116 protein-coding genes, 1 tRNA gene, 1 other RNA gene, 1 pseudogene and 3 riboswitches (2 of these 122 running past the window's edge) are annotated in these 115,343 nt (G+C 36.2%); of the genes and pseudogenes, 28 read left to right on the top strand and 91 right to left on the bottom strand.

Translation table 11 applies throughout. The features are described 5' to 3' along the window. The 5 genes from CJ229_RS08455 to CJ229_RS08435 form a co-directional block, all read right to left on the bottom strand. Positions 1 to 156, bottom strand: the start of a protein-coding gene (locus CJ229_RS08455; protein ID WP_102167203.1) for an oligopeptide ABC transporter substrate-binding protein. It extends 1,677 nt beyond the left edge of the window; only the first 156 of its 1,833 coding nucleotides appear in the window; its start codon is at positions 154 to 156; the stop codon falls past the left edge of the window. A gap of 255 nt (positions 157 to 411) precedes the next feature. Next, positions 412 to 1,452 (bottom strand): ABC transporter permease, encoded by a 1,041-nt coding sequence (locus tag CJ229_RS08450; RefSeq protein WP_317846571.1) that lies wholly within the window; start codon positions 1,450 to 1,452, stop codon positions 412 to 414. Between the two features lie 12 nt (positions 1,453 to 1,464). Then, on the bottom strand, positions 1,465 to 2,427 hold the full coding sequence (gene opp4B / locus CJ229_RS08445; protein ID WP_317846570.1) for an oligopeptide ABC transporter permease: 963 nt from the start codon (positions 2,425 to 2,427) through the stop codon (positions 1,465 to 1,467). Then, a complete protein-coding gene (locus CJ229_RS08440; protein WP_102167200.1) occupies positions 2,428 to 3,369 on the bottom strand; it encodes an ATP-binding cassette domain-containing protein in 942 nt (313 codons plus the stop codon). Further along, positions 3,369 to 4,415, bottom strand: a complete 1,047-nt coding sequence (locus tag CJ229_RS08435) for an ABC transporter ATP-binding protein (protein WP_102167199.1) — start codon at positions 4,413 to 4,415, stop codon at positions 3,369 to 3,371. The genes CJ229_RS08440 and CJ229_RS08435 overlap by 1 nt, the downstream gene beginning before the upstream one ends. Before the next feature lie 243 nt (positions 4,416 to 4,658). On the opposite strand from CJ229_RS08435, the gene CJ229_RS08430 reads away from it, so the two are divergent. After that, a complete protein-coding gene (locus CJ229_RS08430) occupies positions 4,659 to 4,853 on the top strand; it encodes a DUF2929 family protein (RefSeq protein ID WP_040929341.1) in 195 nt (64 codons plus the stop codon). A 68-nt stretch (positions 4,854 to 4,921) separates the two neighbouring features. Beyond that, positions 4,922 to 6,415 carry a glycerol kinase GlpK gene (gene glpK, locus CJ229_RS08425; protein WP_317846635.1) on the top strand — a complete coding sequence of 498 codons (1,494 nt, stop codon included), beginning with the start codon at positions 4,922 to 4,924 and terminating at the stop codon, positions 6,413 to 6,415. A 39-nt stretch (positions 6,416 to 6,454) separates the two neighbouring features. Here glpK and clpB read toward each other — a convergent pair whose 3' ends face one another. Further along, entirely contained in the window at positions 6,455 to 9,046 is a 2,592-nt protein-coding gene (gene clpB / locus CJ229_RS08420; protein WP_102167197.1) for an ATP-dependent chaperone ClpB, read from the bottom strand. A 172-nt stretch (positions 9,047 to 9,218) separates the two neighbouring features. Between clpB and CJ229_RS08415 the strand changes: the two genes are divergently transcribed. Together CJ229_RS08415 and CJ229_RS08410 are read left to right on the top strand one after the other, a co-directional pair. After that, positions 9,219 to 10,052, top strand: a complete 834-nt coding sequence (locus CJ229_RS08415) for an undecaprenyl-diphosphate phosphatase (RefSeq protein WP_145998136.1) — start codon at positions 9,219 to 9,221, stop codon at positions 10,050 to 10,052. A 370-nt stretch (positions 10,053 to 10,422) separates the two neighbouring features. Beyond that, positions 10,423 to 11,607, top strand: a complete 1,185-nt coding sequence (locus tag CJ229_RS08410; RefSeq protein WP_317846569.1) for an IS256 family transposase — start codon at positions 10,423 to 10,425, stop codon at positions 11,605 to 11,607. Between the two features lie 268 nt (positions 11,608 to 11,875). Here the strand turns inward: CJ229_RS08410 and thiT are convergent, their stop codons facing one another. Together thiT and CJ229_RS08400 are read right to left on the bottom strand one after the other, a co-directional pair. Next, a complete protein-coding gene (gene thiT, locus CJ229_RS08405; protein WP_070457429.1) occupies positions 11,876 to 12,424 on the bottom strand; it encodes an energy-coupled thiamine transporter ThiT in 549 nt (182 codons plus the stop codon). Positions 12,425 to 12,453: 29 nt separating this feature from the next. Next, a riboswitch (TPP riboswitch) is annotated at positions 12,454 to 12,541 on the bottom strand. A 90-nt stretch (positions 12,542 to 12,631) separates the two neighbouring features. Continuing rightward, the gene (locus CJ229_RS08400; RefSeq protein WP_040929346.1) at positions 12,632 to 12,940 is read right to left on the bottom strand and encodes a metal-sulfur cluster assembly factor; all 309 of its coding nucleotides are present in this window, start codon (positions 12,938 to 12,940) and stop codon (positions 12,632 to 12,634) included. Positions 12,941 to 13,042: 102 nt separating this feature from the next. On the opposite strand from CJ229_RS08400, the gene CJ229_RS08395 reads away from it, so the two are divergent. The 3 genes from CJ229_RS08395 to CJ229_RS08385 are packed head-to-tail and all read left to right on the top strand — an operon-like array spanning position 13,043 to position 16,046. Continuing rightward, the gene (locus CJ229_RS08395; RefSeq protein WP_070457427.1) at positions 13,043 to 13,873 is read left to right on the top strand and encodes a Cof-type HAD-IIB family hydrolase; all 831 of its coding nucleotides are present in this window, start codon (positions 13,043 to 13,045) and stop codon (positions 13,871 to 13,873) included. 1 nt (position 13,874) lies between these two features. After that, complete coding sequence (locus CJ229_RS08390; protein WP_102167795.1) at positions 13,875 to 14,717, top strand: DegV family protein; 843 nt, start codon at positions 13,875 to 13,877, stop codon at positions 14,715 to 14,717. Positions 14,718 to 14,720: 3 nt separating this feature from the next. Further along, complete coding sequence (locus tag CJ229_RS08385) at positions 14,721 to 16,046, top strand: CoA-disulfide reductase (protein ID WP_102167794.1); 1,326 nt, start codon at positions 14,721 to 14,723, stop codon at positions 16,044 to 16,046. Between the two features lie 16 nt (positions 16,047 to 16,062). Here CJ229_RS08385 and CJ229_RS08380 read toward each other — a convergent pair whose 3' ends face one another. From CJ229_RS08380 to CJ229_RS08320, 13 genes are all read right to left on the bottom strand, one after another. Continuing rightward, positions 16,063 to 17,466, bottom strand: a complete 1,404-nt coding sequence (locus tag CJ229_RS08380; RefSeq protein WP_102167793.1) for an alpha-amylase family glycosyl hydrolase — start codon at positions 17,464 to 17,466, stop codon at positions 16,063 to 16,065. A gap of 123 nt (positions 17,467 to 17,589) precedes the next feature. Continuing rightward, a complete protein-coding gene (locus tag CJ229_RS08375; RefSeq protein ID WP_102167792.1) occupies positions 17,590 to 17,970 on the bottom strand; it encodes a YisL family protein in 381 nt (126 codons plus the stop codon). A 12-nt stretch (positions 17,971 to 17,982) separates the two neighbouring features. Then, positions 17,983 to 18,873 (bottom strand): fumarylacetoacetate hydrolase family protein, encoded by an 891-nt coding sequence (locus CJ229_RS08370; protein WP_102167791.1) that lies wholly within the window; start codon positions 18,871 to 18,873, stop codon positions 17,983 to 17,985. 65 nt (positions 18,874 to 18,938) lie between these two features. Beyond that, positions 18,939 to 20,006 (bottom strand): DUF418 domain-containing protein, encoded by a 1,068-nt coding sequence (locus tag CJ229_RS08365; RefSeq protein WP_070623196.1) that lies wholly within the window; start codon positions 20,004 to 20,006, stop codon positions 18,939 to 18,941. After that, the gene (addA, locus tag CJ229_RS08360) at positions 19,981 to 23,529 is read right to left on the bottom strand and encodes a helicase-exonuclease AddAB subunit AddA (RefSeq protein ID WP_102167790.1); all 3,549 of its coding nucleotides are present in this window, start codon (positions 23,527 to 23,529) and stop codon (positions 19,981 to 19,983) included. Before addA ends, CJ229_RS08365 begins: the two co-directional genes overlap by 26 nt. Beyond that, positions 23,522 to 27,049, bottom strand: a complete 3,528-nt coding sequence (locus CJ229_RS08355; RefSeq protein WP_102167789.1) for a PD-(D/E)XK nuclease family protein — start codon at positions 27,047 to 27,049, stop codon at positions 23,522 to 23,524. The genes addA and CJ229_RS08355 overlap by 8 nt, the downstream gene beginning before the upstream one ends. Before the next feature lie 14 nt (positions 27,050 to 27,063). Next, positions 27,064 to 27,597, bottom strand: coding sequence for a signal peptidase I (gene lepB / locus CJ229_RS08350; protein WP_070457411.1), 534 nt, complete (start codon positions 27,595 to 27,597; stop codon positions 27,064 to 27,066). 10 nt (positions 27,598 to 27,607) lie between these two features. Further along, on the bottom strand, positions 27,608 to 28,210 hold the full coding sequence (locus CJ229_RS08345) for a TVP38/TMEM64 family protein (protein WP_068127778.1): 603 nt from the start codon (positions 28,208 to 28,210) through the stop codon (positions 27,608 to 27,610). A 118-nt stretch (positions 28,211 to 28,328) separates the two neighbouring features. Continuing rightward, positions 28,329 to 29,522 carry an ornithine--oxo-acid transaminase gene (locus CJ229_RS08340; RefSeq protein WP_040929361.1) on the bottom strand — a complete coding sequence of 398 codons (1,194 nt, stop codon included), beginning with the start codon at positions 29,520 to 29,522 and terminating at the stop codon, positions 28,329 to 28,331. Positions 29,523 to 29,554: 32 nt separating this feature from the next. Beyond that, positions 29,555 to 31,108 (bottom strand): L-glutamate gamma-semialdehyde dehydrogenase, encoded by a 1,554-nt coding sequence (pruA, locus tag CJ229_RS08335; protein WP_371327357.1) that lies wholly within the window; start codon positions 31,106 to 31,108, stop codon positions 29,555 to 29,557. 164 nt (positions 31,109 to 31,272) lie between these two features. Then, positions 31,273 to 31,656, bottom strand: coding sequence for a S1 domain-containing post-transcriptional regulator Ygs (gene ygs, locus CJ229_RS08330; RefSeq protein WP_040929362.1), 384 nt, complete (start codon positions 31,654 to 31,656; stop codon positions 31,273 to 31,275). A 69-nt stretch (positions 31,657 to 31,725) separates the two neighbouring features. After that, positions 31,726 to 31,929, bottom strand: a complete 204-nt coding sequence (locus CJ229_RS08325; RefSeq protein WP_068127769.1) for a hypothetical protein — start codon at positions 31,927 to 31,929, stop codon at positions 31,726 to 31,728. A gap of 88 nt (positions 31,930 to 32,017) precedes the next feature. Further along, positions 32,018 to 32,605 carry a peptidylprolyl isomerase gene (locus CJ229_RS08320; RefSeq protein WP_102167788.1) on the bottom strand — a complete coding sequence of 196 codons (588 nt, stop codon included), beginning with the start codon at positions 32,603 to 32,605 and terminating at the stop codon, positions 32,018 to 32,020. A gap of 155 nt (positions 32,606 to 32,760) precedes the next feature. Here CJ229_RS08320 and CJ229_RS08315 point away from each other — a divergent pair, with 155 nt between their 5' ends. The 7 genes from CJ229_RS08315 to mnhG are packed head-to-tail and all read left to right on the top strand — an operon-like array spanning position 32,761 to position 38,599. Continuing rightward, positions 32,761 to 35,154, top strand: a complete 2,394-nt coding sequence (locus CJ229_RS08315; RefSeq protein WP_102167787.1) for a Na+/H+ antiporter subunit A — start codon at positions 32,761 to 32,763, stop codon at positions 35,152 to 35,154. After that, complete coding sequence (locus tag CJ229_RS08310) at positions 35,138 to 35,605, top strand: Na(+)/H(+) antiporter subunit B (protein ID WP_102167786.1); 468 nt, start codon at positions 35,138 to 35,140, stop codon at positions 35,603 to 35,605. The genes CJ229_RS08315 and CJ229_RS08310 overlap by 17 nt, the downstream gene beginning before the upstream one ends. Continuing rightward, on the top strand, positions 35,605 to 35,946 hold the full coding sequence (locus tag CJ229_RS08305; protein WP_102167785.1) for a Na(+)/H(+) antiporter subunit C: 342 nt from the start codon (positions 35,605 to 35,607) through the stop codon (positions 35,944 to 35,946). Before CJ229_RS08310 ends, CJ229_RS08305 begins: the two co-directional genes overlap by 1 nt. Further along, positions 35,936 to 37,429 carry a Na+/H+ antiporter subunit D gene (locus CJ229_RS08300; protein ID WP_068127758.1) on the top strand — a complete coding sequence of 498 codons (1,494 nt, stop codon included), beginning with the start codon at positions 35,936 to 35,938 and terminating at the stop codon, positions 37,427 to 37,429. The genes CJ229_RS08305 and CJ229_RS08300 overlap by 11 nt, the downstream gene beginning before the upstream one ends. Further along, complete coding sequence (locus CJ229_RS08295; RefSeq protein WP_068127756.1) at positions 37,430 to 37,909, top strand: Na+/H+ antiporter subunit E; 480 nt, start codon at positions 37,430 to 37,432, stop codon at positions 37,907 to 37,909. Continuing rightward, entirely contained in the window at positions 37,906 to 38,205 is a 300-nt protein-coding gene (locus CJ229_RS08290) for a Na(+)/H(+) antiporter subunit F1 (protein WP_070457398.1), read from the top strand. The genes CJ229_RS08295 and CJ229_RS08290 overlap by 4 nt, the downstream gene beginning before the upstream one ends. Next, positions 38,198 to 38,599: a monovalent cation/H(+) antiporter subunit G gene (gene mnhG, locus CJ229_RS08285; RefSeq protein ID WP_246827393.1), complete on the top strand. Its 402-nt coding sequence runs from the start codon at positions 38,198 to 38,200 to the stop codon at positions 38,597 to 38,599. The genes CJ229_RS08290 and mnhG overlap by 8 nt, the downstream gene beginning before the upstream one ends. Before the next feature lie 81 nt (positions 38,600 to 38,680). On the opposite strand, the gene CJ229_RS08280 is transcribed toward mnhG, so the two are convergent. The 8 genes from CJ229_RS08280 to CJ229_RS08245 form a co-directional block, all read right to left on the bottom strand. Beyond that, on the bottom strand, positions 38,681 to 38,905 hold the full coding sequence (locus tag CJ229_RS08280; RefSeq protein WP_070623173.1) for a hypothetical protein: 225 nt from the start codon (positions 38,903 to 38,905) through the stop codon (positions 38,681 to 38,683). Positions 38,906 to 39,036: 131 nt separating this feature from the next. Beyond that, the gene (locus CJ229_RS08275) at positions 39,037 to 39,399 is read right to left on the bottom strand and encodes a hotdog fold thioesterase (RefSeq protein ID WP_070623170.1); all 363 of its coding nucleotides are present in this window, start codon (positions 39,397 to 39,399) and stop codon (positions 39,037 to 39,039) included. Beyond that, entirely contained in the window at positions 39,392 to 40,858 is a 1,467-nt protein-coding gene (locus tag CJ229_RS08270; protein ID WP_102167784.1) for a leucyl aminopeptidase family protein, read from the bottom strand. Before CJ229_RS08270 ends, CJ229_RS08275 begins: the two co-directional genes overlap by 8 nt. Positions 40,859 to 40,868: 10 nt before the next feature. Next, positions 40,869 to 41,186: a YuiB family protein gene (locus CJ229_RS08265; protein ID WP_052327367.1), complete on the bottom strand. Its 318-nt coding sequence runs from the start codon at positions 41,184 to 41,186 to the stop codon at positions 40,869 to 40,871. 57 nt (positions 41,187 to 41,243) lie between these two features. After that, entirely contained in the window at positions 41,244 to 42,455 is a 1,212-nt protein-coding gene (locus tag CJ229_RS08260) for an NAD(P)/FAD-dependent oxidoreductase (RefSeq protein WP_102167783.1), read from the bottom strand. Positions 42,456 to 42,551: 96 nt separating this feature from the next. Continuing rightward, a complete protein-coding gene (locus tag CJ229_RS08255) occupies positions 42,552 to 42,911 on the bottom strand; it encodes a HesB/IscA family protein (RefSeq protein ID WP_068127736.1) in 360 nt (119 codons plus the stop codon). 31 nt (positions 42,912 to 42,942) lie between these two features. Beyond that, a complete protein-coding gene (locus tag CJ229_RS08250; protein WP_068127732.1) occupies positions 42,943 to 43,206 on the bottom strand; it encodes a DUF1450 domain-containing protein in 264 nt (87 codons plus the stop codon). A 44-nt stretch (positions 43,207 to 43,250) separates the two neighbouring features. Continuing rightward, positions 43,251 to 43,493: a NifU family protein gene (locus CJ229_RS08245; RefSeq protein WP_040929377.1), complete on the bottom strand. Its 243-nt coding sequence runs from the start codon at positions 43,491 to 43,493 to the stop codon at positions 43,251 to 43,253. 98 nt (positions 43,494 to 43,591) lie between these two features. Here CJ229_RS08245 and CJ229_RS08240 point away from each other — a divergent pair, with 98 nt between their 5' ends. Further along, entirely contained in the window at positions 43,592 to 43,906 is a 315-nt protein-coding gene (locus tag CJ229_RS08240; protein WP_102167782.1) for a YuzD family protein, read from the top strand. Between the two features lie 447 nt (positions 43,907 to 44,353). Here CJ229_RS08240 and CJ229_RS08235 read toward each other — a convergent pair whose 3' ends face one another. From CJ229_RS08235 to hepT, 4 genes are all read right to left on the bottom strand, one after another. Beyond that, positions 44,354 to 45,538 carry an IS256 family transposase gene (locus CJ229_RS08235; protein ID WP_317846515.1) on the bottom strand — a complete coding sequence of 395 codons (1,185 nt, stop codon included), beginning with the start codon at positions 45,536 to 45,538 and terminating at the stop codon, positions 44,354 to 44,356. A gap of 837 nt (positions 45,539 to 46,375) precedes the next feature. Further along, positions 46,376 to 46,918 (bottom strand): biotin transporter BioY, encoded by a 543-nt coding sequence (locus CJ229_RS08230; protein ID WP_068130770.1) that lies wholly within the window; start codon positions 46,916 to 46,918, stop codon positions 46,376 to 46,378. Positions 46,919 to 46,935: 17 nt separating this feature from the next. Beyond that, on the bottom strand, positions 46,936 to 47,691 hold the full coding sequence (locus CJ229_RS08225; RefSeq protein WP_102167732.1) for a TIGR01457 family HAD-type hydrolase: 756 nt from the start codon (positions 47,689 to 47,691) through the stop codon (positions 46,936 to 46,938). Further along, the gene (gene hepT, locus CJ229_RS08220; protein WP_102167731.1) at positions 47,684 to 48,112 is read right to left on the bottom strand and encodes a type VII toxin-antitoxin system HepT family RNase toxin; all 429 of its coding nucleotides are present in this window, start codon (positions 48,110 to 48,112) and stop codon (positions 47,684 to 47,686) included. Before hepT ends, CJ229_RS08225 begins: the two co-directional genes overlap by 8 nt. 72 nt (positions 48,113 to 48,184) lie before the next feature. Here hepT and CJ229_RS08215 point away from each other — a divergent pair, with 72 nt between their 5' ends. Further along, positions 48,185 to 48,472 (top strand): DUF3055 domain-containing protein, encoded by a 288-nt coding sequence (locus CJ229_RS08215; RefSeq protein WP_068130779.1) that lies wholly within the window; start codon positions 48,185 to 48,187, stop codon positions 48,470 to 48,472. Positions 48,473 to 48,487: 15 nt separating this feature from the next. On the opposite strand, the gene CJ229_RS08210 is transcribed toward CJ229_RS08215, so the two are convergent. The 6 genes from CJ229_RS08210 to CJ229_RS08185 form a co-directional block, all read right to left on the bottom strand. Continuing rightward, entirely contained in the window at positions 48,488 to 48,820 is a 333-nt protein-coding gene (locus CJ229_RS08210; protein WP_371327355.1) for a YutD family protein, read from the bottom strand. Then, positions 48,813 to 49,733, bottom strand: coding sequence for a lipoyl synthase (gene lipA, locus CJ229_RS08205; protein ID WP_040929387.1), 921 nt, complete (start codon positions 49,731 to 49,733; stop codon positions 48,813 to 48,815). The genes CJ229_RS08210 and lipA overlap by 8 nt, the downstream gene beginning before the upstream one ends. 91 nt (positions 49,734 to 49,824) lie before the next feature. Further along, positions 49,825 to 51,393 (bottom strand): Na+/H+ antiporter NhaC family protein, encoded by a 1,569-nt coding sequence (locus CJ229_RS08200; protein WP_102167730.1) that lies wholly within the window; start codon positions 51,391 to 51,393, stop codon positions 49,825 to 49,827. Between the two features lie 58 nt (positions 51,394 to 51,451). After that, positions 51,452 to 51,616: riboswitch (Lysine riboswitch) on the bottom strand. Positions 51,617 to 51,669: 53 nt separating this feature from the next. Next, on the bottom strand, positions 51,670 to 52,995 hold the full coding sequence (locus tag CJ229_RS08195) for a bifunctional metallophosphatase/5'-nucleotidase (RefSeq protein WP_102167729.1): 1,326 nt from the start codon (positions 52,993 to 52,995) through the stop codon (positions 51,670 to 51,672). Positions 52,996 to 53,011: 16 nt separating this feature from the next. Next, on the bottom strand, positions 53,012 to 53,839 hold the full coding sequence (locus CJ229_RS08190) for a sulfite exporter TauE/SafE family protein (protein WP_068130788.1): 828 nt from the start codon (positions 53,837 to 53,839) through the stop codon (positions 53,012 to 53,014). Positions 53,840 to 53,856: 17 nt separating this feature from the next. Further along, positions 53,857 to 54,705, bottom strand: a complete 849-nt coding sequence (locus CJ229_RS08185) for a DUF72 domain-containing protein (RefSeq protein ID WP_317846568.1) — start codon at positions 54,703 to 54,705, stop codon at positions 53,857 to 53,859. A gap of 64 nt (positions 54,706 to 54,769) precedes the next feature. Between CJ229_RS08185 and CJ229_RS08180 the strand changes: the two genes are divergently transcribed. Next, on the top strand, positions 54,770 to 55,474 hold the full coding sequence (locus tag CJ229_RS08180; RefSeq protein WP_317846567.1) for an ABC transporter ATP-binding protein: 705 nt from the start codon (positions 54,770 to 54,772) through the stop codon (positions 55,472 to 55,474). Next, positions 55,475 to 56,239, top strand: a complete 765-nt coding sequence (locus tag CJ229_RS08175; RefSeq protein ID WP_102167726.1) for an ABC transporter permease — start codon at positions 55,475 to 55,477, stop codon at positions 56,237 to 56,239. It abuts the gene before it with no gap. A gap of 41 nt (positions 56,240 to 56,280) precedes the next feature. Here the strand turns inward: CJ229_RS08175 and CJ229_RS08170 are convergent, their stop codons facing one another. After that, positions 56,281 to 56,835, bottom strand: coding sequence for a thioredoxin family protein (locus CJ229_RS08170; RefSeq protein WP_317846566.1), 555 nt, complete (start codon positions 56,833 to 56,835; stop codon positions 56,281 to 56,283). A 158-nt stretch (positions 56,836 to 56,993) separates the two neighbouring features. On the opposite strand from CJ229_RS08170, the gene CJ229_RS08165 reads away from it, so the two are divergent. Both CJ229_RS08165 and CJ229_RS08160 read left to right on the top strand, forming a co-directional pair. Further along, a complete protein-coding gene (locus tag CJ229_RS08165; protein ID WP_102167724.1) occupies positions 56,994 to 58,025 on the top strand; it encodes an acyltransferase family protein in 1,032 nt (343 codons plus the stop codon). 45 nt (positions 58,026 to 58,070) lie between these two features. Continuing rightward, a complete protein-coding gene (locus CJ229_RS08160) occupies positions 58,071 to 58,994 on the top strand; it encodes an EamA family transporter (RefSeq protein ID WP_070709561.1) in 924 nt (307 codons plus the stop codon). Positions 58,995 to 59,588: 594 nt separating this feature from the next. Here CJ229_RS08160 and pcp read toward each other — a convergent pair. From pcp to aroD, 15 genes are all read right to left on the bottom strand, one after another. After that, positions 59,589 to 60,185, bottom strand: coding sequence for a pyroglutamyl-peptidase I (gene pcp / locus CJ229_RS08155; protein ID WP_102167723.1), 597 nt, complete (start codon positions 60,183 to 60,185; stop codon positions 59,589 to 59,591). Between the two features lie 154 nt (positions 60,186 to 60,339). Continuing rightward, positions 60,340 to 60,726 carry a hypothetical protein gene (locus CJ229_RS08150; RefSeq protein WP_102167722.1) on the bottom strand — a complete coding sequence of 129 codons (387 nt, stop codon included), beginning with the start codon at positions 60,724 to 60,726 and terminating at the stop codon, positions 60,340 to 60,342. 154 nt (positions 60,727 to 60,880) lie between these two features. Continuing rightward, on the bottom strand, positions 60,881 to 62,275 hold the full coding sequence (gene sufB / locus CJ229_RS08145) for a Fe-S cluster assembly protein SufB (RefSeq protein WP_070709558.1): 1,395 nt from the start codon (positions 62,273 to 62,275) through the stop codon (positions 60,881 to 60,883). Positions 62,276 to 62,312: 37 nt separating this feature from the next. Next, positions 62,313 to 62,741: a Fe-S cluster assembly sulfur transfer protein SufU gene (gene sufU, locus CJ229_RS08140; RefSeq protein ID WP_102167721.1), complete on the bottom strand. Its 429-nt coding sequence runs from the start codon at positions 62,739 to 62,741 to the stop codon at positions 62,313 to 62,315. After that, complete coding sequence (locus CJ229_RS08135) at positions 62,731 to 63,951, bottom strand: cysteine desulfurase (RefSeq protein WP_068130819.1); 1,221 nt, start codon at positions 63,949 to 63,951, stop codon at positions 62,731 to 62,733. The genes sufU and CJ229_RS08135 overlap by 11 nt, the downstream gene beginning before the upstream one ends. A 21-nt stretch (positions 63,952 to 63,972) precedes the next feature. Continuing rightward, positions 63,973 to 65,277, bottom strand: a complete 1,305-nt coding sequence (gene sufD, locus CJ229_RS08130; protein WP_102167720.1) for a Fe-S cluster assembly protein SufD — start codon at positions 65,275 to 65,277, stop codon at positions 63,973 to 63,975. Positions 65,278 to 65,294: 17 nt separating this feature from the next. Then, complete coding sequence (gene sufC / locus CJ229_RS08125; RefSeq protein ID WP_040929401.1) at positions 65,295 to 66,077, bottom strand: Fe-S cluster assembly ATPase SufC; 783 nt, start codon at positions 66,075 to 66,077, stop codon at positions 65,295 to 65,297. A 1,114-nt stretch (positions 66,078 to 67,191) separates the two neighbouring features. Next, entirely contained in the window at positions 67,192 to 67,554 is a 363-nt protein-coding gene (locus CJ229_RS08120; RefSeq protein WP_257993703.1) for a DUF4870 domain-containing protein, read from the bottom strand. A gap of 139 nt (positions 67,555 to 67,693) precedes the next feature. Beyond that, the gene (locus tag CJ229_RS08115) at positions 67,694 to 68,497 is read right to left on the bottom strand and encodes a MetQ/NlpA family ABC transporter substrate-binding protein (protein WP_102167719.1); all 804 of its coding nucleotides are present in this window, start codon (positions 68,495 to 68,497) and stop codon (positions 67,694 to 67,696) included. Between the two features lie 14 nt (positions 68,498 to 68,511). Continuing rightward, entirely contained in the window at positions 68,512 to 69,192 is a 681-nt protein-coding gene (locus tag CJ229_RS08110; protein WP_102167718.1) for a methionine ABC transporter permease, read from the bottom strand. Further along, positions 69,189 to 70,208 (bottom strand): methionine ABC transporter ATP-binding protein, encoded by a 1,020-nt coding sequence (locus CJ229_RS08105; protein WP_102167717.1) that lies wholly within the window; start codon positions 70,206 to 70,208, stop codon positions 69,189 to 69,191. Before CJ229_RS08105 ends, CJ229_RS08110 begins: the two co-directional genes overlap by 4 nt. A 98-nt stretch (positions 70,209 to 70,306) precedes the next feature. Beyond that, positions 70,307 to 70,412, bottom strand: a riboswitch (SAM riboswitch). A 25-nt stretch (positions 70,413 to 70,437) separates the two neighbouring features. Then, positions 70,438 to 70,761, bottom strand: coding sequence for a thioredoxin family protein (locus CJ229_RS08100; protein WP_070457362.1), 324 nt, complete (start codon positions 70,759 to 70,761; stop codon positions 70,438 to 70,440). 56 nt (positions 70,762 to 70,817) lie between these two features. Further along, positions 70,818 to 71,198 carry a glycine cleavage system protein GcvH gene (gene gcvH, locus CJ229_RS08095; RefSeq protein ID WP_070622483.1) on the bottom strand — a complete coding sequence of 127 codons (381 nt, stop codon included), beginning with the start codon at positions 71,196 to 71,198 and terminating at the stop codon, positions 70,818 to 70,820. 80 nt (positions 71,199 to 71,278) lie between these two features. Next, a complete protein-coding gene (locus tag CJ229_RS08090; protein ID WP_070457358.1) occupies positions 71,279 to 71,638 on the bottom strand; it encodes a Spx/MgsR family RNA polymerase-binding regulatory protein in 360 nt (119 codons plus the stop codon). Then, a complete protein-coding gene (gene aroD, locus CJ229_RS08085; protein ID WP_102167716.1) occupies positions 71,631 to 72,317 on the bottom strand; it encodes a type I 3-dehydroquinate dehydratase in 687 nt (228 codons plus the stop codon). Before aroD ends, CJ229_RS08090 begins: the two co-directional genes overlap by 8 nt. Before the next feature lie 73 nt (positions 72,318 to 72,390). Between aroD and CJ229_RS08080 the strand changes: the two genes are divergently transcribed. Continuing rightward, the gene (locus tag CJ229_RS08080) at positions 72,391 to 72,933 is read left to right on the top strand and encodes a hypothetical protein (protein ID WP_102167715.1); all 543 of its coding nucleotides are present in this window, start codon (positions 72,391 to 72,393) and stop codon (positions 72,931 to 72,933) included. Positions 72,934 to 72,996: 63 nt separating this feature from the next. On the opposite strand, the gene CJ229_RS08075 is transcribed toward CJ229_RS08080, so the two are convergent. From CJ229_RS08075 to CJ229_RS08040, 8 genes are all read right to left on the bottom strand, one after another. Then, positions 72,997 to 73,197 carry a cold-shock protein gene (locus CJ229_RS08075; protein ID WP_317846565.1) on the bottom strand — a complete coding sequence of 67 codons (201 nt, stop codon included), beginning with the start codon at positions 73,195 to 73,197 and terminating at the stop codon, positions 72,997 to 72,999. Between the two features lie 245 nt (positions 73,198 to 73,442). After that, a complete protein-coding gene (locus tag CJ229_RS08070) occupies positions 73,443 to 73,862 on the bottom strand; it encodes a protein-export chaperone SecB (protein WP_070622487.1) in 420 nt (139 codons plus the stop codon). After that, positions 73,862 to 74,155 (bottom strand): hypothetical protein, encoded by a 294-nt coding sequence (locus tag CJ229_RS08065; RefSeq protein WP_070622488.1) that lies wholly within the window; start codon positions 74,153 to 74,155, stop codon positions 73,862 to 73,864. Before CJ229_RS08065 ends, CJ229_RS08070 begins: the two co-directional genes overlap by 1 nt. An 84-nt stretch (positions 74,156 to 74,239) precedes the next feature. Beyond that, the gene (locus tag CJ229_RS08060; protein ID WP_317846564.1) at positions 74,240 to 74,758 is read right to left on the bottom strand and encodes a hypothetical protein; all 519 of its coding nucleotides are present in this window, start codon (positions 74,756 to 74,758) and stop codon (positions 74,240 to 74,242) included. A gap of 901 nt (positions 74,759 to 75,659) precedes the next feature. After that, a complete protein-coding gene (locus CJ229_RS08055) occupies positions 75,660 to 76,655 on the bottom strand; it encodes a FecCD family ABC transporter permease (protein ID WP_070622490.1) in 996 nt (331 codons plus the stop codon). Further along, positions 76,648 to 77,619, bottom strand: a complete 972-nt coding sequence (locus CJ229_RS08050; protein WP_070622491.1) for a FecCD family ABC transporter permease — start codon at positions 77,617 to 77,619, stop codon at positions 76,648 to 76,650. The genes CJ229_RS08055 and CJ229_RS08050 overlap by 8 nt, the downstream gene beginning before the upstream one ends. Further along, positions 77,612 to 78,421: an ABC transporter ATP-binding protein gene (locus CJ229_RS08045; RefSeq protein ID WP_070622492.1), complete on the bottom strand. Its 810-nt coding sequence runs from the start codon at positions 78,419 to 78,421 to the stop codon at positions 77,612 to 77,614. Before CJ229_RS08045 ends, CJ229_RS08050 begins: the two co-directional genes overlap by 8 nt. A 19-nt stretch (positions 78,422 to 78,440) precedes the next feature. Next, on the bottom strand, positions 78,441 to 79,361 hold the full coding sequence (locus CJ229_RS08040; protein WP_070622493.1) for an ABC transporter substrate-binding protein: 921 nt from the start codon (positions 79,359 to 79,361) through the stop codon (positions 78,441 to 78,443). 91 nt (positions 79,362 to 79,452) lie between these two features. On the opposite strand from CJ229_RS08040, the gene CJ229_RS08035 reads away from it, so the two are divergent. After that, a complete protein-coding gene (locus CJ229_RS08035) occupies positions 79,453 to 80,469 on the top strand; it encodes an NAD(P)/FAD-dependent oxidoreductase (RefSeq protein WP_070622494.1) in 1,017 nt (338 codons plus the stop codon). 140 nt (positions 80,470 to 80,609) lie between these two features. On the opposite strand, the gene CJ229_RS08030 is transcribed toward CJ229_RS08035, so the two are convergent. Further along, positions 80,610 to 81,380 carry a VOC family protein gene (locus tag CJ229_RS08030; protein WP_102167714.1) on the bottom strand — a complete coding sequence of 257 codons (771 nt, stop codon included), beginning with the start codon at positions 81,378 to 81,380 and terminating at the stop codon, positions 80,610 to 80,612. A gap of 316 nt (positions 81,381 to 81,696) precedes the next feature. Here CJ229_RS08030 and CJ229_RS08025 point away from each other — a divergent pair, with 316 nt between their 5' ends. Next, the gene (locus tag CJ229_RS08025; RefSeq protein WP_102167713.1) at positions 81,697 to 82,251 is read left to right on the top strand and encodes a GNAT family N-acetyltransferase; all 555 of its coding nucleotides are present in this window, start codon (positions 81,697 to 81,699) and stop codon (positions 82,249 to 82,251) included. Between the two features lie 479 nt (positions 82,252 to 82,730). On the opposite strand, the gene CJ229_RS08020 is transcribed toward CJ229_RS08025, so the two are convergent. The 13 genes from CJ229_RS08020 to CJ229_RS07960 form a co-directional block, all read right to left on the bottom strand. Further along, on the bottom strand, positions 82,731 to 85,496 hold the full coding sequence (locus tag CJ229_RS08020; RefSeq protein ID WP_317846563.1) for a hypothetical protein: 2,766 nt from the start codon (positions 85,494 to 85,496) through the stop codon (positions 82,731 to 82,733). 15 nt (positions 85,497 to 85,511) lie between these two features. After that, positions 85,512 to 86,519, bottom strand: a complete 1,008-nt coding sequence (locus tag CJ229_RS08015; RefSeq protein WP_102167711.1) for a WxLIP family cell surface protein — start codon at positions 86,517 to 86,519, stop codon at positions 85,512 to 85,514. A 67-nt stretch (positions 86,520 to 86,586) separates the two neighbouring features. Further along, on the bottom strand, positions 86,587 to 87,297 hold the full coding sequence (locus CJ229_RS08010) for a WxL domain-containing protein (RefSeq protein ID WP_052327371.1): 711 nt from the start codon (positions 87,295 to 87,297) through the stop codon (positions 86,587 to 86,589). A gap of 145 nt (positions 87,298 to 87,442) precedes the next feature. After that, positions 87,443 to 87,798: a transfer-messenger RNA gene (gene ssrA / locus CJ229_RS08005) on the bottom strand. A 50-nt stretch (positions 87,799 to 87,848) separates the two neighbouring features. Continuing rightward, complete coding sequence (smpB, locus tag CJ229_RS08000) at positions 87,849 to 88,313, bottom strand: SsrA-binding protein SmpB (RefSeq protein ID WP_068129936.1); 465 nt, start codon at positions 88,311 to 88,313, stop codon at positions 87,849 to 87,851. Between the two features lie 5 nt (positions 88,314 to 88,318). Beyond that, positions 88,319 to 90,610, bottom strand: a complete 2,292-nt coding sequence (rnr, locus tag CJ229_RS07995) for a ribonuclease R (protein ID WP_102167710.1) — start codon at positions 90,608 to 90,610, stop codon at positions 88,319 to 88,321. Between the two features lie 12 nt (positions 90,611 to 90,622). After that, positions 90,623 to 91,360 (bottom strand): alpha/beta hydrolase, encoded by a 738-nt coding sequence (locus tag CJ229_RS07990; protein ID WP_102167709.1) that lies wholly within the window; start codon positions 91,358 to 91,360, stop codon positions 90,623 to 90,625. 102 nt (positions 91,361 to 91,462) lie between these two features. Next, the gene (secG, locus tag CJ229_RS07985) at positions 91,463 to 91,693 is read right to left on the bottom strand and encodes a preprotein translocase subunit SecG (protein ID WP_068129929.1); all 231 of its coding nucleotides are present in this window, start codon (positions 91,691 to 91,693) and stop codon (positions 91,463 to 91,465) included. 70 nt (positions 91,694 to 91,763) lie between these two features. Beyond that, the gene (gene eno, locus CJ229_RS07980; protein WP_102167708.1) at positions 91,764 to 93,056 is read right to left on the bottom strand and encodes a phosphopyruvate hydratase; all 1,293 of its coding nucleotides are present in this window, start codon (positions 93,054 to 93,056) and stop codon (positions 91,764 to 91,766) included. 28 nt (positions 93,057 to 93,084) lie between these two features. Beyond that, positions 93,085 to 94,593, bottom strand: a complete 1,509-nt coding sequence (gene gpmI, locus CJ229_RS07975; protein WP_102167707.1) for a 2,3-bisphosphoglycerate-independent phosphoglycerate mutase — start codon at positions 94,591 to 94,593, stop codon at positions 93,085 to 93,087. Beyond that, positions 94,586 to 95,341, bottom strand: a complete 756-nt coding sequence (gene tpiA, locus CJ229_RS07970; protein WP_317846562.1) for a triose-phosphate isomerase — start codon at positions 95,339 to 95,341, stop codon at positions 94,586 to 94,588. The genes gpmI and tpiA overlap by 8 nt, the downstream gene beginning before the upstream one ends. 10 nt (positions 95,342 to 95,351) lie before the next feature. Next, positions 95,352 to 96,542, bottom strand: a complete 1,191-nt coding sequence (locus CJ229_RS07965) for a phosphoglycerate kinase (protein WP_102167733.1) — start codon at positions 96,540 to 96,542, stop codon at positions 95,352 to 95,354. Positions 96,543 to 96,614: 72 nt separating this feature from the next. After that, a complete protein-coding gene (locus CJ229_RS07960) occupies positions 96,615 to 96,860 on the bottom strand; it encodes a glutaredoxin family protein (RefSeq protein ID WP_102167705.1) in 246 nt (81 codons plus the stop codon). A 131-nt stretch (positions 96,861 to 96,991) separates the two neighbouring features. Here CJ229_RS07960 and CJ229_RS07955 point away from each other — a divergent pair, with 131 nt between their 5' ends. Next, positions 96,992 to 98,068: an IS30 family transposase gene (locus tag CJ229_RS07955; protein ID WP_068128648.1), complete on the top strand. Its 1,077-nt coding sequence runs from the start codon at positions 96,992 to 96,994 to the stop codon at positions 98,066 to 98,068. A gap of 204 nt (positions 98,069 to 98,272) precedes the next feature. On the opposite strand, the gene CJ229_RS07950 is transcribed toward CJ229_RS07955, so the two are convergent. The 4 genes and pseudogenes from CJ229_RS07950 to CJ229_RS07935 form a co-directional block, all read right to left on the bottom strand. Next, entirely contained in the window at positions 98,273 to 98,710 is a 438-nt protein-coding gene (locus tag CJ229_RS07950; protein ID WP_257993708.1) for a threonine/serine exporter family protein, read from the bottom strand. An 8-nt stretch (positions 98,711 to 98,718) separates the two neighbouring features. Further along, positions 98,719 to 99,504 carry a threonine/serine exporter family protein gene (locus CJ229_RS07945; RefSeq protein WP_102167796.1) on the bottom strand — a complete coding sequence of 262 codons (786 nt, stop codon included), beginning with the start codon at positions 99,502 to 99,504 and terminating at the stop codon, positions 98,719 to 98,721. Between the two features lie 65 nt (positions 99,505 to 99,569). Beyond that, positions 99,570 to 100,570, bottom strand: a pseudogene (gene argF, locus CJ229_RS07940) (ornithine carbamoyltransferase). 159 nt (positions 100,571 to 100,729) lie between these two features. Further along, on the bottom strand, positions 100,730 to 103,054 hold the full coding sequence (locus CJ229_RS07935) for an LPXTG cell wall anchor domain-containing protein (protein ID WP_317846561.1): 2,325 nt from the start codon (positions 103,052 to 103,054) through the stop codon (positions 100,730 to 100,732). 179 nt (positions 103,055 to 103,233) lie between these two features. Here CJ229_RS07935 and CJ229_RS07930 point away from each other — a divergent pair, with 179 nt between their 5' ends. The 3 genes from CJ229_RS07930 (at position 103,234) to CJ229_RS07920 (ending at position 104,504) form a co-directional block, all read left to right on the top strand. Then, the gene (locus tag CJ229_RS07930; protein ID WP_102167798.1) at positions 103,234 to 103,653 is read left to right on the top strand and encodes a cupin domain-containing protein; all 420 of its coding nucleotides are present in this window, start codon (positions 103,234 to 103,236) and stop codon (positions 103,651 to 103,653) included. Between the two features lie 122 nt (positions 103,654 to 103,775). Then, the gene (locus tag CJ229_RS07925; protein ID WP_070710163.1) at positions 103,776 to 104,021 is read left to right on the top strand and encodes a hypothetical protein; all 246 of its coding nucleotides are present in this window, start codon (positions 103,776 to 103,778) and stop codon (positions 104,019 to 104,021) included. 24 nt (positions 104,022 to 104,045) lie between these two features. After that, positions 104,046 to 104,504 carry a YsnF/AvaK domain-containing protein gene (locus tag CJ229_RS07920; protein ID WP_102167799.1) on the top strand — a complete coding sequence of 153 codons (459 nt, stop codon included), beginning with the start codon at positions 104,046 to 104,048 and terminating at the stop codon, positions 104,502 to 104,504. Between the two features lie 37 nt (positions 104,505 to 104,541). On the opposite strand, the gene speB is transcribed toward CJ229_RS07920, so the two are convergent. Further along, on the bottom strand, positions 104,542 to 105,507 hold the full coding sequence (speB, locus tag CJ229_RS07915; protein WP_317846560.1) for an agmatinase: 966 nt from the start codon (positions 105,505 to 105,507) through the stop codon (positions 104,542 to 104,544). Continuing rightward, positions 105,500 to 106,912, bottom strand: a complete 1,413-nt coding sequence (locus tag CJ229_RS07910) for an MFS transporter (protein ID WP_102167801.1) — start codon at positions 106,910 to 106,912, stop codon at positions 105,500 to 105,502. Before CJ229_RS07910 ends, speB begins: the two co-directional genes overlap by 8 nt. 117 nt (positions 106,913 to 107,029) lie before the next feature. On the opposite strand from CJ229_RS07910, the gene CJ229_RS07905 reads away from it, so the two are divergent. Beyond that, positions 107,030 to 107,908, top strand: a complete 879-nt coding sequence (locus CJ229_RS07905) for a LysR family transcriptional regulator (protein WP_317846559.1) — start codon at positions 107,030 to 107,032, stop codon at positions 107,906 to 107,908. A 32-nt stretch (positions 107,909 to 107,940) separates the two neighbouring features. Here CJ229_RS07905 and CJ229_RS07900 read toward each other — a convergent pair whose 3' ends face one another. From CJ229_RS07900 to CJ229_RS07865, 8 genes are all read right to left on the bottom strand, one after another. Beyond that, on the bottom strand, positions 107,941 to 108,942 hold the full coding sequence (locus tag CJ229_RS07900) for an LCP family protein (RefSeq protein ID WP_102167803.1): 1,002 nt from the start codon (positions 108,940 to 108,942) through the stop codon (positions 107,941 to 107,943). Between the two features lie 63 nt (positions 108,943 to 109,005). Beyond that, positions 109,006 to 110,784, bottom strand: coding sequence for a DUF2207 domain-containing protein (locus CJ229_RS07895; protein ID WP_102167804.1), 1,779 nt, complete (start codon positions 110,782 to 110,784; stop codon positions 109,006 to 109,008). 98 nt (positions 110,785 to 110,882) lie between these two features. Continuing rightward, positions 110,883 to 112,436, bottom strand: a complete 1,554-nt coding sequence (locus CJ229_RS07890; RefSeq protein WP_102167805.1) for a gamma-glutamyltransferase — start codon at positions 112,434 to 112,436, stop codon at positions 110,883 to 110,885. Between the two features lie 15 nt (positions 112,437 to 112,451). Beyond that, positions 112,452 to 112,589, bottom strand: coding sequence for a hypothetical protein (locus CJ229_RS07885; protein ID WP_180953421.1), 138 nt, complete (start codon positions 112,587 to 112,589; stop codon positions 112,452 to 112,454). Next, a complete protein-coding gene (locus tag CJ229_RS07880) occupies positions 112,579 to 113,574 on the bottom strand; it encodes a CapA family protein (RefSeq protein ID WP_102167806.1) in 996 nt (331 codons plus the stop codon). The genes CJ229_RS07885 and CJ229_RS07880 overlap by 11 nt, the downstream gene beginning before the upstream one ends. A gap of 15 nt (positions 113,575 to 113,589) precedes the next feature. Then, entirely contained in the window at positions 113,590 to 114,054 is a 465-nt protein-coding gene (gene pgsC, locus CJ229_RS07875) for a poly-gamma-glutamate biosynthesis protein PgsC (RefSeq protein WP_102167807.1), read from the bottom strand. Then, positions 114,051 to 115,208, bottom strand: a complete 1,158-nt coding sequence (gene pgsB / locus CJ229_RS07870) for a poly-gamma-glutamate synthase PgsB (protein WP_102167808.1) — start codon at positions 115,206 to 115,208, stop codon at positions 114,051 to 114,053. Before pgsB ends, pgsC begins: the two co-directional genes overlap by 4 nt. A 134-nt stretch (positions 115,209 to 115,342) precedes the next feature. Then, position 115,343, bottom strand: a tRNA-Arg gene (locus CJ229_RS07865) (it continues 71 nt past the right edge of the window).

The following is a 115,343-nucleotide window of genomic DNA, read 5'->3' as shown; positions in this document are numbered from 1 at the left end:
GCTAGGCTCTGCGTTACTTGTACCGCCGCCGTCATCTTTTTTGTCCTTATCGCCGTCAGCAGCGTCATCGCTTCCTCCGCCACCACAAGCTGCAAGAACAAGAGCTAGAGATGATCCCATACCGAAAAGTACGCGAGACCAATTGTGTTTCTTCATCTTTGTTTCCCCCTTTAGATATAAAAGATAACGGTATAGAAATGTTATCTAATTTTGATATTATCATAAAATTCAGATTAATCAATATCAAAATTGAATTTCTTTTCAAAAAATTGAAACCGTTTTAAATCTATAACAATATTATACCCTATTTCGAAAAAAAGTGAAATCGTTTTCGAATATTTTTTACAAATTTTTTGTAATTATTAAATAACACAAAAAAGACCAAGCATTCGCTTGGTCTTAAATGTAAATTTATGCATTACGTTGTCTCGCATCTCCTGCTCGGCGTAACGCTTCACCAACGTTACGTACACAAAGCATTAAGATTAAGATTAATATCGCCGCTGGTGCCCAGATCCACGGTCTTAAGCGTAGCGTTTGCGTTTGTGTTGCATAAGATAATAGCGTTCCGAGTGACGGTGTATCTTCAGGGAATCCAAATCCAATGAATGAGAGTCCCGACTCAATACCGATATTCGAAGCGAGTGATAGCGTTGAGTTAACAATGATAATACCGACTAAGTTCGGTAATAACTGTGTAAATATAATTTTAACGTGAGAACTACCTAACGTTCTCGAAGCGTTAATATAGTCTTGTTCTTTCTCTTGAATCGCTAGTGAACGTATTAATCTCGCTGTACCTGTCCATAAGAACGCACTCATGATGAGTGAGAAACTCACGACATTATAGCTTGGTGAAATTGTAACGTACACAACGATGATCATGATGAACGGTAAAACCATCATAAAGTCTACGATACGCATGAGGATATTGTCCACTTGTCCTCCGAAGTAACCAGAGATTACTCCATAAGCCGTACCGAATGATACTGATATTGCTGTAACGAGGAAACCAATTAGTAACGAGTTTCTCGTACCGATAATTAATTGTCCAAAAATATCACGTCCACCGTAGTCCGTACCGAGTCTAAACTCTTCGTTTGGCGGTTGGTTCAGTGATAATAAGTCTACTGTTACGATTTCTGATTGTTTTAAGAACATCGTTAGTCCAAAAACGTATGATGTAATTGCAATCATAATAATTAAGCTGAAAAGCGCAACTTTATCTACTAAAATTTCTTGAAGTAAAACTTTCCACCCCGGTGTCAATCTCGGCAAGTTCTCTACGTCGATTGAATCGTGTGATTCAATTCCGTACACACCTGCTTGATTATGTGTATCTATATTCGTCGGGTGTGCATCATTTTTGTCATTCTCAAAACCTGTGTTGTCTGGATTGACATCTTTTAACTCACGGTTTTCATCATTTAAATTTTTATTATCCTTTGTCATGTGACACCCTCCTTATTTAATACGAATCCTTGGATTGATAATACTTAAAATAATGTCAGATAATAATGTACCAACAATTGTTAAGAATCCATAGAATAAAATTAATACGTTCGCAACACTGAAGTCACGCGTTGAAATTGATTCTAAGAATAAACGACCCATTCCTGGATACGCGTAAATCATCTCGATGAAAATCGAACCACCAAGTAATCCTGCGATTTCATAACCAAAGAATGCAGCGATTGGGATAATCGCGTTTCTGAAAATATGTCTTCTATACACTTTACTTTCAGATAAACCTTTTGCACGTGCAAGTGTAACGTAATCTTTTTGTTTCGTTTCAATAATACCACCACGTAAGTACTGAACCGTACCAACGAGTCCAATTAACGCGATCGATAGGGACGGTAATATTAAGTGGTGTATTTTACTAATGAAGTATTCTATCGTCCATGGTTCTACATTCGGGTTCACTGAACCTGAAGTTGGGAACCAACCTAAATTAAATCCGAATACTAATACCATAAGTAAAGCGAACATGAATGTTGGTGTTGCGAAACCTAAGTATGTGTAACCTGTAATAACGTTGTCTAATAATGAATCGTTATAACGACCTGATAACATTCCTAATGGAATACCGAGTAAATAAATTAAAATCGTAGAGAATAATGATAACCAAACTGTGTTCATTAAACGGTCACCAATAACATCTAATACTGGTTGTTGTTTAAAGTATGAACGACCAAAGTCTCCTTGAAGCATGTTGAATACCCAGTCTCTATATTGGATAGGCCATGGGTTATTTAGCCCCATTGCCTCACGTTGTCTCTCTAATGCTTCTGCAGAAATATTCGGGTCTAACACCCCACTTAACGCATCCCCTGGCATTAAACTTGCGAGGAAGAAAATTAATAAACTCAGCAAGAATAATTGTGGTAATGCAATTAAGAATCGTCTAATAGTAAATTTGATCATTTAATTTTTACCTCCTTCTGGTGGTAAAGCGACTCTATGATTCTCAGAAATTTCAACGAGAGGGAAAGGCTTACCATCTTCATCTAAATAATCTTGGAAATGATTCTCATATTCTTCTTGAACTTCTTTACGTTTACGTAAGTTCTCTTCGATATTATCCACGTTTACATCCGGAATTGCAGCAATTAATTTTTTCGTGTAAATATGTTGTGGATTTTTAAAGATCACTTCTGCTGGACCTTCTTCTACAAGTCTGCCTTGATACATAATTCCAATCCACTCACACATATGTCTTACTACCCCTAAGTCATGGGCAATGAATAACATCGTTAAATCCATATCTTGCTGGATTTCCTGCATGAAGTTTAGTACTTGTGCTTGTACTGATACGTCTAATGCTGATACAGGTTCATCCGCGATAATTAATTTCGGATTTAACGCGATTGCACGTGCAACACCGATACGCTGACGCTGACCACCCGAGAATTCGTGTGGGTACTTGTAAATTGAACCTGGTGGTAAACCTACACGAGAAAGCAGTCGAAGTACTTCCTTAATTAGCGCATCTTTCGATAATTTCTCGTAGTTTTTAAGAGGTTCAGCAACGATATCAAATACACGTTTACGTGGGTTTAATGATGAGTACGGGTCTTGGAAGATCATTTGAACGTCACGACTGACGTCTACTTTCTTACCACTGTTTAAATGTTTACCTTCGAAGTAAATGTCCCCACCACTAACTTTATTTAGTCCCATAACAGCTTTACCAGTTGTCGTTTTACCTGAACCGGATTCTCCAACTAAGCCGTATGTTTTTCCTTTTGGAATTTTAATCGTTACGCCGTCAACTGCACGGACGTAATCCTTTGTCGTATTAAAGAACCCACCTTTAATTGGGTAATAGACCTTTAGGTCGTTAATTTCTAATAAGTATTCCGCCATTACTCATTACCTCCTTGGTGCAACGCTCCAAACTGTTCCTCTTCTACTTCTTGAGTTAATTCAGCTGAAGAATCTAAGTAGAAGTGTTTATAGCACGTACATCTTACAAAATGTCCGTCTTCAACTTCACGTAACTGAGGATTCTCTTCGTGAGCCGACTCGTCAATCCATGGAATACGTGGTGCAAATCGGCAACCTGTACGATCCATCTTATCAAGTGCTGGAACTACACCTTGAATGACGTGTAATTTATCCCCTAACATATCTTCAGATGGTAACGAGTTGAGTAAACTTCTCGTATACGGATGAAGTGGGTTTTTAAACAATTCTTTAACAGGTGCCATCTCCACAATTTGACCTGCATACATAACAGCAACTTTGTCTGCCATTTCTGCAACGACACCTAAGTCGTGAGTAATTAGAAGTACACCTGAACCTAAGTCGTCTTTTAGTTCACGAATTAAATCTAAAATTTGTGCTTGAATCGTAACGTCAAGAGCAGTTGTCGGTTCGTCAGCGATTAATAGCTTGGGCTTGTTTGCGATTGCAATCGCAATAACGACACGCTGTCTCATCCCACCAGATAATTCATGCGGATATGCTTCAGCGACTTGTTCTGCTCTCGCAATACCAACACGTTTTAATAACTCGATTGCATAAGCTTCTCTTTCGTTTTTCTCTTTCGTTTTATGAATTGTTAAAGTTTCTATAATTTGATCCTTTATTCTCATTAAAGGATTGAGCGCTGTCATCGGGTCTTGGAAAACCATTGAGAATTCGCCACCACGAATGTTATTCATTTCTTTCTCGCTTGCTTTCAAAATATCCTTATCTTCAAAGAATACTTCACCTTCAACACGCGCGTGTCTATGTAATTTCATAAGAGAAAATGCTGTCGCACTTTTCCCTGAACCTGACTCACCTACGAGAGCGAGTACTTCGTTTTTCTTAATATCGAACGAAACATTATCAACAGCCGGGTAGTATTCCCCTTTAATTTTAAATGATGTCGTTAAGTTCTTTACTGATAGTAATTTTTCATCCATATTGTTCACCAAACTTCCTTTCATGATTTTAAAGGATGTGCAAATAAGTTGTTTTTAATTGTAAAGACAATTGTAAGATAAATCAATATTATCATAAAATTTAATAAATTCTGATATGTATTTTTAAAAAATTGCCTTACATGTAAACGCATACACATATTATACTCTATGTTGTATACTTTTTGAATGATTTATTGTAAAATAAATATTGAAAAGAGAATTAAATTATTAGGAGTGTCTGATTTGAGATTTGTAATCACGTTCATTTGGGCATTTTTGCTCACTCAAATGATTAACTTTATCCTAAACAGTTTAAGTGGTGGCGGACAGCTATATCCTGAGATCGGATTATTATTTGCTGTGCTTATTACATTAGTCGTATTCTTCTTAGATGTCGTCATGAAGCCTCGCCACAATTACACTGAGGACAAACAGTAATCTATACTTACTAGAAGACTCTATTACGAATAGAGTCTTTTTTTCTATCATTATATAAACGAGGTGACCTGATGAGTTACATATTATCTATCGACCAAGGAACGACGTCAACACGTGCAATCCTCGTCGATAAAAATGGAGATATTAAAGCGACATCGCAAATGGAGTTTAAACAATATTTCCCTAAATCTGGTTGGGTAGAACATAACGCAAACGAAATTTGGAGTTCTGTATTATCTGTTATCGCTCAAGTACTCGGAGATAACAATTTAACAGCCGATATGATAAAAGCAATTGGTATAACAAATCAACGTGAAACGACCGTCGTGTGGAACAAACACACTGGTCTTCCGATTTATAATGCAATTGTTTGGCAATCGAGACAAACTGATGGAATTACTGAAGAGTTAAGAGCAAATGGCTATGAGGAGTTATTTAAAGATAAAACTGGTCTTATATTAGATCCGTATTTTTCAGCGACGAAAGTTCGTTTTATACTCGACAACGTTGAAGGCGCACAAGAAATGGCAGAAAACGGTGATTTACTATTTGGAACGATCGACAGCTGGATTGTGTGGAAATTAACATCTGGAAAAACACATATTACAGATGTCACAAATGCAAGTCGTACGATGTTATTTAACATTCATACGCTCAAGTGGGATGATGAGATTTTAGAAATTCTAAATATTCCTAAGAAAATGTTGCCTGAAGTAAAATCTTCTAGTGAAATTTATGCGTATACGGATACAAATCATTTCTTTGGTGCTTCAATTCCAATCGCAGGAATCGCTGGTGACCAGCAAGCGGCACTATTTGGTCAAACGTGTTTTGAAGAAGGAGAAGCAAAAAATACATATGGTACTGGCTGTTTCCTACTATTAAACACAGGTGAGGAAGTACCCGCTTCAAACTATGGATTAATATCTACTATCGCATATCAATTAAAAGATGAACCTGTTAAATACGCACTGGAAGGATTGATATTTGTTGCGGGGAGTGCCGTTCAGTGGTTAAGAGATGAAATGATGTTCTTTGATGATGCGGCAAAAAGCGAACAACTCGCAACTGAAATTGATGACACGGATGTCTATGTCGTTCCTGCGTTTACAGGACTCGGTGCGCCATATTGGAATATGCATGCACGCGGGGCGATGTTTGGTATCACTCGCGGCACGTCTAGAGAAGACATTATACGTGCGACGTTAGAATCACTCGCATACCAAACGTATGACGTTCTAAATGCGATGCGTAAAGATAGTAAGACAGAAATCAAGCAGTTAAACGTCGACGGTGGTGCTTCTGCAAATGACTTTTTAATACAGTTCCAGTCGGATTTACTTGAATGTACTGTTGAAAGGCCAAAATATTTAGAGTCAACTGCACTTGGCGCAGCATTTTTAGCAGGTCTTGCTGTTAATTTCTTTGAATCAAAAGAAGCGTTAAAAGAACTGAAGTCAATTGACCAGACTTTTCATCCTCAAGAAAACAAAGAAAAAATTAACAAAAAGTACGACGGATGGAAACGCGCGGTTAAAGCGACAGAACTATTTTCAAACTAAAAAAACTCTATTGAGATTTTTCTCAATAGAGTTTTATTTTTATTGTAAGTCAAATGTAAATGTGCCGTCTTTTACGTCGATATCGACGTGTAGACCTTCTTCTAAGTTCGACTCAATCATTTTAATTGCGAGTGGTGTTTCAATTTCACGTTGAATGTAACGTTTTAATGGTCGTGCACCAAACTCTGGTTCGTACGCTTCTTTAACGATATATTTTTTAGCGTCTTGTGATACTGAAATACTCATATGTTGGTCGCTTAATCGGTCATTTAACTCATCGATTAACTTATCGACGATACCTGTCATATTTTCTTCAGTTAATGGACTAAACATAACGATGTCATCCATACGGTTTACGATTTCTGGTTTAAAGTGCGTTAACACTTCACTCATAACGACTTCTCTCGTTTTATCGTTAATTTCTCCACCTTGAATCATCGTATCGAGTAGATAATGTGATCCTAAGTTCGATGTCATGATGAGAATAGTATTTTTAAAATCAACAGTACGACCTTGAGAATCTGTCAGTCTACCGTCATCCATAATTTGAAGTAAGATGTTAAACACATCTGTATGTGCTTTTTCAACTTCATCTAAAAGAATCACCGAATACGGATGTCTTCTCACTTGCTCAGTTAATTGTCCACCTTCTTCGTATCCAACGTATCCTGGAGGCGCTCCGATTAATCTAGACACTGCGTGTTTTTCCATATACTCACTCATGTCGATACGAATCATGTTGTCTTCACTATCAAACATCGTTTCAGCAAGTGCTTTTGCGAGTTCTGTTTTACCGACACCTGTTGGTCCTAAGAATAGGAAGCTACCAATTGGACGGTTTGGATCTTTAATACCTGCTCTTGCACGAATAACTGCGTTAGATACGAGTTCTACCGCTTCATCTTGACCAACGACACGCTGATGAAGTAATTTCGGTAAATTAAGCAGACGATCTTTCTCTGTTTCAACGAGTTTTGTCACTGGAATTCCTGTCCATTGTGATACGATCATACCGATTTCTTCATCTGTAACAACTTCACGGATAATACGGTCTTTACCGTCTGTTTCGTCATGAAGTTCTGCTTCAAGAGCATTTAACTCTGCTTGAAGTTTCGGAATAATACCGTGCTGAAGTTCAGCAGCACGCTCTAATTGATAGTTGCTTTCTGCTTCCTCTAATTCTTGGCGCGCTTTATCGATTTCTTCACGTTTACGAGATACTCCGCTAATTTGCTCACGTTCACGCTCTACTCTTGCAGTTAGAGATTGTTGTGCTTCTCTCGCATCAGCAAGTTCTTTTTGAAGTTCTTCTAAACGTGCTTTAGATACTGGGTCGTCCTCTTTTAATAATGCTTGTTCTTCGATTTCCATCTGCATTACTTTACGATTGATTTGGTCGAGTTCAGTTGGGTTAGATCCCATTTCTGTACGAATTGTTGCACTCGCCTGATCGACTAAGTCGATGGCTTTATCTGGTAAAAATCGTTCTGTAATATATCTGTCTGACAATTCTGCTGCAGCAACTAACGCACGGTCTGTGATTCTTACCCCGTGGTGTACTTCATAACGTTCTTTCAGACCACGTAAAATTGAAATTGTGTCGTCGACTGTCGGTTCACTAACGAGTACTCTTTGGAAACGACGCTCTAATGCAGAGTCTTTTTCGATATATTCACGGTACTCATTTAACGTCGTTGCACCAATCATATGGAGTTCACCGCGTGATAACATCGGCTTAAGCATATTACCAGCGTCCATTGCCCCATCTGTTTTACCTGCACCAACGAGCATGTGTACTTCATCGATGAATAATAAAATTCTACCGTCTGCTTCTTTGATTTCTTCTAATACTGCTTTTAAGCGCTCTTCAAATTCCCCTCGGAATTTTGCACCTGCTACGAGTGCTGCTAAATCTAATTCAAAAATTGTTTTATTCTTTAGTGAATCTGGCACGTCTCCACGAACGATACGCTGTGCGAGCCCTTCAACGATTGCAGTTTTACCGACACCCGGTTCACCAATTAATACTGGGTTGTTTTTACGTTTTCTACTTAATATACGAATCGTGTTACGGATTTCCTCATCTCTACCGATCACAGGATCCATATTACCTTTACGTACTTCTTCGACAAGGTCACGACCGTATTTTTGTAATACTTCATATTGAACTTCTGGATTTTGAGTCGTCACGTGTTTTCCTCCTCTAATCTTTTTAATGATTTCTTTTACGATTGTATCTTTATTTCCAATTTGTGCTTTTAATGTGTCGTCTACATTTAATGCAGCGAGTAAAAGATGTTCTTGAGAGATATATTCATCGTTCATATCTCCCATTACTTTTTCTGCTTCACTAATTAAGCGACTAAATCCTTGAGACATATATTGCCCATACTGAACGTTGTCTCCTTCTACTTTGATAAAACTTTTGAGTTTTTCATCATATTGTTTAATCAATTCATCTACATTAATATTTGCGCGTTGTAAAATATCTTTTGCCATTGAATCACTGACTGTAAATAATGCTTTTAATACAGCAGCGAGTTCAATCGTTTGAATTTTATGTTCAACTGAAATTTGTTGTGCACGTTCGATGATTGACTGCACTTTAAAAGTCATTTTATTGATATCCATTTCCTCACCTCAAGTGTTTGACCAATTTTGACTATACTTATATTATACATCGTTATATTTTATTTTCAAGCGTTTCACTCAAGTTTTTGACCTTTTTTGACTATTTATTTTCGCTTTATTTATATATCACTTTGTACTATAGTTGTAATATTGATTAGGAGGACTTTAAATCATGGATATCGATATAATAGAACTGATTAAATATATATTCTTAGGGATATTACAAGGGTTAACCGAACCAATTCCTGTCTCTTCGAGTGGTCATTTAGTAATGGCGCGTGAACTTTTTGGAATTGAAGCGAGTGGTTTATCGTTTGAAATATTTTTAAACACTGCTTCACTCATTGCGGTGTTGTTCATATATTGGAAAGATATTTATGAAATTGCGAAAAACTTTTTACGATACGTATTTAAAAAAGATAGAGATATAGAAGCAACGACGGATTTTAAATATGTTATTTACTTAATTATCGCAACAATACCTGTTGGAGTTTTAGGATTTTTACTAAAAGATGTTATTGGAGATAATGTATCGATTGGTTTTGTAGGGTTAATGCTTCTCGTTACAGGGACTGCTCTATGGTTTATAAAAAATAAATCAGGTGTTAAACGTGACGGTGAATTAACTGTTAAAGATTCCATCATCGTCGGTCTCTCACAATGTGTGGCGTTAATTCCAGGAATTAGCCGAAGCGGTGCGACACTCGTCGGTTCGATGGCAGTTGGACTTGAGAAGAAAAACGCATTAAGATTTGTATTCTTACTATATATACCAGTGTCACTTGGTACGGCAATATTATCGATTTCAGATATCGCGACTGATCCGATGCTCGACACACTACTCGTTCCTTACCTTGCATCATTCGTCGTTACAATAATCGCGACGTATATCGGGTTTAAATTACTAGAAGGTGCATTAACGAGTGGTCGCCTCATATATTTCAGTTACTACTGCTTCGCAGCAGGTATATTTGCGATTATGTACCAATTTATCGTGTTATCGTAAACGAGTGATTGCTTAATTTAACGCAAAATGCTTTTGTGTAAACGACCACTCGATTAGTTTGACAATTACGCGATTTGTGTTAATGAAACAGAGGCTCGTTTAACGCAAATCGAATTTAAGTTAAAAGATGAAAAACAATTTTACACAACACGTAATTACGTAAACGACCATGCAATTAATTTTACGCAAATCAAAATTCACGAGGTTTTTCATCTGAAGATAGGTCGGAGATGTGCTGAAGACCCCGTTAGCACATTTAATTTAACGCAATTCAGTTACGTCCATATAATTGTGTAAAATAGAAAAAAGAGCCATCGCATTCTCTGTTATAATTTAGTTACCAACAAAAATTAACAGGGAGAGAATACAAATGACTCAACTTAATTTTACAGTAGATATGAAAAAAATTCTAGAGGATATCTCTGGAAGTAACCTTAATGAAATGACTAAGGGTCTTCTAACTTTAGTGTTAAATCAAGTGATGCAAGAAGAACGAGATGAATACATGGGTATTGGCTCATATGAAAGAAACAGTAGTCGAAAAGACTATCGTAATGGCAGTTATCGCCGAGGGTTCACAACGTTAGTTGGAAAAATTGAACTCGAAGTCCCACGAACACGTTCCGGAGAGTTTTCACCACAGGTATTTGAGAAGTGGCAAAGAAAGGACCAGGCGCTCGTGCTTTCTTTGATTGAAATGGTAGTCAGCGGTGTGTCTACGCGTAAAGTCACTAAAATTGTGGAAGAACTAGTCGGAGAAAGTGTCTCGAAATCATTCGTATCTAACGTGATGAAACGATTAAATCCAGAAATCCAAGACTTCGCGGAGCGTTCATTAACACACAATATATTTAAATATGTATCAGTAGATGCGATGTATATTAAAGTACGTGAGAATCATAGAATCGTCTCTAAAGCTGTGTATATTGCGCTCGGTATTGGTGTAGATGGTCATCGTGAAGTACTTGGGTTTAAAGTGGATGATGCTGAGAGTAAGAATCACTGGGGACACTTTTTACGTGACTTAAAAAATCGTGGATTAACACAACCAGAACTCATTACTTCAGATTCACATCAAGGTTTAAAGCAGGCGATTCAAGAAGAGTTTCCGGGCACACCTTGGCAAAGATGCACAGTCCATTTCTTAAGAAACATTACGAATGTAATGCCTAAAAAAGGTTCAACTGTTGCGCGTCAATTATTGAGAGAGATTTTTCATACGACAACACCCCAACATGCACGAGAAGCAAAAGAGAAGTTTTTAGACTTTGTATCAGAGGATCCAAGATTTAATCACGCGGTAGAAATTTTAGAAAGTGGATTTGACGATGCGATTCAATGTTTAATGTGTCCAGCGGCTAGACAAAAGTTTTTAAAAAGTACAAACGCACTCGAACGACTAAATAGTGAGTTAAGACGTCGTGAGCGCGTTGTTAGAGTATTTCCAAATATCGAGTCTGCATTTCGTTTAATTGGCGCACTTCTTCTTGATGCGAATGAAGCCTATAAAGAAACAAATAGAAAAGTGAGCGCGTTCGTGGAAGCTAAAGAATAACAGAGAGATTTTTTATTTTACACAATATTTAAGACTTGACCCGCAATTCGTTTTTCTGTTAACGAGAACTCTATTTCGTTCATGCATTTTACCTATTCGTTAACAAGATGAAGCACGCGTTCACGCAAAATGACTTTATGTAAACATCTTAATCATTTCATGAACAAAAAGAATCTAAACGTCAACGAAAAATAAAAGTCGTTCATGTAAATCTAATTTACGTTAAAATAAAAAACCAGCCGAACTTTTTAAGTTCGACTGGTATTTTTTATCTTTCTTCTGGTACAAATAATCGCTTTGCGACTGAGTATAAAATAATAACAATTGCTATACATACTGTCGTATTAATTAAGAACGTTGTACCATTAGCAATTAAGCTATATAACCAAGCTGGTTGGCCTTCTGGTGCGTAAATCCCCCAGAAAATCCACCCTGCAAAAAAGTGCATCGTGTAACGTAACAGAATCGCTAAAAATGAAAATGCAACAATTGATACTAAGTTTCTATACTTAGATGCCACTCCAGCAACTCCGAGAATACCGAATGCGAGTGGATATTCTAAAATAAATTGTACCGGATGTATGTAGTTCCCTGCCGCATCTCCTGTTACAATTTGTAAAATCGCCCAGATTAAACCTCCGAGCACCCCTGCGCCGACTCCACGTCTAATCGCAAGAATTAAAATTGGTACCATTGAAAAACTAAAGCTGTACGGCCCAATTTTGAATGCAGAATCGATCCAGTCGATTCCCATACTTAATGCAGCTAATATCGCAATTTCCATCATTACGACGAGCTTGTCATTAGATCTTGTCATAAATACACTTCCTAAAAGTTTACTTATGAATCAATCGCGTATCATATTCCTTCGCGAGAATTACCTCAACAGGTTCAAGGGTATAATCTCAGCAATTATGCACCCCTTATGATTCATAGCAATTAATAGTATATTGTAAACACACTTTCCTATCAACTCTCTTTTAGAAATTAAAAAGCGCTCAACATAATGTTGAGCGCTTAAATATTATGATACACCTAAAGCGATCTTCGCATAACGTGACATATTATCTTTTGTCCAAGGTGGATTCCAAACAATTTGAACGTTCACGTTTTTAACTTCCGGTAATTCTAATAATGATTCTTCAACCATTTGTACAATCTCTGGACCCATCGGGCACCCCATTGACGTAAGTGTCATTTCAACACCCGCATTACCATCTTCATCTAAAAACACACCGTAAACTAAACCTAAGTTTACAATATCTATACCGAGCTCTGGGTCAATAACGTTTTCTAACGCACCGAGCATGCTTTCTTCCATTGCTTTATCCATATTCTGTCACCTCGCATATATTATCGTATATTCAATATAACAAATATTAAACAACTAGTGAATAATAATGCTATTATTAAAGTAGTCGAAAGGATGATTTTCATGAAACCGTATCTTATATGTTTAGATTTAGACGGCACGTTACTCACTGATGAAAATACAATTGGAGACTATACAAATCGTGTCGTTCAAGAATTAAAAAGACAAGGACACTACGTCATGATTACTACGGGGCGACCGTATCGTGCGTCAGTTCCTTACTATAAAGAGTTACGATTAAACACACCAATCGTTAACTTTAACGGTGCATTCGTGCACCACCCATTAGATTTTGAATTTAAAACATTACAAGAAACATTACCTCAAGATGTTATCGAGGATATCGTCGTACATATCGATAAATACGACATTAAAAACATTGTCGCAGAAGTTCGTGATGATTTATACTTCCAATATCACGACAGCGTCTTAATGGATGAGTTTTATATGGGAGACCCTAAAAAAGTCGCAGGTGACTTACGTGATAATATGCCAGAAGAAGCAACGTCACTTCTCATTAAAACAACTGAAGACCGCATCGATTATATTCGTCACGCATTTGATAATGTGTATGCTGAAACACTTGCACATAGGCAGTGGGCACCACAACTTGCGATCATCGAGATTATCAAAAAAGGTGTCTCAAAAGCGACAGGTATCAAATATGTATTAGATGCTTTAAACTTAGATGAGTCTCGTACAATCGCATTTGGAGATGAAGACAACGATCTTCAAATGATCGAGTACGTCAGTCATGGTGTCGCTATGAAAAACGCAATCGATGAATTAAAAGATATCGCTAAAGACGTCACGCCGTTTGATAACAACAACGACGGTGTCGGTCGATATTTAAATGATTACTTTAACTTAAATATTGAATATAAGGAGTTATAATATGAAATTATTAGTAGATAGCTGTTCAGACATCAGTTTAGATTTCGCTAAAGAACATCAGTTATTTTTTATACCACTAACAATCAACGTCGACGGTAAAGAGTATCTCGACAAATACGAAATTTCAAGTGAAGAAGTATCAAAAGCAGTCGATGATGGCATTCGTCCACTGACGAGTCAAGCAAACCCAGATGAGTTATATAACTATTTTAATGAAGCTTTAAAAGAAGACTCGACGATTATTTATTTATCGTTTTCAAGTCAATTATCTGGAACGTATCAAAGTGCGAACATCGCGCGCGATATGATTTTAGAAGAGCGTGACGACGTTGATATTACTGTCATCGACTCGTTAAGTGCAAGTTACGGTTACGGACTACTCGTTGAACGCGCTGCAAAATATGTAAATGACGGTTTATCTAAAGAAGAAGTTATTAAAAATATCGAAAGAGATAAAGCACACATTCGTCATTTATTTACAGTATCTGATTTAGATTACCTCGCTAAAGGTGGTCGTCTCTCTAAAGGGCAAGCATTTTTAGGTAGCCTTTTAAACATTCGCCCTCTTCTCCATGTAGAAGACGGAAAACTCGTACCGATTGAAAAGTATCGCGGAGTGAAACGCGTTTTAAAACGTATGGTTGAACTTATGAAAGAAGAAGGTGCAGCGACTGAAGTACACATTACTCATGCTGACAACTTAAAAGATGCAGAAGCGTTAAAAAATCTAATTTTAAAAGAGACGGATTTAACGAACGTTCAAATTTCTAGTATCGGTCCAACGATTATTTCACATACTGGGAACGGAACAATTGCACTATTTTACTTTACTGAAGGAGTGTAATATATGAAACTTGTCATAATCGGTGGATTATCAGGTGGAATGACGGTGGCAAGTCAATTTAGACGACTCAATACAACGAGCGAAATCGTTGTATACGATAAAAACCCATATGTAAGTTTCGCAAACTGTGGTTTGCCGTATTATTTATCTCGTGAAGTGAGCGAGAGATCTGATTTAATCGCGCGTACTCCTGAACAATTAAAAAATCAAGGCATCGATGTGCATACTGAACATGAAGTCATTTCAGTAAACGATAAGGAAAATTATGTTACAGTGAAAAATTTAAAAACAGGAGACACATTTGACGATCCATACGACAAATTAATAGTATCTCCTGGTGCACAAGCAAATGAAATAGAAGCAGTAAAACACGCACCACAATCATTTGTACTTCAGCACTTACATCATTTAGATCTCATCGAACAATATATTACTGAAAATGACGTTAAGCATGCAGTTGTAATCGGTACAGGATTTGTTGGTCTTGAAGTGTCTGAACAGTTACGTAAGCGTGGACTTGAAGTAACCATTCTCCAACATAACGAAAGAGTATACAGCACAATAGAAGAAGAGTTTAGTGAACCGATTAAAGAAGAGATGGATAAAAACGGCATTCGATTAGAACTAAACAGTGAACCTGTAAAGTTAGATGGAACAAAGCTTACGTTAAATAATGGTGAAGTCATCGATGCAGAACTCATCATTCAAGCAATTGGTATTACACCGCGTACAGACTTTTTAAAATCGTCTAACGTCGTCATGAATGACGGATATATACCTGTCGATGAATATGGATTAACAAACATCGACAATATTTACGCTATCGGGGACGCAATAGAAACACATTACCAGCACGTACCTCATAAAAAAGTATCTGTGGCGCTCGCTTGGCCTGCACATCGACTCGCGTACATTATCGCAAATCATCTTGCTGAAAACGATCAGTACAAACACGACGGATTACTTTCAGTATCTATTTTAAGATATTTCGATGTTGCTGTTGGTAAAATGGGATTATCATTAAAAGACTTAGAAGACGAAGACTATATCATCGTTGAGCAAACACAAAATAATAAAGCAGGATATATGCCAGGTGCAAAACCTTTATCGTTAAAAATTTACGTCGACAAAAATACACGTAAAATTTTAAGAGCATCCGGTATAGGTGAAAAAGGACTCGACAAACGTTTAGATATACTCTCAACACTCACACGTCTCGGTGGGACTGTTGATGATCTAATTAACATTGAGGTTGCATATGCACCTCCATTTAGTAGTCCAAAAGATATCGTCAATATGCTCGGATATAAAGCAATCGGGAAGCTATAATAGCTTCCCGATTATTTTATCTATTCTCTTTTCTTTTACTACGTTTTGCAACGATAAATATAAATATCGCAAATCCACCGAATATTAATAGACTTGAAATTAAGTACCAATGGTTTAGACCAGGTGATTCAATGACTGCAAATAATTCTGTTAACTCTCTGTCAATGACAGGGTATAATGAATTTCCGTGCGGTTGCACACGCTCACCAAGTAATAACCCACTCAGTTCTTTTCCATCTTTTACATATTCATCAGTAATCTCTAATTTTTGTGTCTCACTCGTGTTGTTAATTTCTAATATAAAATCAACGTCATCTGTTTTAAATAACACAGTATATAGACCGTGATTATTTACAATCGTTTCAGTGTCACGATTTAATAAGTTCGGATGTTGATTAAATACTTCAGTAGTTGTTTTCATAAACTCATGAACTTCTTTATCTGTCCATAAATTCATTTGTGGATGAATCGTTTCGAAATTATCCCCGTTTTGTGCAATTTCAGTTCCGTAAGTTACAAACATTGGTCCATCATGCGCGATTAAATACGGATATAACATTTTTACACGAGTCCCAGGGAAGAGATTGTTTTTAACTGCATATGACGTAAAACGTTCACTAAAGAAGTGATCCGCCATTAAAATTTCTTCACTGTTCGTATACTCAGGAATATCTTTATCGAGTCCTCCGAATGCTTCTGCAATACTTTTTCGTTTTGAATCGTAAGCAGTGTAATCAAAGTTTGTAGCATCGACATCTTCACTTAAGACGACCGCATACGTTTTAATATCGTTTGGTAAAATTTCCGTTCTATCGACATTTTGTACGATGTACATACTGACACCATCAATATCAAAGTTATTGACGAATTCAGTCATCAATTCTTTATATTTTTGACGATTTTCTTCATTGTTAAAATCAATAAATTGACGGTCGATTAGATCGATATACTCTTCCATAATCGGTGTCATTTGTGGATTGTCTAAAGCAGTAAACTCATCCGTCGCTATCGTCGGAAGATCCACGATAACTTTTAAATCTTTGTCATGTGCTTTACTTATAAAGTCTTTAAACTTCTCTTCTCCACCGAAGCGTTCAGCAATTTTTGTGTAGTCCGTGACGCTATACCCGAGGATGTCAGAATTGTCCATTTCAAATACTGGACTTAATTGAATCGTGTCAAATCCCATCTCTTTTATGTAGTCTAACTGATTCTCAATACCTTCTAAGTCTCCACCGTACGGTAAATAATAATCACTATTTTTGTTATCAAACGAATCATTATCTTCATTTTTATTTAAAAATCTATCGATTACAATTGTATATACACGTGACGTATCGTCAGACTCTGCATAGACATCACTAATATGTATAGATGAAAACATTAAGATAAATAACGTGACATATAAAAACTTCTTCAATCTACGTCCACCTTTCAATTATGTACATTCAATTATACTGGATTTTAATTTTTTATGTATAGAAAAATAGTAAGTTCACTGATTCTACATAAAAAAACTGCAGAATAATCTGCAGTTTTAATATTATAAAACACCTAATGGTAAGTAAGAACCAAGTAGAACTGTAACGATAATTACAACGATCGCGATAATTAAAAGCATTTGTACGTTCGTTTCTTTTTTCTCGCGAACAAGTGTCATTTCCATTAGAGCAATCGCTCCAAGTCCGAGTAATGCTTTTAGACCATACATCATATGACCGTTACTTATGTTACCAATGATACTTAAGTTTTGAATGAAAATCATTACACCACTAAATAGTACGATAATGTAAAACAGTCTTAGTGTCATGTGTAAAATAAACGCTCTACGATTTTCAGATGTAGGATTTCCTTTGTATGAAAAATACGTAATTAGAAATAATACAAAAGCGAGCGCAATTGCTGTTAAGTGTAAATGTAACATCATGTGTCTCCTTTATTTAATATAAGTTGTTAACGTACCAATTCCATTAATTGATACTCGAACCGCATCGCCTGACTCTAAGAAATCAGGGTGCTCCATTCCTGCTGCAACTCCTTCTGGAGTTCCTGTTGCGATAATATCTCCAGGTAACAGTTTCACGTACTTAGAAACTTCTGCAATAATATCTTCAACAGATAGAATCATATCACGTGTATTTCCGTCTTGACGAATCTCATCGTTCACTTTTGTAACGATCGATACGTTATTTAAGTTCGGTAATTCATCTTTAGTCACGATATATGGACCAACTGGTGCTGCTAAACTTTTCCCTAAGAAAAATTGTTTGAATGATTTTTGTAAATCACGTGCTGTGATGTCGTTTACAATCGTATAACCGTACACGTAATCTAGGGCTAAGTGTGGTTGAACGTTATGCGCTTCTTTACCGATTACAATACCAAGTTCACCTTCATAGTCTAACTCGTCAGTGACGTCACTAAATGACTCGATTGTACCTTCATCACCAACTAAACTTGAATTTGCTTTCGTAAATACAGTCAGTGATACTTCATTATTTAACTCATCTGCGTGTTTTTTATAGTTACGACCGAAACAAATCAGGTTGTTTGGTGGTGCAACTGGTGGTAAAAATTCAATTTCGTTAAACGGTGCTTTGTATAAATGGTTATTATCGTCCGCTTCAGCTTTTTCAACTAAAGTACGTACGATTTCTTGGAAATCTAACGTATTATACGTCGTGATTCCTTCAAGTAAAGTTTTTGGATATTCTTTTTCTTCTCCAAATTGTTCAAATAGTTTTGGTAAGCTCCAAGCACTATCTTCTCTTTTCACTTTCACTCCGTAAGTCGGATTGCCTTTATAAGTAAATGATAAAAATTTCATGAGACGACTCCTTTATCCCTTTTAATTAGTATAACAAAACATCGCTTTAATATCTTTAAAATTAACTAACGTTTATTTTTAAAAATTTCTAATAGTGTAATATTGAATTTATTTAATATGTGCATGAGCGCATATAATACGATGAGTATTATAAATATAATTAAAACGAGCGTTGCCACTGTGACTTCTCCGTAATAATTAAAACCGATTCCGTAAAAAATGATGCTCATTAAAAAGTTAAATACGATAAATAAAAACAACACGTATTTCCCAGGAATTTCAAACAGTAGCGTCGCGAATTTAGGTGCTTGTTCGACGAGTAATATTATCGTTAAGAATAATGCAAATCCGAGCATCATACCACCAATATTTTCCCCAATCAGCTTTCCACTTCTACTGCCTAAACTTAATACTTCGATCATTTTTATAAAAAGTGCACTCGTTAATACAACAAGCGTTAAAATAAACCCTTTTGTTTTAAAGTATTTCTCGATATCGATACGTCCTAAAATACTACCGATAAATGTAAGTGGTAATGAGACGAACATAAACAGACTAAAGAAATCCATTGCACGGATGGAAGATACGTTTAATTCAATCATCGAAATGATATCTTTTTCACGGTATACTCCGAGATAATTATTCAGTTGCTGGATGCTTGAGTATATAATATCATTTGTTGAAACGGACGTTAACGCTGGTATAATTGTCCAAACGACTAAATATAAAATTAATAATATAACAGCTGTGATTAAGCTAATTATTAATGAATTTTCTCTAAAGAATAAAACGACCATACCACTTAATGGGATGACAAATAATATAATAAAACCATTAAATAATACACTACATCCAAGTAACACTAAAAATACTAGAGATAATCGTTTTAAGACGGTTACCTTATCATATTCTTGTCTTGAAATGATTAACCCCGTCACAAGAGACAGAAGTGGTATCATTACCCCACTAAATATTAAATGGTAGAGCTGAAATGATCTCAGCTCTCTACCATATAAATACTCGTAAGGATTTACGTAAATAATCGGGAGTAAATAATAAATTCCAACGGCAAACATTGTAAAAATAATTGTAAAACCAATGAGTGCATTATCCTTTTTGACAGTCATAGACATTTAACACTCCATAATTGAAATAATATAAGTACACATCTACTTGTGCGTTTAGTGCGTGTTCAATTGAACGTCTATATATATCCATTTGAACACTGTATCGTTCTATTAAATCTGCTTCTGATTCATTTGTAACTCGATCCGTTTTGTAGTCAATAATAATATAACGATCATCATGTTTCACTAAGCAGTCTACAATACCTTGTACCATCTTACCATTTACATCGCTAATATCGATCGTTTTTTGACTCATTATAAATGGTAATTCTGTATAGTTTTGTAGAGACTCTTTAAATATAGATTGTATCGTTTTATCTTCAACAAATCGTAATCCATACTCCGTCATGCGTGCTCTGTTTTCTTCAGTCACATATTCTAAATCTTGTGTGTAGTTATGTACGATTGCACGTACTAAACTTTCTTTATTGTCACTTTGAATGATTGAATCTATTCGATGAACGACTTGTACCATCACTTCATGCATAATCGTCCCGAAAATCGGTGCATCTTTTGTGTCATCTAAAAATGCAGGCTTTCTAAGTCGAACTTCTTTTTTGTAAATGTCCGTTCTTAACTCTGCGGTTTCATCGATTGTTTCGTTTCTGCGTTTGATTTCAGTGACAGAGTCTTTGACACTCTCTAAATAGTCGTCTCCACCTTTATATTGATAATTGAGTCGTTCAATAATTTCTGGTGAAGGATACACGCTATCCGTTAAATCAAATAAGTCATCGAGCGATAAACGTTCTGTCACCTCAGCAGTCGCTTCTCCATTATCGTAATACATAGATGTCTTAAAGTATGGATTGTCTTTATTCGCAAATAAAATTGGAGCGAGTAATGTTCTATAATCACTAGCGTTTAACCTGAATTCTTTTGGTAGTGGTACGTTCGGTTCTATTGAATCGACGTCAATGTCTTTAATTTCAAACAAGTCTAAAAACGATGCGTTTTCTTCTTGATAAGATTCGAATTCCTCTAAAGATTCGTCTTTTAATAATGGGATATATAAACATTCTTCTGCTCGTGTTAATGCAACATATAATAAGCGAAGTCTTTCTGAAATATCTTCTTTATGAAGCATATCTTTCATATATTCATAATGTAAGTTAGACTGTATAAGTTTATGAGTCGCGTCATAAGTTTTCATCGACACACCATACATCGGGTGAACGAGTATCGAATCATTTAAATCACGACTTCTTAAACTGCGCTGATTATTCACTAAAAAGACGTGCTTAAATTCTAATCCTTTAGATGAGTGAATCGTCATTACTCTAACGACATCTTCTTCCTCACTTACGACTTGCTCCTCACCAAAATCAACATTACGATCTGATAAGTATTGAATATAGTTTATAAATTCATACAGTGAATGGTGGTTTCGTTTCATAAATTCCATACTATAAATGAGTAGTCCATTTAAATTTGCCTTACGTGTATCACCACTCGGAAGTCCCGCGAAGAATTCGATAATATCGTATCTGTTGTACATATATTTTAATAACGATGTGACCGAACGATATTTCGCTTCTTCTTGTAACAACTGTAATTCTGATAAAAGAAATTCAATTTTTTCTTTTGTTTCATCGTCTACATCATAATTTTTTAATGACTTATAGAAATATCCACGTTTGTTTTCATCGCTAACTCGTATTTTAGCAATATCTGTATTTGTAAAATTAAAGAAAGGCATACGACATAGACCAACTAAATGATCGTCTTGAAGCGGGTTATCAATCACTGAAATAAAGTTCACCATCGTACGTATTTCAAGCGTGTCAAAATACCCCGTGTTATTTTCGTATACTAACGGTATGTTATATTCTTTAAATTTACTATGATACGTATCGATGGCTTGTCGTGCTGGCGTTAAAATAACGATATCTTTATAATCGACGTTTTGTTCGCGTAACTCTAAGATTTTCTTGATGACATAATTAATTTCTGCTTCTTCCTTAGACAGTGCACCTTTTAAATATACGATGCCTTCAATTTCTGTTTGGATTGGCGTTTTATTTTTCTCTAGACCAACGTGTAACGCTTCGTTATCCGTATAATCGATTTCACCGACATCCCGGTCCATGAGATGCTTAAAGATAAAGTTCGTCGTTTCTAACACGCCGATATTCGAACGGAAGTTTTTGTTTAAAGTAATTAACGTACCAGAATTTTCTTGTTGGAACGCATCCATCTTTTCTAAAAAGAGTTTAGGTTCTGCTTGACGGAATCTGTAAATCGATTGTTTAACGTCTCCAACCATAAATAAGTTTCCATCGTGCGCATCACCAGATTTTAAACGCATAATAATCGATTCTTGTACTCTATTTGTATCTTGGTACTCATCGATCATCACTTCTTTAAACTTATTCTGATACAGTTTACTAATCTCTCCATCGTTACGAGATAAAATATCAATCGCATAGTGTTCGTAATCGTTAAAGTCCATCGTGTTCGATTCACGTTTACGTTTACCATACGCTTCAATTAATTCCACTCCGAGCTGTATAAAAGTATTCCGTACACCGTTCATATTTGCCATTTCTTCTAAAAATGAATCTAACGTCATAACGCTTAATCCTATAACAGCTTTTCGCTTTTCACTCGTTTGATCAATCAGTTGACTAATATAGTTTTTATCCGCTTCATCTTCGATACTCTTATATACTTTAGTACTTCTAGGAAGCACTTTTTGATTTACTTCTGTTGAAGATGCAGTGTTATTTCTAACTTTTAAATGGATGGCTTTAAATTCATCCGCGAGGTTTTGTAATTTTTTAATTTGTGCATCGTTATAATCTAAGTCCACATGTACTGAAAATAAACCTTCTAGCAGCTGGTCTACCGCTTCAAGTGCTTCTTCGATTATTTTTAAGTTTTTGTCTTTATAGCGGTCGTAAATTTCTGTTAACATTTCGACATCTAACCACTCGTCCATTAGCCCTTCTAAAAATGAAAGTGGATGTTCTGTCGCAATCGCTTCGTTATATAACTTTAATACTGCTCTTTTTAAATAATCGTTTTGTTTATCTGTAGATAAAAACTCCTCAAGCATTACAAAATTTTCATCGTTATCTTGATAATGTGTTTCAAGAATTTGATCTAATACATCATTTTTTAACGTCGTCGTTTCTTCGTTAGATAACGTGCGCATGTCTGGAGAAATACCAATCGTATTGTAATGGTTTTGAATTAAAAACTGACAAAAGCTATGTAGCGTACTAATATGTGCATCATTTACTTTTAATATCTGACTTTCTAAACGTTTCTTTTCGCTATCGTTTGTCGAGTTTTTTAAGCGATCAATTAATGCTTCTCCGAGCTTTGATTTCATATCTTTCGCACTTGCGTTTGTAAATGTCGATACGAATATTTCATCGATAGAATATGTATCGTTTAATATATTCGTAATAATACGCTCGACGAGGACAGCTGTTTTACCACTTCCTGCTGCTGCAGACACTAATACGTCGCTACCTCTTGTATCAATCGCACGTTGCTGATCTATCGTAAATTGTTTACTCAACCGCCTCGCCTCCTCGCTTAATTTTCTCTACTGCTTCAGTTACTTCTTGCGAATCTTTATCAACAAAATCACGTTGGTTCATCATATAGTCGATGTTACATGCAGATTTAAATTTACAATAACGACAAGGTTCAAGCACGCCTTTCTCTAAAATAGGGTTTATTTTAACATTACCGTCGTATATATCATCAACCGCATGTTTTACTTTCTCAACCGCATAGTCCTTAAAACGTTCATACATATCAATGGATAAGAATCGTGATTCTGATTGGCCACTTACCTTACCTTTTGATTTAAACCCTTTATAATAACCTCTAGGATCAGCTTCCGCTTTTAAAAGTGGTGATAGACTATCAAGAGTCGATGCTTCTAAATAATCCACGTCGTTTTCATTAACAACTATTAACCCTTTTGGTTTTAACTGATCTTCTTTTAGTTCTTTTAACATCTCTTCATACTTTTCAGGTGTTTTCGCAGTCAATAATTTATTTTGCGTTTGATTGTTAGCACTCGTTTTTGTAGTTACGACTGGATAGAACATCATCGTTAACGGCAGTACATTTTCTCCGAATTTATCAGCATTTGACTCAATAATATTCATATAAATAAATTGTTGAAGTTCTGTTCCGAGATATACGTCTTTTAAATCGAGATCTTTAGTTTTACTTGATTTATAATCGATTAAAGAGATATAAGTACCATCTTCACGTACATTTGTATCAATTCGGTCGATAATTCCTCGTAGATTTACTATGTTTTTCTTTTCAGTCTCGAGTTGATACGCACCAAACAAATCGTTTTCGTGACCGAATTTTTCTTCTAAATATTGAATGTTAAAATTCGATGCCTCTAAATAACGTTGTAAGTTAATCACGACATCTGTGATTGTCTCAATACTTTTTAGTTTTAATATTCTATAGTATCCCGTATGTTCAAATATACCGTGAGAAATATTTTTAACTGCAGTATTCACAGACTCTGTTACTGCTTTGTTAATATCAGATGGTGTTTTTTCACGAAGTTCATAGTTAAAATGATTTTTCAACACATCTTCTATAACTGAGTGGTATAAGTTACCGAGGTCTACCGCTTCAAGTTTAAATTCTTCTCGCTGATTGAGTTTTAAACCATACTCCATAAAATGTTGGAACTGGCAATTATAAAAGCTATGAAATCGCGAGACAGACCCACTTAAAGCATCACCGTATAATTCTGTTGCGACTGATATATCGATTTTTTCACTTTCGTTTTTATACGATAAATTTCTCACTAACTGATTAAATATGTCTTTATGATTAACGTCATTTTTAAGCGCTTGAAGTGTTTCTAAAAATACTTTATCTTTAACACCTTTTGTCACTGTATCTTTATATTCTTTCGGTGTGTTTAAAATATTTCTTAAGTGCTCAAGGAGTAAATCACGCATACTATTGATGCTGGAGATATTATATTCCACATCTCGAGTACCATATAACGACGGATTGATCACCGGCATGTTTGATGCGTTTTTTAACTCCTCAACAAACGGGCTAATTTTTGTCGGCTCATTTTTTAAATTACCTACCGCATAGCTAATGAATAGTCCATCCGTTGGACGCGTCACACCATGATAAAAGACAAAGCGCTCATCTTGACGAAGTACTTCATCTCTTGGAGAGATTTGAATGTCGTTCAATTCAAACGCTTCTTTTTCTTCGTCAGTGATAATATCGTTATGACTCATATCCATCGGCATGACGTTATTGTTCATACCGATCATAAATATATATTTTTTATTTTCTACTTTCGCAAGGTCCAGTAATCCAACAGTAACTTCATCGAGTGTTGCTGGTAATAAATTAAATTCTGCTTCAAGTAGACCTTCCATTAAGTTATCGACAAAAATGTTAAACTCAACCGTTTCTTCTCCATATACGATATTCGCGTCATCTAGAAGACCGATAAAGTGGTTGTACGCATCTTCAGTTTCATTTTGACGATTTTTGTTATCAATATCGTCGATATGTTGTTCGAGTCGTTCTAATACACCATTTTCTTCTAAAAAGCTATATATAGTACGGATGTAATCAATCGCTTTTGCACCGTCGTTCAATTTAGCGTAAAGATTTTCTAATGCGCCGAGCACTCTGTTTTTATAGTCGAGCATCGCTTTGATTTTTAGTTCATCATCTTCAGTGAGTTTTAATTCTTTACCGTCGTCTCGTGTTTCTAGAAAGCGTCTAAATAAATCATCATTAAATAATCCGGATTTATAATCGATTCCAGATTCTAATATGACGTTTTCAAAAAAGTATAATGCATCGTCGTCATTTTTATAATTTAAATAACCACTTTTCATAATGTTAATGATCGATTCACGCTTAAAATTTTGACGATAGGCGTTAAATACACTCATCATAAATTGTATAAATGGATGTTGCACCATTTTATACTTTTGATCGACAGAATATGCGATGTTGAACTTTTCAAAGTAATAACGTAGTACTTCGATATAATTACTATCTCGATATAAAATACCGATATCTTTATATCGAACATTTTTTGTACGTACGAGCGTCTCGATTTGTCGCATCACTTCTTCGACTTCGACTCTCATATTCGGTGCTTTTATAAGCTTAATGCCGTCATTACTATTTATCGGTGTACCTTTACGTAGAAAACGTTCAACTTCATATAACCCCTCACTGTTTGCACGATAGTTTTCATGAGAAAATTCGATGACTTTAACTCCATCGCTACCAAACAATTCCTCTCTTTTTAAACTAGCGATGACGTTTTCTGTCTTTCTAAAGAGCTCTAAATTATCCCCGCTATGCATCAGTAAAAGTGTAATGTCATCAGTAAATCGAGTGAGCGTCTTAATAAGTTGAAGTTCTAGTTCTGTAAAGTTATGGAACCCATCGATATAAATCGTCGCATGATTTAAACTTTCAACTTCATTCACATCGATTGTCTGTAGTACTTCTAAAAAATGTGGCATTAAGTTAATGTTTTCAATTGAATAGTCTTCAATTGTATCGATCCATGTACGATAGACTTTTACGAGGTCTTCATACTTCTCTTTCGTACGGTTATCTTTAAACGTTAAGCTTTCAATATCCTCAGCACTAATATCATAGTTAATAAACTCTTGAATCGTCTTTAAAAGCTTTTGCGAGAATTTTATATATTGCCTTGAATCTTTATAGTACTTTAACGTGTCGGGTTCGAACTGCTCAAGGATTTTATGTATAAGCATAATATGTCCGACTTCACTAATATGATTTTTTTCTCGATGTCCAATTTCATTAAAAACATGCCAAATAAAACGAGAGAAGCTTAAGACTGTCGTTCTTAAACTTCCTTTGTACGTTTTATCTTCATCTGTCGTTAATATTTCTTCATACGTTAAAGTGTTTTGCGTTGGTGTTATGATATAAATTCGATGTCCAAGTGGATCATTATCCGTTTTCTCATTAATTTGTCTAAACATCTCTTTAGATTTACCGGCACCACTTATACCTGTCCATACTTTAATCATCGTATACCTCCTAATTAATCAGAGAAATCATTCGATATTTCAGAAAATGGCCAAAATCTTAAGAATACTTTTCCGATAATTTGATCATCCTCTATGAGACCAAATTGTCTTGAGTCTTTACTTACTGGTCGGTTGTCTCCTAATACTAAATATTGGCCTTCAGGAATTTCACCATTGACACCGAGGTCTGATAACTCAAAGTTATCTAGATAAGAATCTCCTTTGTACGAAACATAACTTTCATCGATACGTTCACCGTTGACATAAACTTCTTTGTCGACCATTTTAACGTCGTCCCCTGGTACACCGATGACGCGTTTAATGTACGCTTCGCCTTCCTTATTATCAAATACGACAATGTCCCCATGTTCAACGTCATGCATCTTGTAAGATACTTTACTTACAAATACTCTATCTCCATCTATAAATGTTGGCGCCATGCTTGCACCATCAACGACAAATTGTGTGAGTAAAAATTGTCTCACTAAAAATACGACGACGAGGGCGACGACAATCGTCACAACCCATTCTCTAATTTCCTTTAACATACTGCCACTCCTAATTACTGTTCATTTTTCTATTTAAATAACGTTCATATAATTTTGATATCACATATAATACGACTAAAAATACAACTGATAATATAAGTCTCGTTGGTGATGTAAAAAATGTCGTTACATCGTGACCGACAATTGAAATCGATAGTATCATTATAAATTTTGCACCGATTAATATATACAAATAGACGCGTTTTTTTACGTTAGATACTCCAGCTATCACGTTGACAACAGATGAGGGAGTAAATGGTAATGACATTAATATAAATAAAAACGTAAACCCTCTTTTGTCAATGAATTCTCGCATCTTAATTAATGTTTTATGTTTATTAATATAGCGCGTTGCGGGTGCTTTTAAGAAGTTTCTAACGACTAGAAATACTGAATAACTCCCGAGTACACTTCCTAAATAACTCATCAAAAATCCAATAAAAAAGCCATACGCGTTCGTATTTAATATGACGATAACGATCAGTGGTAAAAACGGTAAAAACGATTCTATAAAGACGAGTAATAAGCCGACGAAGATACCTAAGCCATCGAACGCTTCAAATATCTGCTCCAGCCCTTCTTTAGTTGTAAACAATTCGATATATTTCTGCATCGTTTCACCTACCGATTATCGTTTGTTATATTATAACACCTTTTAAATGATGAAGCCTTAGAGAGGCAACAAAAAAACTCCCATACACATATATGTATGAGAGTTTCGGCTTCTAGTATTATTTAGAAAGTACTTCTTTAATTTGTCCGATTGCCCAGTCCAAATCTTCTTTTTCGATAATTAGAGGTGGTGCAAAACGAATGACTGTGTCATGTGTTTCTTTACATAATAGTCCACGCTCTTTTAACGCTTCACAGTATGGTCTCGCATCTTCTGTTAGTTCCATACCGATGAATAATCCGCGTCCACGTACCTCTTTTATGATTGGGTTATCGATAGTTTTAAGTTCTGATTTCATGTACTCACCGAGTTCGTTTGAGCGCTCTGCAAGTTTTTCATCGAGTAAAACGTCGATTGCTGCAATAGATACTGCTGCTGCAAGTGGGTTACCACCGAATGTTGAACCGTGTGATCCAGGAGTCATTAACTCAAGTACTTCTTTGTCTCCAAGCACAACTGATACTGGTAATACTCCACCACCGAGTGCTTTTCCTAAGATGTACATGTCTGGTTTAACGTCTTCCCAGTCACATGCGAATAATTTACCACTACGGCCAAGTCCACATTGGATTTCGTCAGCGATCATGAGAACGTTGTTCTCATCACATAACTCACGAACTTCTTTTAAGAAGCCGTCACGTGGGATGTTAATACCTGATTCACCTTGAATCGGCTCTAAGATTACAGCAACTGTATTTTCATTAATTGCCGCTTTTAATGCGTCAATATCACCATAAGGTACAAGTGGGAAACCTGGTACTAATGGGTGGAAGCCGTCTTTATATGCTTCTTCACTTGAAAGTGAAATCGCACCTAACGTACGGCCATGGAAGTTACCATTCATACCGATGATTTCTTGTTTACCATCTTCGATACCTTTCACTTCTTTACCCCAACGACGTGCTGCTTTAATTGCAGATTCAACTGCCTCAGCACCAGTGTTCATAGGAATACCCATTTCTTTTCCAGAAATTTCGTTAAGTTTATCTAACCATTCACCTAAGTTGCTTGAATAGAACGCACGAGATCCAAGTGTTACTTTATCTGCTTGTTCTTTAAGTGCTTCGATAATTTTAGGGTGACGGTGACCTTGGTTTACTGCTGAATATGCTGAAAGCATATCTAAATACTTGTTACCTTCTGGGTCTTTTACCCATACACCTTCTGCCACGTCAACGACGATTGGCAGAGGTTTATATGTTGGTGCTGCTACTTTATCAGCAAGTTGAATGATATCTTTTGATTGTGTCATACTGACACCTCCTATTATAGAAATGAATTATATTAGAACATTTCTGAAGTTGTTTTACCTTGCATGTGGAGTAATAAGTAGTCTGGTCCACCTGCTTTAGAGTCTGTACCTGACATCTTGAATCCACCAAATGGCTGGTATCCAACGATTGCTGCCGTACAACCACGGTTGAAGTATAAGTTACCAACGTGGAAGTCACGACGTGCTTCTTCTAAATGTTCACGGTTGTTAGTGAATACTGCACCTGTTAAACCGTAGTCTGTGTTGTTTGCAAATTTGATTGCTTCAGTGAAGTCTTTAGCTGTTGCGAATCCGACAACTGGTCCAAAGATTTCTTCTCTCATCACTTGGTCATCGTGTTTAAGTCCAGAGAATACTGTTGGATAAACGAAGTGACCTGTTTCATTTTCGATTTTACCACCGATTTCAAGTTTACCTTCTTGTTTACCGATTTCGATGTACTTCTCGATTTTATCTAATGACGCTTGGTCAATAACTGGTCCCATGAAGATATCTTCAGATGGGTCACCAACTGTTAATTCTTTTGTTTTTTCTACTACTTTTGCAAGTAATTCATCATGTACGTCTTCAAGTGCAATTACACGTGAACATGCTGAACATTTTTGTCCAGAGAATCCGAATGCAGAGTTTACAATTGCATCTGCTGCTTCGTCTAGATCTACACCGCTGTCTACAACGATTGTGTCTTTACCACCCATCTCAGCGATTACACGTTTTAAGTTTACTTGTCCTTCGTGAACAACTGCTGCACGTTCATAAATACGTACACCAACGTCACGTGAACCAGTGAATGATACGAATGCAGTATCTTTATGGTCAACTAAGTAGTCACCAATTTCTCTTGATGAACCTGGGATGAAGTTGATTGCACCTTTTGGTAATCCAGCCTCTTCAAGAACTTCAACAAATTTGTACGCAACAACTGGCGTGTTTGAAGAAGGTTTTAATAATACTGTGTTACCTGAAACAAGTGCTGCAGCTGCAGTACCTGCCATGATTGCAAATGAGAAGTTCCAAGGTGAGATAACATATCCAACACCTAAAGGAATGTAATCGAAACGGTTGTATTCATTTGCACGTGATTGTACTGTTTTACCATTCGCTAATTCTAAGTTTTGACGTCCATAGTAGTTTAAGAAGTCGATTGCTTCAGCAACTTCTCCGTCCGCTTCTTTCCATGGTTTACCCGCTTCTTTCACTAAGTGACCAGTAAATTCTGCTTTTCTGTCGCGTACGATTTGTGCTGCTTTGAAAAGAATATCTGAACGCATTGAGAATGAAGTTTTTCTCCATGATTCAAATGTTTCTTTTGCAACTTCCATCGCTTGGTCTGCTTCTTTACGTGTCGCTTGTGAAACGTATCCGATGATTTCTGATTTGTTTGCTGGGTTGTATACCTCACTTTTATCTTCAGTGAAAATTCTTTCACCGTTAATAACTAATGGGAATTCTTGACCGAAGATCTTTTGAGCTTCTTTAATTCCCTCTTTAACCCATGCTTTGTTTTCTTCTTTCGTATAGTCCACGAATGGTTCGTGTCTATAGTGATTCATAGAGTAATCCATAAAAAAGTATCCTCCTAAAAATAGTTTATCTTCTATTATAATCTCACATTACTATATGAGTATTCAAGCTATTAGATAGTTTTGTATAAACTTACAAATCTATGTATTATTAGTTCGTTTTTTGTAAACTAAAAAAATAAAAGACTTAGCGCTTGCTAAGTCTTTTACCGGTCATACATTTGTTCTTTTGCCTCTTTAATCCAAATAGGCATACGTTGTCGTAGGGAGTCAAAACCGTATTTTTCGGTTTGTTCAATCGTATCTAATATCGATTTTTCTGCCTTTTTCTTACACTTTTGCTTGAAGTATTCATTCTCTTTTAAGGTCAGATTTAATTTCCCATCCCTATCGTTCACTGCTAAAATTTTGCACTTTACAATCTGCCCTTTTGAAAGATAATGATGGATATTTTGTACGAAGTTGTCCATCACTTCTGAAATATGGATAAGTCCTTCTACACCATCCATCGTTTTGACAAAAGCACCGTATGGCCGAACGTTTGTTACTTTTACTTTAACAAATTGACCTGCTCGGTAGTGTTTTGTCACGAAAAAACCCCACTTCTATAACACTATTGTATAATAGCATATTTTAAGTGAGGCTTCCATTTATTCTATCTATTTATGATGATCGTCATGCACGTCTGAATTTATTTTATTTAAAACTTCTTGTTCGAACTCTTGTGCACGTTGTTCTTGTTTTTTTGAATATTTTCGAATTAATACGAACGCTACATACGCTAATACGATACAAACAACGAGCGTAATAATTCCAGGAATATATTCAGTTTTATCTTCAGGGAAATAAAGAAATTCCATCATAAGTCATTCACACACCTTTACCTTATTAGTATAACAAATTATGCGGATTTTCCTACGATGAAATTCTGACAATTATTTGTCGACTGAATTATAAAACTTCAATCGTTTCGATAACGATGTCCTCTACTGGTTTATCCATTGGACCAGTTGTTACACTTGCGATATCATCGACAACGTCCATTCCTTCGATCACTTGACCGAAAACAGTGTGGCGGTTATCTAACCATGGTGTTCCACCGAGGTCAGCATACGTTTTAATTACCTCTTCAGGATATCCAGCACCTTCTAATTGACCGAGCATGTTCATCGGAACACGAATCGCTTCTACGATGAAAAACTGTGAGCCGTTCGTGTTTGGTCCACGGTTTGCCATTGATAACGCACCACGGAAGTTAAATAACTCTTCGTGGAACTCATCTTCGAAGTCCTCATCCCAAATACTTACTCCACCCATACCAGTACCTGTAGGGTCTCCACCTTGAATCATGAAATCTTTAATAATTCTGTGGAAAATTTGACCATCGTAATAGCCGTTTTTAGCATGTGTGACGAAGTTTTCTACAGTTTTCGGTGCTTTATCTGCAAATAGTCGAACTGTAATGTCACCTTTATTTGTTTTAATAACGACACTTTGTTCGTTTTCTAATACTGTTTTGTCCATTTGTGAAAATGCCATTGATTTTTCCTCCAATATTTCAACATTACTTAAATTGTTGTATGATTAAACTTCATTTTGTTCCAACAGTCATTATAGAACATATCGTGTTCATTTAAAACCGATATTAATTCATGTATAATAAAGTCATATAATTGTGAGAAGGAGGTTATGGTGTGACGTTATTACATTTTTTAATATTACTACCATTAATAGCAGCTGTTATTATACCGGTAGTGTATAAATATCAAAAAGACATCCATCTCGGATGGTTTGTTCTACCAGTACCATTCGTTATCGTGTCTTATTTATTTACGTTAATACCAACTGTAAAAAGTGGGTCAAACATCTACTACACGTTAAACTTTATGCCAAAAATCGGCATGAACTTCGATGTATACATAGATGGCCTTGGATTACTTTTTGCCATTTTGATATCTGGAATTGGAACGTTAGTCGTTCTATATTCGATTGGATATCTTTCAAAAGATGAAAAACTCGGTAACTTTTACGTCTACCTCTTAATGTTCATGGCAGCGATGCTCGGTGTTGTGACAATTGATAACGTTTTAATGTTATATATGTTTTGGGAGTTGACGTCAATCTCGAGTTTCTTACTCATCGCGTTTTGGACGACAAAAGAACGTTCAACTTACGGCGCTCAAAAATCGATGTTAATTACGATGTTCGGTGGTTTTATGATGCTCGGTGGTTTCATTTTACTTAGCATTATTACGGAAACATTTAGCATTCGAGAAATGATTGCTTCATCAGATGTGATCGCATCAAGTGGTGTTGGAGTCATTGCACTCGTGTTAATTTTACTCGGTGCATTTACAAAATCAGCTCAGTTTCCGTTTTATATTTGGTTACCTGATGCAATGGAAGCACCAACTCCAGTCAGTGCTTATTTACACTCTGCAACGATGGTTAAAGCAGGGCTATATTTAGTTGCGCGCTTTACACCAGTGTTTATGTGGAGCTTAACGTGGGTCAATACGATTTTAATTATCGGACTCATTACACTCGCATGGGCATCATTTAACGCAGTCGTTAAAGATGATATGAAAGCAGTACTCGCATTTTCTACCGTGTCTCAACTCGGTTTAATTATGTCATTACTCGGGCTTGGAGCTTTAGCTGTCACTGCTGGTTTTAATGAAGAAATATTTACAGTCGCAGTCATTGCTGCAGTATTTCATATTATTAACCACGCGACGTTTAAAGGTGCGCTATTCATGGTGACAGGGATTGTCGATCACCAAACAGGTACGCGTAGCATTAAACGACTCGGTGCGTTAATGACGATTATGCCAATCAGTTTTACAATTACGTTAATTACTGCATTTTCTATGGCAGGACTTCCGCCATTTAATGGATTTTTATCTAAAGAAATGTTCTTAGAAGCGATGTTTGAAATTTCTCAGTCGAACATCACTATATTAAGTACGATTAGTGTTTTATTCCCATTACTTGCGATTCTCGGAAGTATATTTACTTTCGTCTATTCGATGAAATTAATATTTGGGGTATTTACTGGAGAATCATTTGATACTCCAAAAGAACCTTCTGAAGCACCGATGCTGGTGTTAATTTCACCAGTTATTTTAGCTTCGCTCGTCGTCATTATCGGCTTATTCCCGAACATTTTATCGAATACGATTATTAGTCCAGCGGCCAGTGCAATTTTAGATCGTCAAAATTTTGTCGACGTATCGATTAGTTTTTGGCACGGTGTAACACCTGCTTTACTCTCTACGATTTTAATCGTCTTAGTCGGAGCACTACTCTACTACTTTAGAGAAAGCTGGATGTTTATTTACGATTATATTAAGGAGCGTTTTACGTTAAATAACTTCTATGACCAGTCACTCGTAAACAGTACAAAATACTCTAACAAAGTAACGAATACATTATCTACAGGATTTTTAAGAACATACCTACTGTATATATTCGGCTTCTTAACAATTTTTAGTATCGTTACGATGTTTAGAACTGGTTTAAATTTAAGTCTTACAGATCTTGCACCTATAGGAATTCAAGAAGTGATTCTAATTGTTGTTATATTAGTCTCACTCGGAATTATTATGATTACAAAATCTCGTATGGTCAGTATTATTATGCTCGGTGCAGTTGGATTTAGTATGGCGTTATTCTTCGTATTCTTTAGAGCGCCGGACTTAGCATTAACTCAACTCGCGATTGAAACTGTAACGACGACTCTATTCTTAGTATGTTTCTATCACTTACCTAAAGTGAGTAAGTTACCAGAAACGCGTCAGTTTAAATTAACGAACTTCATCGTTGCAGTAATGGTCGGAGCCGTTTCGATTTTAATTGGATTATCTGCATACAGTCATCGTATATTCGAATCGATTTCTGAATATCATATCGAACACGTATATGACTTAGCTGCAGGTAAAAATATGGTAAACGTTATTCTCGTTGACTTCCGTGGTTACGATACTGTGTTTGAAACAGTGGTATTCGCAATCGCCGGAATCGGTATTTACATTTTAATGAGAATGACAAGCCTAAGAAAGGATGATGAAAATGAAGAGCACACTTAAAAGAGCCGGCTATAAGGCACTCCATCGACAAATGAACGATGTGCATTTACAGTACATCTCTAAAGTTGCGTTTTTCATCATCACGATGTTTAGTTTGAACTTATTCTTTGCAGGGCACTATACGCCAGGTGGAGGATTCGTCGGTGGATTACTCATGAGTTCAGCAGTGCTACTCTTACTGATTGCTTATGATGTAAAGACGTTAAAGAAGATGCTACCGATTCCGTTAAAATTATTAATATCACTCGGGTTACTGTTCGCTATTGGAGTCCCGTTCTTATTAATGGTGTTCGGTAATCCGTTCTTTACACATGCTTTAACAGATGTTTACATTCCATTATTAGGTGACGTGCATATCCACTCTGCAGTGTTCTTTGACCTCGGTGTCTTTTTAGTCGTATTCGGGGCAACGATACTCATTTTAATCGCAGTTGGAGGGGTGAAGGATTAATGGAATTTGTAATGATTATTCTTTCAGGTGTACTCATCGGATGTGCGACGTACTTAATCCTCTCTAAAGGTGTGTTAAGAATTATTATCGGTATTTCGGTATTATCCCACGGTGTTCACCTTATGTTACTCACGATGGGACAGTTAAAGCGCGGAAACGTTCCTATTCTAGATGAACGTGTCGAAGTGTATACCGATCCGTTACCACAAGCGATGATTCTTACAGCAATCGTTATATCGTTTTCACTGACTGCTTATAGTCTAGTGCTTGCGTTAAACAACTATAAAGTACTCGGTACAGATGATACTGAAGACATGAAAGGAAGAGACGATGGTTATTAACTTATTACTTATATTGCCATTAGTCATTCCAGGTCTTGCTGCGGTGATTATGTTACTCGTCGGTAGAAACCCTGTGTTACACCGAGCAATCACAACACTCGCAAGTATCTTAATGGTAATTTTTTCAATAGTTATTGTACAGCGTATATATACAGATGGTGTGTTAGTTACAAATATTGGTAACTGGCCTGCACCATTTGGAATTACAGTCGTTTACGATATGTTAAGTGCTTTACTCGTATTAACGACATCGATCATACTGTTTTTCGTTACAGTCTATTCGTTCCAATCGATTGGCGTTAATAACGAACGTTATTTCTATTATCCAATGATGTTATTTATGATCATGGGTGTAAACGGCGCGTTTACTACTGGAGATATTTTCAACATGTTTGTATTCTTCGAAGTGTTTTTAATCGCGTCATATGTATTACTTACAATTGGTAGTAGTACGATTCAGTTACGAGAAGGCTTTAAATATTTAGTCGTTAATATTATTTCATCGAACTTTTTAGTACTTGGAATTGGATTTTTATATTCTGTTGTTGGTAGTTTAAACATGGCAGATATCCACGTGAAGCTATCTAATTATGACGGTAATTTAACGGTCATTACGTTAATCGGTGTCGTTATTATGTTTGTATTCTTAACTAAAGCAGCGGTATTCCCGCTCTACTTCTGGTTACCAGATTCATATAACGCACCACCAATCCCAATACTTGCAGCGTTCGGTGCATTACTGACAAAAGTCGGTGTGTACGCACTCATGCGTACGTACAGTCTATTTTTCAATTTAGACTATAGCTATATTAGTACTGTTTTACTCGTCTTATCGATCTTAACGATTATTATCGGATGTATTGGTGCGATTTCAACGTACGACATGAAGATGGTCATCATCTATAACATTATGATTGCGATTGGGTTTATTATCTCAGCTGTCGCAATGCTCGATTTAGATGGTATGATCGGTAGTATTTACTACCTCATTCATGACATGATTATTAAAACAGCGTTATTCTTACTCGTTGGTTTTATCATTTATAGAACTGGTAAACATAACGCAAAAGATATACACGGCTTAATGTCAGTTCACCCAGTCGTTGGTTGGACATTCTTCTTAGCAGGATTATCACTTGCAGGAGTTCCACCATTCCCTGGTTTTTTCGGTAAAGTGTATATCGTGAAATCATTATTTATAAATGAACACTATATTTCAGGCGTCATTATTTTATTCTCTAGTTTAGTGATTCTATACAGTATTATGAGAGTATTTATACACGTGTTCTTCGGTGAACACGCTGTAGAAGAAGAGTTAAAACCAATGAAGACTGATAAACTGCTCTTTAGTGCGGTTGGACTCGTTATCGTATCCATCGTATTCGGTTTAAGTGCAGATTTCTTATATCCATACTTTGAAATGGCTGCACAAGCACTCGCAGATCCGTTTGTTTACTCAGAATATATTATGGGGGTGGAGTAAATGGCAATACAAGTATTACTCAATTTCTTACTCGCATTCCTTTGGGCGTTTATGAACAACAGTTTTACAGTGAGCACTCTCGTGATGGGGTATTTAATGGGGCTAATTGCCGTATCCATATTACGTAACTTCTTACCAGGTACGTTTTACCTCATCCGCGTATGGAGAATTGTTAAGTTATTCTTCGTATTCGTTTATGAGTTACTCGTTGCAAACATCGAAGTTGTAAAAATCGTCCTTCAACCAAAAATGAACGTATACCCTGGATTCTATGCGTATCCGTGTGATTTACAAAAGGATTGGGAAGTCGTACTTCTATCTTCTCTTATCACGTTAACACCAGGTACAGTCGTCGTTGCAATTAGTGATGACTTTAAGACGCTATATATCCACGGGGTAAACTTAGTCGATGCCGATAAAGAAATCGAGGCTATTAAAAACTCATTTGAACGTCTCATTAAAGAGGTGGGTCGTCCATGATTTCATTTTTACAAGTCATATTCATTATCGCAATTATTGGAATGGCAGTCGCGCTCGTTATCGCATCGTATAGAATTATTAAAGGACCGACGTTACACGATAAAATCGTAGCGTTAGATGCGTTTGGAGTTATGTTAATGGGAACAATCGGGATTTTCTCAGTCCTACTTGACACTCCGTACTTAATCGTTGTAATTATGATTATCGGTATGCTCGGTGCTGTCGGTACAATCGCAATGGCGAAGTTTTTAGAGAAAGGATGGGTGATCGATCATGATAGAGATCCTGATGACTAGTATCGTAACGATACTCGTATTAAGTGGGGTATTCTTTTCAATCGTTGCAGGAATCGGTATCGTGAGACTTCCGGACATGTACTCACGACTCCACGCAGCAAGTAAAAGTTCAACACTCGGTGTATCACTCGTTCTACTCGCTGTTTTCTTATACTTTTGGTATTTTGAAGAGCGATTTGAAATCACATTGCTACTCGCACTCGTATTCATTTACATCATTGCACCAACAGGTGCACATATGCTTGCAAGAAGTGCCTTCCACTCAGATGTAGAGCCGTATAAACTAACAATCTTAAACGAATTACGACGTGACGAACTTGGATACGAAGAACTCACAGAAGAAGATAAATTAAAAATTGAACAACGTAAAAAAGAGCAAGAACTTGATGAATAACAAAACGCCCATTCTAGAAGGCTAGAATGGGCGTATTTTTGTGGATTGAATTTTGGGTTTATATCATTTCTGTTAAATATCTCATCGATCTACCAATTCTTTAAAAATTTCATCATCTTCAGTTAAAATTTCATTTATCAAGTTTAAATCTAAATTGTTTTTCTTAACTTCTAATGATATTTTATCGTTATCTTCAATGAATTGAATTGTATCATTTACATTAACATCTAAGGCTTTTAAAACATTCTCTGGGATTTCTACATTAATAACTTTATTATTAATTTTGAGTTCGCTTAAAACTTTCATACAAATCACCTCATGTTCTATTTATATAAAAATGTTGTTTTAATATTATACCATGAAGATAATTATTATTAATTAATTTCACCTTACAAAATACCTCCCTAAACCTATTTTTGATTTAGAGAGGTATAAGTTTACTTCATATTCGTCAAAGTCATTCGTCCAACTGCTGTGATTTTTCCTTCATCGTTTGTAATTTCTGCTGTCCAAACTTGTGTTGTTCTACCGATATGAACTGGTACTGCTGTTGTTGTCAGTTTACCTGATGATACAGGTCGAATATGGTTGACGTTGATTTCAACGCCAGCTGCATATCCTTCTTCAACGTTTTCAGTACCACCAAGTGACGCTGCTGTTTCGATTAAGACAGCATTCATACCACCGTGTACGATACCAAATGGTTGGTGCATTGCTTCAGTAATATCGACTTCAATGACCGCACGTTTCTTATTTAACTCAATGATTTCGATGTTAAATGCTTCTAGTAAATTAGTCATACATAGAACCGTCTAAAATGTAGTCAACGACTGTACGGATCATCACACCACTCGCAGCTTTTGGACCATATGCATTTTGTTTTGCAAACTGCGATGTACCAGCGATATCAAAGTGTAACCACGGATAATCTTCAGTAAACTGATTAATAAATGCCGCTGCAAACGAAGCTCCACCGTATGGACGTAAGTTACTGTTTAAAATATCTGCAACTTGTGTATCTTTTACTGCCGCTTCATCGGATTCATCCATCGGTAAGTGCCATAACTTTTCACCGACTTTTTCTGATGATTTTAAAACGTCTTCTAAGTATTGTCTACTTTGATTTGTAAATAAACCTGTACGTGACTCTCCAAGTGCTCCGATTACAGCTCCAGTGAGTGTCGCAAAGTCCATAATTACGACTGGTTTATGTGTAATTGCTTCAGTAACAGCATCCCCAAGAACGAGACGTCCTTCTGCATCTGTATTTGTAATTTCAACGCTTAACCCGTTTTTAGCGATGACGACGTCATCTGGACGGTTTGCATTGCCTTTTACCATATTTTCAGCGAGCGCAAGTACTGCTACAACATTTACTGCACGTTTTTGATCGACGAGTGTCTTCATCATACCAAGTACGTTTGCTGCTCCACTCATATCGTATTTCATCGACACCATGCCTGTACGTGGTTTTAATGAATAACCACCTGAATCGTAAGTGATTCCTTTACCGACAAGTGCAACAGGCGCTTTATCACTATTTTTATACTCAATCGTAACGAGTCTTGGTTTTCTCTCAGAACCGTCACCGACTGAATGAAGGAGACCATAGCCTTCTTCTTTAAGTGTTTTGTCGTCTTTTACTGAAATTGTAACGTTGTCTTTTCCAGAAAATTCTTTTTCAATTAACTCGACAAGTGATTCTGGATACAGTACGTTTGGAGGCATTTCACTTAAGTTACGACTGAAGTTCATCGCCTCTCCAGCTTGTTGACCTTCTTTCAGTTTGTCTTCGTTTACCTCTTTATTAAAAGATAACGTTAACTCATAAGGTTTAAAATCTTTTTTATAGTTGAACGGCTCGTATACACTAATTTCACCCATTAAGCCGACGTCGTATAAAAAATCGTCGTCTGAACTAAATGAGTCAACGTATAGATACGCATCTGTTACTTTATCTTTTTTAAGTGCTTGTAATACTGTACCGAACGCTTCTTGAAGCTTTAATTGTGTTAAGTCTTCAGATTTACCGAGACCAACTGTATATACTTTTCTTACGTTTGTTTGTAACACTGCACTCGATGATTCGATTTTTTTGAATTTTGACTGGATGACTCCAGCATCAATATATGATTTAAAGTTCCCATTAAATAATGCATCGAGTTCTTCGAAGTTTGAGTCGTTTTCAAAGTCTTCTTTTACACCGATGACGATTGCTTTGTTGTTGTCGTTTAAATTACTTTCAAAATTGTACTTCATATACTCACTCCTAGAACATTTGATAGCCAAGCTTACGTAAGTAGCGTATTGTTAATCCGGCTAATATAATACCGATAAAACCACTTAATAATATAATTACGTCAAAAATTTGGACGTTAATAATATTACTCCACGCTTCTTTAAATGCAGTGTTTGGCGATTTTATGTACTCTACAGTATCAATTCTGTCGATGATTAAAACAACGATTACAGGATAAACAACTGCCATAATCCACGTCATTTTTAAAATCATATTTAATATAAAACTAATACCGTAAAAGAGTACGAAATATAAAATGATAGATATAAATACTTGAACGATATTCACCGTGACACCTCTATTAAAAAAGCATGAGTATGATCAATACTCATGCTTAAAATTTTCTTACAAGAATTTACCTTTTGTGAATCCTAGTACTGGTCCACCAATTTTAGCGACTGCACGTGTATCGATTACTTTCTTCATAAATGCAGCTGATTTACCTTTAATTTCTTTACCATAAACGACACCGATACCGTTTTTAGCACCTAATGAACAAACTGTTCCTTTGTCGTCATATACGAATGGTTCAACTTTTTTACCACGTAATTTTGCAGAGATAATTTTTGCAGTGTGTTCACCAAGTTGCATCGCAATTTGTGCTGTCGTTGGATATGGACGTGCGTTTTCGCCTGTTCCGTTCATAACCGCTGAAACGTCACCGATTGCGTATACGTTGTCGTATCCTTCAATTGTTAAGTCATCTTTAACGATGATTCTACCGCGCATAACGCCGTCGAAGTTTTCTTCCATTAACTTGTTACCACGAACCCCTGCAGTCCAGATTCTGTTGTTTGCTTTAACTGTTTCTTCTTTATCGTTAATTTTAACGACGAATCCTTCTTCGTTTGCAGCAACGATTGGTGTTCCGAGTAAGAACTTAACGCCTTTACTTTCTAAGTACTTTTTAGCGTAACCGCTGAGATCTTCACTGAACATCGGTAACATTGAAGGCATTGCTTCTACACACGTAATGCTTACGTCGTCGTAGTTAATATCTAAGTTGTCACATAAGATTGGAAGTGAATCTACTAATTCACCGAGGTACTCAATACCTGTGAATCCTGCACCACCAACTACGATTGCTAAGTCATTTTTATCTTTAGACTCTAAGTAGTTGTTGAAGTTCTTTTCAACTAATGCACGTGCTTTAAGTGCAGTTTGTGGGCTCGTAATTGATTCGGCATGTTCAGCCATTCCTTCAATTCCGAATGTTTCTGATTCGAAACCTAATGCAACGATTAAAATGTCATACTCGACATTTCCTTTTGTCGTTTCAACTACTTGGCTGTCTTTATCGATTTTTGTTACTTCAGCAACAACGAAGTTTGTTTTCATGTTGTCTACAACTTTATTAATTGGGTAAACGCCGTCTTCCCAGTTAATCGTACCTGCAGCTGTTTCATGTAACCATGTTGCTTCGTAGTGGTACTCATTTTTATTGATTAAAGTAATATCTGCTTCAGATAAACCTAATTCTTTTTGAAGACCAACTAATGCGCTAAGACCTGCGTATCCTCCACCGAGGATTACAATTTTCTTTCTTTCGAAACTCATCACTACATCTCCTAAATTTTTATAATATAAAAACGCTAATATATATAACATAATATTAGCGTTTCCAAGCATATATTTCAAGCATTCCCTAACAATTTAACATTGTTCTGGAGTGCCTTTATTTGTTTTTGTTCTAAATGATGCTCCGCATCCACATGCAACGCTCGCTAGAGGGTTATCAATCGTGAATCCACCACCGAGTAACGACTCTTTAAAATCGATTGTCGTACCATCCACGACACCGATATCAAACTTATCCACTAACACGCTCACTCCGTGATGTGTAAATACTAAATCACGCTCAGTAGGTTCTTCTTCAGCAGCCATACCATACGTTAGACCCGTACAACCGCCACCCTCAACTTTAAAACGTAAATAGCCGTCTTGCATGTTATTATCTTCTAACATCGTTCTTACTTTATCTGCAGCAGCTTTTGTTAATGTCACTCGACTCATTTTTGTCACCTCTCTGATTCACTTATCTTTATTATAATGAATCTTTGATATAATCAAAAATATCTGGCTCGTCATCTTTTTTTAATTGTTCTAATACACGAACGAGTAGTTGTTCATCTGTCTTTGCCGCAACGCGTTTTCCTTCTACGATACAAAACGCAGTCCGACTACATACACCACAATCATTCGTGCATTCGTAATCCATAACGTCCACGTCGTCTTTATCCATTAAGTGTTCGTAGGTGTGTTTAGACGTTTTTTCAATGTTTGATCGGCAAAATTCTACGAGTTTCATATGATCACCATAAAAATAAAAACTAGAGAATTGACTCTCTAGTTTTAGAATACTTGTTCAATTTCAACGAAACCAGGTACTTCTTCTAGTAATGCGCGTTCGATACCCGCTTTAAGTGTAATCGTTGAACTTGGGCATGTACCACATGCACCGAGTAAACGTAACATAACGACGCCATCTTCAACGTCAACGAGTTCAACGTCTCCGCCATCTCTTAATAAGAACGGACGTAATTTATCTAAAACCGCATCAACTTGTTCATACATAGTGTCTTTTGTTGTTGCCATATATATCACTCCAAAAACGTTTATAGAGAAATCACTCTGTAAATATATTATAATAGATTAAACGATAAAAATCTATCGGTATATAGGAGGATTCGTATATGAGCTATTCAGTAAATGTCTACGGAAGAGACGTCATTTGCGCGAGCTGTGTAAACGCACCGAGTTCAAAAGATACGTATCAGTGGTTAGAAGCATTATTCAGTAAAAAATATCCAGACGCGGACATTCGTGTAAACTACATCGACATCGACCGCGACGAAAACTTTTCAGACTACGACGAAGAGTTAATAGAACAAATCAACAACGACGAGTTATTTTATCCACTCGTCACAATCAACGACGAAGTCATTCAAGACGGTTACGTCCAATTAAAACCAATCACAAATTGGTTTGAAAAAAATGGTGTTGAATAAGACTTTGTGGTGTTGGACGACGCGCTCACTTCGGTGAGCGTTTTTTTGTGGCGTGGTTTGTGTTTTTTTATCCTAAAACAGTAATTGAATCTCTTCTTAAGATTTTATTTAACAATAATTTCGTGATTTTGTTAGATATCTCGATTTATTTAACAAATTTCGAGTCGGCGACCCGTTTTTTGTTAATTATAATTTTATATCTAACAAAAATGACCCTAAATGCCGAGTTTTTGTTAATTATCTGCATATATTTAACACTTTCACCATTTTTTTGTTAATTAAGATGAAAAACCTAGTTTAGATCGGATTTCTGGGAGTCAATTTGTGTCTTTTTTATTTCTAAATAGTAATAAAACAACTTCTCATAATTATATCTAACAAAAATATCGTGATTCTGTTAGATATCGGTCAAGTCTTAAATATTGTGTAAAATAAAAAATCTCTCTGTTATTCTTTAGCTTCCACGAATGCGCTCACTTTTCTATTTGTTTCTTTATAGGCTTCATTCGCATCAAGAAGAAGTGCGCCAATTAAACGAAATGCAGACTCGATATTTGGAAATACTCTAACAACGCGCTCACGACGTCTTAACTCACTATTTAGTCGTTCGAGTGCGTTTGTACTTTTTAAAAACTTTTGTCTAGCCGCTGGACACATTAAACATTGAATCGCATCGTCAAATCCACTTTCTAAAATTTCTACCGCGTGATTAAATCTTGGATCCTCTGATACAAAGTCTAAAAACTTCTCTTTTGCTTCTCGTGCATGTTGGGGTGTTGTCGTATGAAAAATCTCTCTCAATAATTGACGCGCAACAGTTGAACCTTTTTTAGGCATTACATTCGTAATGTTTCTTAAGAAATGGACTGTGCATCTTTGCCAAGGTGTGCCCGGGAACTCTTCTTGAATCGCCTGCTTTAAACCTTGATGTGAATCTGAAGTAATGAGTTCTGGTTGTGTTAACCCACGATTTTTTAAGTCACGTAAAAAGTGCCCCCAGTGATTCTTACTCTCAGCATCATCCACTTTAAACCCAAGTACTTCACGATGACCATCTACACCAATACCGAGCGCAATATACACAGCTTTAGAGACGATTCTATGATTCTCACGTACTTTAATATACATCGCATCTACTGATACATATTTAAATATATTGTGTGTTAATGAACGCTCCGCGAAGTCTTGGATTTCTGGATCTAATCGTTTCATCACGTTAGATACGAATGATTTCGAGACACTTTCTCCGACTAGTTCTTCCACAATTTTAGTGACTTTACGCGTAGACACACCGCTGACTACCATTTCAATCAAAGAAAGCACGAGCGCCTGGTCCTTTCTTTGCCACTTCTCAAATACCTGTGGTGAAAACTCTCCGGAACGTGTTCGTGGGACTTCGAGTTCAATTTTTCCAACTAACGTTGTGAACCCTCGGCGATAACTGCCATTACGATAGTCTTTTCGACTACTGTTTCTTTCATATGAGCCAATACCCATGTATTCATCTCGTTCTTCTTGCATCACTTGATTTAACACTAAAGTTAGAAGACCCTTAGTCATTTCATTAAGGTTACTTCCAGAGATATCCTCTAGAATTTTTTTCATATCTACTGTAAAATTAAGTTGAGTCATTTGTATTCTCTCCCTGTTAATTTTTGTTGGTAACTGAATTATAACAGAGAATACGATGGCTCTTTTTTTCTATTTTACACAATTATATGGACGTAACTTAGATATCTCGATTTATTTAACAAATTTCGGGTCGTCGCCCTGTTTTTTTGTTCATTATAATTTTTTATCTAACAAAAACGACACTGAATTCCGGGTTTTTGTTAATTATCTTGATATATTTAACACTTTCACCATTTTTATGTTAATTAAGTTGAAAAACCTGGTTTAGATCGGATTTCCGGGAGGCAGTTTGTGTCTTTTTATTCCTAAACAGTAATAAAACAACTTCTCATAATTATATCTAACAAAAATATCGTGATTCTGTTAGATATCTCGATTTATTTAACAAATTTCGAGTCGGCGCCCCGTTTTTTGTTCATTATAATTTTTTATCTAACAAAAACGACACTGAATTCCGGGTTTTTGTTAATTATCTTGATATATTTAACAATTCCACCATTTTTATGTTAATTAAGATGAAAAACCTGGTTTAGATTGGATTTCCATCGAGCTGTTTATATCTTTTTATCTAAAAACAGTAATAAAACTACTTCTCATAATTATATCTAACAAAAATATCGTGATTTTGTTAGATATCCGGATTTATTTAACAAATTTCGAGTCGGCGACCCGTTTTTTGTTAATTATATTTTTTTATCTAACAAAAACGACCCTGAATTCTGATTTTTTGTTAATTATCTTGATATATTTAACACTTTCACCATTTTTTTGTTAATTAATGATAAAAAAACCTATAAAAATACACTTCCTAACATCAGCTAGGAAGTGTTTCATCTTTTAAGCGTGCGCTGTAATACCACGTCTGACGAGTGTTTGTGCAAATAACACTGTCACGACTGTTACGATTAAGTCTTTCACTATGAAAGGCGCAACTGTTAGCATGATTGATTCTGCGAGTCCTTTTGGTGATTCTAATACGTTGTTCATGATGAAGTAGAAGTATAAGAATCCGAATGTGAATAAGATCACCATGCCAACTGCTGTTGTAAGTATTGCTTTTAGTACAGACTGTCCTTCACGGTTACCGAGTCCTGCAAAGTATGCGAGTGGTATAAATCCGATGACGAAACCAAAACTTGGTGATAGTAATGATCCGAATCCACCAGAGCCACCAGCAAATACTGGAATCCCGATAAGTCCAGCGATTAAGTATACGACCATCGTCATTACCCCAAGACGACTACCGAGTAGTGCGCCTGTTAAAATGACCATAGGCGTTTGAAGTGTTATCGGAACGGGTCCGATTGGAATTGTAATCATCGCACTGATTGCTACGAGTGCGACGAATACTGCACAAAGTACAAGATCTTTCGTTTTCATAGAAATCTCCTTTAATTTTAAAGTGCCCAATCTAGTAAGTTTTCTACTGCATGAGTTGGAGGCACTTCTTTTTTCATGACATCTTCAGTACGATGAACTCCTGTATTGACGTGAATCGTGTCAATACTACCTTGGATGCCTGTCATGATATCTGTGTCGTAATTATCACCAATCATTGCGACGCCTTTTTGATCGACACCGATTTTTTCAAGTGCTTTTTGTAAAATATATGCGTTTGGTTTCCCGACAACGATAGGCTCTACTCCTGTCGCGCTTACTACGACGGAAGCGAGGGATCCGTTGCCCGGTATAAACTTATCTTTATGACGAATCACTTTATCTGGATTCGTTAAAATTAACTCTGCACCTTCTAACACGTTTTGTACAGCGTTCACGTACTTTTCATAATTGATATGAGTGTCATATGAGAATAATACAGCATCTGCATGATAATCAACAAGTGTTAACTCATTGTTCATTAAAGTTTCTTTAAATGAATCTGATCCAACGGCGTAAATATTTGTTTTATCATTTTCTTTTACGTAGTCGACAGCAGCGAGTGCTGACGTGTAAATATGTTCAATGGACGTCTCGATGCCATGTGACTTAAACTTTTTAAGCGTCTCTTCCGGTGTTCGTGCACCACTATTCGTCACAAACATATACGGAATTTTAGCATCATTTAAGCGATGAATAAAATCTGCCGCCCCTTCGATACGCTCGTCTCCATTAAACATCGTACCGTCTAGGTCGATTAAATACCCTTTATACATGTTGATCCCCCATAAATGCAGTCACTGCTTGAGGATCTGTTTCAAAGAAATGTAAGACGTTTTCTTTAAAGTTGGCATATGCAGATAAATTATCCTTAAATACTTTTCTCATTGCCTCATGGTCCACGTCTTCATATTCACGTACGAGAACATTTCTAAATTTAAACGTTTCTTCAAATTTTGTAAAATCGTCTTCTGGAATTACACCTTCTGTTTTCATAATATCCATTACGTCTAAATAGTTTCCTGGATCGCGTAACACAAATCCATCGATAATCATGTTTCCAACGTCGACAGACGCTTCAATTAACATCTCACACACGCGCTCTAATGCGAGTGAATTATCCGTGTCAATCTCTTCTGTTAACCCTTTAATGTAGTCTAAACGTTTTAATATTAAATTCTTGTCTACAAATAACATAGTAAACTCCTTTAATTTAATTACTAATACATCTATAATATCATAAATAGAAAGTCCTTTATGGAGGGAACTATGTTAAAACATTACTTATACGATGATAATGAAACACCGAACGCACGATACGTCGGCTTTGCCGGTGACTTTGGGCGTTATGACCTTGCGATTATACAAACGTCTAAATTCTTCGGGAAAAGTTTAGTGTTAAATATGCAAAATAATACGTTTAGTATCGTTGGTACTGATGACTTAAACGAACCGGGGTATATTGCACACGCTCTTCAGTTTTCTGATGACCAAGCCGATGAAGTCATCGAATTTTTAAAAGATATTATATCACCCGGCTGGTTCATGGATTATTAAAAGCCTTCAGAAATGTTATTCTGAAGGCTTTTCTTCTGGTTTTAAACCGAGTTCTTTTTGTTCTTCTTTAGTAATTTTGCGTAAGATAAAATACGCACATCCAAAATTACAATACTCGAGTAAATAATCTTGAATTAAACTATAGCGCTTATCGAATTCTACTTTTTTCTTATCGTCTCTATAAAATCCGACGAGACGTAGTTTTTCATAACCGATATCTCCGACGATATAATCGTATTTATTTAAAACGTCGCTATATTTTTCTTTAAACTGCTCTTCGTCAAATGCATCTCGGTACTCTTTGATCAGTTCAAAATGCATGTGACCGACTGTCGTTATTTTATTCACCTTGACGAATTCTGTCTCCTTCTTCTTGACGGCGACGTGCTGCTGCATTTACTTGCTCATCAGCATGGTAGCTTGAACGTACCATCGGTCCAGCTTGGCAATGTTTAAAACCTTTTTCCATTGCGATTTTACGTAGCTTACCGAACTCGAGCGGCGTATAATACTTTTTCACTGTTAAGTGTTTACGTGTCGGTTGTAGATATTGACCGATTGTTAAAATATCAACACCGTGCTCTAGAAGGTCATCCATCGTTTGTAAAATTTCTTCATGCGTCTCACCGAGACCAATCATGATCGATGATTTCGTCGGGATATCCGGTTGAAGCTCTTTACAATATCTGAGCATTTCTAATGAACGACGGTATGTTGCTTTTGCACGTACACGCTTTGTTAAACGTTCGACCGTCTCAATATTATGGTTTAAAATGTCTGGTTTTGCATCCATTAAAATTTTAATGTTTTCTTTGTTACCGTTAAAATCAAAAGGTAGTACTTCTACTGTCGTATATGGGTTCACTTCACGTACTTTACGGATTGTTTCAGCGTAAACTTTCGCACCACCGTCACGTAAATCATCACGTGCAACTGTAGTTATTACACAGTGCTTTAAATCCATTTTTTGAACTGATTCTGCAATACGTCTTGGCTCGTCCCAGTCTACTTCACTTGGAAGCCCAGTTTTAATTGCACAGAAACGACACGCTCTCGTACATACAGATCCTAAAATCATAAATGTTGCTGTACGACGCTCCGCCCAACATTCGTGGATGTTTGGACAACGCGCCTCTTCACACACTGTATGTAAATTTTCTGCACGCATCATTTTTTTGAGACCGATATAGTTCTCATTTGTATTTAATTTAATTTTAAGCCATTCAGGTTTTCTTAAAATCTCCTCGTTCTTTGTTGCCACTCGAATCCCTACCTTTGTGGTGTATTTGATTTTATAATAACACAACTTTGAAGAGCGAGTATACTTATATCGTAAGTGAATAATTTCACTATTATCTTTTAGCTTGAATCGGTGTATACACGAGTTTAATAACGAGTGTTAATGCGATGAATAACCCGATCATCACGAGTAATCCTAATCCAGTTGAAGTTGTAAACCCAACGACTACAAATGATACTAATGAAACAACGGCTGCAATTACTGCATATGGTATTTGCGTCATGACGTGGACGATATGGTCAGATCCAGATCCTGTACTTGAAAGTATCGTCGAATCTGAAATCGGTGAACAGTGGTCCCCGAACACACCACCCGCAAGTACTGCTGCGATTGATGCGAGTAATAGTTCAGGTACTTCTAACGTAATGATAATATTTCCTGCAATCGGAACGAGTATACCAAATGATCCCCAAGATGTACCTGTTGTTAATGCCATGATACATGCAACGACAAACACGATTGCCGGTAGGAATGCTGCTGAAATATTCGAATCTTTCACCATTTGACCGAGTAATTCACCAGTCCCTAGTTCACTTATTAGTTCACCTGTCATCCATGCAAGTATTAACACGATAATCGGGCCAATCATCGCTTGAAGCCCTGTTTTAAATCCAATCCACGTGTCGCGACTTGAGAAGTTTTCATCTTGCTTAGTGAATTTATAATAGTAAATTAACGATAAAACAACCCCGATGATACCACCAAAAATTAATGAATGCGTAATCGAGTTATTTTCGAGAATGACGATTGGATTTAATGATCCACTTTCTTTTATCCCTGTGTAAATCATTCCAATAAGTACACCCGCTACTAGACCAACAAGTGGAACAATTAACGCGCTTTTAGATGAGTGATACGCGACTTGTAATTCATCGTCTTCAACCTTTTTATCGTATAATATTCCGTCGTTTATAGCACGTGACTCTTCACGTTTCATACCGAATATATCAAAATTTGTAAGGATGACGATAAACATTAAAATAATTGCACTTAAACTATAAAAGTTTAGTGGAATCATATATAAAAACGCTTCGAACGGTGTGATGTGACTGAGTCCTGCTGCGATAAGTAGTGGCGCAGTCAGCCCCATAATTGTTGCACCCCAGCTCGATACTGGCATGATCACTGCAATTGGGGATGCTGTCGTGTCGACAACGTACGCAAGTTTCGCGCGTGATACTTTATATTTGTCCGTTAACGGCTTAGATACTTGAGGTGTAATAATCGCACTAAAATAGTCATCAATAAAAATAATAATGCCGAGTATACCGCTTAATAAAAGTGCTCCAGTACGCGTTTTAACTTTTGTCATCGCGTAGCTCGTAAATGCTCTCGCTCCGCCTGACATACTCATAAATGCACTCATAATCCCAAGTAATGCTAAGAAGATTAAAATATACGCACTCCACGTATTTAACCAGCCGTCTTCGATAATTAAATCGATAAACGTTTGCCAAATCTTAGCAACCATTTCTCCGACGTTACCTTGTGTTATGACAATTGCTGAAGTAATGATCCCAACACCTAAACTTAAATCTACACGTCGCGTTAATAGGACGAGTATTAACGTAATGAGTGGTGGGATAAGTGAAATATACGTCCAGTTTAAAATTAAATCCATTCAAATCTACTCCTAATCTTATATAACAAAAAAACACAAGTGCTTTCCACTTGTGTTTAACAAATGTAGCGCACCATGATAATCATGACAGTACTTCATCTATTAAACGAAGTCCCAACAGCAAAGTGTCCAGCTTTACCATTTCGGCACAATCCCTCTTCAAAGTCTTCACAGTATGGCTACTCCAACTTTTACCAGTGTCATGTGCACCTCTACTTGTATTTAATTGCTTTATTTTCGAATTGCATTTCATTATAGACTTTATGTTTTAAAAAGTCAAAATTCTTTTGAAATTATTAAATCATCTTTATAAATGTCGACGATATCTCTTAAAAATTCTGGAATGTAATACGTCTTATTTAACGAATTAAAGTGTGGGAAGAATCGACCAAATGAATACATGTCGAGCGTCCCAACTTCATATATGTTTTCATCTTCTACTAGTTCACCGTTCACGTAAAATTCACGTCTGCTTTCAACGACTGATAATCCATCAATTAAAAACACACCCATCACGTCGCCTCTAAAACCGAGTCCTTTTATAATTTCATCTTTATATTCTTGAGCGCTTGCCGTATAGTACATATCTTTTAAGTCGCGCCCTGTCATCTCTACTTTAATTAGATTAATAGCATGGGGTAATACTTTATGAACGTGGTATTTCGTCATTTCCCCGCCTCTAAATTCTGCAGCGATTAACCCTGCGTGAATGATAGAAATGTCAGTCTGTGTATACTTTTGAATCATCTGTAATAACGTGTACGTAAACCAGTTCATCGTATATAGTGTCCGTTCAATTGCTAGTACATCGTGCTTTACAGTTGTATTTAGCATCTCTTTTCCGACGTCATAAAATTCGTCGTAGCGGTTTGATAATAGATCCGTTTCAATTAAACGCGTTGAAACGTCTGTTAAATTATAATCCGTAAATTCTAAATCGACACAACCGAAATACTCTCCGAATCGTCCGGCTGCAGTTAACGTCGTCTTGTTTACTTTATAATTTTCTGGGAGTGTGTGATGCGTATGTCCACCGATAATTACATCAATTTCTGGACATTCTTCTGCAAGTCTCTCGTCGTCATATTTACCTAAGTGTGACAACATCACAACGGCGTCACAGTGACGTTTCATTTCTTTTAAGTATTCTTTAATGTAATAAAACGCGCCTTCAACATCTAACGCGAGTGCTTTATAAAACGGTGTAAACTCAACAGTTGCGGCAATAAAGCCAATACGGATATCGCCGATTCTTTTAATCGTGTACGGTGGGAATAATAACCCATGTTCATCGCGAAGATTCGCACAAATCACTTCGAAATCCGCTTCATTATATAAATTTTTTAATTCACTTTTAGTTAACGTTATACCTTCGTTGTTACCGATCGTTGCGACGTCACAGAGTGCGTCATTTAGACGTTCGACGTTACCTCTACCAATCGTAGCTTCTGTATACGGATGACTTCTATCGACGTGATCTCCGATATCAACGTAAAGTGTATTTTCATCTTTACGCGGTTTTATGTACTCGACAATCGCATGATAATTATCAAAATGACTATGGATATCATTCGTATGGTAAATGCGAATTTGCTTTTTCATAACAACACACTTTCCTTTAAAGTATCGCTTCTAAAATTAAATATAAACCGATTAACAGTAGCACTGTGCGAAGTATTTTGACTAAACCATCACTCGTAAATCGACTGGCTAACTTTACACCAATTCTCGCTCCAAAATACGAACTCACCGCTAAAAATATAAGCGAGAAATATTGAACGTGAGATTGTAATGCGTGCCCGATTGCACTTGAAAAACTCGAAAAGAATATTAACATCATCGACGTTCCGATCGCAATCGTCGGTGGAATTCTAAAGACGATAATCATTAACGGCGTCATCAGTACGCCCCCACCGATTCCAAATAACCCTGTGGTAAATCCAACTAAGAAAGTGATCGCTACCGCAATCCATACCGGGAATCCATACTGATGAACAACCCCATCAGCATCGATATGCGGTCTTAAGTATTTAGGGTTTTGAAACACTTTTAAAGGCGGTATTTTATCTCGCACCATCAGTATAATACTAATGATGATTAAAAATGATCCGAAGTATAAATTAAATGAATCTAGAGTTAAAGACGCGCTCGCATATGATCCGACGAACGCACCAGGTACGAGACCGATTAAAAAAATAGAGCCGCTATATCTGTCAACTTGGTTACTTTTGTTATACTGAACCATCGCAGAGAATCCCGTAATGACTAAAATCATACTCGACGTTCCGATCGCAAGTTGCGGTGTCATACCTTCGATCATACCGAGTTTAATACCGAAAAATACGAGTGCTGGAACGATGATGACCCCACCACCCATTCCGACGAGTGCACCTAAAATTGAGGAGAATAATCCGATACATATTAATATAATTATTGTTAAGATCATGATTATCCTCCTTTACTTTAAAATAGTTTGAGTTGTTTTGGAGCGAGAGTTTTATATTTAATACCGAGCATATCGATTAAGGTTTCTGCGTTCCCGGCAGCATGTCCACCAGAGTTATTGTTGAAAATAACGTAAATATCTTTTGTTTTAAACGATAAAATTTCTATATGTTTTTTCAGTGCTTCAAGTTCTTCTCGGTTATAATTATATAAGTAACGCACATTTCGCCACTCTTCTCTCGTTCGGTTCATCTGCATCCATCCGTGTGCATTTCTACCGTGAAGACGAATAAACCCGATATCATCAGTCACACGACTGACAAATGGAACCGTCCCCTCAACAATTTGAGGGGCATCGACAATCGTATGGATGAGACGATTATCGTGGAGAAATTGTAGCGTTTGTTCTTTTTTGTCATCAGTAAACCAAGACGCATGACGAAATTCAACCGCAACTTTTAACGGGTGAAGCATCTTTTTAGCGAGTCGAACGTAGTTAATGTTTTTCTCATTGCATTCATACCAAGGTGGAAACTGCATTAATATATAAGCAAGTTTGCCATGATTCACCATAGGTTGTAACATTTCTTTATAGTCTTTATATAATTCATTTATGTTTGAATAAGATGTTCTAAAGTCACCATGACCTGTCATAAACTGGTGTGTTTTGACGATAAACTTAAAATCTTCTGGTGTTTCACGGCACCACTTTTCAATCGTCGATTGTTGTAATATTGCATAATATGTCGAATCGACTTCAACGACTGGAAATGTACCGGCGTATGTCTCAAGTTTTTGATTCACTTTTGTGACATCAGTATAAATTGAATCGTGATAGCCCCATCCAGTTAATCCGATATAAATCATAGTATCACCTAGATTTATTTTACCACAGAAACTATTTTTATTTGAAAATAGAAACTAAAGGAGAATGATGATGTCTATTTCGTTTAAAGACGTATCTCATAAACATATTTTAAAAAACATTTCCGGAACGTTTAAAAAGAATCGTATTACAACATTAATCGGACCAAGTGGCGCTGGGAAATCAACGACATTAAAACATATTAACGGTCTTTTATCTCCAACTAATGGCGACATATATATTGGAGAAGAAAACATTAAAGCAATGGATATTATTAAGTTACGACGTAATGTTGGATTTGCATTTCAGTCGTCACCCATGCTTGAAGGCACTGTATATGACAACTTAAAATTTCCAAAAGATTTATTTAACGAGGCATTTTCTAAAGATGAAGCAATTGAATTTCTAGAAAAAGTCGATTTAACAAAAGACTTCATCGACCGACCCGTTCGTAAATTATCTGGTGGTGAAAAGAGTCGTGTCGCACTAGCACGTACGCTCGTAAATAATCCTGATATCTTACTTCTCGATGAAATCACGGCGAGTGTCGATGTGACTGTCGCTCGAGAAATCGAACGACTAATCGTAAAAAATCAAAAAGAGTTTGATTTAACAATTATTTGGGTGACGCATAATCTCTCACAAGCAAAGCGTGTGTCCGATGACTTTTGGTATTTAAGAAAGGGCGAGTTAATTGAGTTTGGACCAATTGAACAGTTCGCTCATCCTAAAACTGATGCTTTAAAACAATTTTTAGAGGGGGAATTTTAAATGTCGTTTACAAGTTTAGCGCTCACATTAGTGTTTGTAATCATCCCTATTATACTCGCTGTCGTTTTAAAGCTCGGTCTAGAAAAGGATATTATTATTGCTTCAATACGAGCGACAATCCAGCTAATTATTATCGGGTATATTTTACAATTCGTGTTCGATAGTAAGAGTACGATTTTTATGTTGTTAATGATTGTTTTAATTATCGCAGCAGCGAGTCAAAATATCGTTAAAAAAGGTAAAGGTATTCCGCATATAAAGATCATTATTATCGTGACACTTGTGTTTGTCGAACTATTTTCAATGGGGACATTACTATTATTTAAAATCATCCCGTTCGAAGCACAATACGTCATCCCAATTTCCGGAATGATTATCGGAAACTGTATGGTTTTATCTTTATTATTTTTAGACCGATTTAAATCTGAACTCAGTCATAACGAAGAAACAATCGAGTTAATTTTATCTTTTGGCGGGACACCGAAAGAAGCGGTTCACCACACGTTAAAATCCGCAATTAAAACGAGTATGATTCCGACGATTGAATCTCAAAAAACTGTTGGTCTTGTACAACTCCCAGGTATGATGAGTGGGTTAATTATCGGTGGTGGAGATCCGATGGAAGCAGTGATGTATCAATTACTCATTCTGTTTCTTATATTAAACGCAGCTGCACTATCTTCAATTTTAGTTGGATTTTTATCTTATCCATTTTTATTTAACGAAAAACTTCAATTTTTAGGCATACAAGACGATACGAAATGAAAAAAGTCAGATTCTTAAATAAGAATCTGACTTCGTTTATTTTAAGCGTCTAATAATGTTTTTTGAATATCTTTATATGCCGCTTCCCATAGCGCCTCATCAGATTTAAACTGTTCTCTAAGTTCACCGATGACCTTTTTAAACTTCTCATCGTAAGTTGGGTCATCTTTACTTGGGATATGCTTTTTCGCTTCGTCTGAAGTTTTCTTCACTTCTGGTGCAAATGGTCCCCATTTTCCAATCTCATTATTATTTTCATCTAAAACAACGTAAATTGGAATGATGTTTTTACCGTTTGTTTGATATTGCTCCATGAGATTGAGGTTTTCATCTCTTAATACAAACTTCGCTTCAAAGTCATACGCTTCAGTGAGTCGAAGTAAAATTGGTGTATTTAACATACAATGCGCACACCACGGCTCGATAATACCGAGCACTTTAAAGTTCTTTTCTTGTAACTCGTCTTTATGCTCATCTTCTTTTACGCTAAAATTATCGTAAATATTATCGAATCCTTCTTTTAAATCCGTAAACTGTTGACGCATCTCTTCAGCTGATAACGCTTTGTCGTACCACTCTGTTAAATTGTTTGCCATAATATCCCCTCTTTACTGTTTTTTATACTATTCCTTTTTTGGAGATTTTTAAACATCACATATTACGATACGTTTACAATTATTAAATGTTTTCTGAAACGTTTATCGTGTCGATTATACGGCTAATGGAAATACAACCTTAAAAATAGGATGATTGTATGAATAAAAAACGCATTACTGAAATTGACGCACTACGAGGAATCGCTGCTCTTCTCGTCGTGTTATATCATTATACATTTCACTATGACAGACGATTTGGACACGTAGCAAGTGATTATAATACTGAATTATTTAGTTTCGGGCACTACGGTGTACAGCTATTTTTCATCATCAGTGGCTTTGTGATTTTTATGTCAGTTAGTCGCGGACGATCTGCAAGTGATTTTTTAATTAAACGAGCGTTCCGTTTGTATCCGGCATACATTGCAGCTGTAGTCATTACTTTTATCGTATTAAGCGCATCGTCAATTGACATTCAACGAACGATTCAAGAAATGTTTGTAAATATGACGATGGTTCAAGAATTTATAGGTATTCGTAATATTGACGGATCGTACTGGTCGCTTCGCGTCGAATTTACGTTTTATATGATGATGGCGCTCATCATACTTATTGATAAAGAAAAAGTCATGCCCGTAGTTGTGACGATGCTCAGCGTAGGTATGGCGATACAACTTTACAGCCTAATTATGAGTACTGATTCTGCACAATTTGTTGAGAGATTTTCTACAGCAAACTATATTCAGTTGTTCGTCATTGGGATTATGCTGCACGAAATTTGGATAAAAGGCATGCAGTTGAAATACGGGGCTGTCATTATCGTAGCCGTTATGTATGACTTTATCTTCGAAGGTGTCGTGAATGGATTATTTACAGTGAGTTTTATATCGATTTTCGCCTTAGTTTTAAACGATAAATTGAAGATTTTAAATAATAAATTGCTGCTTTATTTAGGAAGTATTTCGTACCCGTTATATTTAATTCACCAAAATATCGGATATGCGCTCATTCACGTCATGGAAGATTACGGTTTAACGCATGAAATATGGATCATAATTCCGGTCATCATTTCAGTGTTACTCGCGCATTGTATTTTATATGTAGTAGAAAAACCATCTCAAAACTTTTTATTTAAATACTATAAGTCGTTAAGAGAATGTAACAAGAAAAATGTATCTAGTATTCCATAATTATATTGAGTACAATAGTATATCAATATGAAAGATGGTGATACGATGGCTTCAGATAAAAGAGTGTTTGGGCTGATTTCAGTTATACTCGGCGCAAGCCTTTGGGGAATCGGTGGTACCGCGACCGACTGGTTATTTAGAAACACACCTGTGAATGTCGATTGGTACGTGACAGCAAGGCTTTTAATCAGTGGTATTATACTCGTTTTATTCTTTTTAATTGTTTTTAAAAAGAAGAGTACGACGGTATGGGACAAATATTTAGTCACTCGCTTCGTTATATATAGTATTTTCGGTATGACGCTCGTTCAATATTCATTTACAGCAACGATTGGATACGGGAATGCTGCGATTGCGACAGTGCTACAATGTACCGGACCGATTTATATTATTTTATATTACGTCTTTAAGAAATATATAAATTTCACTTACAAAGAAGTACTCGTCATTCTCTTTATGATCGTCGGAGTCGTTTTAATCGCAACAAATGGTAATCTCACTCAACTAATCGTATCACCACTCGCGTTATTTTGGGGTATTTTATCTGGTGTCGCGCTCGCGTACTACACAGTACACGCGGGGTACTTACTACTTAGAATGCACCCGTTAGAACTCGTCGGCGGCTCAATGCTCGTCGGTGGAATACTATTAAACTTTAAAACACCGATCTGGTCATTAGATTTTGGTTACGACTGGTCGGCATTTGAGATTAGTATATTATTATTCTCGATATTAATTGGAACGACACTCGCATTCTTACTCTATATTGGAAGTTTAAAATATATCACTTCACAAGAAGCGGGAATTCTAGGACTACTCGAACCCGTGATGGCCGTGTTAACAACAGTAATCGTACTCGGCGACGTATTAGAACTATTCCAAGTCGTCGGGATTGCACTCATACTTGGAATCACAGTGTTCAATACAATCGCATCATCAAAACAATCAAAAAAAGAAGCGAACGCCTGATTTATTGATCGGGGCGTTCGCTTTTTTGGTGTTAAGGATGAAAAACCTGATGGTGAGTTTGATTGTGCGGGTTTGAGAGTGTCTTTTTATCCTAAAACAGCTTAAACACCATTTCTCAAAATTATATTTAACAAAAATTTCGGGATTTTGTTAGATATCCGGATATATTTAACAAATTTCGGGTCGTCGAGCCGGTTTTTGTTAATTATATCTTTTTATCTAACAAAAACGGTGCAAGATTCTGCGTTTTTGTTAATTATCCTAATATATTTAACACTTTCAACGTTTTTTTGTTAATAAAGATGAAAAACCTGGTTTTGAGTTTGTTTTCGCAGGTTGATTGTGTCTTTTTATCCTAAAACAGCTTAAACACCATTTCTCAAAATTATATTTAACAAAAATTTCGGGATTCTGTTAGATATCCGGATATATTTAACAAATTTCGGGTCGTCGAGCCGGTTTTTGTTAATTATATCTTTTTATCTAACAAAAACGGTGCGAGATTCTGCGTTTTTGTTAATTATCCTAATATATTTAACACTTTCAACGTTTTTTTGTTAATAAAGATGAAAAACCGGCACGAATCCCCACCGCTTACAACGCCTCTATACAAATTCTAACCGTGCGTTTAAGGTCGTCTAGCGACATGCTTGGTAATGCGGGATTCTCGATTGCAAGTTCGTGCGATGCTGGTAGATGTATGAATCCGGCTTTAAATGAGTCATTCGCACGACTTGCTTCGTGTAGTGCGACGTACATCATGTTATTACATAAATATGTGCCTGCCGTATTAGAGATTTTTGCAGGTAAATACGATTCATTTAACGTATCTACCATTTTGCGGATCGGAAGTGTTGAAAACAATCCATCCGGACCGCCTTCGACAATCGGTTGGTCAACTGGTGCAAAACCTGAGTTGTCTTTTGCGCCGTCTTTTACGTTAATCGCAATTCGCTCTGGAGTAATTTTACTACGTCCAGCTGCGAGACCGAGCATAATTACCGCGTCAGGCTTTCGTTCATCGATTTCTTTTAGCAGTTCTTGTTCGGATGCCTTAAAGTCAACAGGCAACACTCTCGTTTCAATCGTGTACCCATTAATCGTTTCACTGTCCAATGCTTTCACAATTTCTTCTGTCGGGTTAATTTTATGATTTAAAAATGGAACAAACCCTGTTAATAATAATTTCATATCCTTCACCTCTACAATATGATTATCTCACATTGTAATAGAAATTTTTGGAAATTTGAAATCATTGCAACAGGGTTTGTGTTTAATTTTTATAGTTCTTTTTTACAATAAAAACGCTATCATAATATAACAAAAATAAATTTATACGGTTATCTTAGTGTTTCAGATCACTCGTATTTTCATTTAAGTTAAGGAAAAGATTCACTCCGAAAAGAATAATTGCAAGTAAGAACATCGGTCCACCGATAAATGTGAAGATGTGTGCTGTTTTTGCATCAATTTGTACGTAAAACGTACTGAATAGGAACAGTGGAACTCCGATATGGTATAACCAGAACGTTGCTTTACCAAGTACGTTTTTTGCTAAGTGCGGGTAAATACATAATACTGCTCCAATACCTAGTGTTGTTAACCATCCAACGACGTTAACGTGTGCGTGTCCTGCAGCCCAGTTTAATTGAATCGTGTAAGACATAAATAATCCGACAGAAATTCCGAAAACTAAGTAAAGTACTGCAAGTTTAAGCCATGTTTGACCCATTTAAATCCCCCCTATTTCTTTTATAGTTTGAGATTATCATTAATTTTGTATAGACGTCAATTTAATGTGAAAAAATCATCCTTTAGTATTAGAACACAAAATATAATAAGATAAAAAAACCGCCACACTTTCGTGCGACGGTTAAAGTAAAATATTATCCGATTGAACCTTCCATTTCGTAACTGATGAGGCGGTTCATCTCTACTGCGTATTCCATTGGTAATTCTTTTGTGAATGGTTCGATGAAGCCCATTACGATCATTTCTGTCGCTTCGATTTCACCAATACCTCTACTCATAAGGTAGAATAATTGTTCTTCTGATACTTTAGATACACGCGCTTCGTGCTCTAAAGAAATGTTGTTGTTATATACTTCGTTGTAAGGAATTGTATCTGACGTTGATTGCTTATCCATAATTAACGTGTCACACTCGATTGTAGATTTTGCGTTGTCCGCTCTACGTCCGAAGTGTACAAGCCCACGGTACGTTACTTTACCACCGTGTTGTGCGATCGATTTCGATACAATAGAAGATGAAGTATTCGGTGCTAAGTGTAACATCTTAGACCCTGCATCTTGTAGTTGTCCTTTACCTGCAAGTGCGATAGACATCGTCATACCTCTTGCGCCTTCACCTTTAAGGTAAATCGCAGGGTATTTCATCGTAATCTTAGACCCGATGTTACCGTCTACCCATTCCATCGTTGCATTTTCTTCAGCAAATGTACGTTTTGTAACTAAGTTGTACACGTTGTTTGCCCAGTTTTGAATCGTCGTGTAACGGCAGTATGCGTTAGGCTTAACGATAATTTCAACAACTGCTGCGTGAAGTGAGTTTGTTGTGTAAACTGGTGCAGTACAACCTTCAACGTAGTGTAACCATGAACCTTCGTCACAAATAATTAGCGTACGCTCAAACTGTCCCATATTTTCTGAGTTAATACGGAAGTATGCTTGTAACGGACTATCTAATTTTACGTGAGGTGGTACATAGATGAATGATCCACCAGACCAAACCGCTGAGTTTAATGCAGCGAACTTGTTGTCTGAAGGTGGCACAACTGTCGCGAAGTATTCTTTAAATAGTTCTTCGTTTTCTCTAAGTGCCGCGTCAGTATCTTTAAATACGACACCTTTTTCTTCAAGTTCTTTTTCCATGTTGTGATAAACAACTTCTGATTCATACTGTGCAGAAACACCTGCTAAGTATTTTTGCTCTGCTTCAGGAATACCTAAACGGTCAAACGTACGTTTGATTTCTTCAGGAACCTCGTCCCAAGAACGTTCTGAACGCTCTGAAGGTTTTACGTAATAACGAATTTCGTCGAAGTTAAGTTCTGATAAGTCTCCACCCCATGTTGGCATCGGCTTACTATAGAACTGCTCAAGTGATTTTAGACGGAAGTCTAACATCCACTCTGGCTCTTCTTTCATCTTCGAAATTTCTCTAACAATTTCTTCAGTTAATCCGCGTTCAGAACGGAAGATTGAAACGTCGTCATCGCGGAAACCATATTTATATTCACCAATATCTGGCGCTTTTCTCATTGCCATAACTATTCACTCCTAATCATATTCCGTGCGGTTATTCTTCTACACCTTTTTCAAGTGCTTTCCAAGATAGAGTCGCACATTTAATTCTTGCAGGGAATTGGCTGACGCCGGATAATGCTTCAATGTCGCCCATGTCTTCTGTGATTGTATAATCTTCTCCGAGCATCATCTTACTGAACTCATCTGCCATTTCTAACGCACGCTCTACATTTTTTCCTTTAACAGCTTCTGTCATCATCGATGCGCTTGCCATCGAAATCGAACAGCCATGTCCTTCGAAACGAACGTCGTCGATTATATTATCTTTTACTTCTAACATGAGTCGAATTTCATCTCCACATGTTGGGTTGTTCATATCAATGGTAATCGTTCCACTATCTAATTCGCCTTTGTTACGCGGGTGTTTATAGTGGTCCATAATGACCGAACGATATAGCTGTTCTAAATTACTAAAATTCATATGAGAAAAACTCCTTCGTACGCTCTAAGCCTCGAATGAATGTGTCTATTTCATCTTTAGTATTATAAATATAGAAACTTGCACGTGCTGTTGAATTTGTGTCTAACCATTTCATTAATGGTTGTGCACAGTGATGTCCTGCACGAACAGCGATACCCTCTTGATCAAGCGCTGTTGCTAAATCGTGTGGGTGCACTCCGTCAAGATTAAATGTAATTAACCCTGCGCGTTCTTTTGGTCCATAAATGGTAATACCGTCTATTTTCTGCATTTCTTCGTAAGCATAATTTACAAGTTCTTGCTCGTAGTCGTGGATGTTATCCATACCGACTTCGAGTAAATAGTCGATTGCTGCACCGAGTCCAATTGCTTCAGCAATCATCGGTGTCCCCGCTTCAAACTTCACTGGTAAATCCGTCCATGTTGCGTCTTCTTTATACACGTAATCGATCATATCTCCACCGTATTCTACCGGCTCTAATTGATCTAGGATTTCTGCTTTACCATAAAGTACACCCACACCTGTTGGACCAAGCATTTTATGTGCACTAAACGCATAGAAATCAACGTCTAAGTCTTGGACGTCTACCGTCATATGAGGTACAGCTTGCGCACCATCTACAACGATATATGCATCGTGGTCGTGTGCGATTTTTGCGATAGATTTAATATCGTTTACTGTACCAAGTACGTTTGAAACGTGTGTAATCGCAACGATTTTTGTTTTATCTGACATGACACTTTTAACGCTTTCTAGCGTAATCGTCCCGTCAGACTCTAACGGAATAAACACCAGTTTTGCACCTTTACGTTTTGCAAGTTGTTGCCAAGGTACGATATTTGCGTGGTGTTCCATTTCTGTTACGACAATTTCGTCTCCCGCTTCAACAGCAAAATCACCAAGTGAACGTGCGACTAAGTTGAGTGCTGCTGTTGTCCCACGTGTATAAATGATTTCTTCAAATCGTTTTGCATTTATGAATTTACGTACTTTCATACGCGCAGATTCATATGCATCAGTCGCAAGCGAACCGAGAGTATGGACCCCTCGGTGTACGTTTGCGTTATATTTAAAGTAATAGTCATTCGTCTTATCCACGACGCTTTTTGGCGTTAGGCTTGTAGCTGACGTGTCTAAGTACGTAAGTGCATTCCCATTAACTGTTTCGTCAAGGACCTTAAAGTCTTGTCTTATTTTGTTAATGTCCAATGTGGAAGCCTCCTAGTATTATTAGTGTAAAATTTTATCTTCAATCACTTCTACGAGTAAGTTTTTAACACTTTCAATCGGTAAGCTAACAACAACTGGTGCTAAGAATCCGTGGATAACTAAGCGTTCTGCTTCTTCACGCTTAAGCCCTCTACTCATTAAGTAGAAGAGTTGTAGTTCATCCACACGACCAGCTGATGCTGCGTGTCCTGCTTCCACTTCATCTTCGTCGATTAATAGAATTGGGTTCGCGTCACCACGCGCTTTACCGTCAAGCATTAATACGCGAGATTCTTGTTGAGCGTTGGAGTTCGTCGCACCTTTTTTGATGTGACCAATCCCGTTAAATACGCTGTTTGCGTTCTCTTTCATTACACCGTGTTTTAAGATGTTTCCGTACGTATTTTTACCGTAGTGAATAACTTCTGTCGTGAAGTTTAAGATTTGTTGTCCACGACCAATTGTAACGATTTTAACTTCTGATTCTGAGTTATCACCGTTTAAGTACGTCGTGTTATCGTAAATGACGTTTGAGTCACTCATTAGACCGAGTGCCCAGTCGATTTCAGCATCACGACTTGTTACACCGCGACGTACGACATATCCTGTAAGATCTTTTGCTAAGAAGTCTACTGCACCGTAGTTAATTTTTGCGTTATCTTTTGCAAGCACTTCACTTACAACGTTTAACTGTCCATTCGCTGATTCTAAGTTCGTGACATAGTTTTCTACATAAGTTACTTCAGAACCTTCATCTGCAACGAGTAAGACGTGGTTATATAACGATGCATTTTCATCATCGTGGTAAAACACGACTTGAATTGGCGCTTCAACTTTTACGTTTTTCGGTACGTAGATGAAGACCCCACCGTTTAACATCGCTTGGTGGTAAGCTGTCAGTTTGTTTTCATCGACAGCTACACCTTCAGTCATAAAGTACTTTTCAACTAAGTCTTTATGATTTTCTGATGCTGTAAATATATCTTCAACAATAACACCTTGAGACTTTAATGACTCAGATAATTCTACAAATGCTTTCGTGTTATTGTGTTGCACGTATAAGTTTTCTACATTCTCTACTTCTACAACTTCTTTTACCTTTTCTGGTAAATCAGATAATGAATCGAACGTTGAACTTTCCGTAAATGGTTGTTCAACTGTAAAAAAGTCCCAGTTATAAATACGTGTTTTGTCTGGTTTTATCATGTCTAAACGATCGATTAAATCTAGTGCTTCTTTTCTTTTATTTGTAAAGAAATCTGTCACACCATTTTGTTCTGCGTCGTTTAAGACTTTTTCTTTATCTAAAACGAATTCGTTAGCCATTACAGTTCCTCCTGATATTATTCTACTGCGTCTACTGTTTCGTCTTCAATTCCGAGTTCTTGTTTAATCCACTCGTAACCTTCGTTCTCAAGACGTTCTGCAAGTTCTTTTCCGCCTGATTTTACTACTCTACCTTGCATCATTACGTGTACGAAGTCAGGTTCGATGTAGTTTAATAAGCGTTGATAGTGCGTGATAATTAATGAACCAAAGTTAGGTCCACGCAGTTCGTTAATACCTTTAGAAACAACTTGTAACGCGTCAATATCTAGACCAGAGTCAATCTCGTCTAAGATTGCGAATTTAGGTTCTAACATCATGAGTTGTAAAATTTCGTTACGTTTTTTCTCCCCACCAGAGAACCCTTCGTTTAAGTAACGCGTTGCCATATCTGGATCCATTTCTAAGAAGTCCATGTTTTTATCTAGTTTTTTAATAAATTGCATTAAGTTAATCTCGTCGCCCTCTTCACGGCTTGAGTTAATAGCTGAACGTAAGAAATCTGAGTTTGTAACACCCGAAATTTCTGACGGATACTGCATCGCTAGGAATAAACCAGCGTGCGCACGCTCGTCAACTTCCATTTCCAATACGTTCTCACCATCAAGTAAAACTTCACCTTGCGTTACATCGTATGCAGGGTGTCCCATAATCGCTTGAGCGAGTGTAGATTTACCCGTCCCGTTAGGTCCCATTACAGCGTGAATCTCACCTTGTTTAAGTGTAAGATTTAAACCTTTAAGTATTTTCTTGCCATCAATTTCGACATGTAAGTCTTTAATTTCTAAAACAGAAGTCATCCGATAATCCTCCAATTAGATAGAATTTATTTTCCATATAATAGTTTATAATAGTTCTAAACTATAGTCAAAGTTTCCCATGACCATAATGACTTTAGTATAACGTAAAACAACGGATATTTGTAGTGTTATACATTGTGATAATCGAATTTTAGAATTGAGAATAAAAATCAGGTAAATGATGAAGAACTGGTAGGTAACTTGGTGATTTTCGTTGGAGTTTTGATGTGTTTTTATTTCTGAAGAGTCTTAGTTTTTTCTCGGAATTATAATAATCAAATTTCAGGTCGCTGAGACGTTTTTTGTTAATTAAGATGAAGAACCTCGTGGTGATTTGAATTTCGGAAGGTTTAAAGTGTCGTTTTATCCCAAAGGAGTAATAAAGCTGCTTCTCAAAATTATATCTAACAAAAATTTCGCGATTTTGTTAGATATCTCGATATAATTAACAAATTTCAAGACGCCACCTCGGTTTTTGTTAATTATATTTTTTTATTTAACAAAAACAGCACTGAATCCCAGGTTTTTGTTAATTATCCGGATATATTTAACATATTCAACAATTTTTTGTTAATTAAGATGAAAAACCTCGGTGAGATCTGAATTCGAGGAGTCAGAAAGTGTTGTTGTATCCCAAAATAGCGATAACACCATTCCCGAAATTTTATTTAACAAAAATTTCGCGATTCTGTTAGATATTCGGATATAATTGACAGATTTCGTCTCGCCACCCTCACTTTTGTTAATTATATTTTTTTATCTAACAAAAACAGCACTGAATCCCAGGTTTTTGTTAATTATCCGGATATATTTAACACATTCAACAATTTTTTGTTAATTAAGATGAAAAACCTCGGTGAGATCTGAATTCGGGGAGTCAGAAAGTGTTGTTGTATCCCAAAATAGCGATAACACCATTCCCTAAAATTATATCTAACAAAAATTTCGCGATTCTGTTAGATATCCGGATATATTTAACATATTTCGGGATAACCTGTTCATTAAGATGAAAAACCGACGACGACGGATCGACAACATTGTCAGACAGTTTATCGTAAACTAAAACTCACCCTCCACACGAAAAAACACACGTGCTTAGGCACATGCGTTTTCCTTATTTAATGAATCTAATTGTAAGTGGTGGAAGATATCTTTCACCGTTAAATGATTTAATTGCTCCAATAATCGTGAATACTACAACCATGACTAATATAATAGGTGTCGTAATAAAGCCGATGAGAACTACAGTTAATATCGAAGAAACAAATGAATAGATTGAATACGAAATCGAGAAGTTTAGTACGTCAGCTAGTGCAGCACCCGTTTCTGGATCGTCGTCTTTCTTAACTGCCCATATAATTAACGGCGCAATGAATGCTGATACAAATAATGATAAGTACGATAGCATGACGATTTGTCCGTCAAACACAGGGCGTGTTTCATATGTGTATTCTGAATTACGTTCAAATTCATCCATTTAGATTACCTCCAGTAAATTCTTGATATGTAAATATACCCAGCTATCGAACAAATATAAACTTACGCTTTAATAAAAATATAAAAAATTCGTCTCTCCACACAAAAAAACACGACTTAAAAAGCCGTGTCTCTTCTCATTATTCCGCTGGAATGACTGCACCGTCATAATTTCCGTCGATGAATTTTTTGATTTCTTCACTTTGTAATACTTCTACAAGTGTTTTTAAGTTTTCGTTATCTTTGTCTGCGCTTCTTACAATTACAACGTTTACGTAGTCTGAGTCTGCCGCTTCAAGTTCGATTGCATCTTCTTTTGGTGATAATCCTGAGTCAATCGCGTAGTTTGCGTTGATAAAGAACACATCACCTTCGTTATTTTCGTATGCTTTGACCATGATTTCTGGTGCTGTTTTGTTGTCGAATACGAAGTTATGTGGGTTGTCTTCGATATCGTCGATTGTTGCTTCGATTGGGTCAACACCGTCTTTTAACGTAAGTAAACCGTGGTCGACGAAGAATTTAAGGATACGTCCTTCATCTGGCACGTTGTTTGAAAGCATAATTTTTGCTCCGTCTGGTAACTCTTCTAATGATTTATAATCGTTAGAATATACACCGATAGGCTCTAAGTGAACAGCTCCAATGTTTTCAAAGTCGAATCCTTCTTTTAATAAGTTGTTAAAGTATGGAATGTGTGCGAAGAATGTTGCATCTGCATCTTCACTGTCTAACATTTGGTTTGGTGTGTTGTAGTCGTTCACGACTTTAATGTCGAGATCGATTCCTTTTTCTTCTAATAATGGTTTTGCTTCTTCTAAAATTTCAGCGTGTGGTACTGGTGTCGCAACGACTGTTAATTTTTCGTTTGCTTCTTTTCCGCCACCACATGCAGCGAGTACTACTGTTAGTAATAATGTAAATGCAAATAATATTCTTTTCATAAATAAGTCTCCTCTTATCTTTTGTCGACTGCTTTTGATACAGTGTCTCCTATAATTTGAATGATAAAAACGATAATTAAAACAACGATTGTCGCAACGAGTGTCACGTCTGGTTGATTTCTCGTAAATCCGACCATGTATGCTAGACTTCCAAGACCTCCTGCTCCAATAACACCAGCCACTGCAGTTGAACCGACGAGCATAATCGCCGTTACTGTAATCCCTGAAATGAGTGCTGGAAGTGATTCAGGGAGTAGCACTTTCCAAATAATTTCGGTTTGTGTTGCTCCCATCGACTCAGCGGCTTCGATTACGCCCTTGTCGACTTCTTTTAATGCGATCTCAACGAGTCTCGCATAAAATGGAGACGATCCGATAATTAATGCCGGCATCGCTCCCCATACTCCCATCATCGTTCCCATAATTGCTTTTGTGAACGGTATGAGTAATATGATTAAAATGATAAACGGAATGGCACGAAATAGGTTAACGACAAATGATGTCGCACCGTACACCGGTTTAGAGGCAATTGCCTTACCTTTTGATGATTGAAATAAAATGACACCTAATATAATTCCTATGAAGAATGAAAATAGCGTCGCAATTCCTGTCATTGTCAGCGTTTCTATCGTCGCTTCGATTAGTGCATCGATTTTGACGTGTTCAAATCGGAACATTTCTTTTATATCGTTCATTTGATGACCTCCACTGACACATTTTCACGTTCAAACTGTTCAATAATTTTAGTTAACGTCTCACCTTGAACTTCAGTCGCAACGTATAGATGACCGTATGATGCGTCGTTTGTTTGTTTAATATTTCCTGATAAGACGTTCATGTCTAAGTCATACGTTTTGATTACTTGAGAGACGATCGGACGATTGGCTTTCGTACCGACAAATCCGAGTTTTAATACCGTCGAATTCGGGAAACTTTCTTTAATTGCTTTAATTTGAACGTCGACGTCTTCATCGTCTAAATCATCTTGTACAAATCGTTTTGTAACTGATGATTTTGGATTTTGGAACAATTCGATAATCGGTGCAACCTCGATGACTTTTCCATTTTCCATGACGGCTGCACGGTCGCAAATTTTACGAATCACTTGCATCTCGTGCGTGATCATGACGATTGTTAAGTCCAATTCTTCACGAATTTTTACGAGTAGATCGAGTATTTCATCTGTCGTTTGTGGGTCTAAAGCACTCGTCGCTTCGTCACATAGTAACACTTCCGGATGATTGCTAAGTGCTCTCGCGATACCGACACGCTGCTTTTGACCGCCGGATAATTCACTTGGATAGTTATGTTCTCTACCTTCTAAACCGACAAGATGAATTAACTCCGTCACACGAGCGTCCATTTCACTCTTTGATACACCTGCGATTTCAAGGGGGAGGCGAATGTTTTCATAGACTGTGCGAGACCATAACAAGTTAAAATGTTGGAAAATCATCGACACTTTTTGGCGCTTTTTACGTAATGCTTTTTTTGAAAGGGTGTTTATCGTGTCTCCACCGATTACAACGTCTCCACTTGAAAGTGTTTCTAAACCGTTAAGCATTCGGATTAGCGTAGACTTTCCAGCCCCGGAGTATCCGATAATACCGAAAATTTCTCCTTTTTCGATATGTAACGACACATCATCTACCGCATGGACGGTTTTCTTTTTCCCTTTAAAAACTTTAGTGACATTTTTAATATCAATCATCGCTTTGCCTCCAGTTATATCCGCTTAATAATTCTTTTTCACTTGAAGAAAATAAAAAATGCTTACTCAAAAATGAGTAAGCATAAATAACGTTCGCTTTCTCATCTTCGAATGATCTTGATCATTCAGTGAATTAGCACCTTGTCTATTTAGACGGTTGCCGTGGCTTCCTTGGGCACTTCCCTCCACCACTCTGGATAAGAATTATTAAGTTTGATTTATTGTAGCACTACGAATTTTCGTTGTCAACGTACTTTTTAAATATTTCGACAATTTTAGTCACCGACTCAAACGCGTACACTTCTTCTTGTAGTTTACCGTCTTTAAAGATTAACAGCGCCGGAACGCTGTGAATTTTATATTGCTGAATAAAAGCCTCATAATAGTTTAAATCGATCTTTGTGACGTTTACGTCTATGACTTTTGTTGCGATATTTAAAAAAGACTCTGCGAGTTTACACGTCGCACACATCGGCGTATACCCGTAGATCACTTCAACGCCGCTTCGTTTTATGATAGATGTTAGTTCTTCTTCTGTAATTTTTTGTTTCATTTTTTAAATCCTTTGAAAGAAAAAACTCTAGACATCGTCTAGAGTTCTTACATAAATTATTGTCCTGTCATTTCGTCGTAAGCTGCTGCATCCATTAACTCATCAAGTTCTGATGCATCTCTAAGCTTAACTTTTAACATCCAAGCTTCTTCGTATGGTGATTCGTTTACTAACTCAGGGCTGTCTTCGAGCTCTTCGTTTACTTCAAGTACTTCACCAGAAACTGGCGCATATAATTCAGATACTGTTTTTACAGATTCTACTGAACCGAAGTCGTCACCTTTTGCGATTTCGTCTCCTTCTTCAGGAAGCTCAACGAAAACGATGTCTCCTAATTCTGACTGTGCGAACTCAGTAATACCAATAGTTACTGTATCTCCGTCAACTTTTACCCACTCATGATCTTCTGAATACTTTAAGTTGTTTGGTGTTGCCAAAACAAAAACCCCCTAGTAATGAATAATTAATAATTGTATTATCTCACATAACTAACATATAGACAAATTAAATCAGAATGTTAATCATTTAAAACTGCGTCATATTGTTCTTCCTTAAATCCTAAAACGACAGCACTCTCTGTAACGAGCATCGGACGCTTGATAAGCATGCCATCACTCGACAGTAATTCAATTTTTTCATCGAATGACATCGTATCTAACTTTTCTTTTAAGCCGAGATCTTTGAATACTTTACCGCGCGTATTAAAAAAGTCATCGATTTCGTAATTATCTGCTTTACTAACGATGTCTTTTAGTTCGTATTCTGACGGTGGTTCTTCTACCATATCAATGACTTCTAAATTGATTCCTTTATCTTCTATATACTTTTTACCTTTACGACATGTTGAACATTTTTTATACTCGTAATATTTATTCATTATGTTTATATACCTCTCTTAACATTTTTATTTCCACTTGTCCTGGTGCTTGTGGCGTCTTTAAACAACCGTATGTGAAGGCTGAATTGTACGGCTCTTTTGCGACGCGTGTTATTTTACCCCTTTCCCCCATCGCGATGATAATAATCATATTTCCGTACTTTTCTTTATTTTCTTTTAATAATTCAAAGAGCAATTCGACGTCTTCATTATGTGATGGCATATATGCCACTTTACAATAGTCTGCAAATGATTCATACATCCCATCGATGATTGACTGTACCGTTTTTTCATCTGGCGTTTTTAGAAAATCATGATGGCTAAACAGTACTTCGATACTACGAGATTTTATGTGAGAAATAAACGCAGCCTCTCTATAACTATTGTACTGAATGTCGAGAATATCTAACGGGGCATGCGCTGAAATGTACTTAATATGTGACACGTAATCATCGTCACTACCATATCCACCTTCACTTTCCGTACGATATGTATACAAAATACGTTTATTTAATTCTCTTAACCCATAAAGTGCATCGATGATTTCTTCATCGTCCTCAAAATAATCGCCGCGAAATTCTAAAATGTCGAAATCATCTCGTGCGTGATGTAAGTCCTTTAACTCTTGTTGAAGTTCCGTCAAATTACGACTGCTTAACGTGACGACAATTTCCGTCATACTACCACTCTCATTTGTTTCTCATTTAAAAGAATGATACCATATTTTTAAACATTTAACGATAGGAGACGCTATGAAAAAATTACTGTTAAGCACTGTTCTAATCGTATTTATTGCAGGTTGTAGTACAGATAACGAAGCTGACGTCAGAGAAGAACCAAGCGACAATACGACAGAAAAAACTGAAGTGAAAGAAGTTAAAGTATCGCCTGAAAAGAAAATCGAAAATGATACGCGTAACGATATCGGGAAAATCGTCACAATCGACGGCATCGACTTCACTGTGAAATCGAGTCAATTAACAGATGAAAGAATCGAAGATCATTTTGAATCGTTTGAATATGTATTAGAGCTTGAAGTGTATTATAAAAACAATACAGACAAAAACTTCCCAGCAGGACGTGACGTCTCAGTACAAGTGAATGATAAAGAAGCGACGTACTATGATTTAGACAGCTCGATATTACAAGAAATCGCACCTGGTGAAGAAATTACTGGAAAAGTCTATTACGCGTTTAACGGAACGCCAGAAGTCGTTACTGCGAAATTTGCACCACTATTAAATACTGCAGGAGATTTCGAAGAGTTTAACGCATACCCTGAATTAGATTTATAAACAAAAAAGTCAGCAATCCAAAGATTGCTGACTTTTATTATATATTACTATATAAATTTTAAATTATTGAACAGCAACGTTTGTTGCTTGTGGTCCACGATTGCCTTCAACGATTTCGAACTCAACGTTTTGTCCTTCTTCTAAAGTTTTGTAACCTTCACCAACAATACCTGAGAAGTGTACGAATACGTCGTCTCCGTCTTCTCTCTCGATGAATCCAAAACCTTTTTCTGCGTTAAACCATTTAACTGTACCGTTATTCATAATAGAATACCCCCGTAATAAATATAATATGTGTAAAACATTCAAACTTCTACGAGTGAATCTATTAAATAACACTACATCTCATTTGAATAATTATTACCATATCCTAACTATACAGAACATCTGTACGAATGTAAAGAAGTATTTTTAGGAGGCGCTTTATAAGAAAAATAATAAAATTAACTGTAACAGTTTAAGCATATTTTAAAAGCACACTTTATAAAAAAGCAAAGTCTTCTAAACAATCATTCAATAGTTTCATCCATTTTTTCCGCACGATTTAAGAATTCATTAATATTAATAGGTGGCAGAATAATTGGACGTCTATTCCCCTTAGACGTAACATCAGAAATTATTGATCTAAGATATGGAAAAAGTATAGATACAGCATTTGGTACTAAATTTAATTCTGCAGACTTGCTTTGCTCAAAAACTCCAATGACAATACATTTCAAATAGATATTATTTTTTGAAAGATTTGAATCTCCTAATTCCAACCCTAATTTAATGATAAATCTAGAGTTATCTTCTTCTGAATGAATTACATTACAAATTAATCTGGGAGCGTTCTCGTCATCATCCATAACCTCTACTTCTGAGAGTACATTAATCTTATAAGTTATCTCTTCAATCTCATATTCAGAAAATTTTAATTCAGCTTTCATTATGCTATCAATCCCTGATTATAATAGTTAAACATTGATCCCTCTAATCGTAACTCATAAGTTTTTCTAGGTGTTATCTGATCAAAGGGAATGTTTATTGGTTCTTCTTCATGCATTTGGGAGTTAGTAATATCTTTAATTCTCGAAGAAACATCGATACGTTCTAAATCTATATCTAAAATGAAAAAATCGTTGTCACTAAGATTTAAAATATCTATTAAGTGTTTTCTAATTTTTTCTTCACTCAAGTTAATATTATCTCTGTTTATATAATCCTTTAAATTAATACCCATTGCTAGCACCTCCATTAATTAATAGGGCAACATATTATTTTCCTTGAAATGGTACTATAATTTCTAATACAAATCTCTTTACCGTTAGGAATATTTGATTCTTTTTCTATCTTTTATATGATTAAACTGAGTATACGTTTCACATGCAATCGCATCAACATTGATATTATATTCATTAATCATCATCTCGATTATTAAACCATCAAAATTACCACGATGGTAGGTATTATTTTTACATAATCGTTGTAACTCTGTGATAATTTTATTTTCGTTTTCTTCATAAAAATCGTTAAATATAACTTGATTTTCAAACTCATCTAGATTTAATACTTTATCGGGGTTAATATTGGCTTCAATTTTAACGACGACCTTTTGCTTATAATCAGGTTTCCATCTATTAAGGTAATTAATAGCATTGTTATATGGTTCTAAAACATCATCTCGTCGCATAACATATAGATAAAGACCGAATCCTAAATCTGGAGGTAAAAATTTTCTATTAGGTTCCATAGGTTGAGCCTGTGTCAATTTTTCAATTTTAGTAGAGTCTGTCCCATGACATCCCCAAAGTTTAAAATCATCTATTATCATTACATCACTCATTTGTGTTTTACTGCTATTTATAATTATGCTTATTCTAAAAACGTAAGTCAATTAAAATCATTTACACATAAGTTCTAGATTTAATTAATGTGACTAAACGCGAGGGTTTTTCTATATTGTAAGCACCCTTTTATTCCTTATAGTGTTTTTATAATTTCAATACTAAAAAAATTGAATTATTATTCGAGTCTTTTTATCTCAGTCATCAAGTTTATTTGTCAACATTTTTCTAAATTGCTGTTGATAATTAATAAATCTATTCACACAAAAAATACGGGACTTGTTTTCATAATAAAATGAAAACGCCCGTATACGCCCCGTGAATGACGGTAAACATTGATATGACAATGTTTGTATATGGAGACGGCGGGAGTTGAACCCGCGTCCAAGGATCTTGCTACACTTCTTTCTACGTGTGTAGTTCTCAATTAATGTTTCGCATGAACGCCGGAAGAGAACGTTCCACAATTCATGCTAGTCTGATTAAGTTCTTCTAGAAGTCTGCAGACGGAAGACTTCTAGTAAATCTTGCTAAAGAGCGGCTATCTTGTTATTTAAAGAATAATCTATAAATCCAAATATTATTCTCCGAATGCCACTTTATTTCAAACGTTAAACATATCGTTTATCGTTTATTTAGTTTACGACCATTTTAATACCTATCCTTCTTAATATAATTCTCGTATTCTACCATCATTCAACATCGTACTATTAATGATTTGCTCAAAACCAAAAATCTATGATTAAATTATATTTGAAACGACAATACCATATTTTATTTGAATCATTAATAACTACTTTAATTACAGAACATCTGTACGAATGTAAAGAAGTATATTCAGAAATCGAAAGTTTGTATAATGAGATGCTTTCACTTGTAGAACCATCTCCACTTTCTTCTTTAAATTGTTTTTCCTCTGAATAGTAAATACAAGAAGTATGGTCCTCCGATGAGTGACACGACAATTCCAACTGGAATGATGAGCGGTTCAGCGATAGTCTTACCGACAAAATCAGCAAAACTTAAAAGAAACGCACCGATTAATAGAGTTCCCACAAATATAATTTTCATATCAATTTTAAACATCATGCGTGCAATGTGTGGTGCAATGAGTCCAATAAATGAAATCGACCCCGCAACACTCACACTGATACTCGATAGTAGTGCTGCTAAAACAATTAAAATAATCTTCTCACGTGTGACATGCATACCTAGTGTTGTGAGCATATCGTCATCAAGTGACATCATCGACATCTCGCGTACTCTAAACAGCGTAATTATCATGATGATTACAATATATGGAATCGTCACAATAACAAATTCCCATGAGTCTCCCCAAATATTCCCCGCAAAGAATCGGTTTAACATGTCCATTTGTGTGTTATCAAACATCGACGTAAATACATACACAAATCCTGTGACACCGAGTGCCGTCGCAATTCCGATTAAAATAAACGTGTTGCTTGAGAATTTACCACCAACAAACGATAACGCGAAAACGAGTAGCACTGTAAGTAATCCACCAATGAAACTCATTAGTGGTAGTGTGTATAAATGGTTCACACCACTATTTCCAGCAACGAAGGCAATAAATAATACCACTCCAAATCCACTACCTGCGTTCACACCTATAATCCCTGGATCTGATAATGGATTTTTCGAAACGACTTGTAAGATAAGCCCAGATAACGCAAGCGCTGCACCACATACGAGCGTGATGATGAGTCTCGGCATTCTAAATTTATAAAATACAAGTGCGACTTTGCTAGTTGCCTGCCCCGTCATTAAGTTCCAAATGTCTATGAGTGACATCTTAAACGTACCTGTCGTTAAGGTGAGTACGATTGTTACAAAAATTAGTATAACAAGAATTAAAATCTTAACACTATTACGCATACGTATGCCCCCTTCTTCTAATGATATAGATAAAGAACGGGAGGCCAATCATTGCGATAACAGCATTCACTGGCATTTCGTTAAACATTCTTGCAAACATATCTGCTAAAACGAAGAATACGCCACCTAAAATTGCTGTAAAAATAAGTGCTTTTTTATGCAAGTGCCCAACAATCATCTTAACAATATGTGGTACAAGCATTCCTAAGAAAATAATATTTCCAACGAGTGCGACTGAAATCGCTGCAAGCATAATCGCAATAAACAAACTCACAAATTTATAGATGCGCTGATTCTGTCCAATAGAATGCGCAACGTCATCGGATAATAGTAGCACATCTAATTCTCGTGACATCAAAATCAATATGAGGATTAAAACAATCGCAACGGGCGTCACCATTAAAACATTCGACAATGTCTGACCCGCTGCCCCACCTGACGTAAAAAACATCGCGAACTGTCCAAGTCCATTTGTGATGACAATAAAATTCGTTAACGCGAGTAGTAGTAAAGAAATCCCCGCACCTGCTAAAACGAGTTTCACCGGTGAATTATAACGTGTCATCATTAATATAAATAAACCAACTAACGCGCCACCGATAAACCCACTGATGATAATTCCAACAAACGTAATTGTCGGAACAAGCACAACAACGAGCACAATCATAAGGTTAGCTCCTGCATTAACACCTAAAATACTCGGCTCACTTAAATCATTATGCGTCACCGTTTGCATAATTAATCCTGAAACACTGATCATCATGCCAACGAGAAAAGCAACTAAAATACGTGGTAGGCGAATCTCCATCAATGTTTGTGTCACTGAATCATTGGCATATGGGTGCATTAAACTGTTTAAAACGGTTTGAAAGGTGTAATGTTCGACTCCAATCATCATGGCTAAAAAGAATGAGGCGATCACCCCTATAAAAAGAGCACTCGCTAAAATATATGTTCTATTCATTGTGAATATCCTTTATTGTGTTACAGAATAAGTCATAAGCAGCGAGATAAGGTCTGCCGGTTACCCCATCAAATTCGATTCGACCATCAATGTTAAATACATTATTTAATACGTCGTTCGTCAGTACGTCCTCTGGCTTACCGTATGTCACGATTTCACCTTTTTGCATGACAATGATTTGATCTGAATAGCGAATCGCTTGGTTTAAATCATGTAATACCATGACTACGGTCTGGCCCGTCTTACGGTTTAACTCATGCACGATGTTCAGTGTTTCAAGCTGATGGTGAATGTCTAGGTATGTCGTCGGCTCATCAAGTAACAGTGTGTTTGTTCCTTGTGCGAGTAGGAAACTAATCCATACACGCTGTTGTTGACCTCCCGACAGTTCGCTCATCATTCGATTTTTAAAATCTATTGCGCCCGTTTCTTTTAACGCCCAGTCAATCATGTCAATGTCTCTTTGTTTTAATCCTTCAAAACGTTTTAAGTGTGCGTAGCGACTGTAAGTTAACAGGTCAATCACGCGTACATCATACTGTAATCTATTTTTTTGAGATAAAATCCCGACCATCTTCGCCATCTGCTTCGATTTTAAATCGCGGATTTTGATGTCGTCGATATACACTTCACCTTTATAAGGTAAAAGTTTTACGATAGACTTAAGCAACGTAGATTTACCGCAACCGTTTGGACCGATAATTGTCGTCACCTGTCCGCTCAAGATTTCCATGTTGATATCTTTTAGGATTCTCGTGTCCCCTACTTCATATACGATATTTTTTAGTTCTACCTTGCTCACAAAAACCACTTCCAAATGTTTATTTCGTTAATTGATCTACAATAAATTCAAGCTGATATTCGAGTGACAGTGGGTCGTTGAACAAGAATGTACTTGAATCAAACTCAACTACACGGTCATTTTTAACTGCGTCTAAGTTTTTCCATACACTTGTCGATTCGATTGCTTTGTTTGTTGTTGGATCTCCATCACCTAAAAAAATGAAATCTCCAGAATACTTTGCAACTTCTTCAGCTGAAATCTTTTTCCAACTAGTTTCTACAACATCTTTCTCGATTGTTTCAGGCACTTTCATTTCTAACCCTTGGTAAAGAATCTCTGTTCCACGACCCCAGTTTGTACCATAGACATAAATATCTTTAGAAAAAGCTTCTGCAACAGAAACACTTGTGTCTGTGCCAAGTTTGTCTTGTACTGTCTTTTTATTTTCAGCAAGTTTTGCTTCGAAATCTTCGACCCACTTGTTTGCTTGGTCTTCTTTACCTACAATCTTGCCAAGTTCTTTATGAACATCTAAATAATTCCACTTTACATAATCAAGCCCAATTGTAGGGGCTACTTCTTTTAATTCCTTAATATTCTCATCTGTGCTATAAGTGATAATTAAATCAGGATCTAAATTTAAGACTTGTTCAATATTTCCTTCTTCGATTAATTCAATATCTCCAACTTCTTTACTCAGAACTTCTGAATCTTGAACTAAATTGTGTACACCAACGATATTTGCATCAAGCTGTTTTAAGTTACCGAAGTAACCAAAACCCATCACAACAATACGCTTTGGATCTTTTGGTATATCGATTTCCTCACCATCGTCAGTAGTATATTTTACAGTTTCAGGTGTTTCTTCCTTCACTGCTTCGTCTGTGTTGTCCTCACCAGAACATGCCGCAAGTAGTACGACAAAAATTAAACTGAATAAAAATAAAATACGCTTCATTAAATTTCTCCTTTTTATCTAATTGATAATAATTCTCAATTAGATTATAATATGAGCAATGGTAAATGTACAATAGAAATGAGGCAAAAATATGAACAATACGGATTGTCTGATTGTAGGTGGGGGTCCATCGGGACTATTCGCAGCATTTTATGCAGGGCTACGAGGATTAGACGTAACAATTATAGAACATCAGGACCGACTTGGCGGAAAGCTGAAATTTTATTTAGATAAGATCGTGTGGGATATCGGCGGAGTTGAAGCAAATACTGCAGCAAATATTCGCGAATCCATGGTGAAGCAAGGACTTACATTTGACCCGACTGTTCATTTGAATGAATCGGTAATCAGTGTAAATAAAGAAAGAGATGTGTTTAAAGTAGAGACGACAAAGGGCACACATTACGCGAATACGGTAATTTTAGCGACTGGAGTCGGTGTCTTTAGTCCGGTAAAGCTTAATTTACCAGGTGCAGAAGACTTTGAGTATGATAATCTTCACTACTACATAGAAGAAACCAAACACTATAAAGATAAGCATGTGTTAATCTCCGGTGGTGGAAACTCCGCACTCGACTGGGCCGCACATCTTGCAGATGGTATTGCAGACGTCACACTCGTGTGTAGAAAAGATGAACTTAAAGGATACGAAGCGACAATTAAAGAGTTAGAGAAGAAAGATGTCCATATTATTAAGCAACGTACGATTGAAGAACTCCGTTCAAACAAAGATGGCACTATGATCGAACGCGTTGTTTTATCAGGTGGTGAAGAAATTGATGTCGATATCGTATTTGTGAATCACGGATACAAATCAGATAGCGCATTATTAGAATCATTAAAAGGTGACGTAAAAATGAACGAATATAATCAAATTTTAACCGAGGAAAGAGTAAAAACAGGTGTGGATGGACTATATGCAATCGGTGACCAAGTCCACTACGACAACCGCGTACATCTAATCGCGACGGGATATCCGGAAGCAAGTGAAGCAGTAAATTTCGCGAAGCATTATATCGATAAAGAAGAATTAGACGGAGCTATCGTATCCAGCCACAATGAAAAATTTGATGAATTAAATAAAGAAGTAAGACAGAATTTAGAATAATATAAATAATTAATATAAATTATTTTAAATTTTGAACGAAAATAAACAAGGAATGCCTCATAAAAGAGACATTCCTTGTTTTTTCATTGTGACTTGACGGGGGAGCTATTTTGTTATTTCAAACGATAAACACATGATTATTAGTTTACGACCATTTTAATACCTTCTGGTGTTTCTACTGTTTCGCTCGCAGCGTCTGGCACTAAAATGTTAAATGCTTTTAAGCCGTATGTGTTCATTGAATCGATTCTTGCTTTATTACTATGCCAGTTGTTCACTGCAATGTGGTGGTGATATTTATTTGAGCCTAAGAAATATGCGCTCATGACTTTAGTCGCGATTTCAAATCCGTAGTTACCATAGAATTCTGGATCAATCACCACGCCACCTTTCAAGTGCAAGTGCCCAATAATTGTACCTTCTGGCATACCTGACCACTCTTTATTACGACTTGATTCAATAATACCATCAAAATCTAAAGCTAGAGTATCCATTACCACTTGTCCTTTAGACCAAGACCATGTATCAGGATCTCTATCCACATATACTTCAATACCGTTTCCTTCTGGGTCAACAAGATACGTCGCTTCACTCACTAAGTGATCTCCACCTGATAGGGGAATCTGTCTATCAAACATGTATTTAATAAAACGACCGAGATCACTTCGGGTTGGTAGTAAAATTGCGATATGGAATAATCCCGCTTCGTTTGGTGAAGCCACTCTACCATTCTCTAAAACTTCAAAAGTGAATGTGTGCGTACTACTTTCAAAACCAGCAACGAAACCTACTTCACTTTCTTCAATTAATTTCATGCCTAAAATATTTATATAAAAATCTTTCATTTTACTTAAATCTCGAATGTTTAATGTGATATTTGTTACCTGAGCATTATCCTTATGGAAATTCATTTAATACCTATCCTTCTTAATCTGATTACCGTATTCTATCATCATTCAACATCACTCTATTAACAATTTGCTCAAATCAAAAAAGCCCTGATAAAACTGAGTTTGAATTACAATGCCACATTTTATTTTTACGATAGATAAATGAAATTTCGGGTGGAAACATGCGTGTATTTAAAAGTAAAGAAAAGATTCCAACCTCCGGAAGGCAGAAATTATTATACACATCCTTCTATAGAAATTATGTAGGAGTTTTTATGATTCCCGAAAAGCCACTGGTTTTGTTACGATAGAAATATAAGAAAAAGGAGAGGTTTTTGTGATCCGTAAAAAGGAACAAAAAGATAACAGAAAAGTCGCTGAACTTGTTTATATCATTTGGGAAGGTATGGATCTCGAAATAATTGAGAAATTTGATAAAAAAACTGTACTCGAAGCGTTTGAAATGTGTCTTAGTGACGAAGACTTTCGAAACTCAGAAAGAACCATTCACGTGTATGAGGTAGATGGAGATGTTGCAGGATTCGTTCTGAGCTATCCCGGCCATACCGAACACGAATTTAAACACGTGTGGGAGAAACTTGGACTGGACAAGAAATTTCATCCGTATAGTCCACCACTTGAATTGAGAGAAGCACGTGACAATGAAATGTACATAGATAGCGTGGCAACGTTTAGTGAGTACCGCGGACAAGGTATCGCGACTAAGTTATTGAAGTATTTACTAGATAGTGAAGAAGCACGTCCTTTTGGACTCATTTGTGAGGTAGAGAATGAGAAGGCTTTAAGCCTCTATCTTAAGCTTGGGTTTAAAAAAGACGAGCTCCTCGAATTGTATGGGCAAGAGTATTATCATATGACATATGTGAAGTAGGAAAACGTAATTGGAAGAATTTAGACTTATCTGATGATATAAAAACTACAGAACACCACTACCTCTGAAAGAAAGCGAGTTAGTCGGATTTAAATTGAATCTGTTGCTACATTTATTGAGTTATGAATTATTTCTCTCACACATGAGTAAGTATATTAATGATTGTTTTTAATCATTTTAAATCGTGATGATTATCGTATTTCTTTTTACCTTTTGCGTATCCAATCCACACTTTACATACCAAGTATTTATCGACAAAAAGAAATAGAAGGCGCTGTTGTCTCGAGTCACGACGAAAAATTTTATGAGTTAAACAAAGAAGTAAGACGTAATTTAAACAATCAATAGAAATTATTTTAGATTTTAAACGAAAATAAACAAGGAATGCTTCTTTTTTGAAGCATTCCTTGTTTTCTTAAATAATACTATATTTTAATTAAATCATTAACACTTCTTTAATTAAAAAGAACATTTGTACTTTATGGTCCATCTGTTAACGTCCAGACTAGTGTCGCTTTATATTCACCAATCGTTGCATTAATTGGATTCGTTCGAATCAGAATGCCTTCATCTTTACCAAAGGTAAATTTATAATTGTCATTATCTGGTTTAACATCATTGTGAGTCCCGATCATTTGCTCTTCACTTTCAATAGACTTAAATTGACCATTTTGTACTAAGTAAAGTGCGTCATTTAGCTCTGAGGCGTTTTGAATATTTTTAAGAGGCCCTTCACTATGAACGCTAAGGTTAAAGTTACTTTCCTTAGAATTATATACTGTCACATCATGCGTATCATTTTTACGATGAATTACCTTATTTGGGTTGTTATCGATACTCGTATCTTCAAAGACAATATCATTCACATTAATAATCTCTAAACGATTTCCTTTTACTATCGTGTCATATAAGCACTCATCATAATTTTGGTTGGCATCATTATGTGTTAAACAAAACTCAATCTTGTCACCTTTATTTAGCTTCCTATCAGGTATTTTAAACGTAAACTTTCCACCATTTTTATTTTCCAGAGACTCAAAACTCTCCCCAGTCGTTATGTTACGCATAGTTAACTTAAATGGTTGGCTACTTACATCTGTCATTGTAACTTTAACTTCTCTATCCGTATCATACACATCCACGTGTTCAACATCACCAAAACTACCTTTGAACACCATTCTTTTCAAGGTTTGTTTGAAATTGCTATTAAAATTCTTATAGCTATTTGTAATAGAATTAGAAGCGGTTGTAGTATCCCTGTTAAATTTAAAAGTACCCGTTACAGAAGGTGTTTGATAACTTGGTGTATTATTAAGTTCTTTAAAACCTTGAATTTTACTGTTTTGAACATCAAAGTTCGTTTGTCCACTAAATAATTGAGAGTTGCCCTTAGAATCAACAAGCTCAGGGTAGATAATATTAAAGTTTACTAAAGTAGAAGTACTAGAAAAAGTACCCGCACCGGATGCAATTAACGAGCTTCTATTAACATTTATATTATCATTGCCGCGTGTGTTTATTACACTATTGGCAGTGCTCTCTATATTTACTTTACTTTGATTTCGTACATTTAAATTTAGACTTCCACCTGAACGTGCTTCAATAGTAGGTTCATAACTTTTTAAATTCATTTCACTTGCACCATCAACGTTAATATCAATTTTACTACTCGTAATCATCGCTTTTCTATTTGTGCTATCTATAGTGAATTTCCCAGTATTTTTAACATTCAACTCCAACGCTTCTGCATCAAAATACACGCCGCTATTTGTGCTTTTTAAATTAAAATTACCGCCATTCACATCAATTTTTGATATCGTTCTTCTTTGTTTGATATCTATACCTCTATAGTTTTTAGAGGTAATTCCAAGAGTAGCACCTTTATCGACTAATATCGTATTAGGGTTATAATATTTGTCTGAATATATGCCTGATCTTTCAGCGGTAATATTTAATGTTGAACCATTTTTTAAATGTATTGCGTGAGGGCTATTGTTTTCCGTATGAAGTGCTATACCACCATAAGCACCATTTATAGAGACGTCAGCATTGTTATGAACAATATATGAAGAAAAATCGAGCGCAAAGGAAAGTACTCCAAAATCCATATTAATATTTACATTTCCATAAAAATGGATGTTACTCGGACTACCATAAGCAAAGAAGTAATCAGATCTTGAAAAATTTGGATTATAGTTACTATTAATTACGCGGATATCACCATTTTCTACTTTACTATTAAACATATAAGCTGTCGCTGTGGCAGTTCTTGGCTTATGTAAATATTTAAAGTCTTTTATAATGAATTCTGAAATATCACTATTTGTGAAGGAACTTGTATTGGAGAGTGCATACCCATTACCATCTAATATTTTTTGATTATAGTTTGACTTAATATCAGTACTTTTTGTACCTTCTATATCCTTTTTTAAAATAATTACTTCTACTTTATTATCAGACATAGCCGCTTCTAGCTCTCGCGGTGTTTCTACACAGCGCACTTCTCCTCTTATCGTATTCTCGATTGCGTTACCCATATAATTACTATTTGCAGTCATATATTCCTCTGCAGTTGGACATTTCCCACTAAAACGAGTTTTCGGTTCTTCTTTTGGCTTCGGCTCTTCCTCATTTAAAGATGTAGCTCTCATTTTTGTTTCTTCATCTGAAGTTTCTTTAGATGCTTCCTCTTTTTCATCGGTTTCTTTTTCAAAGTTTTCTTCAGATGTTTCCTTTTCTTCTGCTGGTTCTTTTTCAACATCTTCCTCATCTTCTGCCGCTTCTTCAATTTCTTCTGATTCTTCTGTAGTCGATTCTTCTATATCTTTAGATTCTTTTTCTTCAGTTACTTTTTCAGAATTATCTTCAGAAGAGGTTTCTTCCTCTTTTTTTGTACATTGATAAGTACCTTCAAAGTCTTTTTTATTTTCACTATCTTCTTTAAACGTTAAATTAATCGTATTATCTTCACTGATTACTTTTACCTTATCTTGATCTGTAAGTTCGTCATTTAACTGAAATTTAAATTTATTATTATTATCTACTGTTGTTTGTCCTATAAAATTATCGTTAACGTACAGTTCGACTTCTTGTGCTTGATTCCCATTACCTTCAATAATATTTTTTTCTTTGACGTTTACAGAGTAATTAACGTTACATGAACTTGTACCAAATTCTTCAGCATTTGCAATGGGAGCTGGGGCAAGTATCAATAAGCATATAATAATATTTAAAAATTTCTGCACCGTTTTTTCCTCCCATTATTTTTTACGTTTTAACATCATAAATATTAGTGCAATTAGTAATCCTAAAATTACAATGGCTGATCCAATTAGTGCAAATATTTTCCAGTCTGTTTTCTCTAATTCTACAGCTTCCTCATTTGCTTCTTCAGCTTCATCTTTTGTGATTCTAAAATCTTTTTCAAATTTAAATTCATTATCTTTCGTTTTAATTGTACCTTTAAATACATAGTCGCCTACTTGTAATTTTTGATTTTCAAAAGAAATCGGATAATTAAATAATGCATTTGGTGCGATTGAGAAGTTGTCTTCTTGTCTTTCATATAAAGGTTCGTCGCTACCTTTTTTATAAACAGCACCTTTAATTTGTGTACCCGTCATTAAAATAGGAGATTTATTACTAAAGTTAACATGTAAACCTGTCCTACCGCTAATTAATCCAGCACGTACATCGTTCAATTCAATTTTTTCTTTTAAATCTTTGTCGTTATTTTTATCATTTAACACTACCGCAATTTCATACGCATAGTTGTTTTTAATTTGAACACCTTCACCTTTTTCTTCTGAATCATCCTTTAATAAAAATCGAATTCCACCAAGAATAGTTCCTTCAAAGTCTTCGTCTGGCATTGCAACAGAAATTTCTGCTGTTTTACTATCATGTGGTTCTATTTCTAAAGTAGGTGTTAAAACATCTGTCATATCTGTAAAGTTATGTTTTAAAGAGTCATCAAATTCGTCGATAGATCCGTCATAAATTAATAATCCGTTACTATTAGTAGCACCAGTGTTCGCGCTTACTTCAACTATAATTTTTTTATCTGAGTTATTAAAGACTTCAACTTGTAAGTTCTCTGTTTTATTCTTTTCTACAGCGAGATCAAAATAAGTGTTTAATTCATCGACTTGATTTTCAGAAGGAATTGCTCGTAATGAGTAAGGTACTTCTTCATTTGCGTATACAGTAGTTGGGATTAAATTAAATAAAACAAATACAGAAATTAATAATAATTTAATTCTTTTCATACACTATTCTCCTAAAGAAAAACCCTGAACGTGCATGTTCAGGGTTATAAATTATATACGTTTAAAATTAGTTATTACCTGGTCCGTCATATAGAGTCCATGTAATTGTTGAAGTATGTTCCCCTGCTGAAGCTTGCCCTTGTGGTACCGATAATTTAACTTTTTCATTTGTATCGTTACCTTCACCTTTTAGCCATCTAATAACCCATGTACCTAAACCTTGAGCATTAGAAATACTTTCATTTTCACCACGGCCTGCTGCTTCAACAACTGGAGCACTATCTCCACCTGTTGTTAATACAATATTTTGTTGAACTACTGGTGCTTCTAAGCCTTCTAATGGAGATGCACTTTCACCATTTGAAAATGTGATTGTTGAATCATTTAAAGTATTTTGACCATTTTGTTCAAAGTTAGAAGCTTGTGCACTTACACTCCATCCTTGTCCAGTACCACGGCGGTCTGTAACTTGAATGAATGGTTTCTCTGTAACAGCTTCATACGTTTCGGCTGATACCGGAATCTCATGAGAACCAAAGTCGATATTAGATACAAAGTCTAATGATAATGGTCCTTTATTATTTGTTACATCACCATCTTCAGGAGTTTGTGGTTCTAAAGTTTCAGGGTCTAAAATTTCTGGAGTATCTTCTGGTGCAGTAAAGGTAACTTTCGCCTCAGATTCAGCACTTTGGTGTACTGCCGCAATAATTGGTGACGCTATTAATATCGAAGTTGCTGCGAGTGTTAGGGATGATACTAATAATTTATTTTTCAAGTTTATTCCTACTTTCTTTATCATAATATATTTATAAAATTGATATTACTAATTATACTTTTATGCGAATTAAACGTCAATCTTTTTTAAAATAAAAAATGAGATTAACCTACTATTCGTGAAGTAATCTCATTGATGTAAAAATATATGGAGACGGCGGGAGTCGAACCCGCGTCCAAGGATCTTGCTACACTTCTTTCTACGTGTGTAGTTCTCAATTAAAGTTTCGCATGAACGCCGGAAGAGAACGTTCCACAATTCATGCTAGTCTGATTAAGTTCTTCTAGAAGTCTGCAGACGGAAGACTTCTAGTATATCTTGCTAAAGTTGAATCGTCTCAGTAGGTCACAAGAAAACGTACGAGACGATGTAGCTGAAATTATGCAGCTACGAGATTGTTAGTTTTGCCAGTTATTATAACTGAGTATCGTTCGTAACGAAGTCGAAACCTCCGACACGCTTAAAGTGCTCAATAACCCCTGTCGAATCCAGAACGTCCCCGTTTATTTGCGTAATGATTATTATATCATTATTCGCTTTTTTATTTCAAGTTATTGGTTTCTCTCTTTTAGCGCACGGTCGATGTCACGTTTCATTTGCTTTTGTTTTAAGTCGTGACGCTTATCGTATTTCTTTTTACCTTTTGCATATCCAATCAGTACTTTACATACTCCGTTTTTAATATAGAGTCTAAGTGGTATTAAAGCATGTCCTGGATTATGCAAGTAACCGATCAGTCGGTCGATCTGTGCTTTATGGAGCAGTAACTTTCGTTGTCTTAACGGGTCGTGGTTAAATCTATTTCCTTCTTCGTAAGGGGCGACGTGCATGTTATAGACGAACATTTCACCTTTAAAATCACGGCAAAATGCGTCTTGTAAACTAACAGATCCCTTACGAATCGATTTGATTTCAGTCCCTTTTAATACGATTCCCGCTTCAATCGTATCCTCAATAATATAATCATGACTTGCTTTTCTGTTTTGAGCGAGTACTTTTCCGTGATGTTTCTTCATATCATTTACTTCCTTTTTCTATTTCTTTTCGGTGCACTTTTATAGAACGGCTTTTTGCCTTTCGGTTTTTTCGTTTGGTCTCTCACTTTATTTTTTTTACGACCATTTGAATCGATATATTTCGGTTTTTGCTTGTCTTTTTGTTCTTCTTTTACTTTTTTACGCGGTGTTATTCCGACGACTGTAAAATCGATTAAACGCTCTGCTATATTAACGTTTTCAACTTCGATTTCTACTTTATCGCCCATTCTAAATATTTTGCCTGTACGTTCACCGATTAGCGCCATCATACGCTCGTTATAATTATAATAGTCATCGCCTAAGTTGTTCATATGAACGAGTCCTTCGACTGTATTTGGTAGTTCAACGAACATACCGAAGTTCATAACCCCTGATATTACCCCTTCAAAGCGTTCTCCGATATGCTGCTGCATATATTCTGCTTTTTTGAGGTCGTTCGTATCGCGTTCAGCATCTACTGCTCGGCGTTCACGTTCAGATGAATGCGACGCAATTTCTGGTAATTTTTCTTTAAATTTTTGAATTGTTTGTGGGCTCGTATCTTTTTCGATTAAATACGTACGAATCAGTCTGTGTACCATTAAATCTGGATATCTACGAATCGGTGCTGTGTAGTGCGTATAGAATTCTGTCGATAATCCAAAATGTCCGAGTGATTGATATGAATATTTCGCTTGTTGCATCGAACGTAACATCATCATCGAAATGACTGTATCTTCAGGGGTATCTTTTACTTCATCTAAAATTTCTTGTAACGCGTGCGGATGCACAGAGTTCCCTTTACCTTTAACGAAAATACCAAAGCTCGTTAAAATCTCGAAGAATTGACGAAGTTTATCTTCTTTTGGATCTTCGTGAATACGGTAAATAAACGGTAAATCGAGCCAGTGGAAGTTCTCAGCGATCGTCTCGTTCGATACGAGCATGAATTCTTCGATTAACTTCTCACCTTTTCCGCGGTTACGTAAAACGATATCTTCAGGCGTGCCGTCGCGTTGAACGATAATTTGTGCTTCGTTAAAATCAAAGTCTAACGCTCCACGTTTATCGCGTTTACGGCGTAATATTTTAGCGAGTTCACCTGCATGGATAATCATATCTGTAATTTCACCATGTGAGATTTTTGTCGCTTCATCGTTTTCTTCTAATATTTTGTTAACTGCTGTGTATGTCGTACGTTTGTCCGATTGAATAACACTTTCAAAAATACGATGATTTACGACTGTTCCATTCGTATCAATTTCCATCTGACACGTCATCGCAAGTCGCTCGACACCTTCATTTAACGAGCATATACCATTTGATAATTTATGCGGCAACATCGGTATCACTCGGTCGACTAAATAGACACTCGTCGCTCGGTTATACGCTTCTTTATCGAGTGGTGTCCCTTCTTTTACGTAATGTGATACGTCCGCAATACTTACTGTTAACTCGTAGTTTCCGTTACTTAACTTTTCGACAGAAATCGCATCGTCTAAATCTTTTGCGTCTTCTCCGTCGATTGTAATCGTCATTTGCTTCGTTAAATCGACGCGACCTTTCTTTTCCTCTTCGAGTACGTGGTCTGGAATGTTTTCGACTTGTTCAAGTACGTCATCACTAAAGTCGATATCAATACCGTGACTATATACGATAGATAAAATATCGACACCCGGATCATTTTCATGTCCGAGAATTTTTGTGATATGACCTTCCGGGTTATCGGTGTTATTTTTAGGGAATTTCGTAATTTCAACGAGCACTTTATGACCGGAAACAGCACCTAAATTTTGCTCACTTGGGATAAAAATATCCGTATTATACGTAAGGGAATCCGGTACGACGAATCCGAATCCTTTTGACCCTTCATATTTACCGACGAGTTTTGTCACGTTATGTTCGATAATTTTTACAACGCGACCTTCATGATTCTCACCACGCATCGACTCTTCTACCGTACAGAGTACAGTGTCTCCGTCTAATGCGCCGTTAATTTCATTTGGCGGAATAAATACGTCATCTACCCCTTCTTCTTCCGGACGTAAAAATGCAAATCCACGCTTATGCATAGATAACGTACCTTTAACGACTTTTGAAGTCACAACTTTGACGTACTTATTTTTCTTTGTGCGACGTATAATGTCCGACTCTTCAAGAGAGACTAAAGCTTTTATGAGTGCTTTAAAATCTTCTGCGTCGTGAATATCCAGTTCACTTTCAAACGCTTCAGTTGTCATCGGTGTATACGTATCACGATCAATTATTTCTAACACTTCGTCTTTAAAATCTCTCATGAATAAGTCCTCCTATAAATTACGGTTTAAAAACGCGTAATAATCTTCAAATAATTCTTCTTTGTCTTTGTCAATCGTTAAAACGTGACCAGAGTTTTCATAGTATTTTAATTGCTTATCGTCACTGCCGACTTCATCGATTATAATTTCAGCACTATTTATATCAATCACATCATCGAGTTTTCCTTGAGCGACAAATATCGGTTCTGTCACTTCCCCGAGACGGTCTCTCGTACTTCCTATAATCTTCTTAATATCTGTAAAAATCGATGCGTCGGTGTAACTTTCTAACTCTCTTTTAATTTGCCCGTCTTCTTTATGTTCAAAACGTTTTTTAAACATCTCAGCGTATATTTTAAAGTTATTGAGTAATTCACTTTCCGTTTTTAGCGTCATCGGCGAACAAATCGTTGCTAACGCTTCAACGTCACGGTCCATCGATAACTTTAACGCAAGCACTCCACCAATCGATAGACCAACGACAAATACTTTGTCATACGATTCTTTTAACTCGTCATACTTATCAATTGCTTGTTTATACCACACATATGGCGACGATTTTAATATATTTTCAGGACTTTCAGTATGCCCTTCATAATTAAATGCGTAGCTCGGAACTTCATTCTTTTCTAAAAATCTCCCGAGTTGTCGCACGTCTGACGTATTTCCTGTAAATCCATGAAGTAAAAGTACCGCATAGTCTTTTGTACCTTCACTAAACTCAAAATTTCCAGGCATTCTTACTTTCATTCATACCACTCCTTACATCTATTGTACGAGATATATATTAGAAGATAAAGAACGACGAAAACAATAAAACGCCGAGGTGATTAAACACCCCGGCGTGTAGTATTAACTGACATATGTTAATAGAATCATTATTAAAAAGAACATGACAGATAAAACAACTGTCATTCTGTGTAATATTAAATCCATACCTCTTGCTTTTTGTTTACCAAAGAGCTGTTCTGCACCACCACTTATTGCTCCTGATAGTCCAGCACTCTTACCTGACTGGAGTAAAACGACCGCGATAAGTGAAATGCACACAATGATCAGTAATACGATTAAAGCTGTATACATCGCGTGTTCCCCCTACTTGCTATATCGTTACATATTATATCAGTAATTGATATTGTAATCAACTACATAATTAGCGTAAGTTAAAGAACGCATTCTTACCTTTGTAAATCGCAGTTTCATATAATTCGTCTTCGATTCTTAGTAACTGATTGTATTTCGCAACGCGGTCTGTACGTGACGGTGCACCAGTTTTAATTTGACCTGCGTTTACCGCTACAGCGATGTCAGCGATTGTCGTATCTTCTGTTTCACCTGAACGGTGTGAAATCACTGATGTGTATCCTGCACGTGCTGCCATTTCGATAGCTTCGAATGTTTCAGTTAACGTACCGATTTGATTTACTTTAATTAAAATAGAGTTACCGACGCCTTCTTCGATACCTTTTTCAAGTTTTACAGTGTTCGTAACGAATAGGTCATCCCCGACAAGTTGAACTTTAGAGCCGAGTTTTTCTGTTAACTCTTTATGCCCGTCCCAGTCGTTTTCATCTAACCCGTCTTCAATTGAAATGATCGGATACTTATCGCATAACTGAACGTACCAATCCACAAGTTCTGAAGCTGTGAATGATTTACCTTCACCTTTTAATTCGTAAGTTTTTGTTTCTGCATTGTAAAACTCACTCGATGCAACGTCCATCGCAAGTACGATATCTTCACCTGGAGTAAATCCTGCACCTTTAATTGCAGTGATTAACGTTTCAAGTGCTTCTTCGTTTGAGTCTAAGTTCGGTGCAAATCCACCTTCGTCACCAACTGCTGTTTGAAGACCTTTATCTTGTAACACTTTCTTTAACTCGTGGAATACTTCCGTACCTATTTGTAAAGCTTTTTTAAATGTTTTCGCACCAACTGGCATGATCATAAACTCTTGAATGTCGACGTTGTTGTCTGCATGCTCTCCGCCGTTGATGATGTTCATCATCGGTACTGGAAGTTCTGTTGCGTTAAATCCACCTAGATATTTGTATAGTGGTTGGCCTAAGTAGTTTGCTGCTGCATGTGCAGTTGCCATTGACACACCTAAAATTGCGTTCGCACCGAGTTTTGCTTTATTTTTTGTACCATCTAATGCGATGAGTACTTTATCTAATGATACTTGCTCAAGTACTGAAAATTCGCCTTCGATAATTTCTGGAGCGATAATATCATTTACGTTTTCTACTGCTTGTTGTACACCTTTACCTAAATAACGGTCATCACCGTCGCGTAATTCAACTGCTTCATGTTCACCTGTTGATGCACCAGACGGAACGATTGCACGTCCAAATGCACCACTTTCTGTTAATACTTCAACTTCAACTGTTGGATTACCTCTTGAATCTAATACTTCACGCGCATAAATATCAATAATTTTAGGCATGGTTAATCTCCTTTTATTTTATAATTATTTATTGTAATAAAGTTTTACCCGTCATTTCTTTTGGTTGGTCTATACCTAATAAATCTAACACTGTCGGTGCTAAATCTGCAAGTCGACCACTCGCTACATTTACACCTTTTTTAGTAACGATGACCGGAACGTCGTTTGTCGTATGTGCGGTCATCGGTTCCCCGTTTAGTTGTACGACTTCGTCAGCGTTACCGTGGTCTGCAGTAATGACTGCAACACCACCTTGAGAGATAATCTCATCGACAATTTCACCAAGGCATTCGTCAACTGTTTCCACTGCTTTAATTGTCGGTTCTAACATTCCGCTATGTCCGACCATATCTGGATTTGCGAAGTTTAAAATCATCATGTCTAAGTTGCCTTTTTTAAGACGATTAATCGCTTTGTCCTTTACTTCGTACGCACTCATCTCAGGTTTTAAGTCATACGTTGCGACTTTTGGCGAGTTCACGAGAATGCGTTCTTCGTTATTAAATTCTTCGTGACGGCCACCTGACATAAAGTACGTGACGTGTGGATACTTTTCAGTTTCTGCAATACGTAACTGACTCATTCCGGCATTTGAAACGACTTCACCGATAGTATTTACTAAATCTTCTTTTTCAAACACGATACTCGCGTCGATGCTATCATCATATTTCGTAAACGTCGTAAATTTTACGTTTTCAAATGGTTCGATTAAAAACTCATCAAAACCTTTTTCCGCAAACACTTTAGATAATTGAACCGCACGGTCTGGTCTAAAGTTATAAAAGATCATCGAATCGTTATCTTTTAAAAATCTTTCTTTTTGTCCGACGATAAACGGCGAAACAAACTCGTCGTATATCTCAGCCTCATACGCACGTTCTACACCGGTACGTGCCGTTTTAAATAAAGGCCCTGCACCGTAGTGAATCGCGTCGTGTGTCTTTTTTGTACGCTCATAACGACGGTCTCTATCCATCGCATAATATCTTCCAGAAATCGTCTTAAATTCACCAAGACCGATCGCTTCAAACTGTCTTTCTGCTTCATCGATATAAGTGAGTGCAGATTGCTGATCGACGTCACGGCCATCTAAAAATCCGTGTACGTAAACGCGCTTCACGCCTTTTTCTTTTGCGAGTTTTATAATTTCAAACATATGATTGTAATGAGAATGCACACCACCGTCAGACAATAGTCCCATAATATGGAGCGTACTGTCATTTGTTAACGCGTGGTCAATCGCTTCGTTTAGCGCTTTGTTTTTATAAAACTCTTTTGATTCTATCGATTTATTAATACGCGTTAAACTTTGGTATACGATACGGCCTGCGCCGATATTTAAGTGTCCGACTTCGGAATTCCCCATTTGACCTGCTGGAAGTCCGACGTCTTCGCCACATGCGACTAATCGGTTATTTGGATACTCACTCATGTAACGGTCAAAGTTTGGTTTATGCGCTTGTTTTACAGCGTTACCGAACGTTTCTTTTCGGCAACCGAATCCATCTAAAATAATTAAACCGACTGGTTTATGCATTGTGTGCACCTTCTAAAAGCGCGACAAAACTTTCAACTTCAAGTGACGCTCCACCGACGAGTGCACCGTCAATATGTGGTTCACTCATATATTCTTTAATGTTTTCGGGTTTTACTAATCCACCATACTGGATACGTACTGCTTCACTAATTTCTGTATTAAATGTTTTTTCAATCGTTTCACGAACGAGTTGACACATTTTGTTTGCGTCTTCACTCGTCGCACTTTTACCTGTACCAATCGCCCAAATCGGCTCATACGCAACGACAATTTTTTTAGCGTCTTCAGCATCTACATCTTTAAAAGCTTTTTCAATTTGTGTCGTAATCTTCTCGATATATGTCTCATTTTCGCGCTCTTCTAACGTTTCACCACAACATACAATCGGTACGACGTCTTTTTCTAACGCTTTTAACACTTTTTTATTGACGGATTCATCTGTCTCATTAAACATTTCACGGCGTTCAGAGTGACCAATAATGACGTAGTCTACACCTAAGTCACTTAAACTATCAATTGATACTTCCCCAGTAAACGCCCCTTGTGCTTCAAAGTGTCCGTTCTCTGCACCGATTCCGACTTTGTCGTTCGTCGCTTGAACGAGTCTATCGAGATGAATAAACGGCGCACAAATCGCCGCATCTACTCCGCTTGGTAAATCTTTCGTTAGTAATTCTTTTAAAAACGCTTCTGCTTCATTAACTGTTTTGTGCATCTTCCAATTTCCTGCAATAAATGGTGTACGCATAATTATCTCCTTACTTATCATTTAGTGCTTTAATACCAGGTAATTCTTTACCTTCTAAAAATTCTAGTGACGCACCGCCACCTGTAGAAATGTGTGTGAAATCTTCTTCGAAACCAAGCTGTTCAGCTGCTGTTGCAGAGTCTCCACCACCGATAATCGTAATTGCGTCTTCTAGCTTCGCAAGTGATTCACATACTTTAATCGTACCTTGTGCGAAATTAGACATTTCAAACACACCCATCGGTCCGTTCCATACGACTGTTTTCGCGTCCTTTAGAACTTCTTCAAACAATTCTACTGTTTTTGGACCAACGTCTAATGCCATTTCATCTGCTTCAATCTCTGAAGCGTCTCTTACAGCGTGCTCACTGTCGTTACTAAATTCTTTAGCTGCAACGACGTCAACCGGTAATACGAGCTTATCTTTCCCTTTTTCAAGAAGAGATTTTGCGAGATCGAGTTTATCTTCTTCAACGAGTGACTTTCCAGTGTCATAGCCTTGAGCACGTAAAAACGTGTTCGCCATTCCGCCACCGATTAGAATTTTATCAGCTTTTTCAAGTAAGCTTTCGATTACCGTTATTTTATCTGACACTTTTGCGCCACCTAAAATCGCAACGAGTGGACGTTTTGGATTTAATACCGCTTCACCTAAGAAGTCGATTTCTTTTTCGATTAAAAATCCTGACACAGCAGGTAAATGTTCAGAAATCCCAACGTTTGATGCGTGAGATCTATGTGCTGTTCCGAATGCGTCGTTAACAAACACATCCCCGAGTGACGCCCAGTATTTACCGAGGGCTTCATCATTTTTACTTTCTTTTTTACCATCAAGATCTTCAAAACGAGTATTTTCTACAAGAAGTACTTCTCTATTCTTTAAGTCTTCAATTGCTGATTCTAACTCTTCACCTTTTGTCGTGTTTACAAAATATACGTCTTGATCTAATTTTTCACTTAAACGATTACCGACTGGTAATAACGATAGTGTTTCTAAATCTTCTTCTGTTTTTACACGTCCAAGGTGAGAGAATAATACAACTTTACCGCCTGCATTAATAATGTACTTAATTGTAGGAAGTGCAGCTGTAATTCGTTTATCGTTTGTGATTTTACCGTCTTCTAACGGTACGTTAAAATCTGCACGTACAAGTACAGTCTTCCCTTTTAAATCTAGATCTTTAATAGTTGCTTTCATAATAATCCTCCAAATAATATACACTTATTTAATTATATCGTTTATTTGAATTATTTTAAACGGTTACATGTATAATCACGCTTGAACCGATTCAATATACTCGTATATCGTAAAGAAATCGGTAATACCTTCTTGAATAATCGTATCTTCGTGTAAGATCACTGGTACACGAATCATATACTTTTCAAGAAGAGTGTCATCTGTAGATATATCTACCTCATCATAGTTAATATTGTTAAAACTTTCTATTGCGTGTTTTAAATTTAACTTGGCATCGTCACATAATTTACAATTTGATGTCATGAGAAGTGTAAGTTTCATATTTCTGAAATCCTCTTTTTAATATTTTTAAAGGAAGATTTTATAATCAACCTAGCCACTTAAAATAAAAAAAGCCATGTGAATTTCATGTTATATTGAATGTACCACCAACCAATATAAGGAGAATTCACATGACCCATGTAGATAATAACACAGAATCACGCAAATCTAAACACCTTACATACGGTGAAATGAAGAAAATTGAAGCGTATAAAGCACTTGATTTATCCAATCGAAAGATTGCGTCTTTGCTTGGACGTAGTCCACAAACCATCAATAATGCCATCAATACAGCGTCTGTCACGCAGAAAAGCCAACAGAAACAGAATGGCAAGACGTATACCTACTATAAAAAGGTCTACTCCGCAGAGCTGCATCATGACATTTATCTGCGAAATCGTGCGAACTGTGGCCGCCGTCCCAAATGGGTGGAAACGGAGCGATTCACTGAATGGGCGGATCGAAAAATGCTTGAAGACAAATGGTCTCCAGATACAGTGGTTAATAAAGCCATGGACCTGTTTGATCCGGCGATCATTCCAAGTACTTCAACCCTCTACAATTGGATCGACAGTGGCATCATGCGCACCAAGAATATCGACTTACTCGAAAAGGTTGGACGGAAACCGCGGTCTACCAAAGGTCGAGTGCGACGAAATGTAAAAGTTTTGGGTACCTCAATCGAAGAACGGCCAAAATCCGTAGAGAATCGCCAAGAATTTGGTCATTGGGAAATTGATACCGTCATTGGAAAAATTGATGCCGATGAACCTGTTCTATTGACGCTCGTAGAGCGAAAGACACGCTTTGAGAAAATTTTCAAAATTGCGGGTCAGAGAGCTGATGCGGTAGACCAAACTCTGCAGAGCTTTATACAGTCCTTAAAAGGATTGGACAGTCAGATTTTTAAAACAGTCACTTCGGATAACGGAAGTGAGTTCGCCAACCTATCCCATCTGTCTGAAGAAACCGATGTGTATTTTTGCCATCCTTTTGCTTCTTTTGAACGTGGAACGAGTGAGAATCAACATAAGATTATCCGGCGTTTCTTGCCGAAACATCAGTCTCTTAAAGAAGTAAGCGACCGCCAGGTCCAGCGGATTCAACAATGGATGAACGATTATCCAAGAAGAATTCTGGACTATAAAACACCCCACCAGGCTTTTGTGCAAGAGTTGAAGCAATTGGATTTAGAACTGGCTGCTTAATCTTTTGCTTGACCTGGGGCCCTTATGGGCATGACTTGCCCTGTGTGTTGTTTGAAGTTGAACGCAAACATCCACCACACATCCCGCTTTGCGGATATCTTGCCCATACCCACGTCAAGCAAAAGACTGTAAGAAAGCGTACAATATAACTTTGTGAAATTTACTGAAATAACTATTTTCAAGTGGCTAACTTAAACTTGAAATTTAAGTAATATTTTTAAATAACTCATAAATCATTTCAGTAATAATTATCCCCATCGCAATCGATAAAGAAATTATCGCTGCTTGAAACCCTGTTTCTAATGATTCTAAGTAATTATTCTCAACTACTGCGCGTACTGCCTCATATGCTTTACCTCCTGGAACGAGTGGAATTAAACCACATGTCACAAATACGATGAGTGGCGCTTGTAATCTTTTAGTGAAAAATATCGCTGTACTTGTCATCGTTATCGCAGCAACAAAGTTTGCGATTAAATCATCAATACCAATTGTCTGACTTAAAAGATAAAACATGACCCACCCAAAAGCACCTGTTATACCACTTGATACGAGATGTCTTCTAGGGATATTAAATATAATGCCGAAGCTAAATGATGCAAAAAAACTAAGTATAAACTGTACGATAAATACCATGTTCATTTAACCTCCTAAATAATTAAAAATACTGTACCGACACCAGCACCAATCGCAATCGCTGTGAGTCCTGCTTCAATACCTTTCATACTCCCTGCTAAAAAGTGACCACGAATGAGTTCTCTTAGAGCATTTGTAATCGGTACTCCTGGAACGAGGGGCATTACTGACGCGATGATGATCGTATCAACGTTTACGCCGTATCCAAAACGTACATATAACACCGCAAATAACGCGATTAAAAATGCAGCAAGAATCTCTGTGAAAAACTTTATTTTTGTGTAACGCTGGATCCACTCTGTAACTAATACACCTAATGCACCTGCAAATATAGTAATCGGTAAATCTTTGACTGAACCATTAAACATCATTAAAAACATTGAAGCGGCAATTCCACCAAATAATACGACGAGCCATAACGGAAACATTCTCGTTTCACTAATTCTATTTACCGCTTCTTTCGCATCAGCAATAGGCATTCCGTTAATTATTTGACGTGAAAGTTCATTAATATTTACTACTTTTTCTAAGTTATTATTTCGTGTGATTATACGAATTTGTTGAGATAATCCGTAATCATTCATGGATAATATAATAACAGTCGTTGCAACAAACACTTGGACATTCTCTACACCATAGTGCTTTGCGATTCTCTCCATCGTATCTTCTACACGATACGTTTCCGCACCATTTTCCATCAACGTTTTCCCACAGTTTAGCGCCACGAAGAACACTTTTCTCACATATTTTAAATCAAGACTATCATCTGGACGGTCTAATTGTTCTAATTGGTCAAGCATACATTAGCCTCCAAAAATAAGGTATACATCATTATACTAAATCGAGACTAAAATAGTAACGCACTTTACACACTTGGCACAAATAGATGTCCATTTGTTGAAGCCATAATTGCTTTAATAGAATGAAGCCTATTCTCAGCTTGTATAAACTGTTTTGCGTTCGGACTTTTAAACACATCATCCGTAACTTCCATTTCATCGATACCATACTTTTCTTTTACGTAATTTCCTACTTCTGTATCTGTATTATGAAACGCAGGAAGACAGTGCATAAAAATATACTCCCCTTCAATATAAGACACAAGTTCTTTATTCACTTGATATTTGTATAACTCATCAATTCTTTCTTTAAACTTATCTTCTTCACCCATAGATGCCCATACATCAGTGTAGACAACTGTCGCTTTTTTAACAGCAACATTCGGATCTTTGTTAAATGTAATAGAAGCACCACTCTCAGAAGAAAGTTTTTCAATGAGTGCCAGAGTTCTAGTATTTGGACGCAAACATTCAGGTGAAGCGGTTGTCATATCGATACCTAGAATCGCGCACGTTGCCATGAGACTAATTGCGACATTACTAGAACCATCGCCACAAAAGACGACGTGCTGGTGATCAAAAGTGCCATAATGCTCTTTAATTGTCATGAAATCTGCAATCATTTGAGTCGGGTGCCACTCATCCGTCATACCGTTCCATATAGACACACCCGCCTGTTCGACAAAAGTCTCTACAATATTTTGTTTAGAAACACGGAGCATGATACCATCAAACATCGAACCAAACACTCTCTGAATCCTCAACGGACTCTTTCTTACCGAACTGAATGTCACTTTTAACGAGCGTTTCACTATGTGCACCAAGATCATGACTCGCTACAACGAAAGCCGAACGTGTTCTTGAAAATGTTTTTATCAAAAATGAGTGCGATATTTTGCCCCTCTAAATATTCATGTGGAATACGATTGGCCTTTAGATTTTTTAAATGAATAGAAAAATCAATTAAATATTCGAGTTCTGCTTTAGTAAAATCGTGCAACAAATTAAAATGTTTAGGATTAAACATACGACACCCCTTATATTATTTATGCTATACTTTGAATAATTAATATGAATACAGTATATTTAATTAAAATACTACGTCTTTTATTTATGTATATCCGTTATCCTTTTTAAGATAAGATAAAAAAACCTTTATGAGCAAAAACTCATAAAGGTTAAAAATTTATTTTTCAGTTTTTCTTCTTCTAACACCAATTAATGCAAGCAATCCTGCAAACATAGTAGCTACACCAGCTAGTGCAGTATTATTTTGAACTTGACCAGTATTTGGTAAAGTCTCCATACTTTCATTTGCAGTATTAATATTTGATGTAGGGTTAACTTCGTTCACTTTATTATCTTTTTTACTTACAGATATCTCTTCAGCCTGCATAACTTCATTGATATTTTCAGTGAAGTCTTCATACATGACGAAATTATCTGATTCAGTAGACTTTTCACTATCAGTTGGAACTTCAGATCTATCAGTATCAACTGGTTTTGATAGTTCTTCTGTCTCATCTGGTGTTTCTGATTCTTCTGGAACTACTGGTTCTGATGGTTCTTCTGTCTCACCTGGTGTTTTTGGTTCGTCTGGAACTACTGGTTCTGATGGTTCTTCTGTCTCACCTGGTGTTTTTGGTTCGTCTGGAACTACTGGTTCTGATGGTTCTTCTGTCTCACCTGGTGTTTTTGGTTCGTCTGGAACTACTGGTTCTGATGGTTCTTCTGTCTCACCTGGTGTTTTTGGTTCGTCTGGAACTACTGGTTCTGATGGTTCTTCTGTCTCACCTGGTGTTTCTGGTTCGTCAGGAATAACTACTTTTGTACCAATCAAATAAATCTCATCTATAGAATCTACATAAAGAGTTTCAATTAACTCATTTGAAGTTTCTACACCATTAATTGTAGTAATTAAATAAATTGAAGTGATAGAACCATTAATACCTTTTTGCTTAAGTACACGTTGACCGACTTCTAGTTCGTCTGACTCTTCCAAAATTATATTATATGGAATTTCTTCAACTTCTGTTCTTTCAAAATTTTGAACTACTTTGTTTCCATGTATTTCAATTCTATCAATCGGTTCTCTTATTATAACATGGTCTTTGTATTCATCGATTATATGACCATTTTCATACGTAGTATGTGTTGTCACTTCCTCGAGACCAGTTCTACCCTCTTGTTCAACGATAATTTCACCTTTAGCGACATTATCATCGTATCTTATTATAATATCATATGGGATCTCTACCACTTCAGTAGTTGATGTCGTTTCAGTATTCTTTTTTGTACCAACATAAACTTCGATATCATATGATGTTCCTCTGAATGAGCCGAAATTCGAAACTATTGAAGTAAAACCACTGCTGACATCTAGATAGTCATAGTAATATTTACTTTCATCTAGCATTCCAAGTGCCTCTTTAATCACTTCGTCAACTGTCATATAGTTAATTAAGTTTTCATTAGAATATAGTTTATTATTATATTCATCCTTAATAGTTATTGATTTTAATGTACGTCTACGATCAGTATTATCATATAAAACATATGATGGTACAAGTGGTTTGTCATTATCAGAAATAACAGTATCAGATTCATTTAATAAATAAACATTATACTTATATTGATAACTCCCCCTAGTTATCCCACCAATTGTAGTAGAAGAACCACTTCTTGAAATCAATTGTTTATTTTGATATTTGTATAAAGTACCGTTTTCATTATTAAAATCATTAATGAAATCTTCTAATCTATTATCAAAAGTTTTACCTATAAACGAAATGTTTGCGATAGTTTTAAGCGTTTTAGAATCAATTAACATTAATGTATTAGTATATCCGTTAGTCATATCGTCTACTTTAGTTGGATCAAATGTTCCAACTACGTTAATCTCTTTAACTGCATCTTGTTCTTCTACATTAATGAGCACTCTAGAAAGCTCTTCACCATTGAATAATGAAGTTTCATCTTCTGCGTCTATTTCATTTGTTGAACTTTCATCAATGTTCATTGTTGAAAACGTTTCTTCTGAAGATATATGATTATTAAGGTCATGAGATGACTCTAGAAGTTCTTCACTGGAAAAATCATCAATTGTTACGGTTTCTTTTTCTTTTATTACTTCTTTATCTGATTCAAACTCTACTTCTAAATCAACATCTTCGATTTCCGCTTCTACTTGTATAGCAGCTTGTTCAGTTTCTAATTGATCTTCAAAATCATTATTAACAGTTTCTGCTTTTTCAGTTTCTAACTTTAAATCTTCTTCTACACTATCATTTTCTGGTTCAGCTTCTACTTCTAAATCATTATTAAGATTTAAAAGCTCTACTTCAACCATCTCAATTTTTGGTTCGTTCAAATCATGTGAGATTTCTTCATCATTCGTAAATTCGGAATGACTATCTACTTCACTTGCTTGAGCTTCTGACCCGTATGTATAAGTTAAAAATCCAGCCATTGATATAAGTGTGATTTTACCCAAATGTTTCTTTTTTTTCATAGAATACCCTCCAAAATAATTTTAATTATCACTTTATATTATAGCAACTTATATTTTTTATACAATAGTATTATAATTTAATATTTTTCAAAAAAATTTAATGTCACTAAGTAATTAATTGTTTATAACTTTTTATTTCGTCTATATATAGATATAAGAAGTTTTATGGGGGTATCATTATGAATTTAAAAGATTATGGCAAAGATCCACTGACGATTAATATTGAAGACGCTACGTTACAAAATGAAAATTTTAGAACTACTTTATGGACAGGCGACTTTTTTCAAATCACGCTAATGTCTATTCCTGTTGGAGGCGACATTGGTCTTGAGATTCATAAAGACACAGACCAATTTTTACGACTAGAACAAGGAAAAGGCAAAGTACAAATGGGTGATTCTAAAGAAGACTTATCTTATGAAAAAGAAGTTGCTGCAGATGATGTGGTAATTGTACCTTCAGGTAAATACCATAATATTACCAATATGGGCGACGTACCTATGAAAGTATACTCTATTTATGCACCGCCTCATCATCCAAAAGGGACTGTTCATGAAACACAAGACGATGCGATTGAAGAAGAAGGTCATGAACTTTAGATTTTTATAATATCCGACATAATATTATGTCGGATATTTTTTATCACCACTCAAATTCCGTTTAAATGCCTCTGTTTTAGGGAATGACATGAATACTAAGATGTGAGCGGAGGATATCCATTATGGGACATATAGAATACTTACAAAATACGAATGATTTAAAATTAAAAGTCGCACATTACACAGAAACAGGTATACCTGAAAGCCATATTACGATTATTACGAGAGAAAGCGTAAAAGACTATTTAAAATCTAGACCAGATATTAAAGAAGTCATTGTGTCAGAAGGTCATACGATTAAAGATACTTTTAATGACGCACAAGATTATCCATTTAATCGCATGTCTCACTATAGCATTGATGACTAAGAACGTGTTTTAGAAGATGGTGGTATGCTTTTATATGTTGATGACGAAGCCATCTCATCTGTTTCTAATGATTCTGATATGTTGAAAACAGATGACAAAACGCTAGATTTACACGAAGAGGTCCTTGAAGTCAGTAAAGAAAATGTCCATCGCGGAGATGTCATTGTAAATAAAGAAACACATACAAAATTAGAAGAGTTTGATGTACCCATCAAAGAAGAAGAAGTCACTGTTGAACGCCGTAAAGTGGAAGGCGAGCCCTTATTTGAAGCATACAATAATACAGAAGATTCCGATGATGATCTAAATATAATCCGCATCCCAATTACTAGAGAACGTATTAAAATTATAAAAGAGAAAGTAGTTACTGAGGAAATCATTATTAGAAAAGAAGTTGTAGAAAACACGGAACACGTTTCTGGTACACTCCGTTATGAAGACGTGACTGTCTCTGAACGTTTGAATAAACCAGAAGACAAATGATAATCGCCTCTTAAGCAAAGCTTAAGAGGCGTGTTTATTATTCTTGTTCTATTTCTTCTTTATTCTTAGTAACATAGCTGAGTAAATCTAACATGACACGCGCTGCTGTTTGACCTGTCATTTGAGTTGGGTCATATTGCGGTGCTACTTCAACGCAATCAAATCCAATGACTTCACCGTGACTTGCAATTGCTTTTAATAATTCATTCACTTCGTCATAGAGTAACCCACCTGGTGACGGTGTACCCGTACCTGGTGTAATCGACGGATTGAGCCCATCTATGTCAATTGTAATATAGTATTTCTCGCCTTTAGGAAGTAAGTCTAGAATACCCTTCACGCCTATGTCTCTCATTTTTTTCGGAGAAAGAATTGTCGCTCCGTAATCGCGGGCTGCATCCACATCTTCTTTTAAGCTACTACTTATACCTCTAATTCCTAACTGGAAGATATCTTTAACATGGTCCATTTCTGATAAACGTCTAATACAGTTTCCATGGCCATAACGCATGCCCGAACGATGATCTGCCCAGTCTAAATGTGCGTCAATCTGAATTACATGAAAGGGACCTAACTTCTCTAGTCCTTTGCCAACTGCTGCTGTAATTGAATGGTCCCCACCAATGACGACTGGCATCGCCCCTTTATCTACAATTTTACGAATCGCTTCTTCAGTATTGTCATGCGACTGCATAATATCTCCATGGACGATATCTACATCTCCACAGTCGACAACTTTCCATTTTGGTCCGAGATACATGACATCATTTTCTATATCATACGCACCGTTTAAACCAAAGCTGTATAATGTAGAACCTTCACGCACTGCACGCGGGCCCATACGCGCACCCGATCTCCACTGAGTACCCATATCATTTGGTACACCAATAACCGCTACATCTGCATCTAATTCATCTAAATTCGCACATACTGGATACTTTCCAAATGTACAAATGCCTGTAAAAGGTAAGTTTAAAAATTGTTTTTCTTCTGGTTTAACCATGCTTAATTCCTCCTAAATGTTTTGAATTCACAAACTTTTTTTCTGTTTCTATTGTTTTATTAACAATGAGTAAAGCAATTGCACCAAAAATTAATACTGTTAGGATGCCATATGTTGCTGCCATATTTTGACTTCCTGTAATATTTAAAATCGTGCTGTAAGTAGCAGTAGAAATAGCGAGTCCAAATGAATACCCAAGTGAACTTGTCATCTTATATACTCCAGATGCAATACCTGCTTTGTCGTCATCGATATGGGCAAGAGCTGTGTCAATCGATGGAGTTGCATACATACCAATTCCAACACCAGCTACTAAGAATCCAATAAATGCGACGATTACATAAGGTAGGTCTGGCAAGAATGTCATTGCTGCTAAACTCATTCCAATCGCTGCTACAAATATTGAAATAACCATAGGACGTCTTGGTCCTTGTTTTTGTAGCATACGTTCACCAACTCTAATCATGATGAGAAGTGCGACGACGTTACCGACTGTTAATAACCCAGTTTCAAAAGCTGAAAAACCTCTCTCTACTTGTACATAGATGTTTGCAACTACGATATTTGCTGCAATCGCGTTTGTAAAGAAGTTAGATGCGACAGCTCCTGTGTACGCTTTACTTTTAAATAAGTTAAAATCTATAAATTGTATTTTACGATTTTTCTCATATAGATAGTACACAATGAATAATAGTGCTGTTACGCCACCAATGATGAGTGTTGTTGGGTTCAACCATCCAAGAGAATCCCCTTGAGTGATGAGTAAATTTGCTCCGATAAGTGCGACTACGAAAATACCAAAACCGACGTAATCAAACCCTTCATTACTTTCAGTTTTAGCTTTACTCTCTTTGATATCTCTTAAGATCCACATTGAGATGAGCGCAACTGCGATTGAAAAAACAAAAATCCATTTCCATCCAAGGTATGTAGCAATAAATCCACCGGCTAACGTTGCGATACCACCGCCACCCCAAGAACCAAATGACCAATAGCTGAGCGCGCGTTGTCTTTCCGTTTCGTTAAACGCCGTTTTAATGAGACTTAGTGTTGCAGGCATAATCAGTGCTGCAGAAATCCCTTGAATTGCACGTCCTATAATTAAGATGACACTTGAGAATGAAATAATAACTAGCAAGCTTCCTACAATACTTAGAACCAATCCTAAATATGTCATTCTCTTTCTTCCACTTCTGTCTGCAATGCCTCCGCCTACTACTATAAATAATCCAGAGAACAAAGCGGTTACACTGGTTGCGATATTAAGCATAGATAAGTTTATATCCATATCTTTTTGCATAGCCGGAATAATATTAATCATCGACTGTGCAAACAACCAAAACGTCAATACTGCAAGAACAATACCAAAAATATATAAATTGTTTTTACTCTGATCAGATGCCATACGTGTATCCTCCGTTTCATAAAACCGTTTTCTTAATTTTAATATTAGAATACTGCAATAGTTTTGTGAAATATATATAATATATATAAATATAAGTATTTTTTATAGGAGGACGAAATGGACTTAAGACAACTCAAGTATTTAGATATGATTATCGAACACAAAACGATGTCACGCGCAGCAAATGCACTCTATATATCACAACCAGCGCTAACGATTTCAATTCATAATTTAGAAAAGGAATTGGGCTTTAAAATCATTCAAAGAGGAGAAGATGGATATATACTGACAGAATCAGGTAAGAGATTTTATAGCCATGCAAAACTCGTTCTTTCTTCATTTACAAATCTTGAAGAAGATATTCAGTTTATAAGAGATAATGGTTCTGGAAGACTTAAAATAGGGATTACAGAAGAATTCAGAGCAGTAATTCCTGAATTATTTGAAACATTTATGAATGATAACCCGACATATGACATTAAGTTGATTGAGGGTACAACAGGCGAAATTATAAATAGACTTCGGTTACATGAAGTGCATTTCTGTTTGACACCACTAAGTTATTTAGACGAGGATATGGAATCTCATCTATTAACCCATAATAAATATTCATTATTAGTTAGAGCAGAAGATGTTGAAAAATACAAAGATAAAACTAGCCTTTCAACATTAAAAGATTTTAACTTTATAGCTGTTGAAAATTATTATAATTTTAATGAATTTATTAAGAAGAATGATATTCATTATAATAACTTACTGCAAGTATCTTCAATAGGAGCTGCAGTAAGACTTGTAAAAAAAGGGCTAGGAATTTCTGTAATTCCTGAACTTTACGCAAGGAACTATACAAATCCAGAAGTCAAAAGCGTTAAGTTAAAATATGATTTATATGGACCTGACTTGTATTTGAACTATATGAAGCGGCAAAACTTTCCACCAGCAATTGAAGATTTCATGACAGAAATAAAAGAATATGTTGCAGCAATAAACACATAAAAATATCCAGGTCATTAGACCTGGATTAGACTTTATTCTAAACCTAAATTTTGTCTGTATGCATTTGAGATTTCGTTGATACTCTCGTCATATGGTATAAAGTACCATAACCCGTCATTTAAGACAGCATCTTCACCTTCTAATTGCACGCGCTCGACGTTTTTCTTCGCACCGTAATAGCGAAGTGCCATTAAGCTAATTTCTCTAGAAGATAAATCTGTTTTCACATTGTCTCCTAACGTATCAAACACTGAATTGATGTGAAGTAAGCCTTTAGGACTTAACATTTTAGTTGCAAGAGACTCTAATACGAGTTGCTGACGTTCTTGTCGTCCATTGTCACCACCAGAGCCTTCTTCATAACGACTTCTTATAAACTTCAGTGCGGTATCACCGTCCATTTTATACGTTTCACCTTCGACAAAATCAATGCCTTTAACTGTAAAAGTGCCGTTACTTTTGACTTTAACGCCACCAACACTATCAATTAAATGCTTCACACTGTCCATATTCATAGCGACGTAATGATCTACCGGTGCCCCCATAAAGTTTTCAACTGTATTTACTGCCATTTCCGGGCCACCATAAGCATAAGCGTGGTTAATTTTTTCAAACGTATCGTAGCCAACAATCTCCGTACGCGTATCACGTGGAATACTTACGAGCATTGTCTTTTTCTCTTTTGGATTAATAGACAGTAACATAATCGCATCACTTCGTTCACCACCAGATAATCCGCGTTCACTATCTGAGTCTACTCCAAAAATAGCTACAGAAAATGGCTCACCTTTTAAATAACTCACCTTATTATCTCGGTACTCTGAATACTCTCGGTCCAGTGGTTGGTTAATATCGTTACTTAAGCTAAACAATTTAAAAATCATAAATCCGATAAATAAAATTACAGCGATAATTAATAAAACGAATATTTTTTTAAATAACTTTCGCTTTTTCTTCGGCTTTTTCGGTGCTTCATATTTAACATTTTGGTCATTTTGACTATTTAGTCGGTCGTCCCTACTATATTCAGACATACTTGGCGCCTCTTTCTTTAAAATCATGTATATTATAGCACGAAGCAGCCGGATGCACGAACATTAACGTGCACCACCACCTCCGCCGCCTCCGGCGCCAGCTCCACCGCCCATTCCAGTAGCTCCACCCAAACCACTGGATGCTTGAGAACTATTAAATCCACCACTTGATAATCCTTGGTTTATAGAGTTTGTCGTATTATTAAAGAGATAGAAGTAATTTGGGTAAAAATAATTCTCCTCAGATTTATTTAAATGATATTTTTTAAATCTTGATTCAATTTCATCTGTTACCCCAAGTAAATAAATATAAATGAGTTCTTCTGTTTGAATTTCATCATTTTTAACACGTTCTAACCATGTATTCTCATCTTCATTTTGTAAGTAATTACTATACTTAACGAAGTGTTCAATTAAGTCATGTCCCTTAGTGGTTGGTATTATAACTTCAAAAGGTACAAACGCAGCTGAATCTTTCTCAACTTTAATATACCCATTTTCCTCTAAATATTCTTTTGAGTAATCTTCGAGGTAATCCGCAACTTTAGAAACATCTGTTGCGTTCTTTTTAAACCACTTTTCCAGGTTCTTTTTGGTGATTACTTTATGATCATCCATCGCATTTAAAAACATCATCCATAGTAATAACTCATAATCTCCGTTATATGTTTCGTTTTCAATTTGTTTTAATGCTTCTTCAAAATATTTACCGTACTCCTCATTCACTGTCTCATAATCTTTTACAATAATTGAGGTATTTCTTTTATTTAATTTTTTGGAGTCATCTTCAAACTCAATTTCAATACGATTATCTCGATGCCATTTTATTATATATGCAGATATAAACTGCTCAAAATACGCATAGTCTAAATGATTAAGTAAGTATGCGTACCCTGCATAATCGTTCATTTTTGACGGTGGTATTTTTGTTGATGAATTTTTTAAGTCCTTTTTAATTGTATACCCTGATTTAATATGACCACGTGATTTTTTCTTACGATTTGCAATCCATAATCCAGCAATCGTCCATAGCGCAACAATACTTCCAAATAGAATCCCTAACCCTGAGAAAATTTTACCTGTAAGACTCATCTTCGGCCCAAGTGTTTCATTACTATCTAAATAATCCTCATTATAGTTTGAATTATGTAATGCCATACTTCTTTCTTCTTCTAACGTTTTATCTTTATTAGCATTTGTATTAAATAATTTCGAATCAAATTGTAAAAGTACCGTTGCATAGTTACTACCATCCATAGCTTCACTAGATTTCCAAACGATGTTTCCATCTTTTAAATGCATATTTCCAACAATACCAAATCCGTAAAATCGAACGTTATCTTTAGTGAATGGTTCGTATGATGAAATAGTCATCGTCATTTCATCAGTCGGTAGTTCTGTAAATGTATTAAAATCCCAGTAAATAGACTGTCCATCTTTTAAATTTTTTACCATGTTAGTTAATGTATAGTGAACGGTATAATTCTTATCTCCATACTCTCCAATTCCCCATACTAAATCAAAACCATCATCAGTATTTAAAACACTATATTTACCCGCTTTTTCATCACGCTTCCAGTCAGAATCCCATTCTTTTACTTCTTTAAATCCGTCTACAGAAAAGTGTGTTAATTTAGCACCTTGCATATCTTCTTCATTAAACACTATATAATTTTCTGTACCATCATCCATATTTTGTTTTCGTTCTTCAGTCACTTCTACTGAACCGTCTTTTTTAATATCAATATGAATGTTGATATTATCAATTTCATTTGCATATGCTTTAAAACTTATAGTTAAACTAAGTAAAACACTTAATAAAAATACGATATACTTCTTCATCACATTCCTCTTTCTAAAAAATTATTATTTATTTCTTTTGTCTTACTTATAATTGTAACAAAACTAATATACACAAAAAAGAAGGCGTTTCGCCTTCTTTATCGATTGTTTCGGTCATAATATCTGTGACTTTCTTTAGTTTCACGGTCATAAATGACGGACTGAATATTACCGAATTCATTCGGTGAACTAATTTTTCTAATCGGCGAATCGAGTTCATCAATATTACCCAGCAATTCAAATTGTGCAAAATCTTCGTAATAAATTTGATCGTTAGATTTAAATAATCTCCCTTGGTTGATGGCTGACTTTAATGTCATATCGTTATTAAAGTACTGAATGATAATTTGTGATATGACCGTCGGTATCATATTTCCACCTGGTGTACCGATACCGATATAGCCATCGTCATTCACAATAATTGTTGGACTCGTATATGATCTTGGTGTTTTGTTTGGTTCACCGAAGTTTGGACTCATCGGATCTTTTGAAAAATTGTCTAAAGAGTTATTTAAGTAAAATCCTAAACTACTATATTTACCTGATCCAAAATATCTATTTAACGTATTCGTTGCACTAATCATACGTCCTTCTTTGTCGACGACGACAAAGTGTGTGGTGTTGTTATTAATATTTTCTTCATATTCGACGCTCTCGACATCATTTAATTGATACAGTTCATTCTCAATATAGTATCTGTCTAAATACTGCATTCTATCACCGTCCATATCGCTCACGATATCTCGGTTAATCATCATAATATCTCTCGCATCACTTACGGATTGTATAAAGTTATAAGACGCACCGTCTTTCTCACGTAGTATTTCGTCAATCGCTAATGCTTGTAATGTAAACACACCACCGAGCGGGCTACTCGGCGTGTATACTGTAGATCCTTGGTAGTCCATACTTAATACGTCACCTTTAGTCGCAGTATAATTCGTAAAATCTTCGACATTAAAACGCTCAAACTCTTCAGTCATACTCTCACCAAGCATTTCGTAAAATGCATCAGCGCCATATGCTTGAATGTATTGTAAAGTGTCTGCAAGTTCCGGTTGAGTGATTTTTTCACCACTAGCTACTGGTTCACCGTTTTTATAAAATGGACTGTCTAAGTCATTATATTCTTTGTATAGCGCGAGGTTTTGTGCAAATCTTGCATCGACTGTAATCCCGTCTTCTGCTAAAGGTATGACATAATCTAAAATTTCTTCCATTTTCATACTGCCATACTCTTTTTGTAAGTAATCCATTCCTCTAACGAGTCCAGGAACCCCGATTAAATCACCCTGTTCATATACGCTCGATGATATACTCTGATATTTGATTTCATCGGGTGCTTCCATTTGACCATCGTAATATAATAACGCTCCACCACCGCCAAGTCCTGAAGCATACGGCTCGACGATAGCTAAGGCAAACGCAACACCTATCGCAGCATCTGCAGCGTTCCCACCGTCTGCGATAATCTTTTGCCCGACTTCGCTTGCTCGGTAGTCACTTGACGTTACGGAGTACGATTCATTCTTTTCATTTTTAAAACTGTCTTTTTCTAAAGAAATCATATCTCGATTATTTTTCACCATATATATTGCGACTGATGTCAGTAACAATAATATTAATGCAATTAAAGGGAAATATTTTTTCATTATAATAACCGCCACTTATTTAGTATAGTATTCGATAATTTTTCGTTCAGATTCACTTATCTGTTCATCATTTTGCTTAACAAACATCGCAATATACATTGAACAGACAGCGACGATAAGTAAAATCCAAATGAGTACCTTTTTACTGTTCAAAATAAAACTCCCCATCCTTATATGAAGTGTGTGTCGGCATTTGTTGGAACAACGTTTTTTGCTCAAAGAAATTTAAATTGTTTTTAGTTAATGTGCCGTGTTTATATTGTACAGGTGTGATTTTAAATTGATTGCTTTCTATATCGTGCTGAACGACGATACTCTTTTTATAGTTTGAAATATAATCGTTTGACACTAAGTTTCCTAAACTATAAAAGATAACTGTATCGTTATATTTCTCAATTTCTTGAACGACGCTATTATTACCGATAATAATATCGACGCCTGCGTCAGATAACGCGTGTGCGAGTTCTCTTTGTCTTGTAGTCACTTCACGTTCGTTCGGTATCCCCCAAGTAACACTCACTATAATTAAATCACTATCATTATCTAGCTGCTGAATTTTCGGTAAAAAGAAACTCGGTTCTAATTCATGGTTAATTTGTGGTATTTCACTCGATATGAATTTTGAGTTTTTATCTACAAACGATAAAAATGATATTTTCTTTTCTCCCAAATTATGTTCAACGACGTCTTCAAGACTCGGATTTTCTAATGATAGTCCTATATTTCTTTCGACATCGACGAGGTCAACGTACGGCACATTTTTATTAAAAAATGTTAAATCTGTAAAGTAGTTGTCTTGTATCTCGTTAATTTGTTCATTCTTATTCTTTACTCGTTTGTCTAACACGACATTTGTAAATGATAATTCATTTTCTAATAAGGGACCCTGTAAACTTGTTAAAAAGTGCTCAGACTCAAATATGTCGTTATATTCTTGTAAATTTAAATTACCCGTGTAGAAAATAGTCGGACTGTTCTCTGTTTCAAAACTCTCTACTTCGATCGGTGTATATGTTCTATTCACAATATATATACTTATAACGCTAATGACTAGCATTACTAGTACAATCATTAAATTAGAACGTTTATTATGTTTGATATATTTTAATATTTTTTCTTGAAGTGTTAGTTTTTTCATTATAAAATCACCTAACTATAGTAATACAACGTAGTTATACATATTTAATAGAGCATACGTTAAAAATGTAACGAATAGCGATGATGATAACGTAATGACTACACCTTGTCTTTGGATTGTATTTGCGATAATACCAGGGATGACCATACCTATCCCTGTAATTTCAATCATGTCATAGGGTATCGGCGCATATGGAAACGACGCATCAAATATAAATTTTAAGACCATTGCTGTTAAAATCATCGCTGAGAATTTTCTTCTACCATACAAAATAATGATCTTACTGAGTACTTTGTCGACAATGATATATGTCAAACAACTAATAATTAGAATCGAAAATAACATGACTGGTTGGTCAAATATTAGTGCGAGGTATCCTGGAACGACTAGCCCTGCCGGGCTTATACCAAACCTTTCAGCAAACAGTAAACTTAATAGTACCCCTGTAAACAGTGAAAAATAGAGTTCTGTACCAATCATTCTTTTAAATCCTCCATATACTGAATAATTGTTTTACCTGGTCCGTGAATATTACCGACACAAAATAGTAGGACGTTTTTTGATATGTTTAATATCTCGTTTAATACGTCTTCATTGTTTTTACCTTCTAAATTAATATATGTCTCATTTCTATGTTTCATAAAATCGGTCACCATCTGTGTGGATTTCCCTGTACAAATGAGTGCATCAAACTGTACATTCGGTAAAAAGTCTTCAACGAATTGTCTCGTCCGGTCCACTCTGTCCGATCTGCAATTCAGTAATAACACTTTCGACTCATACTCATATCCGGATGCTTCAATTTTCTTTAATATTGCTTTAGAAGATGTCGGCTCATTCGCTGCAAATGCATTTACAAATATATTATTCGTACCATTTGACACATATGACACAATATCAACTGCTCCAGAGTCTGGTGGTGCCTTTAACATTCCTCTAAAAGCAATATCGTCATCAATTCCGATTACTCTAGAAATACCGAGTGCAATCGCTACGTTCTCAGCGAATATTAAATACGGAAACTCCTTTAAATAATCCTCAGAAACTTCTGACGGATCAGCAATAATGATTTCAGTATTTCTTTTTTCTGCTTCTTTTGTAAACAATTCCTCATAATGACCCTTCAGCACGACTAAATGACCGTTGTTTGGAATCGTTGCAACAAATGACTCTGCGACCTCATCTAACGTCGGTCCTAATACATCCATATGGTCCTCCATAACGTTCACAATCGCACCGACATTGGCTTTTAACAAGTCTTGCTGAAATACTTTCTGATAATCCGGATTCACTGCCATACACTCATTCACAATCGCTTTTGCACCAGATTTCACGGTTTTACTAATAATCTCTCTTTGTTCACCAATATTCGCACCTTGAGGTTTACGTATAATCGGAACCTCCTCATTTTGATACCAATATAATAACCGTGCATCTGTACCTGTCGTTTTACCAACGACCTTATATCCTGCTTCTCTTAAAATACTATATGTCAAACGCGTTATCGTAGACTTCCCTCTCACACCGTTAATATTAATTCTAAGAGGTACTTTTTTTAAACGTCTATTATGTATATATTTATCTAACATACCGAGTACTAAAAAAATAATAGTTAACCCAATAATTAAATACAAAAAAATCACCTCTAGCTGTTATCCCCTAATTCTAGCAATCAAAGGTAAAGATAACGTAAATCTTATGTAAAGTTCGAAGAACATTACATAAAACAGCTAAAAGTGATCCACACAGTAATATTCAATTAAAAAAAC

It is taken from the genome of Nosocomiicoccus massiliensis (genome assembly GCF_002871345.2).
GTDB lineage: Bacteria > Bacillota > Bacilli > Staphylococcales > Salinicoccaceae > Nosocomiicoccus > Nosocomiicoccus ampullae_A.
The sequence above is the reverse complement of the archived record's forward strand: the minus strand, read 5'-3'. Positions and strand labels throughout refer to the sequence as shown.

Coding starts and splice junctions, on each gene's coding strand:
- CJ229_RS08270 (WP_102167784.1), bottom strand. CDS start 40,858: ATGAAGTACAATTTTGAAAGTAATTTAAACGACAACAACAAAGCAATC.
- smpB (WP_068129936.1), bottom strand. CDS start 88,313: ATGAAGAAACATCACGGAAAAGTACTCGCTCAAAACAGAAAAGCAAGT.
- sufU (WP_102167721.1), bottom strand. CDS start 62,741: ATGAATTTTAGTAATTTAGAACAGCTATATCGTTCGGTCATTATGGAC.
- CJ229_RS08190 (WP_068130788.1), bottom strand. CDS start 53,839: ATGATCTTAACAATAATTATATTAATATGTATCGGATTATTCTCCTCA.
- CJ229_RS08090 (WP_070457358.1), bottom strand. CDS start 71,638: ATGAATAAATATTACGAGTATAAAAAATGTTCAACATGTCGTAAAGGT.
- CJ229_RS08195 (WP_102167729.1), bottom strand. CDS start 52,995: ATGAAAAAGCAAATTCGCATTTACCATACGAATGATATCCATAGTCAT.
- CJ229_RS08150 (WP_102167722.1), bottom strand. CDS start 60,726: ATGGGTCAAACATGGCTTAAACTTGCAGTACTTTACTTAGTTTTCGGA.
- hepT (WP_102167731.1), bottom strand. CDS start 48,112: ATGTTATTTGTAGACAAGAATTTAATATTAAAACGTTTAGACTACATT.
- CJ229_RS08395 (WP_070457427.1), top strand. CDS start 13,043: ATGAAACCGTATCTTATATGTTTAGATTTAGACGGCACGTTACTCACT.
- CJ229_RS07890 (WP_102167805.1), bottom strand. CDS start 112,436: ATGAAAAAATATTTCCCTTTAATTGCATTAATATTATTGTTACTGACA.
- CJ229_RS08450 (WP_317846571.1), bottom strand. CDS start 1,452: ATGACAAAGGATAATAAAAATTTAAATGATGAAAACCGTGAGTTAAAA.
- CJ229_RS08065 (WP_070622488.1), bottom strand. CDS start 74,155: ATGGGTATTAATTTAAAGGATTATATAAACAGAGATAATATTAACTTG.
- CJ229_RS07945 (WP_102167796.1), bottom strand. CDS start 99,504: ATGCTTGACCAATTAGAACAATTAGACCGTCCAGATGATAGTCTTGAT.
- CJ229_RS07905 (WP_317846559.1), top strand. CDS start 107,030: ATGGACTTAAGACAACTCAAGTATTTAGATATGATTATCGAACACAAA.
- CJ229_RS08340 (WP_040929361.1), bottom strand. CDS start 29,522: ATGACACAATCAAAAGATATCATTCAACTTGCTGATAAAGTAGCAGCA.
- sufC (WP_040929401.1), bottom strand. CDS start 66,077: ATGACTTCTGTTTTAGAAATTAAAGACTTACATGTCGAAATTGATGGC.
- CJ229_RS08035 (WP_070622494.1), top strand. CDS start 79,453: ATGAACAATACGGATTGTCTGATTGTAGGTGGGGGTCCATCGGGACTA.
- clpB (WP_102167197.1), bottom strand. CDS start 9,046: ATGGATATCAATAAAATGACTTTTAAAGTGCAGTCAATCATCGAACGT.
- CJ229_RS08415 (WP_145998136.1), top strand. CDS start 9,219: ATGGATATCGATATAATAGAACTGATTAAATATATATTCTTAGGGATA.
- CJ229_RS08240 (WP_102167782.1), top strand. CDS start 43,592: ATGAGCTATTCAGTAAATGTCTACGGAAGAGACGTCATTTGCGCGAGC.
- CJ229_RS08295 (WP_068127756.1), top strand. CDS start 37,430: ATGGCAATACAAGTATTACTCAATTTCTTACTCGCATTCCTTTGGGCG.
- CJ229_RS08030 (WP_102167714.1), bottom strand. CDS start 81,380: ATGAATTTCCATAAGGATAATGCTCAGGTAACAAATATCACATTAAAC.
- CJ229_RS08175 (WP_102167726.1), top strand. CDS start 55,475: ATGTCGTTTACAAGTTTAGCGCTCACATTAGTGTTTGTAATCATCCCT.
- CJ229_RS08245 (WP_040929377.1), bottom strand. CDS start 43,493: ATGGCAACAACAAAAGACACTATGTATGAACAAGTTGATGCGGTTTTA.
- CJ229_RS07930 (WP_102167798.1), top strand. CDS start 103,234: ATGAATTTAAAAGATTATGGCAAAGATCCACTGACGATTAATATTGAA.
- speB (WP_317846560.1), bottom strand. CDS start 105,507: ATGGTTAAACCAGAAGAAAAACAATTTTTAAACTTACCTTTTACAGGC.
- thiT (WP_070457429.1), bottom strand. CDS start 12,424: ATGACAAGATCTAATGACAAGCTCGTCGTAATGATGGAAATTGCGATA.
- CJ229_RS08230 (WP_068130770.1), bottom strand. CDS start 46,918: ATGAAAACGAAAGATCTTGTACTTTGTGCAGTATTCGTCGCACTCGTA.
- CJ229_RS07990 (WP_102167709.1), bottom strand. CDS start 91,360: ATGAAAGTAAGAATGCCTGGAAATTTTGAGTTTAGTGAAGGTACAAAA.
- pruA (WP_371327357.1), bottom strand. CDS start 31,108: ATGGATTACTCTATGAATCACTATAGACACGAACCATTCGTGGACTAT.
- CJ229_RS08300 (WP_068127758.1), top strand. CDS start 35,936: ATGGTTATTAACTTATTACTTATATTGCCATTAGTCATTCCAGGTCTT.
- CJ229_RS08320 (WP_102167788.1), bottom strand. CDS start 32,605: ATGGCATTTTCACAAATGGACAAAACAGTATTAGAAAACGAACAAAGT.
- CJ229_RS08440 (WP_102167200.1), bottom strand. CDS start 3,369: ATGGCGGAATACTTATTAGAAATTAACGACCTAAAGGTCTATTACCCA.
- sufD (WP_102167720.1), bottom strand. CDS start 65,277: ATGGCTAACGAATTCGTTTTAGATAAAGAAAAAGTCTTAAACGACGCA.
- CJ229_RS08410 (WP_317846569.1), top strand. CDS start 10,423: ATGACTCAACTTAATTTTACAGTAGATATGAAAAAAATTCTAGAGGAT.
- CJ229_RS08015 (WP_102167711.1), bottom strand. CDS start 86,519: ATGAAAAGAATTAAATTATTATTAATTTCTGTATTTGTTTTATTTAAT.
- CJ229_RS07895 (WP_102167804.1), bottom strand. CDS start 110,784: ATGAAGAAGTATATCGTATTTTTATTAAGTGTTTTACTTAGTTTAACT.
- aroD (WP_102167716.1), bottom strand. CDS start 72,317: ATGACGGAAATTGTCGTCACGTTAAGCAGTCGTAATTTGACGGAACTT.
- CJ229_RS07935 (WP_317846561.1), bottom strand. CDS start 103,054: ATGAAAAAAAAGAAACATTTGGGTAAAATCACACTTATATCAATGGCT.
- CJ229_RS08355 (WP_102167789.1), bottom strand. CDS start 27,049: ATGATTAAAGTATGGACAGGTATAAGTGGTGCCGGTAAATCTAAAGAG.
- CJ229_RS08075 (WP_317846565.1), bottom strand. CDS start 73,197: ATGAATAACGGTACAGTTAAATGGTTTAACGCAGAAAAAGGTTTTGGA.
- CJ229_RS08225 (WP_102167732.1), bottom strand. CDS start 47,691: ATGTATAAAGGGTATTTAATCGACCTAGACGGTACGATGTTTAATGGA.
- CJ229_RS08275 (WP_070623170.1), bottom strand. CDS start 39,399: ATGACTAATTTACTAGAAGCATTTAACATCGAAATCATTGAGTTAAAT.
- CJ229_RS08070 (WP_070622487.1), bottom strand. CDS start 73,862: ATGAAAGCTGAATTAAAATTTTCTGAATATGAGATTGAAGAGATAACT.
- CJ229_RS08200 (WP_102167730.1), bottom strand. CDS start 51,393: ATGGATTTAATTTTAAACTGGACGTATATTTCACTTATCCCACCACTC.
- eno (WP_102167708.1), bottom strand. CDS start 93,056: ATGCCTAAAATTATTGATATTTATGCGCGTGAAGTATTAGATTCAAGA.
- CJ229_RS08385 (WP_102167794.1), top strand. CDS start 14,721: ATGAAACTTGTCATAATCGGTGGATTATCAGGTGGAATGACGGTGGCA.
- CJ229_RS08180 (WP_317846567.1), top strand. CDS start 54,770: ATGATGATGTCTATTTCGTTTAAAGACGTATCTCATAAACATATTTTA.
- CJ229_RS08120 (WP_257993703.1), bottom strand. CDS start 67,554: ATGGATGAATTTGAACGTAATTCAGAATACACATATGAAACACGCCCT.
- secG (WP_068129929.1), bottom strand. CDS start 91,693: ATGTATACAGCTTTAATCGTATTACTGATCATTGTGTGCATTTCACTT.
- CJ229_RS07900 (WP_102167803.1), bottom strand. CDS start 108,942: ATGTCTGAATATAGTAGGGACGACCGACTAAATAGTCAAAATGACCAA.
- CJ229_RS08375 (WP_102167792.1), bottom strand. CDS start 17,970: ATGTTACATTTACACTTAACAGCAATTGCGCTCGCTTTTGTATTATTT.
- CJ229_RS08170 (WP_317846566.1), bottom strand. CDS start 56,835: ATGGCAAACAATTTAACAGAGTGGTACGACAAAGCGTTATCAGCTGAA.
- CJ229_RS08280 (WP_070623173.1), bottom strand. CDS start 38,905: ATGAAAGTTTTAAGCGAACTCAAAATTAATAATAAAGTTATTAATGTA.
- CJ229_RS08370 (WP_102167791.1), bottom strand. CDS start 18,873: ATGAAATTTTTATCATTTACTTATAAAGGCAATCCGACTTACGGAGTG.
- CJ229_RS08080 (WP_102167715.1), top strand. CDS start 72,391: ATGAAAAAATTACTGTTAAGCACTGTTCTAATCGTATTTATTGCAGGT.
- lepB (WP_070457411.1), bottom strand. CDS start 27,597: ATGTTAAAGGAAATTAGAGAATGGGTTGTGACGATTGTCGTCGCCCTC.
- CJ229_RS08215 (WP_068130779.1), top strand. CDS start 48,185: ATGTTAAAACATTACTTATACGATGATAATGAAACACCGAACGCACGA.
- CJ229_RS07950 (WP_257993708.1), bottom strand. CDS start 98,710: ATGAACATGGTATTTATCGTACAGTTTATACTTAGTTTTTTTGCATCA.
- CJ229_RS08105 (WP_102167717.1), bottom strand. CDS start 70,208: ATGATTGATATTAAAAATGTCACTAAAGTTTTTAAAGGGAAAAAGAAA.
- CJ229_RS08290 (WP_070457398.1), top strand. CDS start 37,906: ATGATTTCATTTTTACAAGTCATATTCATTATCGCAATTATTGGAATG.
- CJ229_RS08055 (WP_070622490.1), bottom strand. CDS start 76,655: ATGCGTAATAGTGTTAAGATTTTAATTCTTGTTATACTAATTTTTGTA.
- CJ229_RS08100 (WP_070457362.1), bottom strand. CDS start 70,761: ATGAAACAAAAAATTACAGAAGAAGAACTAACATCTATCATAAAACGA.
- pcp (WP_102167723.1), bottom strand. CDS start 60,185: ATGAAATTATTATTAACAGGGTTTGTTCCATTTTTAAATCATAAAATT.
- CJ229_RS07920 (WP_102167799.1), top strand. CDS start 104,046: ATGCTTTTATATGTTGATGACGAAGCCATCTCATCTGTTTCTAATGAT.
- CJ229_RS08160 (WP_070709561.1), top strand. CDS start 58,071: ATGGCTTCAGATAAAAGAGTGTTTGGGCTGATTTCAGTTATACTCGGC.
- tpiA (WP_317846562.1), bottom strand. CDS start 95,341: ATGCGTACACCATTTATTGCAGGAAATTGGAAGATGCACAAAACAGTT.
- CJ229_RS08050 (WP_070622491.1), bottom strand. CDS start 77,619: ATGAATAGAACATATATTTTAGCGAGTGCTCTTTTTATAGGGGTGATC.
- CJ229_RS08040 (WP_070622493.1), bottom strand. CDS start 79,361: ATGAAGCGTATTTTATTTTTATTCAGTTTAATTTTTGTCGTACTACTT.
- CJ229_RS07910 (WP_102167801.1), bottom strand. CDS start 106,912: ATGGCATCTGATCAGAGTAAAAACAATTTATATATTTTTGGTATTGTT.
- mnhG (WP_246827393.1), top strand. CDS start 38,198: ATGACTAGTATCGTAACGATACTCGTATTAAGTGGGGTATTCTTTTCA.
- CJ229_RS08185 (WP_317846568.1), bottom strand. CDS start 54,705: ATGATTTATATCGGATTAACTGGATGGGGCTATCACGATTCAATTTAT.
- CJ229_RS07925 (WP_070710163.1), top strand. CDS start 103,776: ATGGGACATATAGAATACTTACAAAATACGAATGATTTAAAATTAAAA.
- CJ229_RS08115 (WP_102167719.1), bottom strand. CDS start 68,497: ATGAAAAGAATATTATTTGCATTTACATTATTACTAACAGTAGTACTC.
- opp4B (WP_317846570.1), bottom strand. CDS start 2,427: ATGATCAAATTTACTATTAGACGATTCTTAATTGCATTACCACAATTA.
- CJ229_RS08235 (WP_317846515.1), bottom strand. CDS start 45,538: ATGACTCAACTTAATTTTACAGTAGATATGAAAAAAATTCTAGAGGAT.
- CJ229_RS08250 (WP_068127732.1), bottom strand. CDS start 43,206: ATGAAACTCGTAGAATTTTGCCGATCAAACATTGAAAAAACGTCTAAA.
- CJ229_RS08390 (WP_102167795.1), top strand. CDS start 13,875: ATGAAATTATTAGTAGATAGCTGTTCAGACATCAGTTTAGATTTCGCT.
- CJ229_RS07880 (WP_102167806.1), bottom strand. CDS start 113,574: ATGAAAAAACTAACACTTCAAGAAAAAATATTAAAATATATCAAACAT.
- CJ229_RS08260 (WP_102167783.1), bottom strand. CDS start 42,455: ATGAGTTTCGAAAGAAAGAAAATTGTAATCCTCGGTGGAGGATACGCA.
- CJ229_RS08400 (WP_040929346.1), bottom strand. CDS start 12,940: ATGGATAAAGCAATGGAAGAAAGCATGCTCGGTGCGTTAGAAAACGTT.
- CJ229_RS08165 (WP_102167724.1), top strand. CDS start 56,994: ATGAATAAAAAACGCATTACTGAAATTGACGCACTACGAGGAATCGCT.
- CJ229_RS08365 (WP_070623196.1), bottom strand. CDS start 20,006: ATGTCTATGACTGTCAAAAAGGATAATGCACTCATTGGTTTTACAATT.
- CJ229_RS08345 (WP_068127778.1), bottom strand. CDS start 28,210: ATGCAGAAATATATCGAATTGTTTACAACTAAAGAAGGGCTGGAGCAG.
- CJ229_RS08325 (WP_068127769.1), bottom strand. CDS start 31,929: ATGATGGAATTTCTTTATTTCCCTGAAGATAAAACTGAATATATTCCT.
- CJ229_RS07955 (WP_068128648.1), top strand. CDS start 96,992: ATGACCCATGTAGATAATAACACAGAATCACGCAAATCTAAACACCTT.
- gpmI (WP_102167707.1), bottom strand. CDS start 94,593: ATGCATAAACCAGTCGGTTTAATTATTTTAGATGGATTCGGTTGCCGA.
- CJ229_RS08435 (WP_102167199.1), bottom strand. CDS start 4,415: ATGGATGAAAAATTACTATCAGTAAAGAACTTAACGACATCATTTAAA.
- CJ229_RS08110 (WP_102167718.1), bottom strand. CDS start 69,192: ATGAACGATATAAAAGAAATGTTCCGATTTGAACACGTCAAAATCGAT.
- CJ229_RS08310 (WP_102167786.1), top strand. CDS start 35,138: ATGAAGAGCACACTTAAAAGAGCCGGCTATAAGGCACTCCATCGACAA.
- CJ229_RS08255 (WP_068127736.1), bottom strand. CDS start 42,911: ATGAGTCGAGTGACATTAACAAAAGCTGCTGCAGATAAAGTAAGAACG.
- CJ229_RS08060 (WP_317846564.1), bottom strand. CDS start 74,758: ATGAGTGATGTAATGATAATAGATGATTTTAAACTTTGGGGATGTCAT.
- sufB (WP_070709558.1), bottom strand. CDS start 62,275: ATGAGAAAAGCGCCAGATATTGGTGAATATAAATATGGTTTCCGCGAT.
- pgsC (WP_102167807.1), bottom strand. CDS start 114,054: ATGATTGGTACAGAACTCTATTTTTCACTGTTTACAGGGGTACTATTA.
- CJ229_RS07960 (WP_102167705.1), bottom strand. CDS start 96,860: ATGAAACTTACACTTCTCATGACATCAAATTGTAAATTATGTGACGAT.
- rnr (WP_102167710.1), bottom strand. CDS start 90,610: ATGAGAGATTTTAAAGACGAAGTGTTAGAAATAATTGATCGTGATACG.
- CJ229_RS08305 (WP_102167785.1), top strand. CDS start 35,605: ATGGAATTTGTAATGATTATTCTTTCAGGTGTACTCATCGGATGTGCG.